Raw genomic sequence first — 93,678 nt, forward strand, 5'->3', positions numbered from 1 at the left:
ACCCAAGCTTCAGGGTGATCTTTTGCAACTGCGGCAGCTTTGGCTTTTGCTAGGCGTAAGGCTAAATCTAAAGTGCTTTCACCGGGTAAGGGGGTTTCATCCACTTTGGGGGAGATGATGTCAAAAGGAATGCGCAGGCGTTCTAAGAGCTCTCGACGATAGACCGAGGTAGATGCCAGAATTAGTTTTTTTGCAGAATTACTCATCACTACTTGTACTTTCGCTGAAGCCTTCATTTAGACTGATGTCATGAATCGTAATCAAGTTTTACCTCAAGTTGAGCTATCCACCGATCCCAAGGCTTTGAGCCGGATCGATTTTTGCGCCCCCCAGTCTTATCAAGGGTCTGGTTTTTTGGAGATTTCAGCCTTGCCAAGGGTGGCTGAGGAGGCCTCCAGCATCGAGCCTGGCGATGGCTTTCGTTGGGAGGTAAAGACCCATTTTGCCGACTCTCCAGGTTCCGATCCCCAGCAAATTCTGGAATTAGCCGTAAAAGGGCGTATTCACCTGGTTTGTCAGAGTTGTTTGCAGGACTGCGGCCTAGATTTGGCTCAAGAGAGCCGATTTGTCATGGTAGCTTCCGAGGAGGAGGCGGACGCCTTCCCAATGGAGGATGACCAACAAGAGCCTTTGGTAGCTAGTCAGCATTTTGACCTTTTGGGGCTAATCGAGGACGAAATTCTCCTGTCTATGCCCTTAATTCCAAAGCATCCAGATGGCACTTGCAAGCCACATGCCTCTTCATTCGGGGAGGGCGGAGAAACTGCGGAAGCCTCTGAAAAGCCCCAAAATCCCTTTAACATATTGAAAAATATGAAGAAAAATTGATTAGACCACTCGCGCTGGGAGTGGCTTTTCAAACCTGTTTTATCAATTAATCAAGCATTTAGCGCAATTTTCATGCTAGAATGTCGCCTTGCTTAGGAGTTCAATATGGCCGTCCAACAGAATAAAAAATCCCCATCCAAACGTGGCATGCACCGTGCGCACGACTTTTTGACCGCACCTGCTACGGCTGTTGAAGCCACAACTGGTGAGGCTCATTTGCGCCACCACATTTCACCAAACGGCTACTACCGTGGTCGTAAAGTTGTTAAAACCAAAAACGACTAATTCTTTAGTCTAAAAAGATAGAAGCGGCTCCAATAAAAGCCGCTTTTTTCTTGGATAAAACCACTTGCAGCAATACATGATTTTATGAGCGTCACTCTTGCTATCGATGCCATGGGCGGAGATCACGGAGCAGTTGTTACAGTTCCCGCTTGTTGCGATTTTCTCGAAAAACATGCTGATGTGAAGATTGCCTTAGTTGGCAATCCGGAAGTGCTCAAGCAAGCCTTGAGTAAATTTCCAAAAGCGCCAATTGAGCGCATTCAAATTATTCCCGCTAGTGAAGTTGTCTTGATGGATGACCCCATTGAGGTGGCATTGCGTCGCAAAAAAGATTCTTCCATGCGCGTTGCTATCGAGCAGGTGAAAGAAGGTCTGGCTGACGCGATCATCTCTTCTGGCAATACGGGCGCCTTAATGGCAATCTCCCGCTATATTCTCAAAACACTTGATGGTGTTGATCGCCCTGCGATTGCTACTGCGATCCCTAATGAAAAAGGGCGCGGCACCACCATGCTGGATCTCGGTGCGAATGCAGATTGCGAGCCAATGCACTTGGTGCAATTTGCACAAATGGCTAACGTGATGGTTCAGGTTGTAGATGGCACACAAAACCCTTCAATTGGTCTTCTCAATATTGGTGAAGAAGTGATTAAAGGTAATGAAGTGGTTAAGCAGACGAGTGAGTTGCTACGCCAAACCAACCTAAACTTTTATGGCAACGTAGAAGGTAATGATATTTTTAAGGGCACTACGGATATCGTAGTGTGTGACGGCTTTGTTGGTAACGTAGTCCTCAAGGCAAGCGAGGGCTTGGCGAAGATGATGAGTGGCTTGATCAAAGAGGAATTCAATCGATCATGGCTTACTAAGCTGATGGCGATTTGCGCCATGGTGCCATTGTTGCGTGTACGCAAGCGCGTGGATCATCGTCGCTATAACGGCGCAGTACTTTTAGGTTTGCGCGGTTGTGTAATTAAGAGCCATGGCTCAGCAGATCGTTTTGCATTTGGTTTTGCGCTCGATAGGGCATATGAAGCAGCAAAAAATCGCATGGTAGAGCGTATCGCTCAAGCTTTTGTGGCGGAGACAAAATAATCATGAGTACTTATTCACGGATAGCAGGAACGGGCAGCTATCTTCCAGAGCAGCGTTTAAGCAATCAAGATCTCGTTGAGCGTTTAGCGAAGATTGGCCTTGAGACTAGCGATGAATGGATTGTGACTCGTAGCGGAATTTCTGCTCGTCACTTTGCTGCAGAAAATCAACTTACCAGTGACTTGGCAGTCAAAGCTGCCGAAGCCGCATTAGAAGCTGCTGGCTGCACTTCAGAAGATCTTGACCTCATTATTTTGGCAACATCTACACCGGATCATTTAGGTGGCTTTCCAAGTACTGCTTGCGTAGTACAAGATAAGTTGGGCGCCCATACAAATTGCGCAGCATTTGATGTCCAGGCGGTATGTGCTGGCTTTACTTATGCTCTCGCTATTGCAGATGCATTTATTCGCACAGGCACTTACAAAAAAGTTTTAGTTCTTGGCGCAGAAACCTTCTCCCGTATTTTGGATTTCCAAGATCGCACTACTTCTGTTTTATTTGGTGATGGTGCTGGGGCAGTGGTTCTGGAAGCTTCGAAAGAGCCAGGTATTTTGGCAACTGCCTTACATGCTGATGGCAGTCAACGCGACATTCTGTGTGTCCCAGGACGCGCAAAGCAGGGTGGCGTAGAGGGCTCCGCTTACTTAACCATGGACGGACCTGCGGTATTTAAGTTGGCCGTTAAAGTGCTTGAGCAAGTTGCGCATGAAGCTTTAGAAAAAGCCAATCTCAAACCAGAACAAATTGATTGGTTAGTGCCACACCAAGCTAACATTCGCATCATGGAGAGCACTGCTCGTAAGATGGGTATGTCGATGGATAAAGTGATTGTGACTGTGCATGAGCACGGCAATACTTCTGCCGCATCTATTCCGCTTGCCTTGGATGTCGGCGTGCGCTCTGGTCAAATTCAACGCGGTCAGCACCTCTTGCTAGAGGGTGTGGGCGGTGGCTTTGCTTGGGGTGCGGCAGCAATTAAGTACTAAGCAAAAAATACATTAATAACCATTCTTCAGCGATTATTCCTATGACATTTGCATTTGTATTTCCTGGCCAAGGCTCCCAATCTGTTGGGATGCTCAACTCCATTGCTGACCGCCCAGAAGTTCGTGCAACTTTACAAGAAGCCTCAGAAGCTTTGGGTGAAGATGTTGCAAAACTCATTGCGGAAGGTCCTGCCGAAGCATTGTCTTTAACGACTAATACACAACCCGTGATGTTGACTGCGGCGATTGCGTTTTATCGCGCTTGGTTGGCCTCTGGTGGTGCGGTTCCTCAGATGATGGCTGGTCACAGTTTGGGTGAATACTCTGCTTTAGTTGCTGCTGGCGTAATCTCATTTAAAGATGCAGTGCCTTTGGTGCGCTTTCGTGCTGAAGCGATGCAGACTGCTGTACCAGTTGGTACGGGCGGTATGGCTGCGATCTTAGGTTTGGACGATGAGATTGTGAAGACGGTTTGTGCTGAAGCTGCTGCAGCCTCTGGTGGTGTAGTGGAGGCGGTGAACTTCAATGCGCCAGGGCAAGTAGTGATTGCTGGTGGTAGCGATGCGGTGACTAAGGCCTGTGAATTACTCAAGGCTGCTGGTGCAAAGCGCGCTTTGCCATTGCCAGTATCTGCACCATTTCACTCATCCTTGCTCCAACCTGCTTCTGAAAAACTTAAAGGCTACTTGGCAGATATTGAATTTAAGGTTCCCACTATTTCTGTAGTCAATAACGTTGATGTGAATGTTCTGAATGATCCAGCAGCTATTAAAGATGCCTTAGTACGTCAAGCTGCTAAGCCTGTGCGTTGGCAAGAGACTATTAATGCCATGGCTCAGCAGGGCATCACTCAGGTGGTGGAATGTGGTCCTGGCAAGGTATTGGCTGGACTGACTAAGCGTATTAATGAGAATGTTGTTGGCATTCCTATTTTTGATGAAGCTAGTCTCACTGAAGCCTTGGCTACAGTAAAGTAAAAGTACAAATAAGAAACATCAAAGAAACATCAAAGAAACATCAAAGAAATAACAAAGAAACAACGGAAGACAAATATGAATCTCGACTTAAGCGGACAAATTGCATTGGTAACCGGCGCATCGCGCGGTATTGGTCAAGCCATTGCGGATGAGCTAGTGAAATGCGGTGCAAAGGTAATTGGTACCGCCACTTCTGAGGATGGTGCTAAGGCTATCAATGCCCGTTTACAGGCGAGCGGTGGTCGTGGTGAAGTATTGAATGTGACTGACCCAAAGGCTTGTGAGGACATCATTGATTTGATCGTCAAGGATTTTGGTGGCATCAATATTTTGGTGAATAACGCAGGTATCACCCGCGATAACCTAGCCATGCGCATGAAAACAGATGAGTGGACCGATGTGATCGACACTAACTTAAGTGCGGTTTTCCGTTTGTCGCAGGCGGTAATGCGCCCGATGATGAAGGCGCGTGCTGGCCGCATTATCAATATCACCTCAATTGTTGGTCATATGGGCAACCCTGGGCAAGCCAATTACGCTGCTGCTAAAGCAGGCGTTTCAGGCATGACCCGCGCTTTAGCCCGTGAAATTGGCAGTCGCAATATCACCGTGAACTGTGTGGCCCCTGGATTTATTGATACCGATATGACCCGTGCTTTGAGCGAAGAGCAGCAAAATAGCCTAAAAGCGAACATTCCCTTGGCCCGTCTGGGTAGTCCAGAGGATGTGGCCCAGGCAGTGGCGTTTTTGGCATCCCCGGCAGCTGGGTACATTACGGGTAATACCTTACATGTCAATGGCGGCCTGTATTTAGCCTAAAAATAAAGCAGAAATTTGATCATTTTTTGGCGGAATTGCTAATTCGGTCCGCCAAGCTGATAAAATTCTTTTCATCGTTTTTTTACAACCCTTGGGGGAATTAATGGATAACATCGAACAACGCGTTAAGAAGATCGTCGCTGAGCAATTGGGCGTCGCAGAAGCAGATATCAAGAATGAATCTTCTTTTGTGAACGACTTGGGCGCAGACTCTCTTGACACTGTTGAATTGGTAATGGCTTTGGAAGATGAATTCGGGATTGAAATTCCGGATGAAGAAGCTGAAAAAATTACTACTGTTCAGCTCGCTATCGATTTTGCTCAGTCTAAAGCTCAGGGTTAATTCCCTCGCTTAGTTAAAAGCTATTACTGTGTCAGCATCAAATGGCCGTCGCCGGGTTGTTGTTACCGGCTTAGGTCTTATTTCACCAGTTGGTAACTCGGTTGATGTAGCTTGGTCTAATTTGCTCGCGGGCAAATCAGGCATCGCTACTATCACTAAGTTTGACCACACTCCGCTGAGCGTGCATTTCGCCGGCGAGGTGAAAGATTTCAATGTCGAAGAATATGTTTCTGCCAAAGAGGCGCGCCATATGGATACATTTATCCATTACGGTATTGCCGCTGGTACGCAAGCAATTCGCGATAGCGGTTTACAGATAACCGAAGAGAACGCCGAGCGCGTTGGTGTCATGGTTGGTTCAGGTATCGGTGGTTTGCCGATGATTGAAGAGACTGGCGCTGAGTTGCTCGCTCGCGGTCCTCGTCGCATCTCCCCATTCTTTGTGCCAGGATCAATCATCAATATGATTTCTGGCCACCTCAGCATCTTGTTTGGCCTCAAAGGTCCAAACGTGGCTGCGGTGACTGCCTGCACTACAGGTTTACATAGCATTGGATTGGCTGCACGCTTAATACAGTACGGTGATGCCGATGTGATGGTTGCTGGTGGTGCTGAATCTACGATTTCTGCATTGGGTGTGGGTGGCTTTGCGTCAGCAAGAGCGCTATCTACTCGCAATGATGATCCTGCAACAGCTTCACGTCCATGGGATAGAGACCGTGATGGTTTCGTTCTGGGTGAGGGTGCTGGTGTTGTGGTGCTTGAAGAGTATGAGCATGCTAAAGCACGTGGCGCAAAAATCTACTGTGAGCTCTTGGGCTTCGGTATGAGTGGTGATGCGTATCACATGACTGCCCCAAATATGGATGGCCCACGTCGTTGCATGGTGAACGCAATGCGCGATGCCGGTTTGAACGCCGATCAGATTCAATACATTAACGCGCACGGTACTTCGACACCTTTGGGCGATAAGAACGAAACTGGTGCTATCAAGGCTGCTCTTGGCGATCACGCTAAGAAGGCGCTAATTAACTCTACTAAGTCGATGACTGGCCACCTTTTAGGCGGTGCGGGCGGCTTGGAATCTGTATTTACTATTCTGGCTTTACATAACCAGAAGTCTCCACCAACAATCAACATCTTCAATCAAGATCCAGAGTGTGATTTGGACTACTGCGCCAATACAGCTCGTGACGTGAAGATCGACCATGCCGTCAAAAACAACTTTGGCTTTGGGGGTACTAACGGTACCTTGATTTTTGGCAAACTGACCTAATATTCTTACTAGGTTATTTCCTTTCTTCGTTTTTAATTATTGGTTTTTACCAAGCAGGTCTATAGCATTATGAAAAAGTATCTTATTGCACTCTTGGCTATCTTCAGCTTGGGGCAAATTGCATTTATTCCTCAGGCTTGTGCCCAGAGTCCGCGCGTCTCTATTCCGGATTTTGCTGATTTAGTTGAGCGAGCCAGTCCGGCCGTAGTCAATATTCGCACTACCGAAAAAGTAATGCAGCAGCAAGCTCAGGGTGGCTTCCCAGGAATGCCGGAGGATCAAGCTGAGTTCTTCCGTCGCTTCTTCGGGGTACCCATCCCAGGTTTACCTGGCGGGCCTAAACAGGCTCAACCCAATCCTGGCAAGCCTCAAGAGGCTGATCGTGGCGTAGGCTCAGGCTTCATTATTGAATCCAATGGCTTGATTTTGACGAATGCGCACGTGGTTGAGGGTGCAAATACTATTTACGTTACCTTGACTGACAAGCGTGAGTACAAAGCAAAGTTACTAGGTATGGATAAGCGTACTGATGTGGCGGTTGTCAAAATCGATGCACGCGATTTACCTAAGTTGCCACTGGGTGACTCTTCTCGGGTGAGGGTGGGTGAGTGGGTCTTGGCTATTGGCTCCCCATTTGGTTTGGAAAATACTGTGACCGCGGGCATCGTGTCTGCCAAGAGTCGTGACACTGGCGACTACTTGCCATTCATTCAGACTGACGTGGCGGTGAATCCTGGTAACTCGGGCGGGCCTTTATTGAATACAGCCGGACAAGTTATCGGCATTAACTCACAAATCTTTAGCCGCTCTGGCGGTTATATGGGTATCTCATTTGCGATTCCGATTGATGAGGCCATGCGTGTGGCGGATCAATTGCGTACCAATGGAAAAATGACTCGTGGTCGTATTGGCGTTGCTTTAGGAGAAATGACTAAAGAGATTGCTGAGAGCTTGGGCTTGGGCAAACCGCGCGGAGCCTATGTTCGCAATGTTGAGCCGGGCGGTCCGGCGGCAGCGGGTGGCATTGAGTCGGGCGACGTCATTCTGAGCTTTAATGGCCGCGATATTAGCAAATCTACCGATTTGCCAAGAACTGTTGGCGAAACCAAGCCCGGAACTAGCGCATCAGTACAGGTTTGGCGCAAAGGCGGTACCAAGGATTTGATGGTAACCGTGGCTGATACCGAAGCTGGTCAGGCCGCTGTGAAGAAATCGGATAACTCTGGATCATCTAGTAGTAATGCCAATTCTCTTGGGGTGGCGGTTTCGGAGCTCTCAGATAACAAGAAAAAAGAGCTCAATATCCGTGGTGGCGTTGAGGTTACTGGCCTGGGAGACGGTCCCCTAGCACGCGCAGGAGTGCGTCCTGGGGATGTCATTATTCGGATTGCGGATGCCGACATTACCGGAGTAAAGCAGTTTGAAGGCTTGGTTAAAGGTCTGGATGCCAATAAGGCTGTCCCAGTTTTTGTCCGCAGGGCTGATAGCACCATGATCATTCCTGTCAAGCCAAAATAAGCCAAAACCTCGGTTTTTGCATGGAATAAACGGGTTTGGCGCTAATTTAGCGCCACCCATTACAATCACTTTAAGACGGCTTTTTGCAGCGCATCATTGTGGTGCGTTCTGACAAGGCGTTTTTTGAAGACCACATAAGACGCTATGGATTTAATCCGCAATTTTTCTATCATCGCCCATATTGATCACGGCAAATCAACGCTTGCTGATCGCATTATTCAACTATGTGGCGGTCTGTCTGATCGTGAAATGGAGGCCCAAGTGCTTGACTCGATGGATATCGAGCGGGAGCGTGGCATCACGATTAAAGCGCAAACGGCAGCGCTGACTTATAAATCCAAAGACGGCAAAACCTACAACATCAATTTGATTGATACGCCAGGACACGTTGACTTCTCCTATGAAGTTAGCCGCTCTTTATCAGCATGCGAAGGCGCATTGTTGGTGGTAGATGCTAGTCAAGGTGTTGAGGCACAAACGGTTGCTAACTGCTACATGGCCCTAGAGTTGGGTGTTGAGGTTGTGCCAGTACTTAATAAAATTGATTTGCCACAGGCTGATCCTGAGCGCGCCAAAAAAGAAATTGAAGATGTTATTGGTATCGATGCATCTGAAGCGGTGACCTGTTCAGCCAAAACCGGTTTAGGCGTTCAAGATGTCATCGAAGAAATGATTGCTCGCGTGCCTCCACCAAAAGGCAATGCGACAGATCCACTTCAAGCTTTAATCATTGACTCCTGGTTCGATAACTACGTCGGTGTGGTGATGTTGGTGCGGGTTGTGAACGGCACCTTAAAGCCAAAAGAAAAAATTACCTTGATGGCCAATGGTTCAAGTCATCTGGTTGAGCACGTTGGTGTATTTAGTCCAAAGTCAGTGGATCGTCCAGAGTTGTCTGCTGGTCAGGTGGGCTTTGTGATTGCCGGTATTAAAGAGTTAAAAGCCGCTAAGGTGGGTGACACAGTTACTCATACTCCTGGGCAGCAAGGTCGAGTTCCTGCTACCGAGCCACTTCCTGGTTTTAAAGAAGTGAAACCTCAGGTTTTTGCAGGCCTATACCCAGTGGAGTCGAGTGAATATGATCAGCTGCGCGAATCTTTAGAGAAGCTGCAATTAAACGATGCTTCACTTTTGTATGAGCCTGAGGTTTCGCAAGCACTTGGTTTTGGATTCCGCTGCGGCTTCTTAGGTTTGCTCCACATGGAGATCGTACAAGAGCGCTTAGAGCGTCAGTACGGCATGAATCTCATTACTACCGCACCAACGGTGGTTTACCAGGTGGAGCAATCTGACGGCACAATCTTGTCGGTAGACAATCCATCGAAGATGCCTGAGGCTAGCAAGATCAATACGATTCTTGAGCCGATCGTGACAGTCAATTTATATATGCCGCAAGAGTACGTGGGTGCGATCATTACCCTCTGCGTTGGCAAGCGTGGCATACAGATGGACATGAATTACCTCGGTCGCCAAGTAAAGCTCACATATGAGCTACCTATGGCCGAGATTGTTTTGGATTTCTTCGACAAAATGAAATCCATTTCTCGTGGTTATGCCTCCATGGATTACGAGTTCAAAGAATATCGTCCGGCTGATGTGGTTAAAGTCGATATCCTAATTAATGGTGAGCGAGTAGATGCACTGTCGGTGATCGTTCACCGTAGCAATAGTCAGCATCGTGGACGTGAAGTGGTTGCCAAGATGCGCGGGATTATTCCGCGTCAAATGTTTGATGTGGCTATTCAGGCGGCAATTGGTAGCAACATCGTTGCCCGTGAAAACGTAAAAGCTTTGCGTAAGAACGTATTGGCCAAGTGTTACGGTGGTGATATTTCTCGTAAGCGCAAATTGTTAGAGAAGCAAAAAGAAGGTAAGAAGCGCATGAAGCAGGTAGGTAATGTGGAGATTCCACAAGAAGCCTTCTTGGCCATTTTGCAGGTAGACGACTAATGAACTTTGCGCTGATCCTATTTATCTTGGTGGTGGTTTCAGGTGTTGCCTGGATTGCTGACCGTTACTACTTTGCCCCACAAAGACGTATGGCTGGTATCGATCGCATGCCATTGTGGTTGGAATATACGGCTGGTTTCTTCCCGGTAATCTGTGCGGTATTTGTATTGCGCTCTTTTATTGTGGAGCCATTCAAGATCCCATCAGGCTCGATGATTCCAACCCTGCAGATTGGTGACTTTATTCTCGTCAATAAATTTACTTACGGTATTCGATTGCCAGTAATCAATCAGAAGGTTGTTGAACTAGGCTCTCCAAAACGTGGCGATGTAGTTGTATTCCGCTATCCTCGTGATGAGTCTGTTGACTACATTAAGCGCGTTGTAGCTTTGCCTGGTGACACCATTACTTACCAAGATAAGCGGTTAACAGTAAATGGTCAGCCGCTTCAATATAGCGGCGGAGAGTCTTACTTGGACCCAGAAAATATGCGTTATGCCAAACGGTTTGCAGAATCTTTTCCTGCGGACTTGGGTGGCAATAAGCATGAGATTCTGAATGATCCTGATCGTCCAGCCGGCATGTTCCCTGCGGAACGCTTTCCTGGGTTTGAAAATTGCCAATATATCAATGCTGGCCTCACATGTAAGGTGCCTGCGGGTCATTACTTTGCTATGGGTGATAACCGCGATAACAGTGCCGATTCTCGTTACTGGGGTTTTGTGCCGGATAAAAATATTGTCGGCAAAGCATTTTTTGTTTGGCTAAACCTCGGAAATCTGGGTCGCATTGGCGGCTTCGAATAAAGTCATGAACGCCCGCGCCGTCATCGAAACTGCACCGCTGCAAGCGCAACTGGGCTACACGTTCAAAAAGCTAGAGTTGCTGAATCAAGCTCTAACGCATCGTAGCCATAGCAAGAAAAATAACGAGCGCCTGGAATTTTTGGGTGATTCCATTCTCAATTGCGTTGTTGCTGAAATGCTCTATGAGCGTTATTCCGACCTAGATGAGGGTGATCTTTCTCGCGTACGGGCTAACTTAGTTAAGCAGCAAGCACTCTATGAGATTGCTCAAACTCTATCGCTATCAGACTATCTGCGCTTAGGCGAAGGTGAGTTGAAGAGTGGAGGCTTTCGTCGCCCATCCATTTTGGCCGATACACTTGAGGCAGTCACTGGTGCAATCTTCTTAGATGGCGGCTTTGATGCAGCTAAGACGTGTTTGCGCAAACTCTATTCCATCATTCTGGCCAATGTTGATCCCAAAACATTGGGTAAAGACGATAAAACTTTATTGCAAGAGTGTTTGCAAAGCTATCAATTGCCACTACCAACTTATAACGTCACAGGTACCAGCGGCGCAGCCCATAACCAGCAATTTGAGGTGGAGTGTTTAATCCCCAACCTCAAGGTATCGGTTAAGGGTGAGGGTGCGTCTCGACGCGCAGCAGAGCAGGCAGCTGCAAAGATCGCTTTAATCGCTGCATTAAAAGCCTTGCCACAAGCGCTAGGCAAACCTAAAAAGACTCGGTCGGCTAAAAAGAAAGCAGCAAAAAAAGTAGCAACCGAAGAGCAATTAAATCTTAAGCTGAAGGGCTAATCGTGTTTAGATGCGGCACTATCGCCATTGTTGGCCGTCCCAATATGGGCAAATCAACCCTCTTGAATGCTTTGGTTGGTCAGAAGATCAGCATTACTTCTCGTAAGGCGCAAACCACGCGTCACCGTATTTTAGGTATTCAGAATCGTGAAGAGGCGCAGTTCATTTTCATTGATACGCCAGGCTTTCAGACGCGTTTAATGAATACTCTCAACAAGGCATTAAATCGCACTGTAACTACAGCGCTACAAGATGTGAATGTAGCTTGCTTTGTAGTGGAGGCTGGTTACTTTGGTGAAGATGACAAGAAGGTTTTGAAGTTACTGCCAGATGACTTACCTATTGTCTTGGTTTTAAATAAATTAGATCTATTTAATAGCCGCTTTCAGACTCCTTCAGAGCGGGATCAGGCGCTTCTGAACTTTATTAAAGAGATGGCCCGCCCTTGGTGTGAATTAGGTGGCCATGAAGATCAGAAGTCTGAGTTCGCTGAAATCGTACCGATGAGTGCCAAGAGTCCTGGGGATGTTGAAAGATTATTGGATGTACTTGAGGGTTACTTGCCCGAGGCGCCAGCGGTATACGATGGCGACACCATTACTGATCGCAGTGAGCGCTTCTTGGCCGCTGAGATTCTGCGTGAGAAGGTCTTCCGCTTTACCGGTGAAGAGTTGCCTTACACCAGCACGGTAGTTATTGATCAATTCAAGATGGATGGCAAGATGCGCCGGATTGCAGCAACCATTTTGGTTGACCGTGATAGCCACAAGGCGATGATTATTGGTGCTAAGGGTGAGAGGCTGAAGAAGATCTCAACTGATGCCCGCATTGATATGGAAAAGCTCTTTGATGGAAAGGTCTTCCTGGAGACTTGGGTTAAGGTCAAACGCGGCTGGGCAGATGATCGCGCTGAATTACGGGCGCAAGGGCTAGAGTAATTATTCATGGCCTCCATTCGTGTTGCTGACGAACCCGCTTTTGTATTGCACAGCATTCCTTACAAGGAAACCAGCTTAATTCTGGATGTGTTTACACGTCAGCATGGCCGAATGGCCTTGATTGCTAAGGGTGCCAAGCGCCCACACTCGGTACTGCGCCCAGTCTTACAGCGCTTTCAGCCGCTATTAGTTTCTTGGAGCGGCAAGTCCGAGCTGCGTACTTTAACTAAGTCAGAGTGGGTCGGTGGTACTCCTTCGCTAGTGGGTGATGCGCTGCTTTGCGGCTTCTATCTCAATGAGTTACTGGTCAAGTTTCTAGCTCGTGAAGACGACTATGAAAAACTCTACGACCATTACACCGATACGATCTCCGCTTTATCTAATCTTGAATTTGAATCCAAAGGCTTGGAAGAAATTCTGCGCCCCTTTGAATTAACGCTCTTACAAGAAACTGGTTATGCAGCAGCGTTGGATCGTTGCGTGGAAACCAATAGCGCTCCGATCTCGAATGAGCAATATGTTTATCAGCCAGAGCGTGGTGTGAGGCCTGCTCAAGGGGATGATCCAGGTCACTGGCCAGTCTTAAGTGGTAAATCCCTGTTAGCCATTGCTGCGGGAGACTTTTCCGATCAAGAGACGCTTTCTGAGAGTAAGCAGTTAATGCGCTTCTTATTGGGATTGCATCTTCAGGATCAAGTGCTCACCACCCGTCAGATTTTGATTGATCTAAAGAAAATCTAGTAATCTACTTCAATGAATACCCAATCAAAGCTTGAGCTTGGCATCAATATTGATCACGTCGCCACTTTGCGTAATGCACGTGGCACGGTTTACCCGGATCCCTTAAAAGCCGCCAGCTTGGCTGAGGAGGCGGGCGCTGATTTAATTACCTTACATTTGCGTGAGGACCGTCGCCATATTAAAGATGCGGATTTAATGGCTTTACGCCCATTGATCCAGACGCGTATGAATTTGGAGTGCGCCGTTACGCCGGAGATGATCAATATTGCATGTAGGGTTCAGCCTCATGACGTATGCCTAGTTCCTGAAAAGCGTGAAGAGGTAACTACTGAGGGTGGCTTAGATGTAGTAGGTCATTTTGATGCAGTGAAGTCGGCTACTACGCAGTTAAAAGCTGCAGGTATTCGGGTCTCGCTTTTTATTGATCCCGAGGAAAAGCAAATTCAAGCCGCAAAAGATGTTGGTGCAACAGTGGTTGAATTGCATACCGGTCGATATGCGGATCTAGCTGGTGATCAACAGAAGAAAGAGCTCGAGCGCATTAGAAAAGCAGCGCAGTTTGGAAAAAGCATTGGTTTACGCGTCAATGCAGGTCATGGTTTAAATGAGGGCAATGTGATCCCAGTTGCCGCCATTGCCGAGCTTTCTGAGCTCAATATTGGTCATGCTATTGTTGCTGAAGCCCTCTTTAAGGGCTGGCAAAACGCGATTACCGACATGAAGGCCCTGATGGTTCAGGGTAGGGCTAAAGCTTAAAAGATTGCATATCAAATGATCATTGGCATCGGCACAGACATCTTGCAAATCGAGCGGCTTCAAGCGGCTTACGATCGCACCAATGGCCGCTTAGCTGAAAAAATTCTGGGGCCAGATGAGATGTTAGTTTTTAAGCATCACTTATCTAGAAATCACAAGAGGGGCATTGCCTTCTTGGCAACGCGCTTTGCTGCAAAAGAAGCCTTCTCTAAGGCAATTGGCCTGGGCATGAGAATGCCGATGACTTGGAAGTCCCTCCAAACGCTCAATGAGCCTAGCGGTAAGCCAGTGACATCATATTTGGGCGCACTCGCACAATTTATGCAGGACAAAAATTGGGAAGCACAGGTCACCGTTAGTGATGAGCAAGACATGGCAATAGCCCATGTCATCGTAGTTCAGAAATAAACCAGCATCAAAAATAGATAAATCTAAAAAATTTCGAGGAATACATGATTAAGTCGACTATGAAACCGGGCCCAGTTACTTTAGATGTTGTTGGTCTTGAGTTAAATGCAGAGGATCGTCGTCGCATCTTGCACCCCCTTACTGGCGGCGTGATCTTGTTTGGTAGAAACTTTGCGAATCGCAAGCAGCTCACCAAACTTACCGCAGAAATTAAAAAACTCCGTTCAGACGTACTGATCTCGATTGATCATGAGGGTGGACGTGTTCAGCGCTGCAGGACTGATGGCTTTACCCATTTACCTGCCATGCGTAAGCTCGGTGAGCTTTGGGGTTCTAAAAACAAATCATCTCATTCTGCTGAATCTGCTGCGATTGCGATGGCAGCAGCCACTGCCTGCGGATATGTCTTGGCCGCTGAGTTGCGTGCTTGCGGTGTGGACTTTAGTTTCACTCCAGTTCTGGATCTCGATTTTGGTCGCAGCGGTGTAATTGGGGATCGTGCATTTAGTCGTGATCCGCAAATTACTTTTGCTTTGGCTAAGAGTCTGAATGAAGGCCTGCGCCTTGCAGGTATGGCCAACTGCGGTAAGCACTTCCCAGGCCACGGCTGGGCAGAAGCGGATTCTCATGTGGCCATTCCGGTAGATGAGCGTCCTTTGAAGCAAATTCTGAATGACGATGCTAAGCCCTATGAGTGGTTAGACCTCAGCTTGACTGCAGTCATGCCAGCCCATGTGATCTATCCAAAAGTAGATAAGAACCCAGCCGGATTTTCTAAGGTTTGGTTGCATTCCATTCTTCGCCAAGAATTGGGATTTGAAGGTGTAATCTTCAGCGACGACCTCTCAATGGAGGGTGCAAGCGTTGCTGGTTCTGTAGTCAAGGGTGCGAATATGGCGCTCGAAGCAGGATGCGATGCAGTGTTGATTTGCAATCGTCCCGATCTCGCAGATCAATTGCTGAGTCAGTTGAAGGTCTCCAAAGCAAAACAAGCGGAGTCTGCCATTCGATTAAATCGCTTGATGCCAACTGCTACGGCCCCCGCTTGGGATGAGTTGCAGTCTGAAGCGCAATATCAACACGCCAAAGGATTGCTCCAGCAACTGAATTTAATTGGCTAGAGTTTCTATTTCTTTGAAACTCTTTCCCATTCAGAGACTACAAACTTTTTAACTTCTTCGCCTTGCTCTCTGGCGCAAATGATTTCACTAACGTTCACTGTTTGATAGATTTTCTGTAAACGCAGAATATCGCCTTGGATGGAGTAGTGCGGAATCCAAGAGCCCCAAAAGAAGCCCAGATCTTCTAATGCCATATAGGCATTGGCCGCTGCCTCTTGCGTAATAGGTAGATCAAGATAAGCGGAAGCAATATTTAAAGCCTCAAGTTTTTTGAGCTCAGCCGTGACTGATGCTATTAAATCCTCGCCAATATGGTCTACGGATATATTCGCAACCTGGTCCTCAGAGTCAATTTCAGTTTTAAGTATTGTTTCCCCGGCTCCTTGTATCTCCGAATTGGTGATATTGCGCTGGAGGTTTAAGCTGCTTAAAAGTGCATTCAAGTGCTCAGTATGTTTGCTTGGAACATAGATATCATGCGGGCGATCTTTTAGCGGGAGATAAAAGGCCAATAAGGACATGCGGGTATCGCTAAAGTTTTGCAGACCCTGCATTGCAAATGTTGGTGGAACATCTCCAATAAAAAGGCCGGTTTCCTTTGCGTTAAAGGCAATCATTTCATGCTGGCTATAAGGGTGATTGGTAACGCACTCAGTCCAAAATCCTGGCAATCCCAAAGATTCAGCAATTTCTATACGCTTTTTTGCGATCAACTCTGCAATGTGATGTCCTCTGTAATCTGGGTCGACCATCATTTTTCCAGCTTCTGGCGAACTATTTTGAGGGCCGTTAAAGGTTAATGCGCAGTGCCCAATAATTTGATTATTTTCTAATTTCGCAACTATGGAGTGCATTTTCTGCGTGACGATTGCATCTTTTAGTAGTGCGGCGTTGTACATCATTGGATTGGTATAGCTTTCCCCGTAACAACGTCGAACGCAGTCAATCAGATGGGGAATATCTTCAAGGGCTAAGGTGGTGATTACTGGGGAAATGGTATCAGTCATGGTTTTCATTATGACTGCACATTAAGAAATAAAAAAGCCCGGCATGCCGGGCTTTTACTTATCGAGCGAGCTAATTAGTTAGCGCGGCTGCGATATTCACCAGTGCGAGTATCGATCTCGATCTTGTCGCCAGTGTTGCAGAACAATGGAACTTGCAATTCATAGCCAGTAGCCAATTTTGCAGTCTTCAATACTTTGCCTGAGCTGGTATCGCCTTTAACTGCTGGCTCTGTGTAAATGATTTCACGAACCAAAGAGTTTGGCATTGCTACAGAGAGTGCTTTACCTTCGTAGAACACCACTTCACAAGGCATGCTTTCTTCGAGGTAATGCAATGCATCGCCCATGAATTCAGCTTCAACTTCGTACTGGTTGTAGTCGCCATCCATAAATACATACATTGGATCTGCGAAGTAAGAGTAGGTGCAATCTTTCTTATCCAAGATCACTACATCAAACTTGTCATCTGCCTTGAATACGCCTTCGTTAGGCGCACCAGTTAACAAGTTCTTGAATTTCATTTTTACAACAGAAGAGTTGCGGCCTGACCGGCTGTATTCTGCTTTTAAAACGACCATGGCATCAGTGCCGATCATTACTACGTTACCAACGCGGAGTTCTTGTGCTGTTTTCATCTTGCTATTCCTGAGTGCAGAGCTGATTTCCTGCGGTTTTTATCAAAACCAAGATTGTAACCGCCCGCAGGCGGATTTCGTACAAGATCAGGCTACAAAGCCCATTAGACGGGCGGCAAGGCCGCCATCAGCTTGTTTTTCATGTAAATCTGCTCGCCAAGCCTCGGAATGGGTGCTCCATTCATCCATGGATTGATACCACTCGTTAGGCATTGCCCATGCCATCGCAGCTATTACAGCGTGTTTAAGCTCTTGTGATGCATCTTCAAGGTAGAGATCTAAAAATGCAGCCAACTTAGTTTGGTGAGCCCCATCTTCTTGGGGGTAGATGTGCCAAATAAAGGGCTTGCCAGCCAACTGCGCTCGAACAAAAGAATCTTCACCTCGAACGATATTGAAGTCGCATTGTGAAAGCACCCAATCGTAGTCATCTTGAGAAACAAAAGGAATTGAGATCAGTTGAATGGAGTCGGGCAAAGCAAGTGGCTTAGTAGGGTGGGTAGAGCTGAACTGCAATTGCTCTCGTTGACCATGCGTCAAAACAATGTCGAAGTTCTCATCCAGGGTGGCTAGATCCTCTAACCATTTCTGGAGTGGTACACCTGGGTAGCAAAAAACACTGATGCGTTTTGTATTGGGTTGTAATAGCTTCCAGCTGGCCTCGAGGTTTTCAGGAATCGATTGTTCAGTCAGTGATGACTCCTGAGGTATTGGGTCAATCAAAATGCCACCCGCATTCTTCTGGAAGCCTGGGAAGAAGAAGTACTTCGGAATACCGTGAGCTTGAGGGGATGCCTTCTGATGAAAGTCCACAATCCAGGGCTCTGCACTCAAATACTCTAGATTGATGATGATGGGTTTTTTGGGGGCAATCAGTAGGCCCGCAAGGTAGCGCGCGGGAAGGTCGCATCCAAATGCCTCAATCACCACGTCGGGGGTTTCTACCGGATGGCGGCTATTGTGATGACTAGCTTCCCAGGGTTGGATATCGATACGGCGCTTGATTTCTGGGTCAACCCCAGAAGCGAGTAAATTAAGGGTTGGCAGATCGTCACAGAAAATGCGCACGTCTTGGCCATGAAGACTTGTTAAGCTTCTTGCTAGACGCCAGCAAACACCAGCATCACCATAGTTGTCTACGATTTGACAGAAAATATCCCAACGCATGAGCAATTCGCTTTTTGAAACCCTTCAGCAGGATGTTAAACGGCTACCCGGATTGCCGGGGGTGTATCGCTTCTTTGATGAGGCGGGACATATTTTGTATGTCGGGAAAGCGCGCAACCTCAAAAAGCGTGTATCTAGTTACTTTCAGCGAACCCAGCTTTCACCACGAATAGAGCTGATGGTGGGAAAAATTGCCCGCTACGAAACTACAGTAACACGCTCAGAAACCGAAGCCTTAATTCTAGAGAACAATCTCATTAAGGAGTTAGCCCCTCCATTCAACATTCTCTTCCGAGATGATAAGTCCTATCCCTACGTCATGTTGACGGGGCATCAATTTCCTCGCTTGGCCTCCTATCGAGGAAAAACGGATAAGCGTAATCATTACTTTGGCCCGTTCCCGAATTCATGGGCGGTGCGGAATAGTGTGCAGATTTTGCAGAAAGTATTTCGTCTGAGAACTTGCGAAGACTCTGTATTTAAAAACCGCAGTCGTCCATGTTTGTTGCATCAAATTCATCGCTGTAGTGCGCCTTGTGTTGGTCGTTTAAGTGTCGAGCAGTATGGGCAGGACGTAGCCCAAGCAACACGCTTTTTAGAGGGTGACCATAGTCGCGTGCTTTCTGAGTTGGAAAAGAAAATGCACGCCTACAGTGACGCCATGGAATTTGAAATGGCTGCAGTGTTGAGGGATCGCATTGCAGATCTTTCGAGTGTCTTACAACAACAGTCGATGGATACCGTTGCCGATGGTGAGGGCGATGTGGATGTGATAGCTGTTGCTCAAATGGAGGGCGTGGTCTGCGTCAATCTGGCAATGATTCGTGGCGGTCGCCATTTAGGTGATCGCGCTTACTTCCCTAAGGGCTTGCGCTCAACGTCTGGAGAGCTGCCACCACCAGCTGAAATTCTGGAGGCATTTATCGCTCAACATTATTTGGAGGAGAAGTCAGGCGATGGTGAGGCAACTACTAATTTAATTCCACCTGTACTAATTCTGAATCATCCTCTGAGAAAGCTGGTTGATGACATTGCAGCTCCAGAGGAAGGTGTTGAAGATGTTTCTGAACAATCAGCTCCGGAAGGTCTGCACGATTTATTGAATGCACAAGCCGGCAAGCGCATTACCTTCTTGCACCAGCCACAAGGTCAGAGACGACATTGGTTGGCCATGGCAGAGGGTAATGCCAAGATTGCGATCGCAAAGCGTTTGGTAGAGACGGGCGGTCAATTGGCAAGAGCAAGAGCATTGGCTGATGTCTTGGCTTTGGAGCTAGAAGGTCTTGAGCAATTGCGCATTGAGTGTTTTGACATTAGTCATACCTCTGGTGAGGCCACCCAAGCTTCTTGTGTGGTGTATTCCAAAAATGCGATGCAGCCTAGCGAATACCGCCGATTCAATATTAATGACATTACTCCGGGTGATGACTACGCAGCAATGCGTCAGGTCTTACAACGCCGTTATGCGAACTTTCAAGAACTCCCTGTTGAGAAGATGCCGCAAGTCATATTGATCGACGGCGGTAAAGGTCAGGTTGAAATGGCAAGACAAGTTCTTTCTGAATTCGGGATAGATATTGGATTGATTGTTGGTGTTGCCAAAGGGGAGGGTCGTAAGGTGGGTCTAGAGACCCTGATCTTTGCGGATGGACGCCAGTCACTCGAGCTCGGTATTGATAGCGCTGCTTTGTTGCTGGTGGCGCAAATACGTGATGAGGCACATCGCTTTGCCATCACTGGCATGAGAGCTAAACGAGCAAAAGCTAGAACGGTTTCTCAGCTAGAGGAGATCGAGGGGATAGGCGCCAAACGACGTCAAAAATTGCTCGCCCGCTTTGGGGGTTTACGTGGCGTTTCTAATGCCACTATTGAAGAGCTTTCCAGTGTTGAGGGAATATCCACCGCTTTGGCTGAGCAAATCTATAAGCAGCTCCATTGATTTCCCAGTGTGCTCACATTGGTTTATGCTTGAGTCATGCCTTTTAATCTACCCATTGCCCTGACCTGGTTGCGCGTTGTCGCAATTCCACTAGTCGTTGCAGTGTTTTACTTGCCCAGTAACTGGCTTACCCCCTTCGACCAGAATTTGACTGCCACCATTATTTTTGTGTTTGCGGCTGTTACTGATTGGCTGGATGGATTTTTAGCTAGACGCATGAAGCTAGAGTCGGCATTTGGCCAATTCTTAGATCCAGTGGCTGATAAATTAATTGTGGCTGCTTCATTGCTAGTTCTGCTCAATATGGATCGCGTCCAAGTCTGGGTGGCTTTGATCATTATTGGTCGCGAAATTACTATCTCAGCATTAAGAGAGTGGATGGCACTCTTGGGCGCTGGAAAAAGCGTTGCTGTACACATGGTCGGCAAGCTAAAAACTACGGCTCAACTTGTAGCTATTCCATTTTTATTACTGAATGACACTTTATTTGGGTGGCTCAATTGCGCACTCGTTGGCACTTGGTTAATCTGGATTGCATCCTTTTTGACGCTTTGGTCCATGTTCTATTACATGAAAAAGGCTTTGCCTCAGCTAGTTGATAAGGTCGAATAAAGACCGAAAACCCTTGACTGATAAGGGTTTGGCGGAAACATGGTCTTCGCCAGTTTTTAGTCTTACTCGCAAATAATGCGTTCTCCTAAATTGTTTGTTAAACTACTGCCCTGTTATGCGGGAATAGCTCAGCTGGTAGAGCGATACCTTGCCAAGGTATAGGTCGGGAGTTCGAACCTCCTTTCCCGCTCCAAGTTCGATGGGAAGCCCTAAAAAGCTTCCCATTTTTGATTCAAGCATATGGCGCGTTGGCCGAGTGGTTAGGCAGGAGCCTGCAAAGCTTCGTACGGGGGTTCGATTCCCTCACGCGCCTCCAGTAATTAAGATTGATTACCAGGGCAAGAATATGATCCAACTAAATCGACTCCAAACAATGACTGCAGCCTTAGCGTTATCTGCGCTCTTGGCTGCTTGCGCATCTTCAGGCGACTCCCCAACTGGTACGCCTAGCGAAGTGCAAGAAATTCAGTCACAACTCTTGGGTGATATGCCATTACCTGCGGCATCAAAAATTATGGGTTCAGATTCTTTAATTATTGGTCGTGGTGATAACTGGGTTGGTCGAGTTGTTTTGTCCGGCGTTCAATCTCCAACCGATATTTATGCTTTCTTCCAAGCGGAATATCCCAAGGTGGGATGGACTACTGTGAGCGCCGTGAAATCAAAAACCAGTATTTTGGTTTTCACTAAAGGTGATCGCACTTCAACCATCGAGGTGAATGAGGGATCATTTGGCGGACCTAAAACAATCATCACGATTACAGCATCGCCAAAGAATGCGAACGTAGTTGCACCAACTAAGAAATAAAAATAGTTACTTCGTCATTAATAGAAAAAGGCCTCTAAACGAGGCCTTTTGCTTTATGGGGTTGGGAGGCCTAGAGCCCACCAGCCCTGATGAGGCCAACAGCCTGACCCTCTACTGCGAAGTTCGGTTGACGTCTATCTACCAAAATATTTTTGAAGTCTGGGTTCTCGGCTTGTAATTCAATGACCATGCCATCCGCAGTTTTCTTTTGGTTCCAACGCTTCACTGTGACTTCATCATCTAAGCGCGCAACCACAATATCGCCATTGCGTACTTCAGTAGTTTTTCTTACGGCAAGATAGTCGCCATCCAGAATTCCGGCATCACGCATACTCATGCCAACTACTTTTAATAAGTAATCGGCACCCTTGCTAAATAAACTTGGATCAATCGGCACTTGTTTTTCAATGTGTTCAATCGCCGTGATCGGAGAACCTGCAGCAACACGACCAATGAGTGGCAGTGTGAGTTGCTGAAGTGCGCCAGAAGGCAAAGACATCTGACGATATTTGTTTGGATTGTGTGTCTGGTTAAAGCGTTGTGGAATCCGAATACCGCGCGAGGTTCCCGGCGTCAGCTCGATATATCCTTTTTTTGCCAGGGCGCGTAAATGCTCTTCGGCGGCGTTAGCAGAAGCGAAGCCAAGTTGAGTTGCAATTTCAGCGCGCGTTGGGGGTGAGCCACTTTCTTCAATGGCCTTGGTGATTAATTCCAAAATCTCACTTTGACGTGAGGTGAGTTTGGGGAGGGCAGTCAGCTCCTCTTGAAAATCGACTGTATTTATGTCCATACTGGGATTGTATACAGCACTATTTGAATATTCAAGCAATTTGGAGGCGGATAATAGGGTAATGAGCTCAAAATCCAGCATTTCTGAAAATACACCACACCTTCTGGTTTTAGGCATGGGGGGCACCATTGCAGGCCTCGCGCCAAACCCGGAAGATAACCCCCTCCAATATGAGGCTGGCCAGGTAGGGGTTGATGCATTGGTGGCACATGTTCAGACAGTCGTGCCTGAGGGGGTCAAGCTAGTGTCACGTCAGGTGGCAAACATCAATAGTCGCAATTTGACTGACGCCCATCTCACCGAGCTAGGCCTTGCAGTTAGGGAGGCCCTGCTGGATATTGCCGTAAAGGGGATTGTGATCACCCACGGCACCGATACGATTGAAGAGACAGGCTTATTTTTGCAAGCAACTTGTGGAAAGCTGGCCCAGACACAAGGCAAGCGCGTCATTTTGACGGGGGCAATGCTACCAAGTAACGCGCCGGGAGCTGACGGCCCCTCCAATCTGTTGGATGCCTTGCGCTGGGCTTCTACATCTATTGATAACTGTCCTGGCGGCATTTATGCCGTAATGGATGGGCGCGGATGTATGGCACTCGATCTAGCTAAGCGCCATGCCACGGCCCTCAACGCTCCCTTACAAGATGCGCCATCAAGCTCAGTGGGCCTGATTAATCCTTCTTGGTTATCTGGTGTCAAGGCAGTGCAGGCTGCCTGGAATGAAGATTTACCCATTCCACAGGAAGGTGAGTGGCCTTGGGTTGAGATCTTGACTAGTCATGCAGGCGCACGTCCTGAAACCATCTTGCAGTGGCTGAGTAGCTCTGTACAGGGCTTTGTGCTCGCTGGTTCAGGGCATGGTGGCTTTCATGATGACTGGGCAAAACCTTTGGAGCAGGCAATGGCCCAAGGTATTGCCTTGGTGAGAACGACAAGAACAGGTGCAGGCGCTACTTTGCGAAATATTCCTGAGCTTGATGCGCCTGGATGCTGTGCATCTGGGGCATTGACTGCCCCTAGGGCCAGAATTGCCCTCCAATTAGCTTTAAATGCAGCAAAGCAGGCAAATAAAGCTGGTAAACCCCTGACCTGGCAGGATTTTTTTGCTAGAATAGCGGACTTACCTGAAATTCGGTAAGGACTTTAAAGCTGTAAATTTCTGTAGTTAGTTTTACCTACAATTTGTTACTACCTTGTCACACTGGCGCTAACTTTAAAACCATCGGAAGTTAGCAAGACGCCCAGGTGACTTTATCCTTAAGGAGTGTTAGATGCGTCATTATGAAATCGTCTTTATCGTCCACCCGGACCAAAGCGAGCAAGTGCCTGCGATGATCGATCGCTACAAAGCGACATTAGCTGCTGCTGGCGGCAAAATTCATCGTATGGAAGATTGGGGTCGTCGTCAGATGGCTTACATGATCGACAAACTTGCTAAAGCCCATTACGTTTGTATGAACATTGAGTGCGACCAGAAAACTCTGGACGAGCTCGAGCACGCATTCAAATTTAACGATGCTGTTTTGCGTCACCTCATCATCAAGACTAAGAAAGCTGAAACAGAGCCTTCCATCATGATGAAAGAAGTGCAACGTGAAGAAGCGCGCAAATCAGCTCAATCCGACGCTCCTGTAGCAGCGGCTTAAGTTAGAAATTTGAAGAGGAATACACAGACTAGAAAACGTATCAGAGTGACGGAGCGGCGTTGAATCATTTCACCCTAACTGCATTCTTGGTAGCTAAAGACGCAATTCGATTTACACCAGCAGGAATACCGGTGATGCATTGCCAGCTAGAACATAGCGGCGAAGTAAGCGAGGTAGGAAATGCAAGGAAAATTCAGATGAGTGTTGAAGCCATAGCAATTGGTCCGATACAAAAGGGCTTAGAGCAAATGGATTTAGGAGCCGAGGCAGTGTTTGAGGGATTCTTAGCACCCAAGACTCTACGTAATCAAAGACTTGTTTTCCATATCACCCATATTCAATTGAAAAATTAAAGAGGAAATCATCATGGCGTTTGGAAAGAAACCCGATTTCAAAAAGAAACCAGCTCAGAACCCATTGTTCAAGCGTAAGCGTTATTGCCGTTTCACTGTTGCTGGCGTAGAACAGATTGACTACAAAGATGTAGACACATTGAAGGACTTCATTGGCGAAAACGCCAAGATCACTCCTGCACGTTTGACAGGCACAAAAGCTAAATATCAGCGTCAGTTAGACACTGCTATTAAGCGTGCTCGTTACTTGGCTTTGTTGCCATTCTCCGATCAACACAAGAAATAATTGGGAGCCCTCAATGCAAATCATTCTTTTAGAAAAAGTAATTAACCTGGGCAACCTCGGTGACATCGTTCGTGTTAAAGACGGTTACGCTCGTAATTTCCTAATCCCACAACGCAAAGCTCGTCGTGCAACTGAAACAGCTATCGCTGACTTTGCAGTACGTCGCGCTGAGTTGGAAAAATTGGCTGCTGAGAAATTGGCTGCTGCTGAAGCGGTTGGCGCAAAGCTCAAAGACTTGGTTCTCGAAATCGGTCAAAAAGCGGGTGTTGACGGTCGTTTGTTTGGTTCTGTAACCAATCATGACATCGCTGATGCTTTGAAAGCTAAAGGCTTTGTAATTGAAAAAGCTTCTGTACGTATGCCTACTGGCCCGTTGAAGATGGTTGGTGATCACCCTGTAGCGGTAGCTGTTCATACCGATGTAGTGGCTGACATCACTATCCGTGTAGTTGGCGAGCAAGCGTAAGTTTTAGATCTGTAACTAGCCTCATGGCTGAATCCCGCTCACGCTCCCTTATGTCAAATCCTGGCATGATGGGTTCTGGGGATGCAGCCTTGCAGGCTTTAAAAGTACCGCCGCATTCTGTAGAAGCCGAGCAATCTTTGCTCGGCGGTCTACTGATCGATAACACAGCCTGGGATCGCCTAGGTGGTGTGTTAACTGATAAAGATTTCTATCGCCCTGAACATGCTCTGATCTATAAGGTCATTCAGCGTTTAGTTGGCGACAATCATCCTGCTGACGTCATTACTGTTCATGAGGCTGTCAAGTCCGAGCAGGGTGGTGATTTAGTTGGAATTGATTACCTTAATTCATTGGCGCAAAGCACTCCAAGTGCAGCGAACATTAAAGGCTATGCCGACATTGTTCGTGACCGCAGCATTCTGCGTCGCCTAATCGAAGTATCTGACAACATCGTGAACTCGGCATTTGTTCCAGAGGGTCGTTCAGTCAGAACGCTCTTGGATGAAGCGGAATCACGCATTTTGCAAATCGGTGAAGAGGGTAGTCGCAAAACCGATTACCTCGAGATTGAGCCCTTGCTCAAAACCGTTGTTGCTCGTATTGATGAGCTCTATAACCGTCAAGGTGGAAGTGATATCACCGGTATTGCAACTGGATTTATTGATCTAGATAAACAAACTAGCGGCCTGCAAAAGGGTGACTTGGTGATTGTTGCTGGAAGACCGTCGATGGGAAAAACGGCGTTCGCATTAAATATTGCGGAGAACGTTGCGTTGGCAGAAGGATTGCCGGTCGTTGTTTTCTCGATGGAGATGTCAGGCGAGCAATTGGCAGCCCGTTTACTGGGCTCAGTGGGGCGCGTTGACCAAGGTCGTATGCGTACTGGTAAGTTGCAGGATGACGAGTGGCCACGTGTTACTGATGCGATCGCCCGCTTAAGCAATACCCAAATTTTGATTGATGAGACTGGCGCTCTTTCAAGTTTAGAGTTGCGTGCACGCGCACGCCGTATTGCTCGTAACTTTGGTGGAACGCTTGGCTTGGTGGTGATTGATTACTTGCAGTTGATGAGTGGCTCTGGCTCTGAGAACCGTGCAACGGAGATTTCTGAGATCTCTCGCTCCCTTAAATCGCTCGCCAAAGAATTGCAGTGCCCAGTTGTTGCGCTGTCACAGTTAAATCGTGGTCTTGAGCAACGCCCCAATAAGCGCCCAATCATGTCCGATTTGCGTGAGTCAGGCGCGATCGAGCAAGATGCTGACTTGATCATGTTTATCTATCGTGATGAGGTGTATCACCCAGACACGACTCAGGACAAAGGCGTCGCTGAAATCATCATTGGTAAGCAGCGTAACGGTCCAATCGGAACAATCCGTCTAAGCTGGCAAGGTCCATATACCAAGTTTGATAATTTGGCGATGGGATCAGTTGGCTACTCCTCTGGTGGATATGAGCCTTTCTAATTTAATAGAAAAAAGCTGAAATCAATAAGCAAAAAACAAGAATAAAAAAGCCTCGCATTGCGAGGCTTTTTAGTTTGAAGTAAAAGCGAATTACTTTCCGCCTTCACACTTCTTAATAGACGCAGCTTTAGCAGCGCCATAGAGTGGCTTACCGTCTTTACTTACTGCTTTGGCTTCGCATCCATTATCGGCGGGAGCGCCACCCATACATTTTTTGATAGAGGCATCTTTAGCTGCGCCATATAAAGGCTTCCCATCTTTGCTTACTGCTTTAGCTTCACAAGCAGCCTGATCGGCAAAAGCAATAGATGGGATTACAAAGCTAAATGCAATGCTTAAGGCAATGATGATTTTCTTCATACTCACTTCTCCTGGTTAGTTACTGCGAAATTAACTTTGTTTCATGATCATGTTTTGTGATGCCATTGGTGCCGGGAAGCCTGCTGCAGTAAGAGATTCACTCATTACTCGGTTGCTATCAAAATAGACCTGCCAGTAGTGGGCATTGTTGCAGTAAGGGCGTACAGCCAATACTGGACCAACTAAATTGAATTCCAAAATATTCACTTCAACAGCTGGATCTTGCAATACGTTTGGAATAGAGGCAATCTTTTCACGCAAGAGCTTCATGGCAGCTTCTTGATCAGCTGCCCCAGATAGTTGGCACTTAAGATCAACTCGACGATAAGGGCTATGGCTAAAGTTCTGAATGGTGTCACCCAAAATTTTGGTATTACCAATCATGGTTGCAATATTGTCTGGCGTATAGATGGTGGATGAAAACAGGCCAATCTCTTTAACAGTTCCAGTTACACCACCAGCGGTAATGAAGTCGCCAACCTTAAAAGGGCGCAACACAATTACAAATACACCGGCTGCGAAATTAGACAGTAATCCTGCCCACGCTGCACCAATCGCAACACCGGCAGTAGCAATTAAGGCTGCAAAGCTAGTCGTCTGAATGCCGAAATAGCCGAGAATTCCAATAACCAGAAGAATATTTAGCGTGACTGAAACAACTGAACCCACATATCGCAGAATAGTTGGATCTAATTTTTGACTTTCAAGTCCTCTACGAATCACCTTCAGGGCAATACCGATCAACCAGCGGCCAATAACCCAAAAGGCGATGGCGGCCAAAATCTTGAGACTAATATCCGTTGCGGCCGTTACTAAAATCTCTTGAATGCGGTCTAAATCAATTTGATTCATTGCTAAAATCCTGTTTATATAAAAGATAAAATTAAATCAACCATTATTTGGATTATTTCTAATAAATAGCCTAAAGGATATTAGCTATTGGTCTAATTACTAATTCGAGGACGCTAGTCTTCGGGCCTCAGTAAATCTAGCTGCCCAGTAGGGTGTAGTGATGTACTCTAGGCGCACGGTTCCTCCAGCGCTTGGGGCATGCACAAATCTGCCTTGACCCACGTAGATTCCTGCATGTGAATATTTTTCACCAGTGGTATTAAAGAAAATGAGATCGCCTGGCGCAGGGGGTTGATTCTCAACACTCTGCCCTTTAGTACTCATTTCTTGAATAGTTCGCGGAAGCTTGATATTGGCTGACTTCTGGTAGACGTAAGTTATTAGCCCGCTGCAATCAAATCCACCCTTCGGATTATTTCCACCATAGCGATAGGGCACGCCAACTAAACCTACTGCTGCAATAGAGATGTCCTCTGTGCCTACACTTGTATCTTGTTTGAATTGAGAAACTTTAGCTGCATTATTTTTTGAGCCGAAGCTGCCACACCCTGATAGCGAGAGCAGGGCGCAAATAAAAATGCCGCACCCCATTAGAGTGCGGCATGAGAAGGGTGGCTTAGAGTGCGTCAGCAGCATGATCCGCAAGACGTGAACGCTCACCGCGCGCTAGAGTCACATGCCCACCATGACGCCAACCTTTGAAGCGATCCACTACATAGGTAAGACCAGAAGAACCTTCAGTTAAGTAAGGCGTATCGATCTGGGCAATATTGCCTAAACAAACAATCTTCGTTCCTGGACCTGCGCGAGTAACCAAAGTCTTCATTTGCTTAGGTGTTAAGTTTTGCGCCTCATCAATAATCACAAACTTACTCACAAAGGTTCTGCCGCGCATAAAGTTCATGCTCTTCACTTTGATGCGTGAGCGAATGAGTTCTTGGGTAGCGGCACGACCCCATTCGCCGGCACCATCCTCATTGCGTTGCAATACCTCAAGGTTGTCGTCAAACGCACCCATCCAAGGTTGCATTTTTTCCTCTTCAGTACCTGGTAAGAAGCCGATATCTTCACCAACAGGAACGGTAGCGCGGGTGATGATAATTTCGTTATAGCGCTTGCTATCTAGAACTTGCTCTAGGCCAGCAGCTAATGCCAGCAAGGTTTTACCAGTACCCGCTTGACCCAATAGCGTGATGAAATCCACATCAGGGTTCATGAGCAGGTTCATGGCAAAGTTCTGTTCGCGATTGCGCGCGGTCACACTCCACACATTGTTTTTCTGATGTGAAAAGTCTCTCAAGGTTTGAAGGAGGGCAGTCTTGCCGTTAATTTCTTTTACTTGAGCGTAGAAGGGTGTGGAGCCATCTGGGTTTTCTTGGTAGACGAATTCATTGACTAGCATGCTCGGAACTGAAGGGCCGGTTACGCGATAGAACATCGTTCCGGATTTACCATCAGCCCAGCTTTCCATATCTTTGCCATGCTTTGGCCAAAAGTCTGCTGGTAATGCCATGACTCCGGAATACATCAAGTCACGATCTTCTAGCACTTGGTCATTGAAGTAATCTTCAGCAGGCAATCCTAAGGCACGTGCCTTAATGCGCATATTGATATCTTTGGATACCAATACCACCTCTTGGCCCTTACGCGTCTTTTGTAGCTCGCTAACAACCGCCAAAATGAGGTTGTCACCTTTACCTTCAGGTAGGCCTTCAGGCAATGCCTGGGTAGTGAGTTTGGTTTGGAAAAAGAGTCGACCAGAGACATCCTGATTGCCCAGCTTATTGAGTGGAATGCCTTCATCCAACGTGCCACTAGTACCCGCAACCAATTGATCTAAAGAGCGACTAACGGTACGAGCATTGCGGGCAACCTCAGTCATACCCTTCTTGTGGTTATCCAACTCCTCAAGAGTAGTCATTGGCAAGAAGAGATCATGCTCCGAGAAGCGGAATAGCGAGCTTGGATCATGCATCAATACGTTGGTATCTAAGACAAAGAGACTTGGAGGGCCAGTGCGAATAATGCGCTTTGGTTTCTCTGGAACGCTTGATGCTCTCTTATCGCCGCGCTCATTGCGTTGAGCAACTGGACTGCGATCACTTTTAATTTTTTCAAGCGCTACTTCAGCGGCAGAGAGATCCTCTTCAGCATCTGTTGCCCAATCTGGCGCATGGCTTTCCATCACAACAGTTTTTGCTGGTGCAGGGCGCTTCTTTAAGTTTGGAGTGTCCTTACTGCTAATTTTTACTTGGCCAGCAATTTGAGTTGGGATTGGGGGCAATGGCATGCAGACTCTCCTAAAAGAAAAAACCGTCAAGCGGATTGCATTGACGGTTTATAACGAAACTGGGTGCAAAACGATCTGTAAAACGGCGGGGGTTGTTTACCGAGCCTGTTCTTAAATATTCAGGCTGATGAGTCAAACGGATTGTTAGACTTTCCCGTCGTTTACGGTGCATATAAACAACTTTACCCCAAATTTTGGGCTTTGCAAGTACCCCGGATTAAATTAATTTAAAAAATTATTTAGTAGCTTGAGCTGCTTGTAATACCTCTGTCACATGTCCCGGAACCTTAAGGCCACGCCACTCTTTAACGAGCTTGCCTGAGGAGTCAAAGAGGAAGGTGCTGCGCTCAACACCGCGTACCTGCTTGCCATACATATTTTTGAGCTTCATTACGCCAAAGAGCTGACATAGGGTTTCTTCTGTATCGGCAACGAGTTCGAATGGCAACTCAAGTTTGCTACGGAAGTTATCGTGCGATTTGAGGCTATCTCGAGATACGCCAACGATCAAGGTATTGGCTTTAGTGAAGGCCTCAATATTGTCCCTGAATTCACCAGACTCAGCGGTGCAACCAGGAGTCATATCTTTTGGATAAAAGTAGATAACCAGTTTTTTGCCTTTAGCTGAATCCGGCGTAAAAGTTAATCCCGATGTTGCTGGGATTGCGCACTGGGGCATTTGCTTGCCGATTTCTACTGTCATGATGATCTCTCTAATTTAACTTTATGTATTACGTATTCTGATGCTAATTAAACTGCTTGCAAAATGAGTTCGCCACTTCGGTTGGGGATCTCGCCCCAGGTTACTGGCTGTACTGCAATTTTATCGAGTTGCTTAGTGGCATCCCAGGATTGATGGAGTTCGCCCATGGTGACCAGGTCGTGGCCTTGGTTTAGCCACGCAGCGAGCAATTGCTCAAAGGCGGGAAGCAGCTTTTGACCTTCTAGTTCTGCATGCAAGGTAAATACCTGATCATTTGGATTGCTTTGGGTGATTTCCAAGAGTTTCTTTACGGCGCCAAACTCATCGGCATCATCAATACCAATCAATTCATCAAAGGTGGGTAATGTCGTTGGATATTGCACATGCTTAGCTTTGCCAGAAGGTAGGTCAAAGCGATAGGGCATTAAGTTAGGCTCGGCCCTGCCATCGGAGGAATATTTAATACCCCATTGATCGAGTTGCTCGAATGCCGCCTCATTCATTTGCCAGCCAGCAGCGCCATAAGTAGCTGGCGGATGGCCAAAGATCTCCACAAAACGATCCCAGCTTTTTTGCATCTGCGCTTTAGTCCATTGGGCATCACGATTGCGTACGGCGTCTTGCCAAGCCACATGATCCCAAGTATGAATGCCAGTCTCATGGCCTGCCGCATCAATTGCGCGCATTTCGGCAGCAGCTTGTTTGCCAATATCAGGCCCAGGTAAGAGGACGCCGTAGAGCAGGGTTTTAATGCCGTAGTGCTCCACAACAGAAGTGCGGCTCACCTTCTTCAGAAAGCCTGGCTTAAAGACCCGCTTGAGAGCCCAGCCTGTGTGATCGGGTCCTAAGCTAAACAGGAAGGTGGCTTTGAGGCTAAAACGCTCAAGCGTACGCGCTAGATTGGGTACGCCTTCTTTGGTGCCACGTAAGGTGTCAACGTCTACCTTGAGAGCAATCTTAGCCATGAACCCCTGTGCTTATTCGTTATCAACCAAGTGACGTGCTTTTTCCACATCTTCACGATAGGCTTCGAAAATATTCTTCAGCGCATCGCTCATATTGGTAGTTGGCTTCCAGCCTAATTCGCTCATCGTGTTATCAATTGCAGGAACGCGGTTCTGAACGTCTTGGTAGCCTTCACCGTAGTAAGCGCCGGAAGTGGTTTCAACGATCTTTACTTCATTCGCTGTCTTTGCATATTCTGGAATACTGCGAGCAATCTCCAACATCTGATTGGCGAGTTCGCGAATAGAGTGATTGTTCTTTGGATTGCCGATGTTGTAGATCTTGCCGTTAGCAACACCATCTTTGTTGTCGATGATGCGCATTAGGGCGTCGATACCATCATCAACATAAGTAAAGGCACGTTTCTGAGCACCACCATCAACCACGTTGATGGATTCACCGCGAACGATATGACCTAGGAACTGAGTTACTACGCGGGAGGAGCCTTCTTTTGGTGTGTAGATGCTATCTAAACCAGGGCCAATCCAGTTAAATGGGCGGAAGAGGGTAAAGCGTAAACCTTCCATACCGTAACCCCAAATTACACGATCCATCAATTGCTTAGAGCAAGCGTAGATCCAGCGTGGCTTATTGATTGGGCCGTAAACCATATTGGATTTAGCGGGATCAAATTCACCATCTTCACACATGCCATAGACTTCTGACGTCGATGGAAATACCAAATGCTTTTTGTATTTAACAGCTGAGCGAACGATGGGTAAGTTAGCTTCGAAGTCGAGTTCAAATACTTTTAATGGTTGCTGAACGTAGGTCGCTGGTGTCGCAATCGCTACTAAAGGCAGAATGACATCGCATTTACGAATGTGATACTCAACCCATTCTTTATTGATGGTGATGTCACCCTCAAAGAAGTGCATACGGGGATGGTTTACTAAATCACCAAGGCGATCATTTTGCATATCCATGCCATAGACATCCCAATCGGTTGTCTCAAGGATGCGCTTTGAAAGGTGGTGACCAATAAAGCCGTTTACGCCAAGAATGAGTACTTTTTTCATCTTTACTGCCTCGTTTTTAATCTAAAGAGTGCTGCTTTTAATTTGTTAGCTATTTGCTGGGAACCAGTCCAGTATCGCTACCGCTCTCTGGTCGCCACAAACGCCGAATACCTGATTATCAACCACTTGGATGCCGGGAGCCTGAAGATCCAGCTGCCCGGGGAATGGCCCTTCTAGGCTGGTACGGGCCACAATCATGCGCTGACCTTGCCAATCGGTAAAAGCCCCGGGATAAGGGGGTGCAACGGCTCTAACGAGGTTGTGAACCTGCTGAGCTGTCTGATGCCACAGAATTTGCCCATCCGCAGGCTTTCGGCCTCCAAAATAGCTTCCCTCGGCTAGATTATTGGGTTTTCTGGGGATTTGGCCTTGAACAAGTTCTGGGAGGACCTGGTTCATTACCGTAACGGCTGCCTGACTAACTTTGCCAAAGACTTCAGTAGCGGTTTCATTGGGGCCAATTGGGACTGCAGATTGACCAACGATATCGCCTGCATCTGGTTTGACTTCCATGATGTGCAATGTGGCGCCAGTCTCCGTTTCTCCATGAAGGATGGCCCAATTTACTGGAGCCCGGCCACGATACCTCGGTAAAAGTGAGCCATGCATGTTTAGTGCGGCAATTTTGGCGCATGCCAAGAGCTCCGCTGGAATCATGTGGCGGTAATAAAAGGAGAAGAGGTAATCAGGTGATAGCTTCTGAATCTGCGATACAAGATCCATCAACTGATTTGCATTTGGTGTGATGTAAGGAATATTTTTTTCCTCACAAAGCTTGGCAACACTGCCAAACCAAACATTCTCATTGGGATCATCTTGATGCGTAACAACTAGATCAATCTGAATGCCTGCACCCAGTAATGCCTTAAGGCAATTAACGCCCACATCGTGATAAGCAAAGACGACTGCGTGCAATTATTTTTTCTCTAAAACAGTTTGCACAACATAGCGTGGACGCTCGCGAACCTGTTGGTAGATGCGTCCAATGTATTCGCCAAGTAGACCAAGGCCAAATAGCATTACACCAATCAAGAAGAAGGTAAGGGCGAATAAGGTAAATACACCTTCAACCTCGGCGCCCAGTACAAAGCGGCGGACTAAGAGGTATATAAAGAGGCTGCCCGCAGCAATTGCCAGCAACATTCCCAGTATCGAGAAAATCTGTAAAGGCATCACGGAGAAGCCGGTTACCAAATCAAAGTTCAAGCGAATGAGTTGATAGAGGCTGTACTTGGATTCACCGGCAAAGCGTTCTTCGTGCTTGACGCTGATTTCTGTAGGGTTAGATGCGAATGTGTAAGCAAGTGCCGGAATAAATGTATTGCTTTCATCACACTGACGAACGAGATCGACGATGCGACGGCTGTAGCCGCGAAGCATGCAGCCTTGGTCAGTCATCGTGATACGGGTAATTTTCTCGCGCAAATGATTCATCGCGCGGGAAGCAAATTTTCTGAAGAAGCTGTCGCGACGATCTGCACGAATGGTGCCGACGTAGTCGTGGCCTTTGAGTAATTCATTTACTAGGGCATCAATTTCTTCAGGGGGATTCTGCAGATCCGCATCCAGGGTGATGATGTATTCACCACGGGAGTATTCAAAGCCAGCCATGATCGCCATATGCTGGCCAAAGTTGCTATGAAATAACACTGCGCGAGTTACATCCGGGCGCAGTTCAACTTGCTTAGCTAGGATCCCGGCAGAGCGATCTTTGCTGCCATCATTCACAAACACCACTTCATAAGCAATGTTGCGCTTGCTAGACATGACATCTAGCGCAGGATATAGGCGATCAAAGAGGGCTTGAAGACCGTCTTCCTCGTTGTAAACGGGAATGACAATGCTGAGTGTCGGATTGCAGGCTTGGGTAGCTAAATTTGCAGTCATACTGCAATTTTGCCTGATTCCGCTCTCGGCACTAGTTTTTGCGATGTTTCTTCAGAATTCCAGTCAAAGCACTAGCTATACGGCCAATATCTTCATCTGCCATGCCTGGAAAGAGGGGGAGGGTCAAAATGGAGTGGCCAATACGCTCTGCTACTGGGGTGGCACCAACTTGGTAGCCCAGTTTTTGGTAAAGCGTGAATCCAGTAATGATGGGGTAATGAACGCCAGTGCCAATACCCAAATCCTTGAGCTCAGTCATCACTTGCGCACGATCTACATTCAATTGATCAAGCGGAAGTACAACTTGGAACATATGCCAGTTGCTATCAGTGAAGTTTTCTACTGGAAGTTCTAAATTGAGATTAGTTAGGTCGGCGGATTTCATTTCACTGCGAATGGCATCAAAGTACTGCTTGGCTAATGCACTCCTACGCGCCTGAAATGCTGGCAGCTGTTTAAGTTGATGTAAGCCAATCACAGCATTCACATCAGTCAAATTATCTTTGCCGCCTAAGACGTCCACATCCATGCCATCCATACCTTGGCGGGTAAGTCCTTGTAGGCGAAACTTCTCTGCAAGCTTAGCCTCGTCAGCATTGTTGAGAACAAGGCAGCCGCCTTCAACAGTGGATAAATTTTTATTTGCCTGAAAACTAAAGCTCACGAGATCACCAATGCTGCCAATCTTTTGACCTTTCCACTGTGATCCAAATGCTTGCGCTGCATCTTCAATCACGCGCAGCTTATATTGCTTAGCTAGGTCATAGAGTTGATCCATATTGACAGGTAGCCCAGCTAAATAGACGGGCATGATGGCGCGCGTCTTCGGTGTAATCGCTGCAGCCAGTTTGCTTAAATCAATATTGCGAGTGACGGGATCGATATCCACAAAAACGGGAGTTGCGCCAACGCTCAGAATGACATTGGAAGTGGCCACCCATGAGATCGGGGTGGTAATTACTTCATCACCAGGCCCAATACCAGCAACCTGAAGAGCAATTTTCATAGTGGCAGTGCCGTTGGCAAAACAACGAACGGGACGGCCGCCAAAGTATTCGCTCAGGGTAGCTTCAAACTCTGCCAGCTTCGGTCCTGAAGTTACCCAACCGGAGCGCAATACCTCTGCAACCGCATCAATCGTTTCTTGGTTGAAGTGTGGGCGCGTAAAAGGAATAAAAGGCAGGGAGTTTTGTGTAGCTGACATGGGGCCTTAAGAATTTATTGTGCAGAGTTGCTTGGTGACTCTGGGTGTTTAACAATGACGCGCCGAGAATCTCTCCCTACTTCTTGCATTGGGACATTGAGTTTTTGCAATTCGATATATTGCTCTGGAACCATGAGAGCGTAAGCGGTGTGATCTTCTTTCCAGCGCTCAATAAAGGCATCGAGAGTGGGGAGCCACAACTCAGGTTCTTGCTTCACACCAAACTCTAGTTCATCTGGAGATTCCACCATGATCATGGTTCTACCGAGATAGAAGGGCGCCGTGTGATCAAGGATTCTGATTGAATAGAAATTCACCTTCTCTGGAATGCCCGCTTTAACTTGCTCAACTAAATCTATACCCGAGACTGCACGACCAAGAGTTTCATGACCTGTACCTGCGATGATTGTGCAGAGAAAAAAGCCAGAAGCAAAACTGGTGATGCTGCTCAAGCCATTGCGCTTACTTTGGACAAAAGCTAGTAGGCTAAATGAAATCAATACAATCAGCGCCGCAATGATCCAGTAAGTGTATTGCGCATAGGATTCAATTTCATCTGGCCTTGCTTGCCTGCCAACTTCACTTAAAAAGAAAAAGCCAACGCCGCCCAAGATTGCGAAGAAGAGGGCTTGCAATTTCCAAGGTAATCCCAGTGAATTGCTAAAACCCAGATTACGATCTAAGCGATGACCAACAAGCATTGCCAGTGCTGGAAAGACTGGGATGATGTAGCCAGGTAATTTCGATTGAGATACGCTAAAGAAGCCCATAATCACGGCAAACCAGCAGGTCAGTAACCAGCCGCTGGAGAACTCGCGGTTGCGTTCCCGCCAAGCCTGAGCAAGGGCTCCAGGAGTCTGTGCAATCCATGGCAAAAAGCCCAGTAGCAGTAATGGAATGAAGTAATAAATTGGACCCGTTCTGCTATGCGCTTTCTGCGTAAAACGTTGCAGGTGCTCATGAATAAAAAAGAACTCTAGAAATTCTGGATTGCGTTGTGCCACCAGAACAAACCATGGCGCAGTAATTGCTAAAAATAAAATCGTGCCACTAATGATGTGTAGGCGCTTCCAAATCTTCCAGTCCCATGCAGTAATGGAATAAACAATGAAGACCATGCCAGGGATGGCAACTCCGATGACGCCTTTAGATAATGTTGCTAAGGCCATGAAGGCCCAGCAGGCCCACATCCACTTTCTAGTGTCGTTTGGGTTATGAGAAGTTTGCGCCAACAAAAGACTACATAGTGCAGCAACTAAAAAAGCTGACAATCCCATATCTAGCGAGTTGATGTGTCCACCCATCACCCACATCGGGCTAGATGCTAAGGCGATTGCAGCTAACCAACCTGCTCTTGCGCTATAGACGCGCGCACCTGTAAAGCCAATAAATACTATCGTCAGAAATCCGGTGAGCGCAGTCCACAAGCGCGCTTGCCAATCACCAATGCCAAAAAGATTGAAGGCAGTGGCTGTGGCCCAAATTTGTAAGGGGGGCTTTTCAAAATACTTGTAACCGTTGTAGCGAGGGGTGACCCAATCTCCAGTAACGAGCATCTCGCGAGCAATCTCGGCATAACGCCCTTCGTCAGATGGAATGAGGTGACGGTAGTTGAGGGTGCCAAACCACAACAAGGCATATACCAGGACCAGAATCAAAATAGATGCTGGGTTGAGGGCGCTTGACTGCCGAATTTGGCCAAATTGCATTAGGTGGCTTCCACAATGAGTGCAAGTAGAACCTGGCGACCTTCGCCCACGAGAATGTTGTAGGTACGACAAGCCGCTTGAGAATCCATTACCTCAAAGCCAATCTTGGCCTCTATGAGGGTCTTGAGTAACTCAGGCTTTGGAAAGCGCTGGCGTTTACCGGTGCCAATAATGATTAATTCAGGCTTAAGAGCGGCCATTTGCGTGAAATCTGCTGGACTCAGGTCTTCAAATGACTTTATGGCCCATTCGAGGATTTCACCGTCGGAACTCAATAAAACCGCGTGACTATAGGGGATCTTATTGATCTCGATGTAGCCATCGCCGTAACCGGTGATCGTATTGGCTCCGGAATGGGGGTCAGATTGAAGCTTCACATGGACTCTCTGTCATAATTATGAGGATTATAGCCAGCTGTTTTTTCCTAGATTTCAAGAACTTACCCTTTAATTTATTGTGAAACCGATCCTAAAGTCCGAAAAACTCAATCACGTCTGTTACGACATTCGTGGACCCGTGCTGGAGCTCGCTCAGCGCATGGAGGAAGAGGGTCACAAAATCATCAAATTAAACATCGGCAATGTGGGTGTTTTTGGTTTTGATCCTCCAGAAGAGATTCAGTTGGACATGATTCGCAATTTGGGTAATGCCTCAGCGTACTCTGATTCCAAGGGAATCTTTGCGGCTCGTAAGGCCATCATGCAGTATTGCCAGGAAAAAGGCATCCAGGGTGTTACTTTGGATGACATCTATACCGGCAATGGCGTTTCTGAATTAATCGTCTTGGCAATGAACGCATTGCTGAACAACGGCGATGAAGTTTTGGTGCCAGCTCCTGACTATCCATTATGGACGGCTGCTGTCAGCCTATCTGGCGGTACTCCAGTTCATTACTTGTGTGATGAGTCTAAGGAGTGGGCCCCAGATCTGGCAGATTTACGTAAACGAATTACGCCACGCACTAAAGCGATTGTGGTGATCAATCCAAACAATCCAACCGGTGCAATCTACTCAAAAGAAGTATTGACTGAGTTAACTTCGATTGCGCGTGAGCATGGCTTGATTCTGTTTGCTGACGAGATTTACGACAAGATGTTGTACGACAAAGAGAAGCATATCTCTTTGGCATCCTTATCTACCGATGTAGTCACTATCACCTTCAATGGCTTATCTAAGAACTATCGCTCTTGCGGCTACCGTGCTGGCTGGATGGTGGTTTCTGGGGATAAAGAGATGATTCGCGATTACATTGAGGGCCTCAACATGCTGTCCTCAATGCGCCTGTGCGCCAATGTGCCAGGCCAGTACGCCATTCAAACGGCATTAGGTGGCTATCAAAGCATTAATGATTTGGTAAATGAAGGTGGTCGCTTAGCTAAGCAGCGTGATCTTGCCTGGAAACTCATTACAGAAATCCCTGGTGTAACTTGCGTTAAGCCAAAGTCTGCTTTGTACTTATTTCCAAAGCTCGATCCTGAGATGTATCCGATCGAAGATGATCAGCAATTTGTTGCGGATCTCTTGAAAGAAGAAAAAGTTTTATTGGTTCAGGGCTCTGGTTTTAACTGGGGTAAGCCGGATCATTTCCGCGTAGTGTTCTTACCTCACGAAGATGTGCTGAAGGAGGCGATTGGTCGCCTTGCACGTTTTCTAGAGCGTTATCGTCAAAAACATAGTCGTAAAGCGGCTAATTCAACAGCAACAAAGGCATCATGAAACCGATTCAAGTTGGTCTATTAGGCATTGGCACCGTAGGTGGTGGCGTATTTACTGTTCTCGAGCGCAACCAGGATGAGATTTTGCGTCGCGCAGGTCGTGGCATTCGCATCAATACTGTTGCCGACCTCAACGTAGAGCGTGCTAAAGAGTTGGTGAAAGATCATGCTCAAGTGGTGAGTGATGCTCGCGCTGTTATTAACAACCCTGAGATTGATATCGTTGTTGAATTGATTGGTGGTTACGGGATTGCTAAAGACTTGGTGCTAGAGGCAATTGCTGCTGGTAAACATGTCGTGACGGCCAATAAGGCTTTGATCGCTGTTCATGGCAATGAGATCTTCAAGGCCGCCCATGAAAAGGGTGTCATGGTTGCGTTTGAAGCGGCGGTTGCTGGTGGTATTCCAATCATCAAAGCGCTTCGCGAAGGTTTGACTGCAAACCGCATTGAGTGGATCGCTGGCATCATCAATGGCACAACCAATTTCATTCTTTCTGAGATGCGCGACAAAGGCTTGGACTTTGCGACTGTCTTAAAAGAAGCGCAGCGTTTAGGTTACGCAGAAGCAGATCCTACATTTGATATTGAAGGTGTGGATGCTGCCCACAAAGCAACCATCATGAGTGCAATTGCATTTGGTATTCCAATGCAGTTTGAGAAAGCCCATGTTGAAGGAATTACGAAGCTAGATGCCATCGATATTAAATACGCTGAGCAGTTAGGCTATCGCATTAAGTTGTTGGGTATTGCTAAGAAGACAACAACGGGTGTTGAGTTGCGCGTGCACCCAACCTTGATTCCGACTAAGCGTCTCATCGCAAACGTAGAAGGCGCCATGAATGCCGTTCAGGTGTTTGGTGATGCTGTAGGTACTACGCTTTACTACGGTAAGGGTGCGGGCTCAGAGCCAACTGCTTCTGCTGTGATCGCTGACTTGGTAGATATCACTCGTTTGTTAGGGGCAAGTCCTGAGAATCGCGTTCCTTATTTAGCGTTCCAGCCTGATGCAGTAAGAGATATCACCGTATTGCCAATGGGTGAGATCACAACCAGTTATTACCTGCGTTTGCGTGTGGCAGATCAAGCCGGTGTATTGGCTGACATCACAAAGATTTTGGCAGCTCACGGTATCTCGATTGATGCGCTCTTGCAAAAAGAGGCGGATGAAGGTGAAAGCCAAACTGATTTAGTGGCGCTAACTCACGAGACCAAAGAAAAGCACATGCTGGCAGCGATTCAGGAAATTCAGAATCTGAAAACTGTTGCCGGTGAAGTGGTGAAGATCCGTTTAGAAAATCTGTCCTAATACAAATCATGCGTTACCAATCCACTCGGGGCAATAGCCCACAGCAATCCTTTCTAGAAATCTTGCTCGGCGGATTGGCGCCAGATGGCGGCTTATATCTGCCTACTGAGTACCCTCAAGTTACTAAAGAGCAGTTAGATTCTTGGCGTGGATTGTCTTATGCCGATCTCGCTTATGAGGTCTTGAGCCTCTATTGCGATGACATTCCTGAGGCGGATTTACGCGCTTTGTTGCGCAAGACCTATACAGAGCAGGTCTATTGCAATGGCCGCGCTGAAGACAGCGCTAAAGACATTACTCCATTGCATTGGCTTGGTGAAGAGCGGGGGACTCGTATCGGCTTATTGAGCCTGTCTAATGGACCAACATTGGCATTTAAAGATATGGCGATGCAGTTGCTCGGCAATCTCTTTGAATACGCGCTTAAGAAAAAAGGTCAGAAACTTAATATTTTGGGCGCGACTTCTGGTGATACCGGAAGTGCAGCTGAATACGCAATGCGCGGCAAAGAGGGTGTAAAGGTATTTATGCTTTCACCACGCGGAAAGATGAGTGCTTTCCAATCTGCACAGATGTATTCCTTGCAAGATCCTAATATTTTTAACTTGGCGGTTGCTGGTGTCTTTGATGACTGCCAAGATATTGTCAAAGCAGTCAGCAATGACCATGCCTTCAAAGCAAACAACCAAATCGGTACCGTGAACTCGATTAACTGGGGCCGTGTAGTTGCCCAAGTGGTTTACTACTTCCAGGGTTATTTGCTCGCGACAAAATCAAGCTCAGAAAAAGTTTCATTCACGGTGCCTTCTGGCAACTTTGGCAATATCTGCGCTGGCCACATTGCCCGCATGATGGGTTTGCCAGTTGCGCATTTGATTGTCGCCACCAATGAGAACGATGTTCTTGATGAGTTCTTCCGCACAGGTGTTTACCGTGCGCGCAAGTCTGCTGAAACTTTGCATACTTCTAGCCCGTCTATGGACATTTCGAAGGCGAGCAATTTTGAGCGCTTTGTATTTGATCTTATGGGTAAGGACGGCAAGGTAACTGCTGGCATGTTTAAGCAGGTAGACGAAGCCGGTGGCTTTGACATTTCTAAAGACGCTGTCTTTCAAGATATTGCGAAGTATGGATTCCAGTCTGGTCGCAGTACTCATGAAAATCGCCTTGAGACAATTCGCAATATTGACTCTCAGTATGGCGTGATGATTGATACGCATACGGCCGATGGTGTAAAGGTTGCTCGTGAACATTTACAAGCAGGTATTCCAATGATTGTTCTGGAAACCGCCTTGCCAATTAAGTTTGAAGAGACGATTGAGGTGGCATTGGGTCGCCCTGCAGAGTGCCCGGCAGCATTTAAAGATATCAAGTCAAAGCCCCAGCGCGTTGAAAATATCGATGCTGATGTCAATCAAGTGAAAAACTTCATTACTGCCCACGTCAATTAACTCAGAAAAAAGTGCTATGACCAAGCCTCCGATGTTGACTGCTCAGCAGGCTTTAGATCACCTGCTGTCAAATGCAAAAGCCGTAAGTGAGAGTGAGACGGTCGCCATGCAAGCCGCGCTTGGCCGTGTACTTGCAGAAAACGTTAATAGCTTGGTAGATGTGCCCCCACTCGATAACACCTCAATGGATGGTTATGCGGTGCGCACTTTGGATACCCAAGCTCCTGGAAGCACCCTTAAGATTGCCCAGCGAATTCCGGCGGGCTCGATGGGTGCACAGCTAGAGCTAGGCACTGCCGCCAGAATCTTTACTGGGGCTCCAGTTCCTCCGGGTGCTGATGCCGTTGTCATGCAAGAAGATTGCGCCATTCCAGAGGGTTCAACTGATCAAGTGCAGGTCAATATTGCGCCAACAGCAGGTCAATGGATCCGTCGAAGAGGTGAAGATTTGACTGCAGGTAAAACAGCTCTGACTGCGGGTACTTATCTGAGGCCACAAGAATTAGGTGTTGCAGCGTCAGCTGGTCTTACGCATTTAAATGTAAAACGTAAGGTCAGGGTTGCGGCATTTTTCACCGGTGACGAACTTTCTCTGCCAGGTGAGCCACTCAAGCCGGGTGGTATTTATAACTCCAATCGCGATACTTTGTTGGCGTGCATTAAATCCTTGGGATGTGATGCTACAGACTTTGGAATAGTTCCCGACAGTCTTGAAGCCACAAAAGAAACGCTTCGCAAGGCCAGCAAAGATCATGATTTGATTATCACTTCTGGTGGCGTATCTGTTGGCGAAGAGGATCACATCAAGCCCGCAGTGACTTCTGAGGGTAGGTTGGATCTCTGGCAGATTGCCATTAAGCCTGGTAAGCCTTTGGCTTTTGGTGCTGTCCGCAAGTCAGGCGAGAACAAGGATGGGGAAACTTGGTTTATTGGACTTCCTGGAAATCCAGTTTCTAGTTTTGTGACATTCCTCCTATTTGTACGTCCATTTATTCTGAAGCTACAAGGGCGAGATGCAGGAATGCCTCAGTCTTACCCAATGCGAGCTGACTTTGATTGGCTCAAAGGTGATCGTCGCAATGAATTCCTGCGCGTCAGGATCAATGCGCAGGGTGGGTTAGATCTATTCCCCAACCAAAGCTCTGGCGTACTTACAAGCGCTTCATGGGGTGATGGCTTGCTGGATTGCCCGCCAGGACATACCTTTAAAGCGGGAGAGCTAGTAAAGTACATCCCGTTTAATTCGCTCCTCGCCTAAACGTATTACGATTCCCTTATGAAACTCGAATTACGATTCTTCGCCTCATTAAGAGAGGGTCTTGGACTTTCTGGTGAGAGCATCACTACGCCGCCGGAAGTGAAAACCATTGCTGACTTAAGAGACTATCTTGCTCAGCGGGGAAATCCTTGGGTCGAAGTATTGGCTAGTGCTAAGGTGATTCGTTGCGCTTTAAATCAAGAGATGGTGGCTGATTCCACTCTGCTAGTAGATGGTGCTGAAGTCGCATTCTTCCCTCCGGTTACGGGTGGCTAAGATGCAAAACGATTTCATCCGCATTCAAGAGCAAGACTTTGATCTTACGACTGAAGTGAAAACGCTTCGCAAAAATGATCCTCGCGTTGGTGCAGTAGTGACTTTTGTGGGCACTGTCAGAGATATAAATGACGGCAGTCAAGTCAAGGGCATGACGCTGGAACACTATCCCGGGATGACAGAAAAATCCCTAGAGGAAATCGTCAAGCAGGCTAGAGGCCGCTGGGATCTTTATAAAACATTAGTCATTCATCGAGTGGGACCACTTCTGCCTGAAGATCAAATTGTTTTGGTGGCTGTTACTAGCGCCCACCGAGGTGAAGCATTTGCAGCTTGTGAGTTCATCATGGACTACTTAAAAACAGCGGCACCATTTTGGAAAAAAGAAGAAACCCCAGAAGGTAGTAAGTGGGTGGATGCACGCGTGACTGACGATGCTGCAATGGCGCGTTGGAAGTAATTTAGCGCCCATCTCTTTTAGCCTCAAAACTAACTCAAGACACAATAACCAGGCTCTTTTATATTCGGGGAAGTATTTTCCGAAAGGTGAGATTAATTCGTGGGCTTGTAATTGTTGTTGTCTTGAGAAGGCTGTGATGCCAATACTCTTGAGTGGGCGGATGCATGATTAGCAGGCTGCCATGCTCCAGAAATACTGGGTAGCTTGTTTTATCTTGCTTATGGCGAAATGCAAACTTACGTCGAGCACCTAAGCTTACTGATGCGATAGGACTTGTGCCATCCAACTCCTTTTCATCATCACTGTGCCAGCCCATGCCTTCAGCGCCGCTGTGATACAGATTGAGCAAGCAGGAGTTGTAGGTGTGGCCAGTGAATTTTTCAAGCTTATGCTTCATTTGCAATAACTCATTAGTCCAGACCTGAGGTGTTTTTTGAACTCCAGAGTAGGTGTATGCGCATTCTGGATCACCCACCCAGACAACTTTTCTTGCGGTCTTTATTAACTTACCAAACATCTTGATCTCATCCACCTCCCAGGGAAGAGAGTTCAGTAAGCTTTTGTAAAGATGATTGGATTCATCTGCATCATAAAAATGATTGAAATATTCAACATGACCATCCCTTGTCACTATGGCTAAGGGTTCTGTGGCGTCGTGGCAGTCAAATAACTCGTTTTGCATGTCTGTGAATCAATTTGAGGGTGAGTGCGCTATTTCAATAAAAACTCTAGAATAGGCTTCATTATGAATTGTTCAGGACGAATAGGTTAATCATGAAAGCCCCGGATAAACGTTGCTGCGGCTCAGGTGTTTGCATCATCAACGAGGCGGGGGAGTGTTGGTGCGGCCAGGTATGGGATGGCGAGAAAATGAGTGCGCCACCCCTGATCTCTAAAGCGGATAATTCTTCGAGCTCAACCCCCAAGTCTGATAAGAATTGTCCAGAATGAAAGCCTGGAAGATGAGACGAAATTGCGCGCTGACCCCAGGTCAGCTGCTCAAGTTCTATATCGCTCTGGTTTGTCTTTCTTTAACCGTGGCCACTGGTTTTCTAATAGCTGGCGTAAAAATTATTCTCATCTTTACGGCGGTTGAGTTGACTGCTGTCACCGCTGGTTTTTTGATTTACTGTCGACATGCCTTGGATTTTGAGGAGATTCAAATTAGTGGGACCCGCTTAATTGTGAGGAAATTTATAGCCTATAAAGAGACTGTGCTTGAATTTAATACTCGCTGGGTTAGGATCTCCTTGCCACAAGAAACTGAAAAAGTTTTTTTGATTGAGGAGGCCGGTCAAAGTGTGCAGATTGGCCAGTTTTTAAGGCCAGAGCAATTTAAAAGGCTTGTCTCTGAGCTTAAGTCATGTTTGGGCTGATCATCGTGGTTACGCTGCTAGAGAATCCTGCGTAAATCGAACCTATCTTTTAGGTTTTAAAAAAGCCCAACTTTTCCGATCTGGGCAACTTCTTTAACTTGGCCTCCGCCTTAGACGCCTCAGATCGATCTGGGTGCTCTTGGGTGGCCAAAAGGATTACAGGTCTGCGAGCCCTCGTATACCGAGCACCATCCCCTGAATTATGGGCTTCTAAGCGATGTTCTAGGCGGTTCGTAATGCCGGCGTAATAGCTGCCATCGGCGCATTCCAGGAGATAAACAAGCCAGGTCAAAATAGGGATAAATTCGCTTAAAAAGAGGTCTAACAGACTTGAAATTATCAAGAATGCCCCTATATTCTATAGATAGATATGTAAAAAATAGCTGCAGTAGATAGGACTTAAAAAATGAGAATAGATAAATTAACTACTAAATTTCAAGAAGCGCTTAGCGAGGCGCAAAGCCTTGCTTTGGCAAAAGACAATCAATACATCGAGCCGGCTCATTTGCTTTTGGCGATGTTGCGTGATTCTGATGGTGGCGCCAAGAGTTTGTTAACTCGTGCTGGCGTTAACGTACCCGGTCTTGAGAAGGCAACTGAGAAGCTAATTAGCAACCTCCCAGAAGTGCAGGGCACTAGTGGTGAGGTTCAGGTTGGCCGTGATTTAAGCAACTGGCTCAACTTATGCGAAAAAGAAGCTAACAAGCGTAATGATCAATTTATCGCTGGCGAGTTGTTTTTGCTGGTGGTAGCGGATGATAAGGGCGAGCTCGGCAAGATTGCTCGTGAGAATGGTTTAAATCGTAAATCGTTAGAGGCGGCTATTGATTTAGTGCGCGGAGGAGAGTCAGTGAATAGTGCAGATGCTGAAGGTCAACGTGAAGCCTTAAAGAAGTACACCGTCGATTTAACTGAGCGTGCTCGCATGGGCAAGCTCGATCCCGTCATTGGTCGCGATGATGAAATTCGTCGCACTATTCAGATCTTGCAACGTCGCGGTAAAAACAACCCAGTACTCATTGGTGAGCCAGGTGTTGGTAAGACTGCCATTGTCGAGGGTTTAGCCCAGCGCATTATTAATGGCGAAGTTCCTGAAACCCTCAAAAACAAGCGTGTCCTCGTATTGGATATGGCTTTGTTATTGGCTGGTGCCAAGTACCGCGGTGAATTCGAGGAACGCCTTAAGGCTGTTCTGAGCGATGTCGCTAAAGACGAAGGTCAGACTATTATCTTTATTGATGAGATTCATACGATGGTTGGCGCTGGTAAAGGTGATGGCGCAATGGATGCCGGCAATATGCTCAAGCCTGCCTTAGCACGAGGTGAATTGCATTGCATCGGCGCAACCACTTTGGATGAGTACCGCAAGTACATTGAAAAAGATCCGGCGCTTGAGCGTCGCTTCCAAAAAGTCATGGTGGAAGAGCCGAGCGTAGAAGCAACTATTGCTATCTTGCGTGGTTTGCAAGAGCGCTATGAGCTTCACCATGGTATTGAGATTACTGATCCTGCCATCGTGGCAGCAGCAGAGTTATCGCATCGCTACATTACAGATCGTTTCTTGCCAGATAAGGCGATTGATTTAATTGATGAGGCCGGTTCACGCATTCGGATGGAGATCGATTCTAAGCCTGAAGTGATGGATAAGCTAGAGCGTCGCCTCATTCAGCTCAAGATTGAGCGTGAAGCTGTTAAGAAAGAAAAGGATGAGGCATCACAAAAACGTCTTGGACTCATTGAAGATGAGATCAAGCGCCTTGGCGCCGAGTACGCCGACCTTGAAGAAATCTGGAAAGCAGAAAAAGGTGCCGTATTAGGTGTTGCTCATCTCAAAGAAGAGATTGAAAAAGTCCGTGCTGATATTGCTAAGCTACAGCGCGACGGTAAGTTGGAGCAAGTTGCTGAATTGCAATACGGCAAACTGCCTGAGCTTGAAGCTAAGCTCAAGTCTGCCGCCGCTGCTGAAGCAAAAGGCGATAAAGATGGCGTAGTCAAGAACAAACTCTTGCGCACCCAAGTAGGCGCAGAGGAGATTGCTGAAGTGGTATCACGTGCAACTGGTATTCCGGTATCGAAGATGATGCAGGGTGAGCGCGATAAGCTGCTGAAAATGGAAGAGCTCCTGCATAAGCGCGTAGTTGGTCAGGAGGAGGCTATTCGTGCGGTATCGGATGCGATTCGTCGTTCCCGTGCTGGTCTTGCTGAGGAGAATCGTCCTTATGGCTCATTCTTATTCTTAGGACCTACAGGTGTAGGTAAGACTGAGCTATGCAAAGCCTTGGCCGGTTTCTTATTCGACAGCGAAGACCATCTAATCCGTATCGACATGAGTGAGTTCATGGAGAAGCATAGCGTAGCTCGTTTAATTGGTGCGCCTCCAGGATATGTCGGCTACGAAGAGGGTGGCTACTTAACTGAACAGGTACGTCGCCATCCATACAGTGTCATCTTGTTTGATGAAATTGAAAAAGCACATCCGGACGTATTCAACGTACTTTTGCAAGTATTGGATGATGGCCGCTTAACTGATGGTCAAGGTCGTACCGTGGATTTCAAGAATACAGTCATTGTGATGACCAGTAATATTGGTTCGCATCTCATCCAGTCAATGACTGATAAGAAGCAATCCGAAATCAAAGATGCGGTATTCGAAGAGTTGAAGAATCATTTCCGTCCAGAGTTCCTCAATCGTATTGATGAGATCGTGGTATTCCATGGCTTGGATAAAGGCAACATCGCTAATATCGCCAAGATCTTGCTCAAGAACTTGTCAGATCGTTTGGCAAAGGTGGATATGCAGATGGAAGTTAGTGATGCTGCCCTTAGCAAGATCGCGGAAGTTGGTTTTGATCCGGTATTTGGAGCGAGACCACTGAAGCGTGCGATTCAGCAATATATCGAGAACCCAGTTTCTAAGATGATCTTAGAGGGTAAGTTTGGCCCTAAGGATACCGTTCCTGTAGGTGTTGATAAGAACGGTGACTTTAGCTTTAGCAAGTAAGACAAAGCAATATCAGCAGGAATGTTCCTGCGCCAGTAAACTCGGTACATGACTGACGCTCTGAAAATGAGGCGCGCCAGTGATGTCCGGGTTGTTGGTCTCATTAGCCTGGCTCACGGCAGCTCCCATTTTTTTCATTTAATCCTGCCGCCCATGTTCCCATGGTTGAAGGCGGAGTTTGGCTTTAATTATGCTGAGCTAGGTCTGCTCATGACCATTTTCTTTGTGGTCTCCTGCATTGTTCAAGCTGCTTCTGGTTTTTTGGTGGATCGTATCGGGGCTCGCCCCGTGCTGTTTGCTGGTGTAGGTTTACTTGCATTGGCAGCGCTCACTTATTCACAAAGTAATGGCTATGCCATGTTAGTTTTGGGTGCAGTAATCGCGGGATGCGGCAATGGTGTTTTCCATCCGGTTGATTACACACTGATCAATCATAAAATTTCACCACCGAATTTGCCTTACGCTTATTCCATTCATGGGGTAACGGGCTATATCGGTTGGGCGGCAGCGCCAGCCTTTATGGTGGCTGTGGCTACTATCGCTGATTGGCGCATTGCCTTTTTATCTGCTGCAGTGCTTGAAGCATTGATCTTATTAACTCTCTGGATTGGTAGGGCGCGCTTAATTGATGATGTTCATGCAAGGCGCGAGGAGTCACAGGCTAGTCATGCTCAAAGCAATCCTGGTGGTGCACCAATGAGTACCTTTGGGTTTTTGAAGTTACCGGTTGTATGGCTTTGCTGGATTTTCTTTTTCTTTAGCATGGCGGCAACTACAGGCTTGCAGTCATTTGCACCAACCGCGCTTTTTAAGATCTATGACATTGCCGTGAGTTCCGGCAATTACTACTTAACACTCATGTCTATGGGCGGTGCTGGAGGGATGCTTCTGGGTGGTTATCTTGCCACCAAGCTAAAAGTACCCGAGCGCATTATTACGATCTGCTTTACCGTCAATATCGTGATGGGTCTTTTATTGGCTACCGGTTTAGTGCCTGTCGAATTGATTGTGATTGCCTTCATTGTGATTGGACTTGGCCTGGGCATTGCTGCTCCATCACGTGATTTGATGATTCGCTCTGCGACACCGTCAGGGTCATCGGGAAGGGTGTACGGCATTGTGTACTCTGGCATCGATCTAGGTGCCGCCCTAAGCCCCTTAATCTTCGGAATCTTCTTGGATGTGGGTTTGCCCAAGCTCTTGTTCATTGGCGTGGCACTCCTGCAACTCATGATTATCTTGACTGGATTCAAGGTTGCTACCATCAGCGCCCCGAAAACTGTCTAACTAGCCGCTTTCTTTTCATAATGTGAAAAGACATTCCCATACGTAAAATGCAGTGCAACATTGCAAGCTGGAGATTCTTCCGTCCTTTGGATTATCATTTCATATTGCAAAATATACTTCTTAAGCCTTTGAATTAATTGATCTAATTATTTTCAAGAAATACTGAAATAGTGCTTGCATGCTTTTCCTGGATCCTTAAACTCTTATATAAGACATAAGACTTGAATGTCCAAATATTTGAAGTACTTGTTTAACTTAGGGAGAAAAACATGGCAGATCGCAAAGCAGAAATCGCAGCACTACAAAAAGACTGGGATACCAATCCACGCTGGAAGGGTATTACTCGTGGTTACACGGCTGAGGACGTTATTCGTCTTCGTGGCTCATTGAAGATTGAGCACACATTGGCTAAGCATGGCGCAGAGCGTCTTTGGGACTTGGTTAATAACGAAGCTTACGTAAACTGTTTAGGCGCTTTGACTGGTGGTCAAGCAATGCAACAGGTTAAAGCTGGCGTTCAAGCTATCTACTTGTCAGGTTGGCAAGTTGCTGCTGACGGTAACTCATATGCAGCGATGTATCCAGACCAATCTTTGTATCCAGTTGACTCAGTTCCTAAGATGGTTGAGCGTATTAATAACTCATTCCAACGTGCTGACGAAATCCAAACTGCCAAAGGCATTAACAAGGGCGACGCTGGTTATATCGAGTATTTCGCTCCAATCGTTGCTGATGCTGAAGCTGGTTTCGGTGGCGTATTGAATGCATTTGAATTAAGCAAAGCATTGATCAAGCAGGGCGCTGCTGGCGTTCACTTTGAAGATCAACTCTCTTCTGTTAAGAAGTGCGGTCACTTGGGTGGCAAGGTATTGTTGCCAACTACTGAGTCTGTTCAGAAATTGATCTCTGCACGTTTAGCTGCTGACGTAATGGGTGTTCCAACTATCATCTTGGCTCGTACTGATGCTGAAGCTGCTGATTTGTTGACATCTGACTACGATGCAAACGACAAGCCATTCTTGACGGGCGAGCGCACTGCTGAAGGCTTCTACAAAACACGTAAGGGCTTGGATCAAGCGATCTCCCGTGGTTTGGCATACGCTGCATACGCTGATATGGTTTGGTGTGAAACAGGTACTCCTGACCTCGAGTTTGCTCGTCAGTTCGCTGAAGCAATTCGTGCGAAGTTCCCAGGCAAGATGTTGGCTTACAACTGCTCACCATCTTTCAACTGGAAGAAGAACTTGGACGACGCAACAATTGCGAAGTTCCAACGCGAATTAGGCGCAATGGGCTACAAGTATCAGTTCATCACATTGGCTGGTATTCACTCCATGTGGTACAACATGTTCGACTTGGCTCAAGACTACATGCAGCGCGGTATGACTGCATATATCGAGAAAGTACAAGAGCCAGAATTTGCTGCTCGTGATCGTGGTTACACATTCGTATCCCATCAGCAAGAAGTTGGTACTGGTTACTTCGACGATGTAACTACTGTGATTCAGGGTGGCAAGTCTTCAGTAACAGCGTTGACTGGTTCTACAGAAGAAGAGCAGTTCCACTAAGAAATCCCTAAGTAGTACGTAGTAGCAGTAATACCCTTACTGTCGCGGCATCTAAATTACCCCACAAGGGTGACTTAGATGCCGTTTTCGTTTACATTCTTCCCATGACTAATTGCGTACTTTGTAAAGAAGAGCTTAAGCCTGAAGAGGGTCAATTGATTTGGCGCGGCGATGATTGCCGTGTCATTCTCGTGAACGATCCCGATCTTCCTGGTTTTTGCCGCGTGATCTGGAATCGGCATGTTGCTGAAATGACTGATCTGACTTATGGTGAGCGGGAACATCTCATGGCTTTGGTCTTTGCAGTTGAAGAGGCTGTAAGGCATGTAATGCACCCAGATAAGGTCAATATTGCAGCGCTGGGCAATATGGTTCCCCATATTCATTGGCACGTGATCCCTAGATATAAGGATGATGCTTTCTTTCCAGGTTCAGCTTGGTCTCAAAAGACCCAGAAAACTCCTGTCGCAAATTTAGAAGCAAGAAAAAATTTAGCTCAAGACTTACCGACAGCGATTAAGTCTGCGATAGCTGCGTTATCTTGAGTAACTAAATGCTGGATTTATTTATTTGAATTGACGGTGCCCAACATCCTTAAGGATTCCTCGAGTTGATAAGGTTTAACGGGATTCCACATGCCATAGGGCGAAATGGTGATGTAGAGAAAAGTCATCGCCGTGAGTATGCATAGCGAGGCTATTGATAGTGATACTTTCATCGCTTTAAGGCTGCCAAGATGTACGATCCCAACAGAGATAAGCAACAGAATCGAAGAAATGGGAATGACAATCCATTTTTTTATATTGTCGGTGTCATATGCTATGGATTGTCTAACTTTCCGATTATGGCGAATGATTGTTAGCTCTGATTCAAGCTGACTCACTATGGAAGAGCGTTGATTAGCTTGATACGCTATCTGGTTGATTGTCTTGCTTAAGGCCATAAATTCAGGCAATGCGATCTCTCGATTTTTAGCATCTTTTTCATTCATAGCAGGCCATTCTTTTTCAATGACTACATTGAGATAGTCTTTTAGCGTAGAGATAATTTGCGCCTGATCTTGCGGGGGTAAGACTGTTGAGATATTAACGAGGCTATCAATTGCGCTTGATTCAGTAATCAGGTTTGAGATAGCTGATTCATGTTTCTCAAATGAAAATCCCGCAAGGGTAGAAACAGTGAGTCCAAAAATAAATGCAGTAATGGAAAGGAAAGACGGAACCACTGCATCTGAATCATTAAGCCACCGAGATATGGGCGAATCATTTAGGACCCAGTAAATCGCATAGGTGACTAATGCAATCATGACCATGGATACTGCCAAAAATTTTAATACATCAAGAGTGAAGGGAGTCATCGCTTGGTTCCGGGCGGTCTTTCTAGTTTGTTTAGTTTAGTTTCTTCAGTGCTTCAAGATACTTCTCCGGGCTGAGTGGCTGACCTTCACGCTGCGCTTCCCACATTACCTGTCCAAGGCATTCCATCATGGCATGTTGTGCTTCGTGTTCAGACCCCAGCTTCTTTGCTAGGTTTTCTGCAATTCCTTTGATGCCTGGTGGTTGATCGATAGAGATTTGCTCGCTAATTGATAGATGCATTGAGAGATGCAAAAAAGGATTTGTTTCACCGCGTTCTGGTGTGTAGTCTTGTGCCACTGCGCCTTCTGGATCCGATAGAAGAGTCTGATATTCCGGGTGTTCAAGCATCCAGTCGCTGGCAATTATTTCCATTGGCGTCAGAATCTGATTCTCAGTTTTTTTCTTCCAGGTGTCACAGAAAAAGCGACGCACTTCTTCGCGAGTTGGGTTAAATATTGCCACGAACTTTTCCTTTGCCAGTTTTTTGCTTGAATTCACAGAGTGGTTCAACAATGCATTGCTCGCAATCAGGGTTGCGTGCCTTGCAGGTATATCTACCATGCAGAATAAGCCAGTGGTGAGCATCCATTAAAAACTCTTTTGGCACGCGCTTCAGTAATTGTTCCTCTACCTTTACAACATCCTTACCAGGTGCTAAGCCTGTTCGGTTTGAGACTCTAAAGATATGGGTGTCAACAGCCATGGTGGGTTGGCCAAAAGCAGTGTTGAGGATCACATTCGCAGTTTTTCTACCAACACCTGGCAGCGCCTCTAGATCTTCTCTGTTTTGCGGAACTTCGCCACCATGTTTTTCTAGGAGTAGTCGGCAAGTCTCTTGGATATGCCTACCTTTGGAATTGAATAAACCAATGTGCTGAATAAAAGGCTTAACGCCTTCCTCACCCAGGTCTAAGAGTGCTTGAGGTGTATTGGCAATCTTAAACAGCTTGCGTGTACCTTTATTCACTGAAATGTCAGTGGCTTGTGCAGACAGTAAAACAGCAATGAGCAATTCAAAAGGTGAGCTGTATTCCAGCTCTGTTTCTGGGTGGGGATTATTTTCCCGGAGTAATTCAAAAAAGGCTTGGCGTTTTTCGAGATTCATCATTTCTTTTGCTGGGCTCTCGCAATTGCGGCAGCGATGATGGCTCGCTTCCTTTCTTGCTCTTTTATAGCCTCTTCAGAATCTGGATTCTCCGCATTGACTGCTACTAATTTAGCGGCAGCTTTCTTTGCTAGCCTCTCATCATTGTCACGCTGTTCGCGATCTAGTCGGACATCGCGCGCTTCATATCGTGAACGTGCAAGCTTTGCCAATTCTGGCGACCAAGCATCCCAGCCAGTTTTCTCTTCGGTGACATCAATCATAGTGATGCAATCAACCGGGCACGGTGGTATGCAAAGATCACAACCCGTGCACCAATCACTCAAGACCACGTGCATTTGTTTTGAGGCTCCCACAATCGCATCTACGGGGCATGCCTGAATACATAAGGTGCATCCAATGCATGTTTTGGGGTCAATAAACGCTACTGGCCTAGGGCGCTCTACGCCGCATTCAGAATCAATCTGAGGATGCAGTTCAAAAGCATCTTGAGGGAAGATGGGTGCAAGGATGGCGCTGAGCCTTTGAATGCCTTCTACACCTCCAGGAGGGCAGCGGTTAGGTAAAACTTCACCTGTTGCCATTGCTTCTGCATAGGCTCTGCAGTCTGGGTAACTACATTTGGTGCATTGGGTTTGGGGGAGGATGTCCTCGAGACGATCGGCAAGTTCTTTCGTCTGCTGAATATTCATTGCAATTTAGGCGCCCTAAAACTAGAAGCGCGACCCGAAAGTCGCGCCGCTGGTTTATGCAGCTTTCTTAGTTCCCAGTTTTGGGGGTCTAGCCTTTGTTTTTTTCTGAACAGCTTGGTGCTCACGAATAAACGATTTAATTTTTGGATATACCTTTTCACGCCAGCGACGGCCAGCGAAGATGCCGTAGTGACCGGCACCCGCAACTTCGTAGTGATCTTTATCAGTTTTTGGAATGCCTGCACACAATGCATGGGCTGATCGGGTTTGTCCGCTACCAGAGATATCATCCAGCTCGCCTTCAACAGTCAGAAGAGCGGTTTTCTTAATATCTTGTGGCTTCACTAGATCGCCTGCAACTGTCCAAGTGCCATTTGGTAATGAATAGTCTTGGAACACAGTCTTAATGGTGTCCAAATAAAACTTCGCATCCATATCGAGAACTGCGTTGTACTCATCGTAGAAGCGAATGTGTGATTCAGCATCTTGCTCATCGCCACGCACTAAGTTTTGGAAGTAATCCCAATGTGACTGTAAGTGGTTTTGTGGGTTCATGGCGATAAAGCCAGTGTGTTGCAAGAAGCCTGGGTATACCTTACGGCCTGCACCTGGATAGGTTGGTGGCACTTTGTAAACCACATGGCTCTCAAACCAGTCATATGACTTTTGATCAGCCAAGTTATTTACTGCAGTTGGTGATTTGCGTGCATCGATTGGGCCGCCCATCATGATCATGGAAGCCGGTGTTGCTTCACCAGCAGAGGCCATCAAGGAAATTGCGCCCAATGTAGGAACTGTTGGTTGGCAAACAGAAATCACGTGTAAATTTTCTGCGCCGATGGTGCGAATGAATTCTTGTACATAGTGGACATAGTCATCCAAACCGAAATCACCATCTGCCATCGGAACAATGCGAGCATCAACCCAGTCAGTAATGTAAACCTTGTGATCTTGGAGGAGAGTGCGCACAGTATCACGCAGCAATGTTGAGTGATGTCCAGATAACGGAGCAACAACTAATACTGCTGGGTCATCTTTTAATTTTTTAACCACCTCAACATCATCAGAAAAGCGTTTGAAGCGAATGAGTTTGCAAAAAGGCTTGGCAACAATGACTCTCTCGTGGATAGCCACTTCTTTGCCATGAGCTTGCACAGAGCGAATACCAAACTCTGGCTTCTTATAGTCTTTACCTAGGCGATATAGGAGTTCGTAACTTGCGGCTAAACGTTCGGAGCCCGGAACCTTGGACGCGGGGTTTGAAGCATTAATGAAAGCTTCAGAAGCAGCGCGAGCCCATGAGCTCATTGGTTGAAGTAAGGATTTTTGAAATTCGTGTAGCTGATATAGCATGGTGACTCCTAGTAAATCAGTGTAGCCGCTTATGACGCGTTGTTACGCCAATACGCGGGCGATTGCTTTGGCTACTTTATCAATATTTTTTGTATTGAGGGCAGCCACACAAATACGGCCTGTGGAGAGGGCATAAATGCCATCTTCCTTTTGTAAACGCTCTACTTGCTCAGCACTTAAACCTGAGTAAGAGAACATGCCGCGCTGTGCCTCGATAAAACCAAAGTCTTGCTTTACACCAGCAGCAGCGAGTTTTTGTACGAGTCCTTGACGCATTGCTTTAATGCGATCACGCATCTCGGCTAATTCATCTTCCCAAAGCTTTCTGAGTTCTGGTGAATTCAGAACAGCAGCTGCAATCGCAGCGCCATGAGTTGGAGGGTTGGAATAGTTTGTACGAATCACGCGCTTCAATTGAGACAGCACGCGAGTAGATTCATCTTTGCTCTGGGTCACGATAGATAAGGCGCCAACGCGCTCACCATAGAGTGAGAATGATTTGGAGAAAGAGCTTGAAACAAAGAAAGACATTCCAGATTCAGCAAACAAGCGTACCGCAATGCCATCCTGCTCAATACCAGCGGCAAAGCCTTGGTAAGCCATATCCAAGAACGGAATCAATTCTTTTGATTTGCAGATCTCAATTACTTGGCGCCATTGAGCTTCAGTAATGTCGGCACCAGTTGGGTTATGGCAGCAAGCGTGTAGCAATACAGTAGTGAACTTAGGGAAGGACTCTAAAGACTTCACCATGCCATCAAAATCAACACCACGTGTTTTACCGTCGAAGTAGGTGTACTCAATCACTTCAAATCCTGCGGATTCAAAAATACCGCGGTGATTTTCCCAAGTTGGATTGCTAATTGCGCAAGGCGCATTTAAATTGAGACGCTTAATAAAGTCTGCGCCAACGCGCAAGGCACCAGTTCCACCAAGGCACTCAGCGGTAACAACGCGACCATCTTTAATCAGGGAAGAATCAGCGCCGAACAATAGGTTCTGTACTGCGCTGTTGTATGGGTTTGGACCTTCAATTGGAATGTAGCTACGAGGAGAGTGCTTTGCAACAATTGCTTCCTCAGCTTTGATAACCGCTTTCAAAAGAGGCACCTTGCCTTCGTCGGTGTAGTACACGCCAACACCCAGGTTGACCTTGTCTGCGCGTTGATCGGCGACATAGGCTTCTGTAAGGCCAAAAATAGGGTCTTTAGGGGCTAGTTGGACTGAAGTGAAAAGGTTCATTTGAGGATCAAAAAGGGTAGTTAATAGGGTATTGCAGGGTTAATTGACGTTAAATTCAGTTAAATTTACTTTAAATGGCTGTTTTTGAAGCTAGATTCAACTATTTCCAAATAAAAACGGCAAAATCACTGTTTGTACAAAATTCGCTGTGAACTAAAACTCACAAGTGAAATGATAGCTGAGATGCCCCCTAAGTTGCCTAAAACTTCCTCAAATTCCAAAGTCGCTGAAAGCAAGAAAAGCCCTGTGGCCGATCCTTTGGGCGAGGTAGGCCATGACCTGGATCCAGCTAAGTTCGTTTCCTTCCCAGATTCGCCATTTCAACTCTATCAGCCGTTTCCGCCCGCAGGGGATCAACCGGCTGCAATTGATGCTCTAGTGGCTGGAATTGAGGATGGATTGACCTTTCAGACCCTTTTAGGGGTCACTGGCTCGGGCAAAACCTTCACCATGGCCAATGTGATTGCCAGAACTGGTCGTCCAGCCATCATTTTTGCCCCCAATAAGACGCTAGCCGCCCAGCTCTATAGTGAATTTCGGGAGTTTTTCCCCAAAAATGCGGTGGAGTACTTTGTTAGTTACTACGACTACTACCAGCCAGAGGCCTATGTCCCGACGCGGGATTTGTTCATTGAGAAAGATTCATCAATCAATGAGCATATTGAGCAAATGCGACTGTCCGCTACCAAGAGCTTATTGGAGAGGCGTGATGTCATCATCGTAGCCACTGTCTCCGCAATTTACGGTATTGGTAATCCAGGCGACTATCACAGCATGGTGATGACTTTGCGTCCTGGTGACAAGATGAGTCAGCGCGATATTTTGATGCGCTTAATTGCGATGCAGTATGACCGCAACGAAACCGATTTCAAGCGCGGTGTTTTTAGAGTGCGGGGCGACACGATTGATATCTTCCCGGCTGAGCATAATGAGTTGGCTGTGCGAGTTGAACTTTTTGATGATGTCATCGAGAGTTTGCAATTCTTTGATCCACTTACTGGAAGAATTCGCCAAAAAATTCCTCGCTTTACTGTCTACCCGAGTTCGCATTACGTTACGCCGCGCGATACAGTTCTTAAAGCGATTGAAACGATTAAAGCCGAGTTACGTATTCGCTTGGATGAATTCGTTAAAGATGGCAAGTTGGTTGAAGCACAACGTCTAGAGCAGCGCACTCGCTTTGATTTAGAGATGCTGAATGAACTAGGCTTCTGCAAAGGTATTGAGAACTACTCCCGCCATCTCTCTGGCGCTATGCCTGGTGAGGCTCCGCCTACCTTGGTGGACTATCTACCCAACGATGCCTTGATGTTCTTAGATGAGAGCCACGTTCTCATCGGACAGCTCAATGCCATGTACAACGGCGATAAATCTCGCAAACATACTTTGGTGGAGTTTGGTTTCCGTTTACCGTCAGCCATGGATAACCGACCACTCAAATTTACTGAGTTTGAAACTAAGATGCGTCAAACCGTTTTTGTTTCTGCAACACCAGCTGATTACGAAAATACGCACACCGGACAAGTGGTGGAGCAAGTAGCTAGACCAACCGGTTTGGTGGATCCAGAAATTGAAGTATTGCCTGCAAGTACACAAGTGGATGATTTGCTGAATCAGATTCATGAGCGAGTCAAAGTGCATGAGCGCGTTTTAGTAACGGTATTAACAAAACGTATGGCCGAGCAGTTGACTGACTATTTGTCGGATAACGGCGTGAAGGTGCGTTACGTCCATTCGGATATTGATACTGTAGAGCGCGTCGAAATTCTGCGTGACTTACGTCTAGGTGTCTTTGATGTGCTGGTGGGTATTAATTTATTACGTGAGGGTCTGGATATTCCAGAGGTTTCACTAGTTGCTATTTTGGATGCGGATAAAGAAGGTTTCTTGCGCTCTGCACGCAGTTTGATTCAGACGATTGGTAGGGCAGCACGAAACGTCAAAGGCAAGGCAATTTTGTATGCCGATCGCATTACCGATTCTATGAAGCGGGCGATGGGGGAGACTGAGCGTCGCCGAACCAAGCAAATCGCCTTTAATAAGGCGAATGGGATTGAGCCGCGAGGCGTCAAAAAGCGTATTAAAGACATTATTGATGGGGTCTACGACGTCAAGGAGAAGCGCTCTGAGATGCAGGTGGAGCAGGAGCGGGCTCGCTATGAGGATATGAGCGAGAAGGACCTGGCGGGTGAAATCAAGCGTTTGGAGAAGCAAATGAACTCTGAGGCCAAGAATTTGGAGTTTGAGAAGGCTGCAGCTACCCGAGATCGCCTTACTAAGGTTAAGGAGATGGCCTTTGGAGCGCGCTCCAGGGACGCTATTTAGGGCTGTTTTAATCCTGAGCAGATTAGTGGGGTATATGGTAAAGTTGAGCGGAATGGTCGGGTATTACCCGCCCGACTGTTAGCTGTCCATAACAATCCATTACCAAGGTGACATATGAGACTTACAACCAAAGGCCGTTTTGCAGTAACCGCAATGATCGATTTAGCCCTGCGTGAAACGCACGGGCCTGTAACTTTGGCTGGAATTAGCCAAAGACAGAAGATTTCCCTGTCTTACTTAGAGCAGTTGTTCGGCAAATTACGCCGTTTCAATATTGTTGAAAGCACTCGTGGTCCTGGCGGTGGTTACACCCTAGCCCGCAAGTCAGAAGAAATTAGTGTGGCCGACATCATTGTGGCTGTGGATGAGCCTCTAGATGCAACCCAATGTGGTGGCAAGGGCAATTGCCATAGCGATGAAGAAAACCATGGTCGTTGTATGACGCATGATCTGTGGTCAAACCTGAATGCCAAGATGGTGGAGTACCTGAGTTCCGTGTCATTGCGTGACTTAGTACAACAGCAATCTGGACGTGGAATCGTATTGCACGATTTGCGCCCAAAGAAAATCAAGACTGAAAGTGCCAAGGCAGAAAAGCCGGCATCAGCAGTCGCCGCAGCAAAGGAAGTCGCTCCGAAGCGACCTCTAGTGAATTCTGTTTTTAACCTGGCTCAGCAAAGTTAAGAGATTAGCTTCTTAGCCAATTACTCGATAAGTAAAAAATGAACGCACCACAAGACATTCCTCAACAGCCGATACCGATGTTTAGTCCTAAGCACTTCCCGGTGTATATGGATTACTCAGCTACCACGCCGATTGATCCGCGTGTAGTGGATAAGATGTTGCCTTACTTGCGTGAGCAGTTTGGTAATGCGGCATCTCGAAGCCATGCCTACGGTTGGGCTGCAGAAGAGGCGGTTGAGTGGGCGCGTTCAGAAGTAGCCCAGTTAGTTCATGCAGATCCAAGAGAGATCGTATTTACTAGCGGTGCAACTGAAAGTATTAACTTGGCACTCAAAGGTGCCGCCCACTTTTATAAAGATCGCGGTAATCACATCATTACCGTGAAGACTGAGCACAAGGCAACTTTAGATACATGTCGCGAGCTTGAGCGCGAAGGTTACGAAGTCACTTACTTAGATGTATTACCGGATGGCTTGATTGATTTTGCTCAGCTTGAAGCAGCCATGAAGCCTGGCACGATCTTGGCATCAGTGATGTATGTGAATAATGAAATTGGCGTTGTGCAAGATATTCCACGTATTGGCGAATTGTGCCGCTCCCGTGGCGTAATTTTCCATGTAGATGCAGCACAAGCTACGGGCAAAGTCGAAATCGACTTAGAGAAAATTAAAGTCGATTTAATGAGTTTTTCTGCTCACAAGACTTATGGTCCAAAAGGTATCGGCGCCTTGTTTGTTCGTCGCAAACCCCGTATTCGTATTGAGGCACAGATTCATGGCGGTGGTCATGAGCGCGGTATGCGTTCTGGAACATTGGCTGTTCACCAAATCGTTGGCATGGGTGAAGCTTTCCGTATTGCCCGTGTTGAAATGGTTGAAGAGAATGCTCGCATTCGTGCATTGCGCGATCGCTTGTTGACTGGCCTGAAGGATATTGAAGAGGTTTATGTGAATGGTGATATGGATCACCGTGTCCCACATAACCTCAATATCAGCTTTAACTATGTTGAAGGTGAGTCCATGTTGATGGCATTGAAAGATTTGGCCATCTCTTCTGGTTCTGCATGTACTTCTGCATCCTTAGAGCCATCTTATGTGCTCCGCGCACTGGGTCGCAATGATGAATTGGCGCACAGCTCAATTCGCTTTACCTTGGGTCGCTTTACAACAGAACAAGAAGTTGATTTCACAATCAAGTTGGTGAAAGAGAAGATTGCGAAGTTGCGCGAACTCTCACCACTTTGGGAAATGTTTAAAGATGGTATTGATCTCAGCACCATCCAGTGGGCAGCGCACTAAGCAAGATAAAAGATAAAAGAAATAACGAGGAAATATCATGGCATATAGCGACAAAGTAATCGATCATTATGAAAACCCCCGCAACGTGGGCTCTTTTGAAAAGGGTGATGACCAGGTAGGTACGGGTATGGTTGGCGCGCCTGCATGCGGCGACGTCATGAAGTTACAGATCCGTGTAAACGATCAGGGCGTGATTGAAGATGCCAAGTTCAAGACCTATGGTTGCGGTTCTGCGATTGCTTCATCTTCTTTGGTAACTGAGTGGGTTAAAGGTAAAACTTTGGATCAAGCTTTGGAAATTAAGAACTCCTTAATTGCCGAAGAGTTGGCTTTGCCACCTGTAAAAATTCACTGCTCAATTTTGGCGGAAGACGCTATTAAGGCGGCAGTGGCTGATTACAAAGAAAAGCATCCAGCCAAGTAAAGATAAAGAGGTTTTCATCATGGCAATTACCTTAACCGACAAAGCAGCAAAACACGTTCAGCGCAATTTAGATAAGCGTGGGAAAGGTTGTGGCTTGCGTTTGGGTGTCCGTACGACCGGTTGCTCTGGCTTGGCCTATCAACTTGAGTATGTGGATGAAGCCGCTCCTGAAGATACGCAGTTTGAATCTAACGGCATTACGATCTTTGTTGATCCGAAGAGCTTGGCTTATTTAGATGGCACCGAATTAGATTTTGTTCGTGAAGGCTTAAACGAAGGCTTTAAATTCCAGAATCCGAATGTAAAAGATGAGTGTGGTTGTGGTGAATCCTTCCGCGTCTGACGATTACTTTCGTTTCTTCGGTGTAGAGCAGAAATTCAATATTGATTTGCCTGCATTGGATCAGGCGTATCTAGCGATTCAAAAAGAAGTGCATCCAGACCGTCATGCTCGTGGAAGCGATACTGAGCAGCGACTGGCTATGCAAATGGCTACATTGGCCAATACCGCTTTTCAAACCCTCAAGAATCCCATTCAGCGCGGCCTTTATCTTTGCCGGCTTCATGGCGTAGATGCTCGCCTAGAAACCAATACTGCTATGCCAGCTGCTTTCCTCATGAAGCAAATGGAATGGCGCGAGAGTCTTGAGGATCAAGACGAGGATCTTGGAGCGCTGGAGGCTTTGGCCGAAGAGGTTGATCAATCCAAGTGCGATACCTTGGTGGAGATTACGCAAGCTATCGATGGCGCCAAAAACTATGAGCGTGCTGCTGAGCTGCTCAGAGGCCTTCTTTTTATAGATAAGTTTGCACTTGAGCTAGATGATGCTATCTCAGCTTTGGTATAGCTTTAAACTCTAGTCCCCATGGCTTTATTACAAATCTCCGAACCTGGTAAATCACTTGCTCCGCATCAACGTCGGATTGCGGTGGGTATTGATCTAGGCACCACCAATTCCTTGGTGGCTATTGTGCGGGATGCCTTGCCTAAGGTCCTGCCAGATTCAGAAGGGCGCGAGCTGCTTCCTTCGGTGGTGCGTTACTTGCCTAATGGCAGAACGCAAGCTGGCTTTGAAGCCATTGAAAGTATTGTCTCTGATCCTAAGAACACGATTGTTTCCGTAAAACGTTTTATGGGTCGCGGCATTGTTGATGTAGAAAACATTGAGAACGCACCTTACGACTTTGTTGATGAGCCCGGCATGTTGAAGTTAAGAACCGTGGCTGGTGATAAGAGTCCCATCGAAGTCTCGGCAGAAATTCTGGCGCGCTTACGTCAGTTAGCTGAAGACTCGGTAAACGACGATATTGTTGGCGCAGTGATTACTGTGCCTGCTTATTTTGATGATGCTCAACGTCAAGCTACAAAAGATGCTGCCAAATTGGCTGGTATTGAAGTCTTGCGATTGCTCAATGAACCTACCGCTGCTGCGATTGCCTATGGACTGGATAATGCTTCTGAAGGTATCTATGCTGTTTATGATTTAGGCGGCGGAACTTTTGATATCTCTATCTTGCGTATGAGCAGGGGAGTATTTGAAGTTCTATCGACTGGTGGCGACTCTGCTTTGGGTGGCGATGATTTTGATCACCGTTTGTATTGTTGGGTGATCGAACAAGCCAAGCTTCCACCACTCTCGATTCAGGATCATCGCAAGCTATTACTTTCTTGCAAGCATGCAAAAGAACAATTGAGTCACAACCCATTGGCCCGCGTTCATGAAACACTCACCGATGGTACTGTAGTGAATGTCGGTATCAGCCAGGCTCAGTTCTTTGAGATTACTCAGAACCTCATTAGCAAAACACTAACAGCAGTTAAAAAAGCATTACGTGATGCGGGCCTTAAAGCAGATGAAGTCAAAGGCGTGGTGATGGTAGGTGGAGCAACCCGCATGCCTCATGTACAGCGTGCGGTTGGCGAACTTTTTGGTACTAAACCCTTAAATAATCTCAACCCAGACCAAGTGGTTGCTTTAGGCGCTGCCATGCAGGCAGACCTGCTAGCTGGCAATCAAAGCAAAGACGATGAGTGGCTTCTATTAGATGTCATTCCACTTTCACTTGGTATTGAAACCATGGGTGGCTTGGTAGAAAAAATTATTCCACGCAATACGCCGATTCCGGTTGCGCGTGCCCAGGATTTCACGACATTTAAAGATGGTCAAACAGCATTAGCAATTCAGGTGGTGCAGGGTGAGCGTGAGTTAGCGCAAGACTGCCGTTCTCTAGGTAAGTTTGAATTGCGTGGCATTCCTCCAATGGCTGCTGGCGCTGCCCGTATTCGGGTGACATTCCAGGTGGATGCGGATGGCCTACTTTCAGTTAGCGCAACAGAGCAGGGCTCGGGTGTGCAGGCCTCGATTGATATCAAGCCATCGTATGGCCTGACTGATGCTGAGATTGCCCGCATGCTGCAAGACGGATTTGCCTCTGCGAAAGTGGATCTCTTAGCTAGATCTTTGCGTGAAGAGCAGGTAAATGCGCAGCGATTATTAGATGCTGTGCAAACCGCATTGGATTCTGATCGTAGCTTGTTGAATGCTGAGGAACAAGCGGTTGTTGATCTGGAGATGGCTACTTTGCAAAAGATTCTTACAGAAGAAACCGATAGCGCTGTCTTAAGAAAAGCGGTGGATCAAGCTGCCAAGGCTACCGATGAGTTCGCTCAGAAGCGCATGAACGCCAGTATTCAGAAGGCTTTGGCTGGCAAGAATGTTGCAGAAATTTAATAAAAGAAAATTACTAAGATGACCCAGATCGTTGTTCTACCCCATAGTGAATATTGCCCAGATGGCGCTGTAGTTGAGGTAACGCCTGGCACTTCTATTTGTGAGGCGCTGCTAGAAAACAATATTCCGATTGAGCATGCCTGCGATATGGTCTGTGCTTGCACTACCTGTCACGTCATTGTGAAAGAGGGTTATCAGAGCCTGAATGCTCCCGATGAGAATGAAGAGGATTTATTGGATCGTGCATGGGGACTCAACCCTCAGTCCCGTTTGTCTTGCCAGGCGATTGTTGCCCGCGAAGACTTGGTGATTGAGATTCCGAAGTACTCAATTAATCATGCGAAAGAAAATCACTAATTGCTTTAAAGATACGGATAAAGAAAAAGCCACCCTTGGGGCGGCTTTTTTAATGCTGGATCGCATGATCAAGCAGTCTAAAAATAATTCATTATTTTCCGCAAGGAAATACACCCTCTAAAAACTTCAACATAGTTTCTGCTGCTGGTTTTGATCCATTAGATGGGTTTGCATTGGCCCAGGCAATATATTCGTCTACGACCTGTATGCGTGATGGTGCAGGTTGTTTGACGCAAATCTTGCTAGGAGCAGTCTTTGGATTGCGTGTTGCAAGATAGGTGTCATAAACAGCCTGGCCATAAATTTGGCAAGTTACGTTTGTGCTTCCTTCGCCCTTGCAGTACTGCAATAACTCATCAGTAGTCGTTGCGTTAGCGGCTTGCATGCTAGCGGCCATTACGAAGGCTAGGGTAGCGGCAATTAAAAATTTCTTCATGTTCATTCCTTTAATCAATTTTATATATGTCAATGTAGATGAGTGCGAGTAATTAGCGGCGACCACGACCGCCACCACCACCAAAGCCGCCACCGCGGTTACCGCCACCAAAATGATCGCCACCGCCATCAAAGCGTGCGCTACGGGTATCGCCAAAGCCACCACCACCGCCAAATCGATCGCCACCGCCGGAAGGTCGACTAGCAGTACGATCTCCGCCACCGAAATTACCACTGCGGTCAGCGCCACTTCTGTCGCCTGTTCTATCGGCGCCCGAACGATTACCTGCGCGCTCACCACCCATATTGCCAGCGCGATCCCCAGAGCGGTTATTGCCTAAGTCGCCACGCTGTAAGTTCTGGCGTAATTGATCACGTTCAGCATCGCGACTCGCATTGGCTCCGGCACCACCACCAAGATTGGCGTTACGACGTTGTTGATCAGGCTTCCAGTCACTAGAGCCACCATTACGATTGCCGTTCCAGTTGTTGTTAGTATTCTTGTTGAAGTTGTTGAAGTTATTGTTATTTACGGTCAATGATCCGCCGCCGTAACCGCCGCCCCAGTGGCAACCACCCCAAAGAGCAGCGCCAACCGCCATGCCAACACCAAAGGAGAGTAGTGCTGTACCGGCTACATATCCAGGTGGATAGTATGCGTATGGAGGATATGCTGGATAAGCCCATGCACCGTAGACAACGGTTGGGTTATAAGTAGGAACATAGACTACTTGTGGGTTAGCGGGCTCAATGATGATGGTCTGACTGCTACCACTACCTTGTGTTGTCACCGTCTGTTGTGAATTCGATTGCAGGGATCCAGCTTGTTTAGCTTTTGCGCGCAATGCTTGAATCGCACTCATGGTTTCAGATTGCTGCGCCAAAACCGCATTGCCAAGTTGTTGAGTCCAACTCAACTGAGAGCCCATCATCTCTAGCACTGGTGGAAATGACACGAGGGACTTCACGCTCGCATCCCAGGTCTGTTGCTGAAGTGCTTGATTGAGGGCATCACCCTTGAGCTTGCTATTAGCCTTGGCCCAGTTCGATGCCTCTCCAACCTCTAATGGATAGGTGGCAGCCATCAACACTTGCGAGACAAGTGCGTCCGGATAAAGTGCAATCGGCGCTACCAGAGCCTCTAATTGCGCTTGAGACAGCTTGGCTGCTTGTTGTTGGCTAGAGTTCTGGGCATATGCCACAGGAGCTGCCGCAGGAATGATGAGTGCAGCCGTAAGAAGGCTTGCTATTAAACGAGATGGAATACCCATCTTCTTTGTCGCCGACATTGGCACCCCTTTACTAGGTTGAATATGCTTTGATTTTACAGAATGGCACAAATCCTGAGATATGCACCAAATTGAAGCATAACGCACTTAAAGTAGGCGAGCTAATAATTGTGATGAAGGTCAGAGGAATACTATGAACTTGTTGTTCATTCTTTAGTAGTACCTCCATAGATTTTCTTTCAAGCCACCCTACGGGGTGGTTTTTCTTTATATCTTGACGGTCGGCAATTTTCCTGGGGGAGTGGGGAACTAGAATTCAGCTCTCAATGCTTAAGTTAATCAAAAATTATTTCCCGGGCCTCATGGTTTGCTTGATCATTGCCATGTCAACCAGCTTCCTTTCTGAAAATTATGGTGGCCCGCAACTCTTGTATGCATTGTTGATTGGCTTATCTCTACATTTTTTATATCTCAATGAAACGGTAAAGCCAGGAATCGATTTTTGCGCCAAAACAGTTTTACGTTTGGGTGTTGCATTCCTAGGTATCCGCGTTACATTTTCTGATATTGGTGCAATCGGTTTAAGCACCGGGCTCATGGTGATTTTTGCAGTTGGCGCTACAGTGTGTCTCGGATACTTCCTTGCCAAATTGCTGAAGCTATCTCCTGACTTTGGCTTGATCGCAGGCGGATCTGTTGGTATTTGTGGTGCATCTGCAGCTTTGGCCGTTGCCTCCGTGTTGCCAAAAACAAAAGAGAATGAGCGCTTTACTTTACTGGTGGTTGTTGGGGTAACTGTTCTATCTACAGCCGCAATGGTCGTCTATCCATTTACTCTACAGCTACTTGGTATTGCTGATTTACCTGCAGGCATCTTTTTAGGGGCAACCGTTCATGATGTGGCTCAGGTAGTTGCCGCAGGCATGTTGTTTGGTCCTGAGGCAGGGGACGTGGCGACAGTCGTTAAGTTGTTCCGAGTCGCACTGTTATTGCCAGTGGTTCTATTTATTTCTCTTTTCTTTGGCGCTGAAAAATCATCTCAACGTTTAGGTTGGGGTAGCTTGCGCCTAATACCAACATTCCTACTGGGATTTGTCGCTCTATCAGTCGTTGCATCCATGCAGATTTTGCCAGGCTCCGTAACCCATTCCATTGGCGGCATATCCCGCTGGATGTTAGTGATTGCAATAGCCGCTGCTGGACTAAAAACAAACTTTCAGGAGTTGGCTAAGCTGGGTTGGCAGCCGGTTGTTATGCTGGTTGTTGAGACTCTATTCATCGCCGCCATCGGACTATTCTTTATTCTCAAAATGACCTAGCTTGGACTAAGCAATGGCCTCTCGAATCATTCCGGCTGCAACAGTATGGTTTGTGGCTTCATCAATGAGGATAAATGCACCAGTGCGTTGAGATTGATTAAACAAGTCAGCAACAATAGGTTTTTGCAGCACAAAGGATACGCGACCGATTTCATTTGCTTTTAGTGGATGGGTTTCTAGTGCACGAGAAAGTGTTTGTACATCTAGCACCTGCTCAATTACTTTTACCTTGGCGCCAATCGTATTGGTAGTGTGACGCAAAGCATACTTCCGACTTAAGGAGAGTGGTTCGGTATCAAGCCAGCAAAGATCAGCAGAGATCTGCTTGCTGAGTGTTGGTGGATTGCTATCTTCAGCGCTGATAAACAAGCAACCTCTAGAAACATCGATATCTTCAGCCAGGCTAATCGCTGCGGATTCACCCGTTTGAGCGGACTCCACCTCATTGCTAGTATGTTCACGATTTGAGCGATTACCTAAGTAGATCTTAGAAACAGTTGCCTCGCGATTCTCGGGTAGAACTTTAATCTTTTGACCCACTCGAATACTGCCGGACTCAATTTGACCTAGGTAGCCGCGGAAGTCATCGGAAGCGCTGCCATCCTGACGGGCAACATATTGCACTGGAAAACGTAATCCAGTTTTTTCTGATTGAGGGCTGGTATCCAGGCTCTCAAGCCACTGAACTAATGTAGGGCCCTTGTACCAAGGCGTATCTTTGCTAGGCGTGACAACGTTGGCGCCGAGTAGAGCAGACATCGGAATCAAAGTAGGTTCAGACAAGCCAATTTTTTTGCACAAGTCTTGAATTGCTATTTTGATAGTGTGGAAAACTGTCTCATCAAAATTGAGCAAGTCCATTTTGTTCACAGCAAAAACAACATGGCGCAGACCTAGTAAATGCACAATTGCGGCATGTCGTTTAGTTTGAGCCAATAAAGTGGCGGGAGTGGTATTGAGATCTACTCGAGTAGCATCGACCAAAATCACTGCAACATCGGATTGAGATGCACCCGTAACTAGATTTCGCGTGTATTGCTCGTGACCCGGAGCGTCAGCCACAATAAACTTCCGCTTAGGAGTAGAAAAATAGCGATAAGCCACATCAATAGTGATGCCTTGTTCGCGTTCAGCTTCTAGGCCATCAGTCAGTAGCGCCAGGTCAACACCGGCATCAGAGGATGTAACACGAGCATGTTTTGTTTTGGATAAAGATTCAAGCTGATCAACCAAGATGGACTTGGTGTCATATAACAACCGACCGATTAGTGTGCTCTTGCCATCATCTACGCTGCCAGCAGTGATGAAGCGGACCACATTTTGATTTTGATTGGTAGTCATTAGAAGTAGCCTTCTTTCTTGCGGCGCTCCATAGAGGCCTCATTAGTTTGATCGTCCATGCGCGTAGCGCCACGCTCTGTAATTTCTGTAATCGCAGTTTCAGCGATGATGTCGATGGGGTTGGCGGCCGCACTAAGGACTGGGCAAGTACAACTGATATCGCCTACAGTGCGAAAACGCACGTTCAGAATCTCGCTGATATCTCCCGGTGCCTTAGGGGTGATATTGGTAACGGGGACTAGGAGACTATTCTTACGAACCACTTCGCGTTCATGGGTATAGTAAATACTTGGTAACTCTAAATTTTCACGAGCGATGTATTGCCAAATATCAAGCTCCGTCCAATTGGAGATCGGGAACACGCGCATATTTTCTCCTTGAGAAATGCGTGCGTTATATAGATTCCAGAGTTCAGGTCGTTGTGCTTTAGGATCCCATTGGCCAAATTCATCACGAAAGGAGAAGATGCGTTCTTTAGCACGAGCTTTTTCTTCATCACGGCGTGCTCCACCCATGAGGGCATCAAACTCATGCTCAGCAATCGCTTCAAGCAGAGTTACTGCCTGAGCAGCATTACGAGAATCCGTCTCTTTGCGTAAACGAACAGTACCTTTTTTGATGGAGTCTTCAACGTTACCCACGATCAGTTTGACGCCGGTTTTTTCGACTACAGAATCTCGATAGGCGATGACTTCTGGATAGTTATGCCCGGTATCAATATGCAGAATGGGGAAGGGGAGTTTTACTGGGCGATCGCCAAACTGAAAGGCTTTGCGAGCCAGGTGAAACATCACAATCGAATCTTTACCGCCAGAGAACAGCATGGCAGGATTTGCGCACTGCGCTACCACTTCGCGAATGATGTAGATCGACTCAGCTTCTAGCCAATCTAAATGGTCATCTAGTAATTTTTGTTCTTGCATTCTGTAATTCGTTCTCTGCTCAGTTTTGCTACTAAAGTACTTCAATAATTATTTATTTACGTGAAGACCGCATTCTTTACTATCACTTTGTAACCACCACCAGCGACCTGCACGAATGTCTTCACCTTGTTTCACTTGGCGCGTGCAAGGCTCGCAACCAATGCTGGGGTAGCCCTTTAAGTGCAATGGATGTACGGGTACGCCCTCTTGTTTGATATAGGTCCAAATATCAGCCTCAGTCCAATCAAATAATGGATTGAATTTAGCAATGCCACGGGCATCATCGAGTTCTTCCAAGTTCAACTCAACGCGGGTAGTTGATTGTTCGCGTCGTTGTCCAGTCAGCCATGCGTCAGCGCCAAGTAAGGCGGCATTCAAAGGCTTAATTTTGCGAGCGCCACAACAAGCTTTCTTAGCCACCTCTCCATCGTAAAAACCATTCATGCCGTATTGATCGATGAATACTTCAACATCACTTTCTTCTGGATAGGCTTGGGCAATCGAAATCCCATAGTGCTTTTCTGTAGTTTTAGTCATATCCACGGTTTCTTGATGCAGGCGACCGGTCGCTAAAGTAAATAGCTTGATATTGGCTTTGGATTGGACAATCGCATCCGTGATCACCATATCCTCAGCAGCTAAGCTCGTAGCAAAGCGAACATCAGAAAAGCGTGAAGCCATATCCAGTAAGCGCTGTTTGAGGGTTGCCGTCTTTCTGGCTAATTCAGATTCGGAGGATGCATCAGCGGGAATGGACCAAAATTCTGGGGCAATCATGAGGACACCAGCTTAATTCCAACCAAAAACAATGTTCCCGCAAGCGTTGTTCTTGTGGCTCCCTCAGACAGTACGCTGGAGAGTTTTGCGCCTAACCAAATGGCCGGCACGGAGCCAATGAGTAATCCAAACAGCAAGTCAAAATGCACGTTGCCGAGCCACCAATGCCCTAGTCCAGCCAGCGCAGTCAATGGCACGGCATAGGCAATATCAGTGCCAGCAACTTCTGATGCTTTTAAATGCGGATAGAGTAATAGGATGAGCGTTGCTCCAATTGCACCGGCACCAATTGAAGAGACCGTTACCAGGATTCCGATTACAGCGCCAACACTTATGGTTGCAGTCTTAAGAGCGGTGCCAGTAGGGAGGTAGCGGGGATTCGCTTGCACCCATTTTAAGATCTTGGATCTAAAGAGTAGAGATGCTGCCGTTAATAAAACAGATATCCCAATAGAAATGCTAATGACATGATTCCAGTCTTTTGAAACTGGGCCGACATATTTCAAAACGAGGATGGAAAGTATTGCGGTACTAATACTACCTATGCAGAGAAGGCGAACAATATCCCAGCGTACATTTCCATGAAGGCGATGCGCTGCAGTTCCAAACCCTTTGGTGATGGCTGCGAATGCTAGATCTGTTCCGACGGCGGCCGTGGGAGCAACCCCGAATATCAGCGTCAGCAATGGCGTCATCAGTGACCCGCCACCGACGCCTGTCATGCCAACCAATAGTCCAACTAGCGCGCCGGAAATAATGAAATGTGAGGAATCAAGTAAGAAGTGAAACATCAGTACACCCAATCAATTAAGCAAAGGTTTGCTCAAACTCATCGAGCTTGATGGCATTCATGAGAAACAGAATTTGACGCTGGAAGCTTTTGCGTTCCGCCACATTCTCATGTGGCAAACGATCATGTTCGCGTAATAGCTTGGTTATGATCGGGTTGTAGTGCTCACGTACGGGGGACATCCGAATTCCTTGGTAAATATCTTGTTAAGAAGAATTTACCAAGAGGGCTATATATCCACAAGGAATATATAGCGATATCTAAATTACTTTTAGCTATATAAGGCGGATTACTTTTCTACAAAAGCACGTTCAAATACGTAATCACCTAATTGGCCGAGACTGGGTGACACCTTAAAGCCTTTGGCATCGAGCATCTCGGCAGTTTCTTTGAGCATAGATGGGCTGCCACAGATCATCGCGCGATCTACCGCTGGATCTAATGGAGGCAGGCCAATATCTTTAAAGAGTTGACCAGATTCAATCGCAGTAGTTAAACGACCGGTGTGCTTAAAAGCCTCACGTGTCACTGTTGGGTAATAGATTAATTTCTCACGAATGATTTCACCGATGTATTCATCTTGAGTGAGTTCATTCTTAATGTAATCGGCATAGGCTAATTCGCTTACCAGGCGCACGCCATGAATTAGAACTACTTTTTCAAACTTCTCATAAGTATCTGGATCGCGAATGATGCTCATGAACGGCGCTAATCCTGTGCCGGTACTGAAAAGGTAAAGATGCTTTCCGGGATTTAAGTCATCAATGACTAAGGTGCCAACGGATTTTTCGCTTACCAAAATTGGATCGCCAACCTGAATCTTCTGAAGGCGAGAGGTGAGGGGGCCATCTTGAACCTTGATGCTCAAAAACTCTAAATGCTCCTCATAGTTGGGGCTTGCCACACTATAGGCACGAACTAAGGGTTTGCCTTCGACCTCTAAACCAATCATCAAAAAGTGGCCACTACGGAAACGCAGACCCTTATTTCTGGTGGTGGTGAAGCTAAATAGGGTGTCATTCCAGTGGTGAACTGTAAGGACGGTTTCGGTGTTGTAGGCTGCCATAAGTGATTAAGAGTGGGTGCAAAACCCTAATTATCCTCATTCTGAGCCTGGTTCTATATATAAAAAAGTATTTAGCTTATAAAAAGGGAGTCTTTTACTTATATCTACAAGCTCCCTATGATTCTTCCATAGCCAATTGAAAGAATCTGATGTCCACAAAGCCTACAGTCCAAAAGCCCTTGTTTCTGACCATCATCCAGATATTCCTGGGTTTAGCTCTGTTAAGTTTATCGACTCATTTGGCCTTGGAAAGCACACTTTACCTAGAGGTGCTGAATCAGAATGGTTTAAATCAATATCACGCCTTTGGACTGCTGGTTTGCCTCAGCTTCATTTCAGGGGTGTTTCTTATCGCGCAGCATGTGCTCACGCAAGACCAGGCGAGCATTGATGATCACTTTAGTCGGGCCGTGAACTACTAAAGCAAGATAGACTGTGGCCTTATCTCCATAAGGCCACAATATGAATTCATCACCCCATAAATCCATCTTCGAAAAAGGTGCGTGGTATGTGGTGGTTCAAGGCGTCTTGATTGGCCTCATCTTATTTGGACCTCAAGGATCCCATCTAGTTAGCTCAGAGCCACTAGCTTCCACTCTTCAATCCTGTGGCATTGCCATTGGCTTGCTAGCCTGTTTAATTATGGCGATTGCAGTAATTAATCTAGGAAAAAATCTCACACCCTTGCCTTGTCCCAAAGACGACGCTGTTCTGATTCAGACTGGCTTATATAGATATGTTCGTCACCCCATTTATTTCGGAGTGCTCTTGGCGGCTCTGGCCTGGCTACTCATCTTCCCCGGGGTTTATGTATTGGCGTATTCAATTTGCTTATTTCTATTGTTTGACATCAAGGCTAGGCGGGAAGAGATGTGGCTAGTTGAGCGTTTTCCTGATTACAGGGCATATCAAGCCAGAGTTAAAAAACTGATTCCGGGAATCTATTGAGACAGCGATACTGATTTTTGATTTGGTTATCATTTGCGAATGAGTCAGATCAAATACATCTTCCTCGCTTTATTTAGCCTGGGGCTAGTAATCATAGCCGTCATCCTCCAGCAAGTTGGATATCAAGGGATAAGCTTTCTGCCGTGCCCACTTTGCATTCTGCAGAGAATTGGGTACTTAGGTATCGCTATCTTTTGTTTTTTAGCTGCTAGCTTTAATCCCCTGAGAAAGCTTTTTCATGCGATGGCAGCGCTTTCAGCAGCTTACGGACTTTCGGTGGCAGGGCGCCAAGTCTGGTTGCTTTCGCACCCGGAAACCTCTTGCGGGATTGATCCACTAGAGATCTGGATTAATCAATTTCAATTGGTTCAAGGCTTGCCTTGGTTATTTAAAGCGGATGGCATATGTTCGGCAAAGTTACCGGCAATCTTAGGTTTGCAATTACCGGAGTGGTCTTTACTCTGGTTCACCTTTTTCCTATTAGTTCTTGCAGTCACCTTCTTTAAAAAATTACCTAAATAAAAGGAAGCATATGAGCGACTCCCCATCAGTTAAATTGGTGCAGCAAAGCGACTATCAATTTGCTATCTATTACAACGAAGAGCGTGACCCCATTTATGGAGACGAGCCACCACCATTAGGTAGATCTCAAGGCGCTACGCCGTCACAGTTTTTATTGGCCGGAGTGGCCAATTGCCTATCCGATTCTTTGCTATTTGCATTACGAAAGTTCAAGCAGAATCCTGAGCCAATCGAAACTAAAGCCAGTTGCGACATAGGTAGAAACGCAGAAAACCGCCTGCGTATTCTGGCAATCCAGGTAGAGATTCGTATTGGTGTACCAGGCCATACTTTAGAAAATCTTGATCGCGTATTAGCGCAATTTCAGGATTTCTGTACCGTATCTTCCAGTGTCAGCCTAGGTATTCCGGTCAATGTTACGGTAATCGATAGCGATAACACGAAGCTATATCCAGCAAGCTGAGTTATTTGAATCCGCAAAAAGAAAAAAGCCGCAGAGCTTAAATTCTGCGGCTTTTGTATTTCTAAAAAGTAGCGATTGGATCGATTACTCTTCTTCGCGACGTAAATGTGGGAAGAGAATGACATCACGAATATTTGGCGCATCAGTCAACAGCATGACTAAGCGGTCAATACCGATGCCGCAACCACCAGTCGGGGGCATGCCGTACTCAAGAGCACGAATGAAGTCATGGTCAAAGTACATTGCTTCTTCGTCACCAGCTTCTTTTTGCTCTACTTGCTTGCGGAAGCGATTGGCTTGATCTTCTGCGTCATTTAACTCTGAGAAGCCGTTGGCAATCTCGCGACCGGTAATGAATAATTCAAAACGCTCGGTAATGCCGGGGCGTGTATCAGATTCGCGGGCTAGGGGGCTTACTTCGATTGGGTAATCGATGATGTAAGTTGGCTCCCATAGATGTGACTCGGCAACCATTTCAAATAAGGCCAATTGAAGGGCGCCAATGCCAGCGTTCTTCAAAGTAGGGGAATCTGGATTCTCGCCGCCTTTTTTCAGCTCAGCGCGAATAAATGCAGCATCTTCTAATTGGGATGGCTCATAGCTCTTATTGGACTGGCCGCAATACTTCAGGATAGCTTCGGTAATAGTGAGGCGCTGGAATGGTTTGCTCAAATCCAGTTCGCGACCTTGGTGGGTCAGAACGGCGGTGCCTTGGGCGTCAATCGCTGCAGCACGAATCAAACTCTCCGTGAAATCCATCAACCAACGGTAGTCGGTATAGGCCGCATAGAACTCCATCATTGTGAATTCTGGATTGTGACGCGGGCTAACGCCTTCGTTACGGAAGTTACGGTTAATTTCAAAGACACGTTCAAAGCCACCAACTACCAAGCGCTTCAAATAAAGCTCTGGCGCAATACGCAAGAACATCTGCATATCTAAAGCATTGTGGTGTGTAATAAATGGTTTAGCTGTAGCGCCACCAGGAATCGGGTGGAGCATTGGTGTTTCGACTTCCATGAAGTCTGCATCAAGCATATGTCGACGCAAGGAAGCGATCGTATTGCTACGTGCTCTGAAAGTATTGCGACTCTCTGGATTCACAATCAAATCAACATAACGTTGACGGTACTTGGTCTCTAAATCTGAGAGGCCATGGAATTTGTCTGGAAGAGGGCGTAGAGATTTGCTTAGGAGGCGTAGATTGCTACATTCAACTGAAAGCTCGCCCTTGTTAGTTTTGAATAGATTACCTTCAGCAGAGATAAAGTCACCCATATCCCAGTGCTTAAATGCACCATGAGTATCTGCACCGCTGATTTCATCATTGATATAGAACTGAATCTGCCCGCTGCGATCTTGAATCGTCGCAAAGCTAGCTTTACCCATCACACGCTTTAGCACCATACGGCCGGCAACTTTGACATGCACCTTTTTAGCAGCCAACTCTTCTTTGGTGAGGCTGTCATAGTGAGTGTGGAGATCCGCTGCTAAGTGGGTTGGCACGAAGTCATTGGGAAAAGCTACTCCGCCTTCGCGTAACTTGGCTAATTTCTCGCGACGCTCAGCAATGATGTGATTTTCATCAACAGCTTCGGTGACAGGGGTTTGGTTGGAATTCACTTGATCGTTCATATAGAGTATTAATAACTGGAATAGGGGTAGTAAATCAAACGCCTTGTTTCAGGCTGGCTTCAATAAAGGCATCAAGATCACCATCCAATACCTTTTGTGTATTGGAGATCTCAACGTTAGTACGCAAGTCTTTAATGCGGCTTTGATCCAGTACGTAGGAGCGGATCTGATGACCCCAACCCACATCAGTTTTGCTGGCCTCAAGTTTGTCCTGTTCAGCGCGACGCTTTTGCATCTCGTGCTCATATAGACGTGACTTCAACATCGTCATCGCTTCTGCTCTATTGCGGTGTTGGCTTCGGTCGTTCTGACACTGAACCACGATTCCGGTTGGAAGGTGGGTCAAGCGAACGGCAGAGTCGGTCTTGTTAATGTGCTGACCACCCGCACCAGAGGCGCGATAGGTATCCGTACGGATATCAGCTGGATTAACGTCAATCTCAATCGAGTCATCAATCTCTGGATACACATAGATACTGGCAAAAGAAGTGTGGCGTCCATTGGATGAGTCAAATGGTGACTTACGTACCAAGCGGTGCACACCAGTCTCTGAACGGAGGTGGCCATAAGCGTACTCACCATCGACTTTGATAGTGGCGCTCTTGATGCCCGCAACGTCGCCATCAGATTCTTCTAAGATTTCTGTTTTGTAGCCTTTGCGCTCGCAATACTTAAGATATTGGCGGAACAGCATGCTGGCCCAGTCGCAGGCTTCTGTTCCGCCGGCACCTGCTTGAATGTCGATAAAACAATTGCATGAATCCATCTCGTTATGGAACATGCGGCGGAACTCAAGATCATGAATGATCTTGCTGTAGCTTTCAACGTCTTGTTCGATAGCACCAATCGTTTCAAAATCACTTTCTTCTTTAGCCATATCGAATAATTCGAGGGCGCCAGTGATATTGCTATTTAAATCGGTGAGGGTGGCAACAACGCCATCGAGCAATTTCTTTTCTTTGCCGAGGGCTTGTGCTTTCTTTTGATCATCCCAGATAGTGGGATCTTCAAGAATAGAGTTAACTTCAGTAAGGCGTCGTGACTTTACTTCGAAGTCAAAGATACCCCCGAAGTGCTTGCTCACGAGTGAGCAGATCGGACAGGGTATTTGAAATAATATTGAGTTGTTCGGCTTCCATCCCCTAATTATAAGGGGGTTATTGCGACTCAACCCTCGTCGTGGGCCTCAATCATGAGTTGCACGCGTGCCTGCCCTTGGAAGCGGTCTGTCACTAGGCGATAGGCCAGTTTGGCCTTGGCGGGCAAGGGCTGAGTCCGATTGAACCAAACCCCCGTAAATGGCTTACTAGCCAGTTGACCGTCTCCAATAGGGCGAAGCTGCAAGCGCAGATGTTTTTCTTTCATGAGACTTTGCTGTCCAACTTCGAATTCCCCATAAAAAATCGGCTGAGGAAAGCCTTGGCCCCAGATTTCTTCAGCAAGAAGATCGCCTGTTTCGGGTGTGAATTCAGAAAGATCGAGTGAGCCATCATGAATGTGGCGACGCTCTAATAATTCATCGTTCAGCAATTCATTGGCTACCTGCTGAAACACCACATCAAACTTTTCAAAATCCGCTTTTCTGATGCTCAGGCCTGCTGCCATGGCATGACCGCCAAATTTGAGAATCAGGCCTGGCTCGCGTTTGGAAACAATATCTAAGGCGTCACGTAGATGAAAGCCTGTTAGAGATCTGCCGGAGCCGCGTAATTCTTCTCCACTAGCACCATCAGCGGGAGCAAACACAAGCGCAGGGCGATTAAAGCGCTCTTTCAGACGCGAGGCCACAATACCAACCACGCCTTGATGCCATTCTGGATTCCAAAGACAAATGCTCGAGCGATCGGCCATGGTGCCCGCCAATTGATCTTCGGCCAGATGGGCGAGGGCAGCTTCCTGCATGCCACCCTCAATTACACGTCGCTCGCGATTAATGCGATCAAGTTCATAAGCCAGTTCAGTAGCTTCCTCCGTCTTATCGCTCAGCAAGAGACGAATGCCTAGAGTCATATCCGCTAAGCGCCCAGCAGCATTCAGACGAGGACCAATAGCAAAACCTAAATCAAAGGTATTGGCTTTACGAGGATCTCGAACAGCCGCTTGAAATAGTGCTTGAATGCCTGACTGTGAAACCCCCGCGCGAATACGCTTTAAGCCATTGGAAACCAAAATACGATTATTGCGATCGAGTTGCGCCACATCCGCTACGGTACCCAAGGCCACAAGATCTAATAGGTTCTCAATTTTGGGTTGAGTCTCAGCAGTAAATTTTCCACGCTTACGAAGCTCAGCACGCAGAGCAACTAATAAATAGAACATCACTCCTACACCTGCAAGTGCTTTGCTTGGAAAGGTGCATCCAGGCTGATTGGGATTGACGATTGCAGTTGCTTTGGGAAGTCGATCACCTGGCAGGTGATGGTCAGTCACGATCACTTCCATACCCAGCTCACGAGCCCGGTCTACCCCAGCCTCACTAGCAATGCCGTTATCCACTGTGATGAGATATTTCGGTTTGGGGTTTTGTTGAGCTGCTAGATCCACCACCTCTGGGGTTAATCCATAGCCCATCGTAAAACGGTTTGGTACTAAGAACTGAATGGGGGTATCTACTCCACCTAACATCCTCAGACCACGGAGTGCAACGGCGCAAGCAGTAGCGCCATCGCAGTCATAGTCGGCCACTACCAGCATAGGTTCTTTGAGCTCCAGAATATCGGCTAGCAGGGTGGCAGTGCTAATGCAGTTCTTTAATTCGACTGGTGAGAGTAGTTGCTTTAGATCTAAAGAGAGTTCATCTGGTTTATCAATGCCACGGGCCGCATACAACCTAGCTAGCAACGGGTGCAGACCACTTTGCTGTAACCAGCTAGCCGTCCGCTCAGAGAAGGGGCGCTTAGAAAATACGCTCATGCTGAAATGATTTCCGACCAAGCTAAAGGTTCTGATTTTTTCCAGAATGCCCATAACTTTTTATTTAAGTCTTTAGCTGTGAAGATTCTGTGGCGAGTCTGACCATTGGGAAAATCGATGATTTCAATTTCATCTAATTCATTACTCAAAAGAGCTCTTCTTAAGTCCTCCCAAATACTTTCGGGTCGATCAATCCACGCAAAGGCATTTTGCAGTCTTGAGAAATCAATATCACTTTGCTGAGGAACTCCAAGATATTTAGCTAGACCAGCCAAAAGAGGATGACCTCCATATATCTGACTTACATTTTGAAGTGATTGAGGAATCTGAATATCTGCTAGCTTGCCAATACCGCTAATCCAAAGGGAGTTAATGCTTGGCAGTCTGCGTTGCTCGCGCTCTTCATTCACGGGATCAATGTGCCAAAGCATTTGAATTTCATTCTGGAGTTTGCGCCAGAGCTTAGCGATACCAACTTCGCTGGTATCACGCGGCATCCACCAATCAATATTGCGACCATGAGCCTGATCAATGGAGTGGGTTGCTAAGCTGGCAAATGGACCCGCTGGAATAAACCAATCACCTTGCCCCTGAAATAAGACTTTGCTGCCAAAATCCTCTTCAATAAAAGGAAGGGCGGTCTGTAGTAATTTAGAGGATTCACTTGCGGTCAGATCAATCTGACTTTGAGCCATGAGGATTAAATGATCTCGGGTGGCGTGAAAATGGACTGGCTGGAGACAGGCAATAGCTTCATTGGGATTGATTGCTAAATCACTCTGGCCCAACAGTAAGACTGGGGCTATTGGCAACCGATCTCCCAATAGAAACCGCTCATGCGGCAGTCCGCTAGGTGGCACATTCTGCTCAAACCCAGCGTCAACAGCATCTTCCCCTGACACCATCAGGGTAAAGCGTCGCGAAGCGCTTATTTGGGAGGTCAAATTAGCAGTCATTCCCCTGATTTTAGGTGGCATTTACAGAATCCATTGGTTTGCTCGTTTAATTCACTAAACTGTAGCTATGTTGAGACTTCCTATTGAGCTAGAAATTGGCCTACGCTATACCCGATCCAAGCGTCGTAAGACAGTGGGTAAGCGTGATGGTTTCCTCTCTTTTATTTCCGGAATCTCTACTGCGGGCATCGCTTTAGGCGTTGCAGCTTTGATTGTGGTTCTCTCAGTCATGAATGGCTTTCAGAAGGAAGTGCGCGACCGCATGCTGTCCGTGCTCTCCCATATTGAAATTACCGCCCCAGATGGTTTGGCTAATTGGCAGCCGATTGCGCTGAAGGTGGCTGCCCAGCCGCACGTAGTTGGTGTCGCTCCAATGGTGAGTTCACAAGGTTTATTGAGTCGCGAGAACGTCATGCGTGGCGTGGCTATTCGTGGAGTGTTGCCAAGTGAAGAGGGTAAGGTTTCTGATTTACCCAAGCAGTTTGTTGCCGGCAGTATTGAAGATCTCAAGCCAGGTGCTTTCGGCGTTGCCTTGGGTGCTCAGCTTGCCAATATTGTTGGCGCACGCGTAGGTGATCGTATTAATTTGATCGTGCCAGAAAGCGATCTCACGCCTGCAGGCGCTATGCCTAGAATGCGAACACTGCAGGTAGTTGGCATTGTGGATAGCGGCCATTATGAATACGACAGTTCTTTAGCGATCATGCATTGGAAAGATGCCGCCGCCTTGTTGCGCTTGCAAGACCCATCAGGGTTGCGTGTGAAGGTAGATGATATGCAGCGTGCCCCGGAAATTGCCGCTGAATTAGCTCAGGTTGTTCCACAGGCTTTATGGGTGAGCGATTGGTCACGCTCCAATCGAAATTGGTTTGCTGCTGTTCAGACTGAAAGAAAGATGATGTTCATCATTCTCACTTTGATCATTGCTGTAGCTGCATTTAACTTGGTCTCTACTCTGGTAATGACTGTCAATGAGAAGCAGGCAGATATTGCGATTTTAAGAACCATGGGCGCAAGCCCAGGGCTCATTCAGCGGATCTTCTTGGTGCAAGGCTTGGCGATTGGCTTATTGGGCTCACTGGCAGGCGTTGGCTTGGGTCTTCTCATTGCATTAAATATCGATGTGATCGTTCCGGCCATTGAAGCGATCTTCCGCGTGCGCTTCTTGCCACGCGATGTGTACTTTATTAGCGAGCTACCTTCAGATGTTCGTTTGTCTGATGTCGTTACGGTGGGCTTGATGGCCTTCGGCCTTTCAGTATTGGCCACTTTGTACCCAAGTCGCCGCGCGGCCCAAGTTCAGCCTGCGGAGGCATTGCGTTATGAGTAATTCCAATTCAATCATATTGAGTGCTTCAGGTCTAGCAAAGACCTATGGCAAGGGATCAACAGCGGTTGATGTCCTTAAGGAAATTGATTTACAGGTAAGCGCTTCTGAGAAGGTGGCTATCGTTGGATCCTCTGGTTCAGGTAAGAGCACCTTGCTGCATCTCTTGGGTGGCTTAGATACGCCGAGTGCAGGCACAGTGATATTGGCCGGAGAGAATCTCCATAGGTTACCCGTTAGAAAGCTGGATCAACTGCGTAACCAGAGTCTGGGATTTATTTATCAATTCCATCACCTCTTAGATGAATTTAGTGCCGTCGAAAATGTAGCCTTGCCTTTACGTATTCGTGGACTAAGTAACGAAGAGTCCATGGAGCGAGCAAATACGATGTTGCATGCGGTTGGCCTGGCAAAGCGAGTCCAGCATACCCCTGGTGAGCTATCTGGCGGCGAACGCCAACGTGTTGCAGTTGCTCGCGCATTGGTAGGTAACCCCGCTTGCGTTCTAGCGGATGAGCCAACGGGTAATCTGGATACCGAAACTGCCGACGGCGTATTTGACTTGATGTTAGATATTGCTCGTGAGCAGGGCACTGCTTTTGTCATCGTGACCCATGATCCTATTCGCGCCAAGCGTTGTGACCGGATTTTGCATTTAGAGCGCGGAGTATTAAAGACGTTTGCGCAATGAGCGATGCCGGCACAGAGCTCGCTTGGGTTGATACCCATTGCCATCTAGATGCGCCAGAGTTTGATGGCACGCTTTCGGAAATTATTACAAGTGCAGTGGATAAAGGTGTTAAAGCCATTTTGCTGCCGACAGTTCAAGCCTCCGATTGGGAGCAGGCTAAAAATTTAGCAAACCAATACGGCAATCAAATTCCAGGTTTGGTTTATACATTGGGCATTCATCCCTTGTATATCAATCAAGCCCAAGAGAGTGATATCGAGATTCTTAAAAATCAAATTGAGCAATCATTGGATGATCCGCGTTTCGTAGGTATTGGTGAGATTGGTTTGGATTATTTTGTCGAGGGCCTCGATCCTCAGCGTCAAGAGTATTTCTTTCATAGGCAGCTCGATTTAGCTCAGCAGTTCCAATTGCCAGTGATTTTGCATGTGCGCCGCTCACAAGACGCTATTCTTAAAGCTCTACGCAAAAGAAAAGTTCCCAGCGGCATAGCGCATGCTTTCAATGGCAGTCATCAGCAAGCCGAGCAATTTATTGAGCTAGGCTTCAAGCTTGGCTTTGGGGGTGCTGCAACTTACGATCGAGCATTACAGATTCGCCGTCTGCTTCAAGAGCTAGCACTAGAAAGCATCGTTACCGAAACTGATGCACCGGATATTCCGCCGGCATGGCTCAAGGAGGAGGGTGGTCAATTTAATGAGCCTGCCTTGCTTCCCAGAATTGCTCAGCAATTGGCTGACATTCGAGGCATTAGTGAAGAAGTATTTGCAAAGGCAGTTTGGCAAAATGCCATGCACGCATTGCCCCGTTGGTCATCTCTAATGACTGGCAACCCAAACCCACAATCCGCTTCCTAAGAACTTGCGCATCAATATTGCGGCGTTCATCGCCGGGGGATCGCTTCTTCTATTTTTGCCTGCCGTTCCAGAGAATTGGGCTTGGATCTGTGCAGCGACCATTGTCATTTCCCTATTTGGCATTTGCATCAATTCCGTCTCAATCCAAAATCGCTATGCGAGTAGTGCATTTCTAGCGATTTGTTGTTTCGCCTTAGGATTTGCTTGGAATGCACATTACGCTCAAGGTCGATTGGCCAATGTCCTTTCGATAGAGTATGAGAGCAAAGATCTCATTCTCGAGGGGAGGGTAAATGCTTTGCCGCAGAGCTCCCGCAGCGGTGCAAAGTTTTCATTTAAGGTAGATCAGGCCTTTTTAGGTAAAGAGCTGATTGAATCATTTCCACCGCAGGTGTATTTGAGTTGGCAGCCCGCATGGCGTAATCCTCAAGATGTGCCCGAGGTCATTCCAGGTCAGCGCTGGGAATTCAAGGTCAAGATCAAAAGGCCTTATGGATCCCTCAATCCATATACCTTTGATTTTGAGCGCTGGTCTTTTCATCAAGACTTTGGTGCTAGTGGATCTGTGCGATCTGGAAAATTAATTGCCGAGAAAGATATTCTTTTTACTGAATTCGCTTTAGCCATGGAGTATCAGCGCTGGAAATTAAGGCAAAAGATTCAACGCTTACTGCCAAAAGATGCGCGTTATGGCGGCGTGATTGCAGCGCTCGTGATGGGCGATCAGAATGCGATTGATCAAGAAGATTGGCGCGTATTTAATGCCACTGGTATTGGACATCTCATCAGCATCTCGGGTCTTCATGTAACGATGTTGGCAGGATTTGGTGCCATGCTCGCCACATTTCTATGGCGTCGTAATACTCTGCCGCTATTGATTCCCGTTGGAAAGGTTGCTGCGGCTGTGGGATTTCTGACTGCGTTTGTATACGCCTGGTTGGCAGGATTTCAGATTCCGGCACAACGAACCATGTATATGGTGGGCGTAGTTGCCTTTGCGCTTTGGTCTGGCAGGAATCCAAGATCATTTGATATTTGGTGGTGGGCGCTGGCCTTTGTGCTGCTCATCGACCCAATGGCGCCCTACACGCCAGGGTTCTGGCTTTCGTTTGGAGCGGTGGCAGCCATTTTGTATGCGATGCAAGATTCTGATGGCCTATTGGGGTTGCCTACCGGCAGGGAGCTAGAGCTTGATTGGCGACATAGAGTCATGCAAGCCCTAAGGGAGGCATGTCGAGTGCAGGCGGTTGTTACCATCGCACTTTTGCCATTGACCTTGTATTGGTTTTATCAAGTCTCGGTAGTCTCTCCGTTGGCAAATGCTGTTGCCATTCCTGTGGTGAGTTATATCGTGACGCCGCTAGCCATAGCCGGTGCTTTATTACCCGACTTCATTGGGAAATGCTTGCTGATACCAGCGCACGCCACGATGGACTACTTAGCCATCATGCTTGCTTGGATGGCGAGTTGGAAGTGGGCAATTGCCTGGTCAAGTCAGCCTGCTGGGTGGGCGGTAGCGCTATCTACGATCGGTATTGTCATAGCCATTCGTCCTGGATCCATTCGAGAGAGCTGGCCATCAAGAGTCATTGGGCTCTTATTGTGCTTAACTTTATTTATTCAACCAATAAGTAATGGCAATTTGGTAAACGGCGAGTTTCGGGCAACGGTACTCGATATCGGTCAAGGCACAGCGGTCCTAATAGAAACTAAAACAAAAAGGTTGCTATATGACACAGGACCCATTCAGGGAAAAGATAATGCTGGCCAAAGAATTATTCTGCCCTATCTAAGGGGGCGAGGAATCAATCATATTAATCGCATGGTAATTAGTCACAGTGATAGCGATCACATTGGAGGTGCTGCAAGCTTGCTCAAAGAAATTAGCTTTGATTCCATGATGGGATCCTTGCCGAGCACCAATCCTTTACTGGCTAATTTGGAAGATAGAAAGATTCCCGCTATCCCTTGTCGCTTTGGTCAGCAATGGACGTGGGATGGGGTGGAGTTTCATGTGTGGCACCCAAATGAGCTGACGGTGTTTGAGGATCAACATCCTAGAAAACCCAATGAGGTGAGTTGTGTGTTGGAAGTTCGCAATCAATCCACTTCATTCTGGTTGACGGGGGACGTGGAGAAGCAAGGTGAGGCTGAGATGGTTGAGCGATTAACTCAAGATGTCCTTAGTGATTTAAAAGATAGAACGCTGATCTTCATGGCGCCACATCACGGTAGTAAAACATCTTCTTCTCAAGAACTCTTAATGGCATTAAGTCCTGACGAAGCATTTGCACAAAATGGGTATCGCAATCGATATGGACACCCACATCCAATGGTTACCGCCCGATACCAAGGCATGGATATTCCGTTTTATCAAACGCCAAATACAGGTGCACAAGTTTGGGAATTTCGTTCCACATCAGATCCAGGGGAAGTTGAACCGCTGTTTTGGCGTCAGGATAATAGGCGTCTCTGGCATCGACAGCCTGAATAAGGCGTAAACTGAAAGTATGAAGAAATTCATCACATTTCTCTTTATCAGTATCTTCGCCAGTCAAATTAACGCTGCGATGATGCCTGTTGATTTAAGTGCAGCAACTAGTGCAGTTGCTATTTCCAGTCATGATCACTGTCAAGAGGTTGGATCGATTAGCCATAATGAAGAGGGTAAATCGAGTGCTAATGCTGGCGCTACACATTATTGTTGCGTGGTAGTGGCGATTCTGATTGCCCCATCTGATTTTTTTTCGCCCAAGCAGCTTGAGGCGTATTCGCATGTCAACACCGAATTACTTGCATCCAATATTGCTGAGTCTATTTATAAGCCTCCCAAAACTTATCTGTAATCACTTTTGATTGTGGCATCTAGATGCCTTTAGATAATTTTTGTTTTGGAGAATTGCAATGAACATGACTCACTATATGCAGTTATTGGCTGATAACCAGCCATGGAATCTGTTGATCTTTATGGCCATACCTGTAGTACTGGCTGAGACCTTGGCAATCACTGAGCTTTACATTCTGTTTACACGAAAGTTTGATGGCTTTGTTTATCACCTGAATCGTTTTTCAGGAACAACAGTGGGCTTATATTTTATTGGTGTCATCGCTTATTTAATGACTACTGCGGTACTGCCCATCACAAAAAATAATGAATGGCGCACTGCCATTGATGTGATAGCGGTAGGCAGTTATTTGATTGGCGGTTTACCTTTAATCTGGATTGCCTTACAGGAGTTTGGTTTTGTAAATAAAGCCTTGGATCAAATGGGCAAGCTCAAAATTCATGCGATCTGTGTCGCATTGTTTTTGGTATTTGGCCACATCGCCATGATTGCTGGCATGCTAGATCCTTCTCTCCTAGGCTACCAAGGTGCCAATGCTCACCAAATGGGTGCCGCTAGCAACAGCGCTGGTCATGAGTATTGTGATCCATTGATGCATGAAGGTATGAAATCAATGCATCAGCAGATGATGAATGGCGGCAATATGCCAAACGGCAATCCCAATAAAATGCCAATGAACTCACAAGGCCATTCTCACTGAGGAAGAAGTGAAGAGTGTAAAAAAACCGCCCTCGGGCGGTTTTTCATTGGGTGACTCAGAAATCACTCTAACTCTAATTTCTGCTTAGTAACTACATCTTTGTATGTCGCATACTCTGCAGCAATCTCTTTGGAGAATGCTTCTGGACCATTGACGTTAATGATGGAGCCGGTATCTTCAATACGCTTTCTCACTGCAGGGTCTAGCACGGCTTTTTGAGCGGCTGCATAAATCTTATCTACAACATCCTTAGGTAGACCTGCTGGACCCAATAGGCCATAGTAGGCCATTCTATTTGCGGGCGCTAAACCAACTTCAGAAAATGTTGGAACGTTTGGCAAGATCGCTAGACGTTTTGGTGCGGCAATCACAATTGGAATGAGTCGACCATCTTTGATGAAGGGGAGGGCAGAAGGTAAGTTATCGAACATGATGGGTACTTGACCGGCTACCACATCGATAAGGCCAGGGCCTGCGCCGCGGTAAGGGATATGAACGATAAATGTCCCAGTCAAGCTTTTGAACAACTCTGTTTGCATGTGCCCGATACCGCCGGTACCTGAACTTGCATAAGAATATTTACCAGGATTCTTTTTAATGACCTCGATAAAGGTTTTGTAATCTCGCGCTGGGAACGATGGGTTCACCACGATGACATTTGGTGTTGCAGCAATATTCGTAATTGCCGTGAAATCCTTCAGTGGGTCATATCCAATCTTCCCATTAATCGCTGGATTAGAGGCCGTAGTGGAAATCGTTGCAATACCTAATGTGTAACCATCCTTTGGCGCGCGTACTACTTCTAGAGCGCCAACAGAGCCACCACCACCTGCCTTGTTTTCGACGATTACGGATTGACCTAGTTGCTTACTTAAGGGGTCTGCCATGCTGCGAGCAATGATGTCGGTACTGCCTCCAGGGGCAAAAGGAACAATGATCTTGATGGGTTTGCTGGGATAGTTTTGGGCTATTGCACCAAAGCTAATTAAAGAGCCGCAGACCAGTGCGATCAGTTTGCTTGTTAATGTCATTGCATATTCTCCGTAAATTGCAATCCAGGTGGATTAAGCAAGAATCTTAATGCCTAGGATAGTGCGCGATGGAAGCTCTTGCAAATGGCTTCTCCCAGATTTGGGGTGTATAAGCCCTACTTTGGTGATGGGTTGGCCTAAAAAGCAAAAAGGCTTCAAAGACATAATCGCCTTGAAGCCTTCTACTTGTTTGGTTGCGGGGGCAGGATTTGAACCTACGACCTTCGGGTTATGAGACCTGTTATAAATGAAATTCAAATCAATAGAAATCAACTCTGTAATTCTATAAATAACTGATTTATTTGATTATTTTTAAAATAACTGGAATGTTTGTATTCCCATGAATTCCTAAGTTACTCCAATATAAGGTTACTATAGGGTTACTTTTTGGAGTTTAGCATGGCTAATTGGGGAAATTTCACTGCAGGACGAGTAGCAGCCTTTGGCTGCCCTGAAGGGAGATCTGATTGCTTTTATTGGGATGGGAAGGTTCCATCACTGGGAGTGAAGGTTTATGCCTCGGGTCGGAAGTCATTCATCTTTCAAACCAAAGTTTCAGGCAGAACTATCCGCATAACTATTGGCGATGTTCGAGTCTGGCCGATCGGCAAGGCGCAGGCAGAAGCAACTAAATTAAAAACACTCACGGATCAAGGTTTGGACCCTAGAGAGTTAAATAAAACTAAAAATGCCGAATCAGCTTCAAAGCGTGCCCACGAGAAAGCAAAGACGTTGTTGGTCCAGGATGCTTGGGGGGTGTATTTGGCCTATCAAAAGGACAAAATGTCACGCCCTCACATAGAGCGAGGAAAAAAATGGGGAGAGCGCCACCTCCAGGATCACGAGAGACTATCCCAAAAAGGTGGTGAATTAAAGATTAGAGGCAAAGGATTGACCAAGCAAGGTGTCCTCTATCCGATTCTGTCTATGAAGATGGGGGATATATCTGCCGATGTTTTGGTGCATTGGCAACAACAAGAGGCAAAGGAGAGGGCGAATAAGGCTCGTCAGGGCTTCGAGATGTTCCGTACTTTTTGGCGGTGGTGCGCCCAAAATCCCGAATACAAGCTCATCATTGATGCTGATGCTATTGATGCTCGGGCTTTGCGTGATGAGGTGCCAAGCCGAAAGAGCAGGCGAAATGATTCACTTGAGCGAGGGCATTTAGCTTTATGGTTTCAGGCTGTCTGTAGTCTTGAGAGCCGAAACTTTAAGAGAGGTGAGGTCGAGCGCCAATCAGGTGGAGCAAGAAATCAAAATAATCAGATTGCTAAAACTTATCTCCAAGCCCTTCTCCTTACTGGTGCGAGAAGAGAGGAAATGGCGCCTTTACGCTGGGAGGACGTCTCCTTTGAGCGTAACTCTTTATGGATTAAAGATAAGGTCGAAGGTGATAATAAGGAGGCGGGAGAGGGTCGCAGGATTCCTCTTACTCCCTACCTTAAGACATTACTGATGGCTTTACCAAAGCGCAATAAATATGTCTTTAGTTCACTCGGTTCGAATTGTGGATACATTACCGAGCCATCAAGTACACACAACCGCGCTCTAGATAAGGCCATAGCAATCTCAGCTGATTTTCCTCGGGTAACCGTGCATGGACTTAGGAGATCATTTATTTCTTTAAGTGAGTGGGTGGAAATTCCTGTGGGGGTTATTGCACAGATTGTGGGGCATAAACCAAGCGGAACAGCAGAACGACACTATAAGCACCGTCCTCTGGAGTTGCTTGAGGCTTGGCACTCGAAATATGAGAGTTGGATACTTAAAGAGGCGGGCGTTGAATTCAAAAATGATTTAGTTGCGTTGAATGAAATAGGGTCAATTAATAGCGTCGCAATAGATTGAACAATCCGTAAGGGTAATATTTTCCTAAAAGTCATTCTAGGGAATGCTGAACTCTTCTAGGTCGAATGATTAAGTTCATACTTCAGGCTTGAGCTACAGTCCCTCTACTGAATAAATACTGTCATCCCGTCCTATTCCGGATGGCTAGATGGCAATATCTTAGTAGATCACCAAATTTGGGATTTGAACGAGCGTTGATTGGTAGTGATTGGGATTTCTTTTAATTCACTCGATGAAATATTCTCTCTAGCAATATCCCAAAATTGGGATAGCATGCCCCCAAATTTGACCCCCTAATTTTTTTGAATTGCTGGGCAATTGACATTGCTCGGTCTTTTATTGGCAAGACTAAGAATCGAGTGGCAGTAATGGCCATATTGCATTTGGGTCTAATTAAAGCTAACCATCTTGTATCAATAGTGGGTTCAGCTTTGTGCGCACAAGACACTTTTTCGTAACCCCCTTACAACCCCGATGAATAGTCGCAAAGTCGTGGCCACGCTTTTTGCGACCGTCCGCAGCCCCTCAATTTCATCATGAAAGATAGGCGGATCAAATTATTTTAAGAAATAGTGCAAATTAAATTAAAGTTTTAGGAAATTATGCCGTTAAGGAGAGTATGGAGCTAGGTAAAACTCGCTCCCAAACTTTCATAAACGGGATTGGAAATTTAAAAAATGAATCAAGTTATTGGCGATAAAAAAGCGGCCCTATTAAGTAAAGACAAAAGCGCTACTAGTAATTTGATAATGCCAGATACACAAGAGAAGGGCTTAGAGCTGCCCGAATTGCTAACTACAAGTGATGCAGCAAATTATCTCAATCGAGCCCCCCAAACTCTTCGAAAGTGGGCGTGCCTCGGAATCGGCCCAATTCAACCAATTAGAATTTTTGGACGATTATCTTGGAAAAGATCTGACTTGCTGGCGCTGCTTGGGGAAAACCATGGGGGGTGATGTTAACGAGAGAGCCTACAAAAAAGATAAATTCTTGAAGCTAAGGCGCAAAAAAAGGACAGATCCATTCGTCATGATCGGCTCAGAAATATTGAATTCGAGCGCCTACAAGGACTTAAGTTATTCGGGCCGATCAATGTTGGTTGAGTTATTGCATTTCTATTCTGGCACGAATAACGGACAAATTTGGATTTCGCCAACCATGCTTGATGAGAGAGGATTTTCAAAAAATACGGCCACGCGAGCGCTTAAGGAATTGCGTGTCCATGGATTTATATATATGACAAAACGCGGCGGAAATCTGCGTGGGGGGTGTTCTTGGTTTGCATTAACTTGGTGCCCCATTGACAGGTCTGATGGGCAACATCTAGAAAACTATAGACCTAATGCTTATTTGAAATGGGCTAAAAGTCCAGCAAATAAAATCGGCATTAAAGGGAGTAGTGGGTGTATCAAATATAGATTTTAGTTGTTTGACTCTGTCGTTGTGGTCTAAGTTACTACTCGCTGATGTCGTTATGGGTTACTGCATTTAGAGCGCCGTTTTGGAGTCGATGCAGCATCATCATTTTGGGAGCAAGATTAAATGAATTATTTGGATATGAACTACGAACAAGCAAAAGAGAAAGAAGTATTTTCAATTAACTCGGAAAATAAAATTGAAGTTTGCAGCTTCAAAGATTACTTAATTAACGTGATGCAGGGAAGAAATAGTTTAGTTCCTGTGGTGGAGATAAATGACGATACTTGGTTAGAAGTTAATTATTTTGACGAAAGCAATGATCTCTATAAGGCACCTGACTTTTTTATCTGCTCAGGCCAAGTAAAAATGAAGGCATCTCAAAGTAAGGAAGCTGGCGATATGCCCCCTCAAATAACGAAAGCTAGTCGAGTATCCGTATATGACGTAGGCCAACCTATTTTTATGGATACTAAGGAGGGGTTATTTAATTACTTTTCAAATATTTGTAATACAGAATATTGGGACGAGCCTGGATTTTTAAGGTGCACCGAGACAAGAGAGGAGCAATATTCGATGATGCAAGTAGCTTTTGCGGAGGATGATCTGCATTACCAAGATTTCATACAAAAAAACAATAGACATCATAAGAACGCATTGATCCTAGCTTTAATGTTAGCTATACAGGCGCCAGATGAAGAAAGAGTTAATCGTGCTGTCGGTTTAGCTGAGCAACTAGCGAGTGGGTTGTCTGCGGCTGAAGTTGAATCAGGAAAGAGCGAAGCCCTTTTGCGCCTAGAAGCCGATGACTGGCCAAAGCTTAGTTAAAAACTAAGGATGGCGACTGAAAGTACTCAGCGCCATCTGACTGCTTTCTAGTTAATTGCAGTCCTTCAAATTAGTCCTTTTGGGGGCTCGTAAAGGTCAAAATTCGGCCAATAAGAGTCGGTTGATAGAGCGGAAGATTGAAATAATACTGGGTGCATGTGAGGGGGTCTATATTAGCTCTTGGGTTAATTGACATAAGATTGGCACCAGGTAGAACATCAATACACCTACTCAATGTGTTGAAAACTTTTTAATTAAAAGTTATTACGGTTAAAAGCCCAAAATGAATCCCATATGAAAACTAAAAATATTATCAGTCTAATCACCGTCGTATCTATTGTTTTTGCCTCATTTGGCAATGCCGTAGCCTGTACGTCACTCGTCATCATGGATGCTAGCGGCAATGGATATAAAGGCCGTACTTTGGAACTCAATATGTCAACCCCTACTGCGTTGACCTTTATGCCTGCTGGAACAAAAGTTGAGTCTGTAACCCCAGCAGGCAAGCAGGGCATGATATTTGAAACCAAATATCCCATTCTAGGTATGGCAGGCAAAGTGGTGCCAAATGCAAAACAGCCATTATTTGCAGAAGGCGCCAATGATCAGGGCTTGAGCATTTCCATGCAGTGGTTTAACAATGCGAAGGCTCCGCCAGTGGGCAAAGACGATTCAAAAATATTATCAGTCAACGACTTTAGCACTTGGATTTTGGGTAGCTTTAAAAGCGTAGCCGAGGCTAAGGCAGCTCTATTGAGCGACAACACAGAATTTTGGTTGCCGCTTGTCGCAGCATTGAGTCCAGGCCCTCTCCCGCAACATTTTGGTATTTCTGATAAAACGGGCGCATCAATAGTGGTGGAGTTTTCGAATGGCAAAAAGAATGTCTATGACAACCCTGTGACTGTATTGACGAATGACCCTTCATTTCAGTGGCATCTAGAAAACCTCAATAACTACACCTTTAATAATAAGGATAGAGGCCCTAACAAGCTAGGAAAGTTAACGGTCCAAGCGACTGGTCCTGGTGATGCTCTTCAAGGTCTACCATCAAGCGGAACCCCTGCGGGCCGTTTTGTTAAGGCTGCCTTTTATGCGAACTATGTTCGCAAGGCAAAAACACCAGATGAAGCCATTGCCGTCCTCTCTCACACAATGAATAATTTTGATATTCCTTATGATTACACCATGGACTACGTTTCCGATAAGGTAGGTTTTGGCCCAACATCAAAACCAGGATCTACAGATGTGACTCAGTGGACTGTGATGAATGATTTATCTCGCAATCTCTACTACGTTCGTAGTATTAATGCTATTAATTGGGCGGTTATTGATATGAATAAGCTTAAAGATGTTAAGCAGATGAAAACAATATCCACTTACGACGTAGATAGATCTGGTGCCGATGCTTTCACTTTGTTCTACAAGTAATCATTTGTGGTTATAAATCCTTGTGTAGGTGGTTCGATTCTGCCCCGGGCCACCAAGCAACACCAAAATCACCTATGGGTGGTTTTTTCTATAAACGACTGCTTTGGGTCTTGATTTCAACCCGTCGATGCAACACACTACAAACTGCGTAAGCGCAAGGAGTGTTGCTCATGAAACAACGACCTCGAATCTATTACACAGCTACCCAGAAGGCTTTAATGTGGGAGCGCTGGAAAAAGGGAGATTCTCTCCAGCAGATTGCCCAGTTA

99 protein-coding genes and 2 tRNA genes (1 of these 101 cut by a window edge) are annotated in these 93,678 nt (G+C 46.6%); 63 read left to right on the top strand and 38 right to left on the bottom strand.

Features of this window, described 5'->3' with window-relative positions; genetic code table 11:
- Positions 1-236, bottom strand: partial view of a Maf family nucleotide pyrophosphatase gene (locus tag ICN30_RS03875; RefSeq protein ID WP_370626587.1) — the start only. It extends 388 nt beyond the left edge of the window; the window shows 236 of its 624 coding nt (coding positions 1-236); its start codon is at positions 234-236; its stop codon lies off the left edge, out of view.
- Positions 237-249: 13 nt separating this feature from the next.
- Between ICN30_RS03875 and ICN30_RS03880 the strand changes: the two genes are divergently transcribed.
- The 17 genes from ICN30_RS03880 to nagZ all read left to right on the top strand — a co-directional run bounded on the left by ICN30_RS03880 (position 250) and on the right by nagZ (position 15,646).
- Entirely contained in the window at positions 250-828 is a 579-nt protein-coding gene (locus tag ICN30_RS03880; RefSeq protein ID WP_216273338.1) for a YceD family protein, read from the top strand.
- Positions 829-933: 105 nt separating this feature from the next.
- Entirely contained in the window at positions 934-1,113 is a 180-nt protein-coding gene (gene rpmF, locus ICN30_RS03885; protein ID WP_011902241.1) for a 50S ribosomal protein L32, read from the top strand.
- An 84-nt stretch (positions 1,114-1,197) separates the two neighbouring features.
- Positions 1,198-2,208: a phosphate acyltransferase PlsX gene (gene plsX / locus ICN30_RS03890; RefSeq protein ID WP_215375149.1), complete on the top strand. Its 1,011-nt coding sequence runs from the start codon at positions 1,198-1,200 to the stop codon at positions 2,206-2,208.
- A gap of 2 nt (positions 2,209-2,210) precedes the next feature.
- Positions 2,211-3,197 carry a beta-ketoacyl-ACP synthase III gene (locus ICN30_RS03895; RefSeq protein WP_215333594.1) on the top strand — a complete coding sequence of 329 codons (987 nt, stop codon included), beginning with the start codon at positions 2,211-2,213 and terminating at the stop codon, positions 3,195-3,197.
- A 41-nt stretch (positions 3,198-3,238) separates the two neighbouring features.
- The gene (gene fabD, locus ICN30_RS03900; RefSeq protein ID WP_216273340.1) at positions 3,239-4,174 is read left to right on the top strand and encodes an ACP S-malonyltransferase; all 936 of its coding nucleotides are present in this window, start codon (positions 3,239-3,241) and stop codon (positions 4,172-4,174) included.
- A 75-nt stretch (positions 4,175-4,249) separates the two neighbouring features.
- Positions 4,250-4,993: a 3-oxoacyl-ACP reductase FabG gene (fabG, locus tag ICN30_RS03905; protein ID WP_216273342.1), complete on the top strand. Its 744-nt coding sequence runs from the start codon at positions 4,250-4,252 to the stop codon at positions 4,991-4,993.
- Between the two features lie 103 nt (positions 4,994-5,096).
- Positions 5,097-5,336 carry an acyl carrier protein gene (acpP, locus tag ICN30_RS03910; protein WP_015421596.1) on the top strand — a complete coding sequence of 80 codons (240 nt, stop codon included), beginning with the start codon at positions 5,097-5,099 and terminating at the stop codon, positions 5,334-5,336.
- 28 nt (positions 5,337-5,364) lie between these two features.
- Entirely contained in the window at positions 5,365-6,612 is a 1,248-nt protein-coding gene (gene fabF / locus ICN30_RS03915; RefSeq protein ID WP_216273344.1) for a beta-ketoacyl-ACP synthase II, read from the top strand.
- 69 nt (positions 6,613-6,681) lie between these two features.
- Positions 6,682-8,130 (top strand): DegQ family serine endoprotease, encoded by a 1,449-nt coding sequence (locus tag ICN30_RS03920; protein WP_216273346.1) that lies wholly within the window; start codon positions 6,682-6,684, stop codon positions 8,128-8,130.
- A 144-nt stretch (positions 8,131-8,274) separates the two neighbouring features.
- On the top strand, positions 8,275-10,080 hold the full coding sequence (gene lepA / locus ICN30_RS03925) for a translation elongation factor 4 (protein ID WP_216273348.1): 1,806 nt from the start codon (positions 8,275-8,277) through the stop codon (positions 10,078-10,080).
- Complete coding sequence (gene lepB, locus ICN30_RS03930; RefSeq protein WP_216273350.1) at positions 10,080-10,886, top strand: signal peptidase I; 807 nt, start codon at positions 10,080-10,082, stop codon at positions 10,884-10,886. The genes lepA and lepB overlap by 1 nt, the downstream gene beginning before the upstream one ends.
- Positions 10,887-10,890: 4 nt before the next feature.
- The gene (gene rnc, locus ICN30_RS03935) at positions 10,891-11,682 is read left to right on the top strand and encodes a ribonuclease III (RefSeq protein ID WP_216180271.1); all 792 of its coding nucleotides are present in this window, start codon (positions 10,891-10,893) and stop codon (positions 11,680-11,682) included.
- A gap of 2 nt (positions 11,683-11,684) precedes the next feature.
- Complete coding sequence (gene era, locus ICN30_RS03940) at positions 11,685-12,620, top strand: GTPase Era (RefSeq protein ID WP_216180274.1); 936 nt, start codon at positions 11,685-11,687, stop codon at positions 12,618-12,620.
- 6 nt (positions 12,621-12,626) lie between these two features.
- Positions 12,627-13,361 (top strand): DNA repair protein RecO, encoded by a 735-nt coding sequence (recO, locus tag ICN30_RS03945; protein ID WP_216180277.1) that lies wholly within the window; start codon positions 12,627-12,629, stop codon positions 13,359-13,361.
- A 12-nt stretch (positions 13,362-13,373) separates the two neighbouring features.
- On the top strand, positions 13,374-14,117 hold the full coding sequence (gene pdxJ, locus ICN30_RS03950; RefSeq protein ID WP_216273352.1) for a pyridoxine 5'-phosphate synthase: 744 nt from the start codon (positions 13,374-13,376) through the stop codon (positions 14,115-14,117).
- Positions 14,118-14,132: 15 nt separating this feature from the next.
- Positions 14,133-14,525, top strand: a complete 393-nt coding sequence (gene acpS, locus ICN30_RS03955; RefSeq protein ID WP_216273354.1) for a holo-ACP synthase — start codon at positions 14,133-14,135, stop codon at positions 14,523-14,525.
- Between the two features lie 44 nt (positions 14,526-14,569).
- On the top strand, positions 14,570-15,646 hold the full coding sequence (gene nagZ, locus ICN30_RS03960) for a beta-N-acetylhexosaminidase (RefSeq protein ID WP_216273355.1): 1,077 nt from the start codon (positions 14,570-14,572) through the stop codon (positions 15,644-15,646).
- 5 nt (positions 15,647-15,651) lie between these two features.
- Here nagZ and ICN30_RS03965 read toward each other — a convergent pair whose 3' ends face one another.
- The 3 genes from ICN30_RS03965 to earP form a co-directional block, all read right to left on the bottom strand.
- Positions 15,652-16,653 carry a GNAT family N-acetyltransferase gene (locus tag ICN30_RS03965; RefSeq protein ID WP_216273356.1) on the bottom strand — a complete coding sequence of 334 codons (1,002 nt, stop codon included), beginning with the start codon at positions 16,651-16,653 and terminating at the stop codon, positions 15,652-15,654.
- A 74-nt stretch (positions 16,654-16,727) separates the two neighbouring features.
- Entirely contained in the window at positions 16,728-17,288 is a 561-nt protein-coding gene (efp, locus tag ICN30_RS03970; RefSeq protein ID WP_015421585.1) for an elongation factor P, read from the bottom strand.
- Between the two features lie 87 nt (positions 17,289-17,375).
- Positions 17,376-18,455, bottom strand: coding sequence for an elongation factor P maturation arginine rhamnosyltransferase EarP (gene earP / locus ICN30_RS03975; RefSeq protein WP_216273357.1), 1,080 nt, complete (start codon positions 18,453-18,455; stop codon positions 17,376-17,378).
- On the opposite strand from earP, the gene uvrC reads away from it, so the two are divergent.
- From uvrC to ICN30_RS04000, 5 genes are all read left to right on the top strand, one after another.
- Positions 18,454-20,394, top strand: coding sequence for an excinuclease ABC subunit UvrC (gene uvrC / locus ICN30_RS03980; protein WP_216273358.1), 1,941 nt, complete (start codon positions 18,454-18,456; stop codon positions 20,392-20,394). The genes earP and uvrC overlap by 2 nt on opposite strands.
- Positions 20,395-20,430: 36 nt before the next feature.
- Positions 20,431-21,006: a CDP-diacylglycerol--glycerol-3-phosphate 3-phosphatidyltransferase gene (gene pgsA / locus ICN30_RS03985; protein ID WP_216273359.1), complete on the top strand. Its 576-nt coding sequence runs from the start codon at positions 20,431-20,433 to the stop codon at positions 21,004-21,006.
- Positions 21,007-21,123: 117 nt separating this feature from the next.
- Positions 21,124-21,199 (top strand) — tRNA-Gly (locus ICN30_RS03990).
- 49 nt (positions 21,200-21,248) lie between these two features.
- Positions 21,249-21,322: transfer RNA gene (locus tag ICN30_RS03995), tRNA-Cys, on the top strand.
- A 30-nt stretch (positions 21,323-21,352) separates the two neighbouring features.
- Positions 21,353-21,814 carry a hypothetical protein gene (locus tag ICN30_RS04000; RefSeq protein ID WP_216273361.1) on the top strand — a complete coding sequence of 154 codons (462 nt, stop codon included), beginning with the start codon at positions 21,353-21,355 and terminating at the stop codon, positions 21,812-21,814.
- A 70-nt stretch (positions 21,815-21,884) separates the two neighbouring features.
- On the opposite strand, the gene lexA is transcribed toward ICN30_RS04000, so the two are convergent.
- Complete coding sequence (gene lexA / locus ICN30_RS04005) at positions 21,885-22,604, bottom strand: transcriptional repressor LexA (protein ID WP_216273363.1); 720 nt, start codon at positions 22,602-22,604, stop codon at positions 21,885-21,887.
- 61 nt (positions 22,605-22,665) lie between these two features.
- On the opposite strand from lexA, the gene ICN30_RS04010 reads away from it, so the two are divergent.
- The 6 genes from ICN30_RS04010 (at position 22,666) to dnaB (ending at position 26,818) form a co-directional block, all read left to right on the top strand.
- On the top strand, positions 22,666-23,742 hold the full coding sequence (locus ICN30_RS04010; protein WP_216273365.1) for an asparaginase: 1,077 nt from the start codon (positions 22,666-22,668) through the stop codon (positions 23,740-23,742).
- A 133-nt stretch (positions 23,743-23,875) separates the two neighbouring features.
- The gene (gene rpsF, locus ICN30_RS04015; RefSeq protein WP_015421573.1) at positions 23,876-24,250 is read left to right on the top strand and encodes a 30S ribosomal protein S6; all 375 of its coding nucleotides are present in this window, start codon (positions 23,876-23,878) and stop codon (positions 24,248-24,250) included.
- A 59-nt stretch (positions 24,251-24,309) separates the two neighbouring features.
- Positions 24,310-24,603, top strand: a complete 294-nt coding sequence (gene priB, locus ICN30_RS04020; RefSeq protein ID WP_216273367.1) for a primosomal replication protein N — start codon at positions 24,310-24,312, stop codon at positions 24,601-24,603.
- 13 nt (positions 24,604-24,616) lie between these two features.
- Positions 24,617-24,889 carry a 30S ribosomal protein S18 gene (gene rpsR / locus ICN30_RS04025; RefSeq protein ID WP_011902267.1) on the top strand — a complete coding sequence of 91 codons (273 nt, stop codon included), beginning with the start codon at positions 24,617-24,619 and terminating at the stop codon, positions 24,887-24,889.
- 13 nt (positions 24,890-24,902) lie between these two features.
- A complete protein-coding gene (gene rplI, locus ICN30_RS04030) occupies positions 24,903-25,355 on the top strand; it encodes a 50S ribosomal protein L9 (RefSeq protein ID WP_015421571.1) in 453 nt (150 codons plus the stop codon).
- 23 nt (positions 25,356-25,378) lie between these two features.
- Complete coding sequence (gene dnaB / locus ICN30_RS04035) at positions 25,379-26,818, top strand: replicative DNA helicase (protein WP_370626588.1); 1,440 nt, start codon at positions 25,379-25,381, stop codon at positions 26,816-26,818.
- 90 nt (positions 26,819-26,908) lie between these two features.
- Here the strand turns inward: dnaB and ICN30_RS04040 are convergent, their stop codons facing one another.
- The 12 genes from ICN30_RS04040 to ICN30_RS04095 all read right to left on the bottom strand — a co-directional run bounded on the left by ICN30_RS04040 (position 26,909) and on the right by ICN30_RS04095 (position 38,224).
- The gene (locus ICN30_RS04040; protein ID WP_216273369.1) at positions 26,909-27,178 is read right to left on the bottom strand and encodes a hypothetical protein; all 270 of its coding nucleotides are present in this window, start codon (positions 27,176-27,178) and stop codon (positions 26,909-26,911) included.
- A 30-nt stretch (positions 27,179-27,208) separates the two neighbouring features.
- Positions 27,209-28,030 (bottom strand): mechanosensitive ion channel family protein, encoded by an 822-nt coding sequence (locus ICN30_RS04045; RefSeq protein WP_216273370.1) that lies wholly within the window; start codon positions 28,028-28,030, stop codon positions 27,209-27,211.
- Between the two features lie 99 nt (positions 28,031-28,129).
- On the bottom strand, positions 28,130-28,690 hold the full coding sequence (locus ICN30_RS04050) for a C40 family peptidase (protein ID WP_370626589.1): 561 nt from the start codon (positions 28,688-28,690) through the stop codon (positions 28,130-28,132).
- The gene (locus ICN30_RS04055) at positions 28,647-30,320 is read right to left on the bottom strand and encodes a PhoH family protein (protein WP_216273371.1); all 1,674 of its coding nucleotides are present in this window, start codon (positions 30,318-30,320) and stop codon (positions 28,647-28,649) included. Before ICN30_RS04055 ends, ICN30_RS04050 begins: the two co-directional genes overlap by 44 nt.
- Before the next feature lie 235 nt (positions 30,321-30,555).
- Positions 30,556-31,023: a peroxiredoxin gene (locus ICN30_RS04060; protein ID WP_216273372.1), complete on the bottom strand. Its 468-nt coding sequence runs from the start codon at positions 31,021-31,023 to the stop codon at positions 30,556-30,558.
- A gap of 47 nt (positions 31,024-31,070) precedes the next feature.
- On the bottom strand, positions 31,071-31,988 hold the full coding sequence (locus ICN30_RS04065) for a polysaccharide deacetylase family protein (protein ID WP_216273373.1): 918 nt from the start codon (positions 31,986-31,988) through the stop codon (positions 31,071-31,073).
- Positions 31,989-32,000: 12 nt separating this feature from the next.
- The gene (locus ICN30_RS04070) at positions 32,001-33,047 is read right to left on the bottom strand and encodes a bifunctional UDP-4-keto-pentose/UDP-xylose synthase (RefSeq protein ID WP_015421563.1); all 1,047 of its coding nucleotides are present in this window, start codon (positions 33,045-33,047) and stop codon (positions 32,001-32,003) included.
- A 45-nt stretch (positions 33,048-33,092) separates the two neighbouring features.
- Entirely contained in the window at positions 33,093-33,962 is an 870-nt protein-coding gene (locus ICN30_RS04075; RefSeq protein WP_216273376.1) for a formyltransferase, read from the bottom strand.
- On the bottom strand, positions 33,963-34,934 hold the full coding sequence (locus tag ICN30_RS04080; protein ID WP_216273378.1) for a glycosyltransferase: 972 nt from the start codon (positions 34,932-34,934) through the stop codon (positions 33,963-33,965).
- A gap of 31 nt (positions 34,935-34,965) precedes the next feature.
- Positions 34,966-36,138 (bottom strand): DegT/DnrJ/EryC1/StrS aminotransferase family protein, encoded by a 1,173-nt coding sequence (locus ICN30_RS04085; RefSeq protein WP_216273379.1) that lies wholly within the window; start codon positions 36,136-36,138, stop codon positions 34,966-34,968.
- A gap of 14 nt (positions 36,139-36,152) precedes the next feature.
- Complete coding sequence (locus ICN30_RS04090) at positions 36,153-37,847, bottom strand: glycosyltransferase family 39 protein (RefSeq protein ID WP_216273381.1); 1,695 nt, start codon at positions 37,845-37,847, stop codon at positions 36,153-36,155.
- Positions 37,847-38,224, bottom strand: coding sequence for an MTH938/NDUFAF3 family protein (locus ICN30_RS04095; RefSeq protein WP_216273383.1), 378 nt, complete (start codon positions 38,222-38,224; stop codon positions 37,847-37,849). The genes ICN30_RS04090 and ICN30_RS04095 overlap by 1 nt, the downstream gene beginning before the upstream one ends.
- 79 nt (positions 38,225-38,303) lie before the next feature.
- Here ICN30_RS04095 and ICN30_RS04100 point away from each other — a divergent pair, with 79 nt between their 5' ends.
- Genes ICN30_RS04100 through moaE form a run of 6 tightly spaced genes read left to right on the top strand, consistent with a single transcriptional unit; the run spans position 38,304 to position 44,315 of the window.
- Positions 38,304-39,563 (top strand): aminotransferase class I/II-fold pyridoxal phosphate-dependent enzyme, encoded by a 1,260-nt coding sequence (locus ICN30_RS04100; RefSeq protein ID WP_216273385.1) that lies wholly within the window; start codon positions 38,304-38,306, stop codon positions 39,561-39,563.
- Positions 39,560-40,870, top strand: a complete 1,311-nt coding sequence (locus ICN30_RS04105; RefSeq protein ID WP_216273387.1) for a homoserine dehydrogenase — start codon at positions 39,560-39,562, stop codon at positions 40,868-40,870. Before ICN30_RS04100 ends, ICN30_RS04105 begins: the two co-directional genes overlap by 4 nt.
- 8 nt (positions 40,871-40,878) lie before the next feature.
- Positions 40,879-42,321 (top strand): threonine synthase, encoded by a 1,443-nt coding sequence (gene thrC, locus ICN30_RS04110; RefSeq protein WP_216273389.1) that lies wholly within the window; start codon positions 40,879-40,881, stop codon positions 42,319-42,321.
- Positions 42,317-43,579: a gephyrin-like molybdotransferase Glp gene (glp, locus tag ICN30_RS04115; RefSeq protein ID WP_370626591.1), complete on the top strand. Its 1,263-nt coding sequence runs from the start codon at positions 42,317-42,319 to the stop codon at positions 43,577-43,579. The genes thrC and glp overlap by 5 nt, the downstream gene beginning before the upstream one ends.
- 18 nt (positions 43,580-43,597) lie before the next feature.
- On the top strand, positions 43,598-43,855 hold the full coding sequence (gene moaD, locus ICN30_RS04120) for a molybdopterin converting factor subunit 1 (RefSeq protein WP_216273393.1): 258 nt from the start codon (positions 43,598-43,600) through the stop codon (positions 43,853-43,855).
- A 1-nt stretch (position 43,856) separates the two neighbouring features.
- The gene (gene moaE / locus ICN30_RS04125) at positions 43,857-44,315 is read left to right on the top strand and encodes a molybdopterin synthase catalytic subunit MoaE (RefSeq protein WP_216273395.1); all 459 of its coding nucleotides are present in this window, start codon (positions 43,857-43,859) and stop codon (positions 44,313-44,315) included.
- 58 nt (positions 44,316-44,373) lie between these two features.
- Here the strand turns inward: moaE and ICN30_RS04130 are convergent, their stop codons facing one another.
- On the bottom strand, positions 44,374-44,997 hold the full coding sequence (locus ICN30_RS04130) for an alpha-ketoglutarate-dependent dioxygenase AlkB (RefSeq protein WP_216273397.1): 624 nt from the start codon (positions 44,995-44,997) through the stop codon (positions 44,374-44,376).
- A 92-nt stretch (positions 44,998-45,089) separates the two neighbouring features.
- On the opposite strand from ICN30_RS04130, the gene ICN30_RS04135 reads away from it, so the two are divergent.
- A complete protein-coding gene (locus tag ICN30_RS04135; protein ID WP_216273400.1) occupies positions 45,090-45,266 on the top strand; it encodes a hypothetical protein in 177 nt (58 codons plus the stop codon).
- A gap of 11 nt (positions 45,267-45,277) precedes the next feature.
- Positions 45,278-45,691 (top strand): DUF2244 domain-containing protein, encoded by a 414-nt coding sequence (locus ICN30_RS04140; RefSeq protein ID WP_255533092.1) that lies wholly within the window; start codon positions 45,278-45,280, stop codon positions 45,689-45,691.
- 49 nt (positions 45,692-45,740) lie between these two features.
- Here the strand turns inward: ICN30_RS04140 and ICN30_RS04145 are convergent, their stop codons facing one another.
- Complete coding sequence (locus tag ICN30_RS04145) at positions 45,741-46,034, bottom strand: GIY-YIG nuclease family protein (RefSeq protein ID WP_255533093.1); 294 nt, start codon at positions 46,032-46,034, stop codon at positions 45,741-45,743.
- Positions 46,035-46,097: 63 nt separating this feature from the next.
- Here ICN30_RS04145 and clpB point away from each other — a divergent pair, with 63 nt between their 5' ends.
- The 4 genes from clpB (at position 46,098) to ICN30_RS04165 (ending at position 52,092) form a co-directional block, all read left to right on the top strand.
- Positions 46,098-48,692 carry an ATP-dependent chaperone ClpB gene (clpB, locus tag ICN30_RS04150; RefSeq protein ID WP_216273404.1) on the top strand — a complete coding sequence of 865 codons (2,595 nt, stop codon included), beginning with the start codon at positions 46,098-46,100 and terminating at the stop codon, positions 48,690-48,692.
- A 48-nt stretch (positions 48,693-48,740) separates the two neighbouring features.
- Entirely contained in the window at positions 48,741-49,979 is a 1,239-nt protein-coding gene (locus ICN30_RS04155) for an MFS transporter (protein ID WP_216273406.1), read from the top strand.
- 269 nt (positions 49,980-50,248) lie between these two features.
- On the top strand, positions 50,249-51,547 hold the full coding sequence (aceA, locus tag ICN30_RS04160) for an isocitrate lyase (protein ID WP_216180387.1): 1,299 nt from the start codon (positions 50,249-50,251) through the stop codon (positions 51,545-51,547).
- 104 nt (positions 51,548-51,651) lie between these two features.
- The gene (locus tag ICN30_RS04165; RefSeq protein WP_216273408.1) at positions 51,652-52,092 is read left to right on the top strand and encodes an HIT family protein; all 441 of its coding nucleotides are present in this window, start codon (positions 51,652-51,654) and stop codon (positions 52,090-52,092) included.
- A gap of 17 nt (positions 52,093-52,109) precedes the next feature.
- Here the strand turns inward: ICN30_RS04165 and ICN30_RS04170 are convergent, their stop codons facing one another.
- From ICN30_RS04170 to ICN30_RS04195, 6 genes are read right to left on the bottom strand one after another with little or no spacing between them, the layout of a single operon-like run.
- Positions 52,110-52,904, bottom strand: coding sequence for a DUF4239 domain-containing protein (locus ICN30_RS04170; RefSeq protein ID WP_216273410.1), 795 nt, complete (start codon positions 52,902-52,904; stop codon positions 52,110-52,112).
- Between the two features lie 31 nt (positions 52,905-52,935).
- Entirely contained in the window at positions 52,936-53,361 is a 426-nt protein-coding gene (locus tag ICN30_RS04175) for a DUF1841 family protein (RefSeq protein ID WP_216273487.1), read from the bottom strand.
- Positions 53,354-54,010, bottom strand: coding sequence for an endonuclease III (nth, locus tag ICN30_RS04180; protein ID WP_216273485.1), 657 nt, complete (start codon positions 54,008-54,010; stop codon positions 53,354-53,356). The genes ICN30_RS04175 and nth overlap by 8 nt, the downstream gene beginning before the upstream one ends.
- Complete coding sequence (gene rsxB, locus ICN30_RS04185; protein WP_216273412.1) at positions 54,010-54,702, bottom strand: electron transport complex subunit RsxB; 693 nt, start codon at positions 54,700-54,702, stop codon at positions 54,010-54,012. The genes nth and rsxB overlap by 1 nt, the downstream gene beginning before the upstream one ends.
- A gap of 54 nt (positions 54,703-54,756) precedes the next feature.
- Positions 54,757-56,055, bottom strand: a complete 1,299-nt coding sequence (locus ICN30_RS04190; protein ID WP_216273414.1) for a polyhydroxyalkanoate depolymerase — start codon at positions 56,053-56,055, stop codon at positions 54,757-54,759.
- 42 nt (positions 56,056-56,097) lie between these two features.
- Entirely contained in the window at positions 56,098-57,297 is a 1,200-nt protein-coding gene (locus tag ICN30_RS04195) for an amino acid aminotransferase (protein ID WP_216273416.1), read from the bottom strand.
- A 171-nt stretch (positions 57,298-57,468) separates the two neighbouring features.
- On the opposite strand from ICN30_RS04195, the gene uvrB reads away from it, so the two are divergent.
- From uvrB to fdx, 8 genes are all read left to right on the top strand, one after another.
- Complete coding sequence (gene uvrB / locus ICN30_RS04200; RefSeq protein WP_255533095.1) at positions 57,469-59,622, top strand: excinuclease ABC subunit UvrB; 2,154 nt, start codon at positions 57,469-57,471, stop codon at positions 59,620-59,622.
- Positions 59,623-59,736: 114 nt separating this feature from the next.
- Positions 59,737-60,306, top strand: coding sequence for a Fe-S cluster assembly transcription factor (locus tag ICN30_RS04205; RefSeq protein WP_216273418.1), 570 nt, complete (start codon positions 59,737-59,739; stop codon positions 60,304-60,306).
- A 38-nt stretch (positions 60,307-60,344) separates the two neighbouring features.
- Positions 60,345-61,604, top strand: a complete 1,260-nt coding sequence (locus ICN30_RS04210) for an IscS subfamily cysteine desulfurase (RefSeq protein ID WP_370626590.1) — start codon at positions 60,345-60,347, stop codon at positions 61,602-61,604.
- A 37-nt stretch (positions 61,605-61,641) separates the two neighbouring features.
- Positions 61,642-62,028, top strand: a complete 387-nt coding sequence (iscU, locus tag ICN30_RS04215; protein WP_215333536.1) for a Fe-S cluster assembly scaffold IscU — start codon at positions 61,642-61,644, stop codon at positions 62,026-62,028.
- A 19-nt stretch (positions 62,029-62,047) separates the two neighbouring features.
- Positions 62,048-62,371: an iron-sulfur cluster assembly protein IscA gene (gene iscA / locus ICN30_RS04220; RefSeq protein ID WP_015421521.1), complete on the top strand. Its 324-nt coding sequence runs from the start codon at positions 62,048-62,050 to the stop codon at positions 62,369-62,371.
- A complete protein-coding gene (gene hscB / locus ICN30_RS04225; protein WP_216273420.1) occupies positions 62,337-62,876 on the top strand; it encodes a Fe-S protein assembly co-chaperone HscB in 540 nt (179 codons plus the stop codon). The genes iscA and hscB overlap by 35 nt, the downstream gene beginning before the upstream one ends.
- An 18-nt stretch (positions 62,877-62,894) precedes the next feature.
- Positions 62,895-64,760 (top strand): Fe-S protein assembly chaperone HscA, encoded by a 1,866-nt coding sequence (hscA, locus tag ICN30_RS04230; protein WP_216273422.1) that lies wholly within the window; start codon positions 62,895-62,897, stop codon positions 64,758-64,760.
- 18 nt (positions 64,761-64,778) lie between these two features.
- Complete coding sequence (gene fdx, locus ICN30_RS04235; RefSeq protein WP_216273424.1) at positions 64,779-65,117, top strand: ISC system 2Fe-2S type ferredoxin; 339 nt, start codon at positions 64,779-64,781, stop codon at positions 65,115-65,117.
- A gap of 91 nt (positions 65,118-65,208) precedes the next feature.
- Here fdx and ICN30_RS04240 read toward each other — a convergent pair whose 3' ends face one another.
- Positions 65,209-65,553 (bottom strand): Rap1a/Tai family immunity protein, encoded by a 345-nt coding sequence (locus ICN30_RS04240; protein WP_216273426.1) that lies wholly within the window; start codon positions 65,551-65,553, stop codon positions 65,209-65,211.
- A gap of 52 nt (positions 65,554-65,605) precedes the next feature.
- Entirely contained in the window at positions 65,606-66,841 is a 1,236-nt protein-coding gene (locus ICN30_RS04245; RefSeq protein WP_216273428.1) for a DUF3300 domain-containing protein, read from the bottom strand.
- A gap of 266 nt (positions 66,842-67,107) precedes the next feature.
- On the opposite strand from ICN30_RS04245, the gene ICN30_RS04250 reads away from it, so the two are divergent.
- A complete protein-coding gene (locus ICN30_RS04250; protein ID WP_255533096.1) occupies positions 67,108-68,100 on the top strand; it encodes a YeiH family protein in 993 nt (330 codons plus the stop codon).
- A 6-nt stretch (positions 68,101-68,106) separates the two neighbouring features.
- On the opposite strand, the gene ICN30_RS04255 is transcribed toward ICN30_RS04250, so the two are convergent.
- The 6 genes from ICN30_RS04255 to ICN30_RS04280 form a co-directional block, all read right to left on the bottom strand.
- On the bottom strand, positions 68,107-69,441 hold the full coding sequence (locus ICN30_RS04255; RefSeq protein ID WP_216273431.1) for a sulfate adenylyltransferase subunit 1: 1,335 nt from the start codon (positions 69,439-69,441) through the stop codon (positions 68,107-68,109).
- Positions 69,441-70,364 carry a sulfate adenylyltransferase subunit CysD gene (cysD, locus tag ICN30_RS04260; RefSeq protein ID WP_216273433.1) on the bottom strand — a complete coding sequence of 308 codons (924 nt, stop codon included), beginning with the start codon at positions 70,362-70,364 and terminating at the stop codon, positions 69,441-69,443. Before cysD ends, ICN30_RS04255 begins: the two co-directional genes overlap by 1 nt.
- 48 nt (positions 70,365-70,412) lie before the next feature.
- Positions 70,413-71,141, bottom strand: coding sequence for a phosphoadenylyl-sulfate reductase (locus ICN30_RS04265; protein WP_216273435.1), 729 nt, complete (start codon positions 71,139-71,141; stop codon positions 70,413-70,415).
- On the bottom strand, positions 71,138-71,932 hold the full coding sequence (locus tag ICN30_RS04270; protein WP_216273437.1) for a sulfite exporter TauE/SafE family protein: 795 nt from the start codon (positions 71,930-71,932) through the stop codon (positions 71,138-71,140). The genes ICN30_RS04265 and ICN30_RS04270 overlap by 4 nt, the downstream gene beginning before the upstream one ends.
- A 16-nt stretch (positions 71,933-71,948) precedes the next feature.
- Positions 71,949-72,113: a hypothetical protein gene (locus ICN30_RS04275; protein ID WP_215330946.1), complete on the bottom strand. Its 165-nt coding sequence runs from the start codon at positions 72,111-72,113 to the stop codon at positions 71,949-71,951.
- 107 nt (positions 72,114-72,220) lie between these two features.
- Entirely contained in the window at positions 72,221-72,997 is a 777-nt protein-coding gene (locus ICN30_RS04280) for a ferredoxin--NADP reductase (RefSeq protein ID WP_215333516.1), read from the bottom strand.
- Positions 72,998-73,146: 149 nt separating this feature from the next.
- Between ICN30_RS04280 and ICN30_RS04285 the strand changes: the two genes are divergently transcribed.
- Genes ICN30_RS04285 through ICN30_RS04300 form a run of 4 tightly spaced genes read left to right on the top strand, consistent with a single transcriptional unit; the run spans position 73,147 to position 74,930 of the window.
- The gene (locus tag ICN30_RS04285; RefSeq protein WP_216273439.1) at positions 73,147-73,419 is read left to right on the top strand and encodes a hypothetical protein; all 273 of its coding nucleotides are present in this window, start codon (positions 73,147-73,149) and stop codon (positions 73,417-73,419) included.
- A gap of 40 nt (positions 73,420-73,459) precedes the next feature.
- A complete protein-coding gene (locus tag ICN30_RS04290; protein ID WP_216273441.1) occupies positions 73,460-73,945 on the top strand; it encodes an isoprenylcysteine carboxylmethyltransferase family protein in 486 nt (161 codons plus the stop codon).
- A gap of 39 nt (positions 73,946-73,984) precedes the next feature.
- Positions 73,985-74,467, top strand: coding sequence for a disulfide bond formation protein B (locus ICN30_RS04295; protein WP_216273442.1), 483 nt, complete (start codon positions 73,985-73,987; stop codon positions 74,465-74,467).
- Between the two features lie 10 nt (positions 74,468-74,477).
- Positions 74,478-74,930, top strand: a complete 453-nt coding sequence (locus ICN30_RS04300; RefSeq protein WP_216273444.1) for an OsmC family protein — start codon at positions 74,478-74,480, stop codon at positions 74,928-74,930.
- A gap of 84 nt (positions 74,931-75,014) precedes the next feature.
- On the opposite strand, the gene lysS is transcribed toward ICN30_RS04300, so the two are convergent.
- The 4 genes from lysS to ICN30_RS04320 all read right to left on the bottom strand — a co-directional run bounded on the left by lysS (position 75,015) and on the right by ICN30_RS04320 (position 80,434).
- The gene (lysS, locus tag ICN30_RS04305; protein ID WP_216273446.1) at positions 75,015-76,565 is read right to left on the bottom strand and encodes a lysine--tRNA ligase; all 1,551 of its coding nucleotides are present in this window, start codon (positions 76,563-76,565) and stop codon (positions 75,015-75,017) included.
- Between the two features lie 34 nt (positions 76,566-76,599).
- Positions 76,600-77,704 (bottom strand): peptide chain release factor 2 gene (prfB, locus tag ICN30_RS04310; protein ID WP_216273448.1). Its coding sequence is split into 2 segments (ribosomal slippage): positions 76,600-77,622 and positions 77,624-77,704, totalling 1,104 coding nucleotides; the frame shifts between segments, so codons are not numbered across the junction.
- A 28-nt stretch (positions 77,705-77,732) separates the two neighbouring features.
- Positions 77,733-79,478, bottom strand: coding sequence for a single-stranded-DNA-specific exonuclease RecJ (gene recJ / locus ICN30_RS04315; protein ID WP_216273450.1), 1,746 nt, complete (start codon positions 79,476-79,478; stop codon positions 77,733-77,735).
- Entirely contained in the window at positions 79,475-80,434 is a 960-nt protein-coding gene (locus ICN30_RS04320) for a hypothetical protein (RefSeq protein WP_255533098.1), read from the bottom strand. The genes recJ and ICN30_RS04320 overlap by 4 nt, the downstream gene beginning before the upstream one ends.
- Before the next feature lie 70 nt (positions 80,435-80,504).
- Here ICN30_RS04320 and ICN30_RS04325 point away from each other — a divergent pair, with 70 nt between their 5' ends.
- From ICN30_RS04325 to ICN30_RS04350, 6 genes are read left to right on the top strand one after another with little or no spacing between them, the layout of a single operon-like run.
- A complete protein-coding gene (locus ICN30_RS04325; protein WP_216224943.1) occupies positions 80,505-81,764 on the top strand; it encodes a lipoprotein-releasing ABC transporter permease subunit in 1,260 nt (419 codons plus the stop codon).
- Complete coding sequence (locus ICN30_RS04330; protein WP_216273454.1) at positions 81,757-82,452, top strand: ABC transporter ATP-binding protein; 696 nt, start codon at positions 81,757-81,759, stop codon at positions 82,450-82,452. Before ICN30_RS04325 ends, ICN30_RS04330 begins: the two co-directional genes overlap by 8 nt.
- Positions 82,449-83,309, top strand: coding sequence for a TatD family hydrolase (locus ICN30_RS04335; protein WP_216273456.1), 861 nt, complete (start codon positions 82,449-82,451; stop codon positions 83,307-83,309). Before ICN30_RS04330 ends, ICN30_RS04335 begins: the two co-directional genes overlap by 4 nt.
- A gap of 4 nt (positions 83,310-83,313) precedes the next feature.
- Positions 83,314-85,803 carry a DNA internalization-related competence protein ComEC/Rec2 gene (locus ICN30_RS04340; RefSeq protein WP_255533099.1) on the top strand — a complete coding sequence of 830 codons (2,490 nt, stop codon included), beginning with the start codon at positions 83,314-83,316 and terminating at the stop codon, positions 85,801-85,803.
- Between the two features lie 16 nt (positions 85,804-85,819).
- A complete protein-coding gene (locus tag ICN30_RS04345; RefSeq protein WP_216273458.1) occupies positions 85,820-86,155 on the top strand; it encodes a hypothetical protein in 336 nt (111 codons plus the stop codon).
- Positions 86,156-86,213: 58 nt separating this feature from the next.
- Positions 86,214-86,855 carry a DUF6803 family protein gene (locus ICN30_RS04350; RefSeq protein WP_216273460.1) on the top strand — a complete coding sequence of 214 codons (642 nt, stop codon included), beginning with the start codon at positions 86,214-86,216 and terminating at the stop codon, positions 86,853-86,855.
- 62 nt (positions 86,856-86,917) lie between these two features.
- On the opposite strand, the gene ICN30_RS04355 is transcribed toward ICN30_RS04350, so the two are convergent.
- Positions 86,918-87,886: a tripartite tricarboxylate transporter substrate binding protein BugE gene (locus ICN30_RS04355; RefSeq protein ID WP_216273462.1), complete on the bottom strand. Its 969-nt coding sequence runs from the start codon at positions 87,884-87,886 to the stop codon at positions 86,918-86,920.
- A 399-nt stretch (positions 87,887-88,285) separates the two neighbouring features.
- Between ICN30_RS04355 and ICN30_RS04360 the strand changes: the two genes are divergently transcribed.
- From ICN30_RS04360 to ICN30_RS04375, 4 genes are all read left to right on the top strand, one after another.
- Positions 88,286-89,734 carry an integrase family protein gene (locus ICN30_RS04360; protein WP_216273464.1) on the top strand — a complete coding sequence of 483 codons (1,449 nt, stop codon included), beginning with the start codon at positions 88,286-88,288 and terminating at the stop codon, positions 89,732-89,734.
- Between the two features lie 804 nt (positions 89,735-90,538).
- Complete coding sequence (locus ICN30_RS04365; protein ID WP_216273466.1) at positions 90,539-91,159, top strand: hypothetical protein; 621 nt, start codon at positions 90,539-90,541, stop codon at positions 91,157-91,159.
- Positions 91,160-91,291: 132 nt separating this feature from the next.
- On the top strand, positions 91,292-91,978 hold the full coding sequence (locus ICN30_RS04370) for a hypothetical protein (protein WP_216273468.1): 687 nt from the start codon (positions 91,292-91,294) through the stop codon (positions 91,976-91,978).
- A gap of 294 nt (positions 91,979-92,272) precedes the next feature.
- The gene (locus ICN30_RS04375) at positions 92,273-93,409 is read left to right on the top strand and encodes a linear amide C-N hydrolase (RefSeq protein ID WP_216273470.1); all 1,137 of its coding nucleotides are present in this window, start codon (positions 92,273-92,275) and stop codon (positions 93,407-93,409) included.
- The last annotated feature ends 269 nt before the right edge of the window (positions 93,410-93,678 follow it).

Origin of the sequence: Polynucleobacter sp. 31A-FELB, assembly GCF_018882405.1 — a bacterium.
Taxonomy (GTDB): domain Bacteria; phylum Pseudomonadota; class Gammaproteobacteria; order Burkholderiales; family Burkholderiaceae; genus Polynucleobacter.

Coding starts and splice junctions, on each gene's coding strand:
- ICN30_RS03895 (WP_215333594.1), top strand. CDS start 2,211: ATGAGTACTTATTCACGGATAGCAGGAACGGGCAGCTATCTTCCAGAG.
- hscA (WP_216273422.1), top strand. CDS start 62,895: ATGGCTTTATTACAAATCTCCGAACCTGGTAAATCACTTGCTCCGCAT.
- ICN30_RS04350 (WP_216273460.1), top strand. CDS start 86,214: ATGAACATGACTCACTATATGCAGTTATTGGCTGATAACCAGCCATGG.
- moaD (WP_216273393.1), top strand. CDS start 43,598: ATGAAACTCGAATTACGATTCTTCGCCTCATTAAGAGAGGGTCTTGGA.
- pgsA (WP_216273359.1), top strand. CDS start 20,431: ATGCCTTTTAATCTACCCATTGCCCTGACCTGGTTGCGCGTTGTCGCA.
- efp (WP_015421585.1), bottom strand. CDS start 17,288: ATGAAAACAGCACAAGAACTCCGCGTTGGTAACGTAGTAATGATCGGC.
- rsxB (WP_216273412.1), bottom strand. CDS start 54,702: ATGAATATTCAGCAGACGAAAGAACTTGCCGATCGTCTCGAGGACATC.
- ICN30_RS03965 (WP_216273356.1), bottom strand. CDS start 16,653: ATGACTGATACCATTTCCCCAGTAATCACCACCTTAGCCCTTGAAGAT.
- rpsF (WP_015421573.1), top strand. CDS start 23,876: ATGCGTCATTATGAAATCGTCTTTATCGTCCACCCGGACCAAAGCGAG.
- thrC (WP_216273389.1), top strand. CDS start 40,879: ATGCGTTACCAATCCACTCGGGGCAATAGCCCACAGCAATCCTTTCTA.
- ICN30_RS04255 (WP_216273431.1), bottom strand. CDS start 69,441: ATGACTACCAATCAAAATCAAAATGTGGTCCGCTTCATCACTGCTGGC.
- ICN30_RS04065 (WP_216273373.1), bottom strand. CDS start 31,988: ATGGCTAAGATTGCTCTCAAGGTAGACGTTGACACCTTACGTGGCACC.
- recJ (WP_216273450.1), bottom strand. CDS start 79,478: ATGAGCGTATTTTCTAAGCGCCCCTTCTCTGAGCGGACGGCTAGCTGG.
- ICN30_RS04295 (WP_216273442.1), top strand. CDS start 73,985: ATGAGTCAGATCAAATACATCTTCCTCGCTTTATTTAGCCTGGGGCTA.
- lepA (WP_216273348.1), top strand. CDS start 8,275: ATGGATTTAATCCGCAATTTTTCTATCATCGCCCATATTGATCACGGC.
- lysS (WP_216273446.1), bottom strand. CDS start 76,565: ATGAACGATCAAGTGAATTCCAACCAAACCCCTGTCACCGAAGCTGTT.
- ICN30_RS04360 (WP_216273464.1), top strand. CDS start 88,286: ATGGCTAATTGGGGAAATTTCACTGCAGGACGAGTAGCAGCCTTTGGC.
- earP (WP_216273357.1), bottom strand. CDS start 18,455: ATGCGTTGGGATATTTTCTGTCAAATCGTAGACAACTATGGTGATGCT.
- ICN30_RS04085 (WP_216273379.1), bottom strand. CDS start 36,138: ATGTCAGCTACACAAAACTCCCTGCCTTTTATTCCTTTTACGCGCCCA.
- ICN30_RS04045 (WP_216273370.1), bottom strand. CDS start 28,030: ATGAATCAAATTGATTTAGACCGCATTCAAGAGATTTTAGTAACGGCC.
- ICN30_RS04280 (WP_215333516.1), bottom strand. CDS start 72,997: ATGGCAGCCTACAACACCGAAACCGTCCTTACAGTTCACCACTGGAAT.
- ICN30_RS04010 (WP_216273365.1), top strand. CDS start 22,666: ATGAGCTCAAAATCCAGCATTTCTGAAAATACACCACACCTTCTGGTT.
- nagZ (WP_216273355.1), top strand. CDS start 14,570: ATGATTAAGTCGACTATGAAACCGGGCCCAGTTACTTTAGATGTTGTT.
- moaE (WP_216273395.1), top strand. CDS start 43,857: ATGCAAAACGATTTCATCCGCATTCAAGAGCAAGACTTTGATCTTACG.
- ICN30_RS04210 (WP_370626590.1), top strand. CDS start 60,345: ATGAACGCACCACAAGACATTCCTCAACAGCCGATACCGATGTTTAGT.
- ICN30_RS03880 (WP_216273338.1), top strand. CDS start 250: ATGAATCGTAATCAAGTTTTACCTCAAGTTGAGCTATCCACCGATCCC.
- nth (WP_216273485.1), bottom strand. CDS start 54,010: ATGAATCTCGAAAAACGCCAAGCCTTTTTTGAATTACTCCGGGAAAAT.
- fabG (WP_216273342.1), top strand. CDS start 4,250: ATGAATCTCGACTTAAGCGGACAAATTGCATTGGTAACCGGCGCATCG.
- ICN30_RS04250 (WP_255533096.1), top strand. CDS start 67,108: ATGCTTAAGTTAATCAAAAATTATTTCCCGGGCCTCATGGTTTGCTTG.
- rnc (WP_216180271.1), top strand. CDS start 10,891: ATGAACGCCCGCGCCGTCATCGAAACTGCACCGCTGCAAGCGCAACTG.
- lepB (WP_216273350.1), top strand. CDS start 10,080: ATGAACTTTGCGCTGATCCTATTTATCTTGGTGGTGGTTTCAGGTGTT.
- ICN30_RS04275 (WP_215330946.1), bottom strand. CDS start 72,113: ATGTCCCCCGTACGTGAGCACTACAACCCGATCATAACCAAGCTATTA.
- ICN30_RS04240 (WP_216273426.1), bottom strand. CDS start 65,553: ATGAAGAAATTTTTAATTGCCGCTACCCTAGCCTTCGTAATGGCCGCT.
- ICN30_RS04140 (WP_255533092.1), top strand. CDS start 45,278: ATGAGACGAAATTGCGCGCTGACCCCAGGTCAGCTGCTCAAGTTCTAT.
- ICN30_RS04375 (WP_216273470.1), top strand. CDS start 92,273: ATGAAAACTAAAAATATTATCAGTCTAATCACCGTCGTATCTATTGTT.
- ICN30_RS04135 (WP_216273400.1), top strand. CDS start 45,090: ATGAAAGCCCCGGATAAACGTTGCTGCGGCTCAGGTGTTTGCATCATC.
- ICN30_RS04345 (WP_216273458.1), top strand. CDS start 85,820: ATGAAGAAATTCATCACATTTCTCTTTATCAGTATCTTCGCCAGTCAA.
- ICN30_RS04365 (WP_216273466.1), top strand. CDS start 90,539: ATGCAGCAAATTATCTCAATCGAGCCCCCCAAACTCTTCGAAAGTGGG.
- iscU (WP_215333536.1), top strand. CDS start 61,642: ATGGCATATAGCGACAAAGTAATCGATCATTATGAAAACCCCCGCAAC.
- ICN30_RS04300 (WP_216273444.1), top strand. CDS start 74,478: ATGAGCGACTCCCCATCAGTTAAATTGGTGCAGCAAAGCGACTATCAA.
- lexA (WP_216273363.1), bottom strand. CDS start 22,604: ATGGACATAAATACAGTCGATTTTCAAGAGGAGCTGACTGCCCTCCCC.
- aceA (WP_216180387.1), top strand. CDS start 50,249: ATGGCAGATCGCAAAGCAGAAATCGCAGCACTACAAAAAGACTGGGAT.
- ICN30_RS04060 (WP_216273372.1), bottom strand. CDS start 31,023: ATGACAGTAGAAATCGGCAAGCAAATGCCCCAGTGCGCAATCCCAGCA.
- ICN30_RS04130 (WP_216273397.1), bottom strand. CDS start 44,997: ATGCAAAACGAGTTATTTGACTGCCACGACGCCACAGAACCCTTAGCC.
- ICN30_RS04070 (WP_015421563.1), bottom strand. CDS start 33,047: ATGAAAAAAGTACTCATTCTTGGCGTAAACGGCTTTATTGGTCACCAC.
- ICN30_RS04355 (WP_216273462.1), bottom strand. CDS start 87,886: ATGACATTAACAAGCAAACTGATCGCACTGGTCTGCGGCTCTTTAATT.
- rplI (WP_015421571.1), top strand. CDS start 24,903: ATGCAAATCATTCTTTTAGAAAAAGTAATTAACCTGGGCAACCTCGGT.
- uvrC (WP_216273358.1), top strand. CDS start 18,454: ATGAGCAATTCGCTTTTTGAAACCCTTCAGCAGGATGTTAAACGGCTA.
- acpP (WP_015421596.1), top strand. CDS start 5,097: ATGGATAACATCGAACAACGCGTTAAGAAGATCGTCGCTGAGCAATTG.
- ICN30_RS04370 (WP_216273468.1), top strand. CDS start 91,292: ATGAACTACGAACAAGCAAAAGAGAAAGAAGTATTTTCAATTAACTCG.
- clpB (WP_216273404.1), top strand. CDS start 46,098: ATGAGAATAGATAAATTAACTACTAAATTTCAAGAAGCGCTTAGCGAG.
- ICN30_RS03920 (WP_216273346.1), top strand. CDS start 6,682: ATGAAAAAGTATCTTATTGCACTCTTGGCTATCTTCAGCTTGGGGCAA.
- ICN30_RS04285 (WP_216273439.1), top strand. CDS start 73,147: ATGTCCACAAAGCCTACAGTCCAAAAGCCCTTGTTTCTGACCATCATC.
- ICN30_RS04080 (WP_216273378.1), bottom strand. CDS start 34,934: ATGACTGCAAATTTAGCTACCCAAGCCTGCAATCCGACACTCAGCATT.
- ICN30_RS04040 (WP_216273369.1), bottom strand. CDS start 27,178: ATGAAGAAAATCATCATTGCCTTAAGCATTGCATTTAGCTTTGTAATC.
- ICN30_RS04270 (WP_216273437.1), bottom strand. CDS start 71,932: ATGTTTCACTTCTTACTTGATTCCTCACATTTCATTATTTCCGGCGCG.
- hscB (WP_216273420.1), top strand. CDS start 62,337: ATGAGTGTGGTTGTGGTGAATCCTTCCGCGTCTGACGATTACTTTCGT.
- ICN30_RS04055 (WP_216273371.1), bottom strand. CDS start 30,320: ATGCCATTGCCCCCAATCCCAACTCAAATTGCTGGCCAAGTAAAAATT.
- ICN30_RS04290 (WP_216273441.1), top strand. CDS start 73,460: ATGAATTCATCACCCCATAAATCCATCTTCGAAAAAGGTGCGTGGTAT.
- pdxJ (WP_216273352.1), top strand. CDS start 13,374: ATGAATACCCAATCAAAGCTTGAGCTTGGCATCAATATTGATCACGTC.
- ICN30_RS04330 (WP_216273454.1), top strand. CDS start 81,757: ATGAGTAATTCCAATTCAATCATATTGAGTGCTTCAGGTCTAGCAAAG.
- ICN30_RS04190 (WP_216273414.1), bottom strand. CDS start 56,055: ATGCTATATCAGCTACACGAATTTCAAAAATCCTTACTTCAACCAATG.
- ICN30_RS04320 (WP_255533098.1), bottom strand. CDS start 80,434: ATGACTGCTAATTTGACCTCCCAAATAAGCGCTTCGCGACGCTTTACC.
- rpsR (WP_011902267.1), top strand. CDS start 24,617: ATGGCGTTTGGAAAGAAACCCGATTTCAAAAAGAAACCAGCTCAGAAC.
- dnaB (WP_370626588.1), top strand. CDS start 25,379: ATGGCTGAATCCCGCTCACGCTCCCTTATGTCAAATCCTGGCATGATG.
- ICN30_RS04265 (WP_216273435.1), bottom strand. CDS start 71,141: ATGATTGCCCCAGAATTTTGGTCCATTCCCGCTGATGCATCCTCCGAA.
- rpmF (WP_011902241.1), top strand. CDS start 934: ATGGCCGTCCAACAGAATAAAAAATCCCCATCCAAACGTGGCATGCAC.
- plsX (WP_215375149.1), top strand. CDS start 1,198: ATGAGCGTCACTCTTGCTATCGATGCCATGGGCGGAGATCACGGAGCA.
- iscA (WP_015421521.1), top strand. CDS start 62,048: ATGGCAATTACCTTAACCGACAAAGCAGCAAAACACGTTCAGCGCAAT.
- ICN30_RS04165 (WP_216273408.1), top strand. CDS start 51,652: ATGACTAATTGCGTACTTTGTAAAGAAGAGCTTAAGCCTGAAGAGGGT.
- ICN30_RS04335 (WP_216273456.1), top strand. CDS start 82,449: ATGAGCGATGCCGGCACAGAGCTCGCTTGGGTTGATACCCATTGCCAT.
- ICN30_RS04195 (WP_216273416.1), bottom strand. CDS start 57,297: ATGAACCTTTTCACTTCAGTCCAACTAGCCCCTAAAGACCCTATTTTT.
- ICN30_RS04170 (WP_216273410.1), bottom strand. CDS start 52,904: ATGACTCCCTTCACTCTTGATGTATTAAAATTTTTGGCAGTATCCATG.
- fdx (WP_216273424.1), top strand. CDS start 64,779: ATGACCCAGATCGTTGTTCTACCCCATAGTGAATATTGCCCAGATGGC.
- ICN30_RS04000 (WP_216273361.1), top strand. CDS start 21,353: ATGATCCAACTAAATCGACTCCAAACAATGACTGCAGCCTTAGCGTTA.
- ICN30_RS04205 (WP_216273418.1), top strand. CDS start 59,737: ATGAGACTTACAACCAAAGGCCGTTTTGCAGTAACCGCAATGATCGAT.
- uvrB (WP_255533095.1), top strand. CDS start 57,469: ATGATAGCTGAGATGCCCCCTAAGTTGCCTAAAACTTCCTCAAATTCC.
- recO (WP_216180277.1), top strand. CDS start 12,627: ATGGCCTCCATTCGTGTTGCTGACGAACCCGCTTTTGTATTGCACAGC.
- fabD (WP_216273340.1), top strand. CDS start 3,239: ATGACATTTGCATTTGTATTTCCTGGCCAAGGCTCCCAATCTGTTGGG.
- acpS (WP_216273354.1), top strand. CDS start 14,133: ATGATCATTGGCATCGGCACAGACATCTTGCAAATCGAGCGGCTTCAA.
- ICN30_RS04105 (WP_216273387.1), top strand. CDS start 39,560: ATGAAACCGATTCAAGTTGGTCTATTAGGCATTGGCACCGTAGGTGGT.
- cysD (WP_216273433.1), bottom strand. CDS start 70,364: ATGCAAGAACAAAAATTACTAGATGACCATTTAGATTGGCTAGAAGCT.
- ICN30_RS04090 (WP_216273381.1), bottom strand. CDS start 37,847: ATGCAATTTGGCCAAATTCGGCAGTCAAGCGCCCTCAACCCAGCATCT.
- ICN30_RS04245 (WP_216273428.1), bottom strand. CDS start 66,841: ATGTCGGCGACAAAGAAGATGGGTATTCCATCTCGTTTAATAGCAAGC.
- ICN30_RS04155 (WP_216273406.1), top strand. CDS start 48,741: ATGACTGACGCTCTGAAAATGAGGCGCGCCAGTGATGTCCGGGTTGTT.